The sequence below is a fragment of the Azospirillum sp. TSH20 genome (assembly GCF_003115935.1).
Classification (GTDB): Bacteria; Pseudomonadota; Alphaproteobacteria; order Azospirillales; family Azospirillaceae; genus Azospirillum.
The window spans coordinates 1-115343 of sequence record NZ_LGQU01000136.1 but is presented as its reverse complement, the minus strand read 5'-3'; the positions used below and the strand labels follow the sequence as shown (position 1 = coordinate 115343).

Here is a 115343-nt window from a genome sequence, read left to right as displayed (position 1 = left end):
CCGAGGTTGAGCGCGGCCGACAGGAAATCCGGCACCAGCGCCAGAGCGTTGCGGAAGGCGATCACCGAATCCGCGCGCAGCCCGGCGGCGAACAGGGCGTTGCCCAGCAGGAAGGCGATGTCGACATCCCGCGGGTCGAGTGCGGCGGCCCGGATCAGGTCGGCCAGGGCCGGCGTCACCTGCCCCGATTCCAGCCGCAGCCGCCCGCGCGCGTGCAGCAGGTCGACCAGTTTTTCCCGCGCCGGCCCAAGTGCCGGTTCGATCCGCAAGGCACGCTCCAGCAACCCGGCGGCGGTATCGACGGCTGCCGCATCGCCGCGGCCATGGCGGGCGAAGGCGCGGTCGGTCCAGGCCTCGGCGAAATCGGGGCGCAGGGCCAATGCGCGGCGATAGCCCAACTCCGCCTCGTCCAGGCGATCCAGGCCGCGCAGCAGGTTGGCGCGGTTGGCGTGGATGTCCGCCGCCTCCGGCCGCAGGGCCAGCGCCTTGTCGATCAGCGTCAGGCCGAACTCGCCGCGGCCGATCTGGCCGGCCAGGACGCCGAGGTAATGCAGGGCGTCCGGCTGTTCCGGCTCGGCATCGAGGATGCGGGTGTAGAGCTCCTGCGCCTCGCCGAAGCGGCCGGCAAGATGAAGGTCGAGCGCCAGCGTCAAGGCTTCGAGGATCGTGGCCATGACTCAACGCTTTAGGACGGCCGGTGCCGTCGCTGCAAGCCCGCCCGCGCGGAAATCCGGATTTTCGCCATGAGTATGCCCGTATCGCGAAACCACATTTCGCCGAATGGGTTAGATGTGCCAACCCAAATAAGAGTAAAGAAAGCCTTTACGCGTTGCCGGGGTTACGGTAATTTAATGTTCAACTCTCACCAATTCGGATAAGCCGGTCATGAACGTGGCGGCAGCCACATCGACGGTCTCGCGGCCGTTCGCCTTCATGACGCCCCGCGGCAGCGATGCCGTAGAAACAGGGGCAGGCACCCGGACTCCGACCGCATCCGCGCTTGCCGATCCCCAGCCGGATGCCGGCGGCGCCGATCCGCTGGTCAATCGATTCCCGACCATCGCCTTCAGCTTCGACACCGACGCCTCGCGGCTGGTGATGCTGTACCGCGACCCGGCCAACGGGAAAACGGTGTCGCAGATCCCGACCGAAGCGGCACTGAAGCAGTACAAGGAAGCCCAGCAGAAGGAGAAGATCGCGGAACGCGCGTCGCTTCTGAAGCTGACTGTGGGCGGGGATGGGAACGGGAGTGGGCAAGCGGGCCGCCAGTCTGCGGCCTATGGTCGCGGCGGTTCCGGCGCTTCGCCGGCCGCCGGCACCGGATTCTCTGCCGGAACGGGGATTTCGACCTCCGCCCTTTCCGCCCCAACCGCCGCCCCGGTTGCGCTTGTGCCTTCCGCCACGTCGTCCTCCGTGGCACAATCATCCTCGACCACCACCGGTTCCGCCGGCGGATTTGCCGCGCGGGTGAATGTGGTCATCTGAGGACGCTCTCTTCGCGGGGCGCTATTTCCGGGGGCTGGGATGGGCATGGACGTCACGTCGTCGACCGCAGGCGCGGCGATCGCTCTGAAGCAGGCGCAGAACCAGATGAATTTCGGCGTGAAGGCGCTGAGCCAGAACGCCGATCAGCAGCAGGCGACCGTCGCCGCGCTGGTCCAGCCGGAGGGTGGCTCCGGCGGCGGCAACGTCACGCCGACACGCGGCCAGAATCTGAACATCACAGTCTGATCTGAACATCACAGTCTGAACCCGTCCGCAAGCACCCCCGGCCGCTCAGACTTTCGAGTCGAGCAGAGACGTCAGCATTTCATCCTGTGTGCGGGCGACCGCAACGTTGGCGCCATAGGCGCGGCTGGCGGCCATCTGGTTGACGCGCTCGGCCGCCAGATCGACGTTGGGCGCCGCCACCATTCCGTCGCCGTTGGCCGCACTGTCGTCCGGCGCATATTCCTGCAGATAGGCCGGCGTGATCGGCGTGAAGGTCGCGCGCGTCCCGGGATTGGCATCGGTCTGGGCGACCGCCAGCGGCTGGTAGGGCGCGCGCTTGCCCTCTGCCGCCCCATCGGTCGTGCCGCCGGTCACGGGAACCGCCCCGGTGGAGCGGACATTGGCGACGTTGGAGGCCGAGGCGTCCAGCCGCCGCGTCTGGGCGGTCAGGCCGCTGAGCGCGATTCCGATGCTGGCGGCCATGACGGTCCATCCTTCGTCCGCTGGGAATGGGCAAAGTCTACCACATCAATTTTCCAAGGCCAGCCGGGTGATGCCCGCGCGGTTGCGCCGTGCGATCATCGGCAGAGGTAATCGGCGGGCCGGTACAATCGCCGGGTATAATCGCCGCTGTATCTTTCGGGGTGCTTGCGCCATTATCGGACAAACCGCCGCCGCTCCCTTCCCGTATTGCCGGGCCTCCCGGTGCTTCCGGTCCCGATGGAGCCGGCCCGAAAATCCGGTCCCAGTATTTATGGGGCCAGACAGTCGCGAGACGGGAGCCGCCGCCTGAATGCCGAACTCAGCCTATGTCCTGACCGTCGCCGGCCTGACCGACGTCGGGCGCACCCGGTCCCGCAACGAGGACAGTTTCCGGGCCAGCAGCGACGGTGAATTCGCGGTCGTCTGCGACGGAATGGGCGGCCATGCCGGCGGCGACATCGCCAGCAGCAAGGCGGTCGAGGTGATCTGCGGTCTTCTGCAGGGTCATGCGCAAGTCGAGCCGATCACGCTGGTGGACGGGATTTCCGTGGCGGACCACGACGATGCCGACCGCACCCTGACCGACCCGGCGGGAGCCGAACCGGCGGTGCGCCTGGCCCTGTCGGTCGCACGGTCGGCGGTGCAGCAGGCAAACCGGTCGATCTTCGATTTGAACACATCCCGCGGATTCGCGCAGGGGCGCGGCATGGGCACCACCGTGGCCGGCGTCTGGCGTGTTCCCGGCACGGCGCAGATGGTCGTGTTCCATGCCGGGGACAGCCGGGTCTATCGCCTGCGCGACGGCGAGTTGCGCACCCTGACCCGCGACCACAGCCTTTACCAGATCTGGCTCGACAACGGCGGGCGGGGGACCGCGCCGCAGCGGAACATCATCGTCCGGGCGCTCGGCACCGCGGAGGATGTGGAGCCGGAGGTCGGCGTGCATTCGCTGATGCCCGAGGACACCATCATGCTCTGTTCCGACGGGCTGAACGGCATGCTGCCGGATGGGCTCATCGCCCGCATCCTGCGGGAGGAGCCGGACCCGGCCCGCGCCGCCGCCGCCCTGGTCGAGGCGGCCAATGCGGCCGGCGGGCAGGACAACGTCACCGTCGTGGTCGGACGCTTCGCCGCGACGGCGTGAGGCCCGTCGTCAGGGGCCGGTGGCGATGAATTGCGCATCCGCCAGCGGGGCAGGGGCGTCGTCCGGTATCGTCGCCAGCGCGTCGGACAGGGCGGCCAGATAGTCGGCCGCCGGCTCCTGTTCCGGCCGTGGGGTTGGGAACAGGGGCGCCGCCGTGGCGATGGTCAGCAGCATCTCGGTGCCGAAGGGCGGGCCGATGGTCCAGTACCGGCCGGACTGCGGCTTGCCGTCCCCGGCCTTTTCATCCCCGGCCTTCTCGCCAAGCCGGCGCGACGCACCCGCGGCCAGCGCCGTTCCGCTGTCCGACGGGTTGGGCAGCAGGTGGACGACGTTGCCGTCGATGGTGAAGTAATCGACCTGCAACTGCACCGGACGGGCGGGCGCCCGGATCTCCAGAACCAGCGGGGCGCCGGCACTGAGATCCGGCCCCTCCAGCACGCTCGCCGCCAACGGTTCCGCCAGCCCGCGATTGGCGTCCAGCGCCGTGGCGACGCTGCCCAGCGGCGCGCAGAACTGCGCATCCGCATTGGCGAGGTCGAAGCCATGGTCCCAGCCGGCGGCAAGCGCCTCGACCGTCTCGCGCACCTCCGTCTCCGCCCGCTCCCCCGCCACCGTCCCGGAAACCAGCAGCCGGCCGCCGGTCTTCTCCACCGTGACCAGTGCGCAGGGGAGGGTGCGCAGCGTCTGTGCGATCTCGGCGACCGGCGGCTGCCTGCTCGCCGCGGGCGGTGAGGGCGGCGCAGAGGGAGTGGCAGCAGGGGGCGGCATGGGCAAGGCAACCGCCGCCGATTCTGCGGCCGGACTCTCGGCCACGGTATGGGGAGGCGATGGCCAATTCAGGAACGTCACGGCAGCCACGACGCCACCCGCCAGAACCGCTCCGCCGGCCCAAAGCGGCCAGCGGGTGGAGCGTACAGGCGCGGCGGCCCGAGGGCGGGGCGCTCCAGTCAGGCCGCTCACCGCAATATGCAGGGACGCAACGTCCGGGAAGGTGCCGCCGTCCCGCAGATCCGCCAGCAAGGCCGCGACCGCCGGCCGGTCCTCATGCCCCACCAGGATCCGTTCCGTCAGCCGGGCGGCGGCCTCCAGATCGTCCTTGTGGTCCGCCCGAGCCGCGGTCAGCGCCGCCCGGCCGAAACCGCCGATCACCGCCGCCGATCCGCTGTGACGGATGGTGTCGGCGGTCAGCGCACCATGCACGACACCAGCCCGGTGTGCGGCACTCAGCGCGTCCAGAATGCGGTCGAGCGTCGCGACCGCCTCGTCCCACGCCAACGGACCGTCGTCCAGCCGCGCGGCGAGCGTCCGGCCTTCCGCTGGCAGGGTGGCGACGAAGGCGGTTCCCGCATGTTCACCGGACGCCAGGATGGCGGGGATCGCCGGGTGGGACAGCCGGGCCGCGGCGGTCGCCATCTGCCGGAACCGCTCCACCCCCGCGGCATCGGCGCACAGGCGGGCCAGCGGCACCGTCCACAGATCCACCGTCTGACCGTTGCCGTCCAGCGCGCGGTGCAGCCGGGCATCGCCGTCCCGACCGATCAGGTCGAGCAGCCGGTAACGGCCAAGCCGCCGCTCCTTCTCCGTCGCCGCCGATTCGGTCGCCGTCCCGCCGCGTCGCATCCCCACTCCCCGAACTGAGCCGCTGGTATAGCCGCAGCGCAGCGCGGCGGCCAAGCCCCAGGACACCCGTCCGGAAGTTTCTGTCCCGATGGCCGATCCCTGCGAAAGGCAGGGTCTTGTGACCACGAACGGCCGGTAACCTTTCGTTAGCCACGACAGGCGACTCTGGCACCGCGAACCGCTTATGCGACCTCCGGCGCGGAGCCTCCTGCCTTGCCCCACACATCCTCCCAGTCCAAACCGTCGGCCCCCAATGCGTCCTGGCTGAACGGGGCGGCGCTCTACCAGATCTATCCGCTGAGCTTCCGCGACCACGGCGGCGACGGGTGGGGCGACCTCGACGGCGTGATCGAGGGGCTGGATCATGTCGCCTCGCTGGGCGTCGATGGGGTGTGGATCAGCCCCTTCTACCCGTCGCCGCGCACCGACTTCGGCTATGACGTCGCCGACCATCGCGCAGTGGACCCGCGCATGGGCAATCTCGCCGTCTTCGACCGGCTGATCGAGCGCGCCCATGGGCTGGGGCTGAAGGTGCTGGTCGATCTGGTCTGCGGCCACACCTCCAACGCCCATCCCTGGTTCGTCGACAGCCGGCGGTCGCGGGACGGCGACAAGTCCGACTGGTATGTCTGGGCCGACGCCAAGCCCGACGGCACCGCGCCCAACAACTGGCTGTCGGTGTTCGGTGGAGCCGCCTGGACCTGGGAGCCGCGACGGCGCCAGTATTACCTGCACCATTTCCTGGCCAGCCAGCCGGCGCTGAACCTGCACCATCCGGCCGTGATGGATGCGCTGTGCGAGACGGCGGAGTTCTGGATGGAGCGCGGCGTCGACGGCTTCCGCATCGATGCCGTCGATTTCTTTGCCCACGACCCGCAGCTGCGCTCCAATCCCGCCGCCATCTGGCGCGAGGCCGAGCCGCCGCTGAAGCCCTTCGCCCTGCAACAGCATGTCTACGACATGATGCACCCGGCCATCGGCAGCATCCTGTCCCGCCTGCGCGGGACGGTGGAGCGCTATCCCGGCCGCGTCCTGCTGGGCGAGCTGTCGAGCCAGCCCGGCGCCGGCCAGCGCATCGCCGCCTACTGCACGCCGCAGGGGCTGCACGCCGCCTACACCCTGTCGCTGGCGAAACAGCCCTTCAGCGCCAGGGGGTTCGCCCAGGCGCTGAGCGCCGCGGGGCGGCCGGAGTCGATCTGCTGGAGCCTGTCCAACCACGATGTGGAGCGCGCCGCCAGCCGCTGGCTGCCCACGGGTGGCGATCCGCAGTCGTTCAACGCCCTTCTGGCGATGCTGGCGGCGGCGCTGCCCGGCACCGTCTGCCTCTATCAAGGGGAGGAACTGGCCCTGCCCAACGCGGTGCTGGAACAGCACCAGCTGCGCGACCCTTTCGGCATCACCTATTGGCCCGACTTCCAGGGCCGCGACGGCAGCCGCACGCCCATGCCCTGGCGCGCCGCCGAGCCCCACGCCGGCTTCTCCGCCGCCGAGCCCTGGCTGCCGGTGCCCGACGCCCATCTCGATCTCGCCGTTGACCGGCAGGAGCGGACCGCCGGCAGCCCGCTGGCGGTGTGGCGTGCGGCACTCTCCCTGCGCCGCGACCTGAAGGCGCTGCGCGCCGGCGCCGTCACCGCCGTGGAGGAGCATGGCGACCTGCTGTCCTTCGAACGGGTGTCAGGGGAGGACCGCCTGCTTGCCGTCTTCAACATGGCCGACCGGCCGGCCGAGTTCGCTCTGCGCGGTCGCGGCGAACTGGAGGATCTGCCTGTCCCGCGCGTTCCGGGCACCCTGCCGCCGGAACTGACCGCCGATGGCCGGACGTTGGTGATGCCGCCGCTGTCGGTCTTCCTGGGACGGCTGCGCACCGCCTCCTGACCCCCTCGAAAGGCAGGCATGCACATTTATGCGATGCAGGGCTTGGCATCGGATGCTTTGTTACACTCTCGCCTAAGTCGCTGTAATTCCCTGATTCATCGCGGGTCAGGGAAATCGTCAGCAATAGCAATAATCTTGCGGAGTAGCGGGAGTGGAAAGAAGAGCGTTTCTCACCAAGGCCGGCGTCGGTGCCGTTTCGACCGTTGCCGCCTCGACCCTCGCGGCCCCGGCCATCGCGCAGACCCAGCCGACCATCCAGTGGCGCCTGGCTTCGAGCTTCCCGAAGAGCACCGACATCCTCGTCGGCACGTCCGAGATGATCGCCAAGCGCGTGTCGGAGGCGACCGACGGCAAGTTCCAGATCCGCGTCCATGCCGCCGGTGAGATCGTCCCCGGCCTGCAGGTGCTGGACGCCGTGCAGAACGGCACCGTCCAGTGCGGCCACACCTGCGGCTACTATTATGTCGGCAAGGATCCGACCTTCGCCTTCGACACCGCCATTCCCTTCGGGCCCAACGCCCGCCAGCAGAATGCCTGGTACCAGTATGGCGGCGGCCAGGAGGTGATGCGCACCTTCTTCGCCAAGCACGGCATCGTCCAGTTCCCGGCGGGCAACACCGGCGCCCAGATGGGCGGCTGGTACCGCAAGGAGATCAAGTCGCTCGCCGACTTCAACGGCCTGAAGATCCGCATCGCCGGCATCACCGGCCAGATCATGGCCAAGCTGGGCGCCGCCCCGACCCAGATCGCCGGCAGCGACATCTACCCGGCGCTGGAAAAGGGCACCATCGACGCCGTCGAGTTCGTCGGCCCCTATGACGACGAGAAGCTGGGCTTCGTCCAGGTCGCCAAATACTACTACTACCCGGGCTGGTGGGAAGGCGGGCCGCAGGTCTCGCTCTACATCAACCAGAAGGAATGGGATGCGCTGCCCAAATCCTATCAGGCGATCCTGACGGCGGCCTGCGCCGAGGCGAACAGCGCGATGACCGCCCGCTACGACGCGGAGAACGCCAAGGCGCTGAAGCGTCTGGTCGCCAAGGGCGCCCTGCTGCGCCCCTATCCGCGCGACCTGATGGAGGCCGCCCACAAGATCGCCTACGAGCTGTACGACGACATCGCGAAGACCAACCCGGACTTCAAGGCCGTCTACGACAGCTGGAAGCCCTTTCTGGACGAGGTGCAGCTGTGGTTCCGCGTGGCGGAGCTGCCCTACGACAACTTCATGCAGTCGGCCGGCCGCGCCAAGTGACGGCGTTCCGGTTCTGACGGGAAACAGGGGGGTGGCCGGTCCGGCCGCCCCCTTTTCTTCTCAGGCCAGCCCCCGTCAGGCCAAATAGTTCAGCAGCGACAGCTTCTGCGTCTGGCCGGCGACGGTATAGGTCGCCTGCTGGACGTTCATCGCGCTGCTCAGCCTGGCCGCGACCTCGGTCTGGTCGATGCCTTCGATCTTGGCGATGCGGTCGGTCACCGTGGCGATCGAGTCCGTGTGGGCGTTCTTGGTGGTTTCCAGCGTGGCGGCGTCGGACGCGACCTTGGCGTGGATCGAGCGGATCTGGTCGGTCGCCTGAGTCAGCATCTCGCGCGCCTGGGTGCTGTACTCCGTCCATTTGCCGGGATTGGCCGCCGCCGTCCGCACCAACTGCATCGCCTTCACCAGGGTCTGGAACGCCTTGTCGTCGGCGCTGACCCCGTATGTCAGGTTCAGGTTGTCGTCGATGGTCACCTGCGACTTGCGGTACGCCTCGGCATTCTTGCCCTTGGTCAGATATTCGGCATCGTAGAAGGGCAGGTCGGGCGGCTCGGCATAGGGCACGTCGATCAGGCTGTCCTGCTCCGGCGGCAGGGTGCCGACCGAGATGGTGTTCTCCAGCGACCCGTTCGTCACCTTGGCGCTGGTCGAGAACAGCGAACTGCGGCCGGGATGGTTTGGGTCGGCGTTGGCCGTGCTGGTCAGGGCGATGCCCGGGCCGTTGCCGACCGCATCGATGGTGACCGGCGGGGCCGGATTCAGGTTGGCGAAATTCTGGCGCAGCTTGTCGGCCACCTGGCTGACATTGTTGACGCCGGCGGCATAGTCGGTGTCGCTGACCGTGTAGCGCACCGTGTAGGTCTGGTAGGGCGGCAGGTCGCGCGGCTCGGTGGGATTCTTCGTGTAGTAGTTCTGGTTGTACGGATCGTCGGGATCGCCGACCGCCACCGTGAACTCGAAGGTATCGCCGATGTCCACCGCCGCACCGTTCAGGGTGAAGCTGTCGATCTGCGGCAGCGCGGTCGTCGGCGCCTGGGTGGTGGTCGGCGCGGTGACGGTGTTCTCCACCGTTGCGGAATTGATGACGCGGGCCGACAGGTCGAACTTCTGCCCCGGATCCTGGCCGACCAGCGTGATGATGCCATTGGAGGTCGAAACCGTCATCGGCAGCGGCGGGCTGGCGGCGTTGATCTGGTTGGTCAGGGTCTGGGCGACGAAGGTCAGCGTCTTCGGATCGGTCCCCTGGATCTGATAGCCGAAGGTCTTGCCGGAAACCGTCACCTCGAAATAATCGTCGGTGTTCACCACGGCGCCGTTCAGCGTGATCTTGCTGGTCTGCTTCGTCGCCATCAGGTCGGTGACCGGTTCCGTCCCGAACCGCGAGCCGGAGAACAGGTAGCGGTCGCCGAAGCGCTGGTTCATCAGCGCCTGGATGTCGCGCATGGCGCCCTCGGCGCGGTCCTTCACCTGATCGGCCTGCGGGAAGGTGACGGAGAAGCTGCTGCTCGCAGACGCCTTCAGCGTGTCGAAGCTGAGATTCAGGATCGCGCCCTCGCCGGGGCCGCCGGAGATGTTGAAGTTGTAGCCCTTGCCGTCGTTGGGCGGGGTGGTGCCCAGGTTGATGGCGCGGGTGGTCTTGCCGCCCAGCCCGTCGGTCACGGTCACGTCGAAGGTGCCATTGGGGCCCTGCTGCGACGGAACCGCGGTGACGGTGTATTTGGCGCCGACCGTCAGCTTCGACTTGGAGGCGTCGACCGACAGCTTCATCCCGTCGGGATTGGTGTTGATCGGCGTGGCGACGCTGGACGGACCCGGCTCGAACGGCATCGTGGTGCTGGAGGTCCAGCTCGACACGATCGATTCCAGCGAGGTCAGCACCTTGTCCGTCGCCTGCACGCGCGGCGCCGCCATGTTGATGTTCTGGACGTAGTTGTCCTTCTTCGCCATCTCCGACCGCAGGTCCAGAAGCTTCTGCACCTCCGGGCCGTAGGCGTTGAGATCGACCGACTTCTTGCCCGTGGTCAGCTGTTCGGACAGTCGGTTGATGTCGTTCTGGCCCCCGGACAGGTTCCGGACAAGGCTCAGATATTTCGAGTAGCTGCTGACTCCCGTTATCGAGCTCATCGGACCACCGCCTCCAGCGCATCGAACATTGCATTGGCCACTTGCATGACCCGTGCCGAAGCCTGGTAGGAGGTCTGGAGCTGCTGCAGCTGGGCGATTTCCTCGTCGATGTTCACGCCCGTCTGCGACTGGTAGCGCTCGCTGAGGAGCTGCATGGAGGCCTTGTTGGACTCGGCGGAGGTGTTGGCCGTCTTGGCCGCGGCCATCCAGGTTCCGGTGATGGCGCTGCCGATGGCGCTGTAGGTGGTGTCCTTCATCTGCAGCCCGTCGGCGTTGAAGCTGCGGCCGGCGGCATTGACCGCCTGGACCATGCCGTCGATGGCGGACTGCTTGATTTTGCTGGTGTTGTCCAGGAGCTTGGGGTTGATCGCGATGGTGAAGCGGTCGGTGCCGGTGAAGAACTGGTTGGCCTGTTCGCCGTCGGCGGCCGGGCTGGCATCGTTGTAGGCGTCGGCGAAGCTGGTGGGCTCGCCCGCCTTGGTCGGGCCGGTGAAGGCCTTGGCGAACTCGTCCAGCTGCGAGCGCAGCTTGCGGATGACCTCGGTCGCCGGGTCGCCGCTGGCCGGCGTCGGCGGCTCGCTGGTCGAGCCGTCCTTGCGCATCTGGATCAGCGAACCCAGCTTGCCGGTGGTCAGGTGATTGTTGATCGAGGTGATCTGATTGCCGACCTGTAGGTTGATGTTGCCGCCGTCATAGGAAAGATTTGCCGGCTGGGCATCGACCAGCGCCAGCCCCGACGGGGTGAAGATTGCCAGCCGGCCGTCCGGCCGCTCCACGGTGCGGATGCCCATGTAGGTGCTCAGCTCGCGCACCAGCCCGTCGCGCTTGTCGGCGACGGCGTTGGCGGCGGACCCCTGGCCCTGCAGCGACACCATGTCGTTGTTGATCGAGTTGATCTGCTTCAGCAGGTCGTTGACGGTGTCGACCGACTTGGTGATGTCGGTCGACATGTCGCGGTCGAGCTGCTCCACGCCCTCCGATACGCGGCGGATCTCGCGCGAGAAGCTTTCGGCCGCCTGGACCAGCTGGTACTGCGCCGTTTCATCTTCCGGCGAGGTCGACAGCGTCTTGATCGCGGCCTGGAACTTGTCCGAATACTCGTTCAGCAGCGGCGTCCCGTTGGTGGTCCGCATCAGGTCGCCCAGCTGCTGCATGTAGGTCGAGGTCACCTGCGATCCGCCGTCGCGCGAGGTCAGATCCATCACCTGCGCCATCAGCGCCTTGTCGACTTCCCGGCGATAGGTCGTGCTGATGACCTGACCGCTGGCGTCCACCGACTGCTGGGCGGTGTGGCGGGTGCGGGTCGGGTCGTTGGCCTGCGCGATGTTGTCCGAAACCAGCTTGACGTTGGTCTGGACCGTGCGCAGCCCGGCCGTGGCACTGTTCAAGGCTGCGAAGAGGGACATGGCAGGAGACCTTTCACGGATCGGGATGGTCGGGGCGGTGCCGGGATGGCCGCCGCCCCCCATTCAGACGATCAGGGAACTGGCGATCAGGTAATCAGAAGGTCAGGGCCGCGCTTAGCGCTTCAGCCCCAGCACTTCCTGAAGCATTTCATCGGACGTGGTGACGATCTTCGCGTTGGCGGAATAGCTCCGCTGGGTGACGATCATCTTGGTGAACTCGTCGGCGATATCGACGTTGGAGCTTTCAACGCTGTTCGCCACCACCGCACCGGCGCCGTTCGTCTCCGGATCGTTGAAGTTCGGCTTGCCGGCCTCTTCGCTCTCGACGAACACGCCGCCGGACTCGCGCTGCAGGGCGTTCGGGTTGTTGAAGGTGATGATCGGCACCTTGGCGATCATCTTCGACCGTCCGTTGTCGTAATTGACCATGACGGTGCCGTTGTCGCCGAACACCACGTCCTTGAACTGCCCGCGTGGCGCGCCGTTCTGGACCAGCTGGGTGACGTTGATCTCCTCGCCGGCATACTGGGTCAGGCCGCCCGGCTTCTGGTACTTGCCGAGGTTCAGCGAGATCTGCTGCGGGCCGAAGCCGTAATCGACCGTGAAGGTGACGTTGGCGTCGGAGCCGGCCGACTGGTTGGCGGCGCTGACCGCCGTGCCGGTGCCGACCAGGGCGGTGGAGATGTTGGTCAGCGTGCCGACCGTTTCCGGCGTCTTGCCGAAGGTCAGGCCGATATGGGCCGGCGTCTGACCGGCGACGGCACTCTGGTCCAGGGTGAACTGATAAGCGGTCGCGTCGCTCACAGACGCCGCAGCATTGCCGGAAACGTCGCCGGTGGACAATACATTGCCAGTCACGCTGGCCGTGCCGCCAATCTGCGTAGCAAAGTACTGAAGAACTTTTTGGGGCGTGTTGTAAGTACTAATGTTCGCGTTATCGAGCGTCAGGGTATGAGTGACACCGTTGGCAGTCACCGAATAGACATCCCCGACGTCAACACTAGAGCCAGTTATGGTTACATCGCCGGTCGCCGTATTCGCAGTCAGAGTATTGGCGTTGGCCGGCGTGGCCGCGGTCTTGGCGGTCACTGTGATGACGCCGCCCTGCGCGGTGGCGGTCACCGGCAGCGAGGTGTTGGAGTTGATCTTGTTCGCCAGCGCCGCGGTGATGTCCTCCATCGTCATCTCTTCGCCGGTGGTGCTGTAGGTCACCGCCGTGCCGTTGATGCTGAGGGTGTACTGCGTGCCGATGTCGCCCGGCGTGCCGGTCAGCGTCACCGTGCGGCTCTGGCGCACGCCGGCCACGCTGGAGACCGACGGCAGCGAGCTCATCGTGTTCACGGACGCGCTGGAGTTGGTCACCGTCGCGCTGGAGGTGACGTTGGTGTTCACCGCATTGGCCTGGATCGACAGGATGTTGCCGGCCGACGACGCGGTGACGCTGGAGCCCAGCGCCTGGTTGATCTTGCCGGCCAGCTGGGACACGACATCGCTCACCGTCGAATAGCTCTGATAGGTGGCGGCGGTCACCGTGTAGCTGATCGGCGTGCCGTTCACGTTGATGGTGAAGGAGTCGCCGACCTCGACCTGCGTCTGCGGGAACTGGAACTTGTCGATTTCACCGGCGCTCGCCGTCGCCGCCGTCGAGGTCTGGGAGACGATGGTGTTGGTGGTGTTGGTGCCGGACACCACGTCGGTGTTCAGCTTGAACGGCGTGCCGGGCTCGCGGGCGGTGACGCGGATCGTCTGGCCCGACGAGGTGGCGAGCACCGACGCCGCCGGCGAGGCGGAGTTGATCTGGTTGGCCAGCGCGCCGGCCAGACCCGAATAGGTCCGGATCGACCCGATGTTGTCCGCCGTGATCTTCAGGCTGTAGTTGGTGCCGTTGACCTTGACCGTATAGGTGTCGCCGATGCGCAGGTTGTCCTGGCCGTTGGTGTTGTTGCCGGCAAGGGTGATGACGTTGACCTGCGCGACCGCGGTCTGGCCGGCGATGTTCTGGCCGAAGGTCACGGTGGCCGGATTGCCGGAGAAGGTGCCGTCGACCGGCTTGGTGTTGGAACCCGGCGCGTCCAGGACCATCCGCCAACTGCTGTCCGCCTGCTGCCGCCACTTGAAATTGACGGTGCGCGGGTTGCCCTGGCTGTCGAAGATCTGGATGCTGCTGTCGGGAATCTTCTCGCCCGGCTTCGGCGTCGCCGGCAGGTTGGCGGCCAGGTCGATGGTGTTGGTCGCCACCGGCTTGTCGATCAGCGAGTTGACCTGGATCGGCGCCACCTGGTCCTTGTGCAGGACGCCCGTCACCGGATCGACCAGCCAGCCGTTCAGGGCATAGCCCGAGCTGTTGACCAGATAGCGGCTCTTGTCCAGTTCGAAGTCGCCGGCGCGGGTGTAGAAGGCGGCCGAGGAGTTGACCGTGCCCGTCTGCGTCTGCACCAGCGTGCTCGACCCCTGGGTCGCCACCTTGGTGACGCTGAAGAAGCCCTGGCCCTGGATGGCGATGTTGGTCGGGCTCTGCACCTGGGTCAGGCTGCCCTGGATGTTGTTCATGAAGACCGGTTGCGCCGTGACCCCGCCCGGCTCGTGCAGGCGCTGGCTGGACTGCAGGACCATCGTCTCGAACGCCGAATCGACACGCTTGTAGCCGATGGTCGAGCTGTTCGCGATGTTGTCCGAGATATGTCCGAGCGCCTTCGACTGGGCATTCAGGCCGAGAACGGCGGTTGTCATCGAACCGAAGATGCTCATGGCCGGGGTCTCCGAAAGAAAGGGCAAAGGTCTTCTGCGCCCTATCTAGCAAGCGGAGTGCCAACTGCCATGCGGTTGGCAACCCATTGTAATCGGCCGATTTTTTACGAGAGCGTCACGGCGGGGCTGGAATTTCCCGGCAGGTAGGAAAGTTTCGCCTAGTGCCGGCAGGCCGGGCGGGCAGAAAGCTCCCGCCGAAGTTGCCGGCCTTAACCCAAGCGCCGGGCGGCGCGGGCGGCTTGCGCCTTCAGCACGGCGGCGGCGGTGCCGAGCGTGGTGGTCCAGTCACCGGGGCGCGGCTGGCGGAACAGCCGAAGCGACGGGTACCAGGGGCTGTCGGCGCGGTCGAGCATCCAGCGCCAGTCCGGCACATGGGGAAGCATCAGCCAGCACGGCACGCCCATCGCCCCGGCCAGATGGGCGATGGCGGTGTCGACCGTCACCAGCAGGTCGAGGTTGGCGAGGATCGCGGCGGTATCGGCGAAATCGCGCACCCGCTCCATCGCGTTCGGGATCGCCACGCCGGGCAGGCGGTTCAGGTCGGCCGCCGCGTCACCGGTCTGCAGGCTGACGAACCGCACCCCCGGCACCGGCAGCAGCGGCGCCAAGGCCGCCACCGGGATCGAGCGGTTGCGGTCGTTGCGGTGCTGCGGGTTGCCGGCCCAGACCAGCCCGACCCGCAGGCCGGCCCCATCCCCGTCCTCCCCGGCCAGCCGGCCGCGCCAGCGGTCGACGTCGCCGGGATCGGGGGCGAGATAGGGCGCGCCGGCGGGGATGGTCTCCAGTTCGGTGCCGAAGGCCCGCGGCAGGCTCATCAGCGGACAATGGAGGTCGTGCGGCGGCGGGTCCTCTCCGCGCACCAGAACCTGGATCGACGATCCCAGGCAGCGGTTGAACAGGCGGTAGAGCAGCAGATGCGTTTCCAGGACCACCCGGCCGCCGCCCTGCGCCGCGATCCGCGCCACCAGCGGGGCATAGCGCACGAACTGGATGGCGTCGCCGTATCCCTGGTCCATGTGCAGCAGGATGGTGGCGCCGCCCGGCGGCTGGCCGGCCCAGGGCGGGCTGGCGAAGCGGTGCCAGCGATGCTCGAACCCCTCCCAACCCGCGCGCAGGTCGCCGCGGACCAGCCGCCCGACCGCGCGCGCCAGATGGGCGTCGCCATTGGCGGGATTGCGTACCAGCACGGCGTCAAAGCAGGCCTCCGCCTCGTCGAAGCGGCGCTGGTCGCGCAGCACGGTCCCGAGATTCAGCAGGGTCGCCGTATGGCCGGGCCGCAGCCGGGCCGCGCGCTCCAGCCAGCGCCGCGCCTCGGGGTAGCGCGCCAGCGCGTGCAGCGAGGCACCCAACGCCTCCAGCGCGTCGCCATCGCCCGGGTCGAGCGCCAGGGCGCGCTGCAGCACCGGTTCCGCCCGCTCCGGCATCTCCGCCGCCCGCAGCGCCGCGCCCAGATGGCCCCAGGGGGCTGCCGCCGTCGGGCGGATCCGAACGGCACGGTCGATCCACCGCACCGCCGCCGCCGCGTCGCCCGTCTGCGCCCGCAGCACGCCCGACAGGTGCAGCGCGTCCGGCTGCGCCGGTTCCGCCGTCAGGATGTGGCGATAGGCGTCGGCCGCCGCTTTGGCATGGCCGGCCATGTGGTGGTTGACGGCGGCGTTCAGAGCGTCCAGGAGTGTTGCCATACCTTCTTCTCTACACCGGCCGGCCGGGCAGGGCGAGAATCGAAAATCACCAAGAGCCCACGATCAGGAGCCTGTCACGGCAATGGACGACCGTCTTCCGACGCATCTCTGGGTTTCCGCCCATATCCGCGCAGCCGACGCCCAGGGCGTGGCGATGACTGTGGTCCGCAAGGGCGATCCCAGCCGCGGCACGGTGATCCTGAAGATCAACCGGCTCGACCGCACCTTCTCCGTATTGGTCCAGACCCGCGAAGCGGATGGCGAGCGGCTGTTCTGGGCGCGCGGCACCGGCACCGATCCGGTGCCGGAGGCCGATGCCGACGCCTACATCGCCCGCCAACTCCGCTACGACCCCGACGTCTGGGTGGTGGAGGTGGAGGACCGCCAAGGCCGCCACTGGTTCGACGGGCCGGTGCGCTGAACAGGCGGTTAGGGCGGTGATTGGGGCGGTGGGCCGATGATGGACAGCCGAATCTCCTTGACCTCATCCGCCGTCGGCGGACGGGACCGGCCGTCATGGGTGGTGATGCGCAGGCGGAGCGCGAGGCGTCCGTCCCGCCAAACCCCGGCCGGCACCGGAATGGTCAGGGTCCCGGCGCCCTGACCACGCTGGGGACCGAAGGGAGCGGCGGCGCCGATGGGCACGCCGTCCGACGTGGCGACCTCCACCGTCTGCCCGCGGGTGAGCGGGCCGAGGGTGACCGCAAGGATGGCGGCCTCGCCCTGCCGCGGCGGATGCGGCAGGGCGAGGACCATCTCCCCATTGACGTCCGGCGTCCCGGACGGGGTCGCCGGCTCCGCGCCCGCGGGCTGGCCCGCCAGGACCAGCAGCGCGAGCAAGGCGGCAGCCGGAAAGCCGCCTCGCCAGCCCTTAAAGGGCCTGGAGCGAGACCGCCTTGACGGCGGCGGTGGTGGTGGGGGAGCCATTGGTCGGGACAAGGCGAACCTCCAGCGTTGCGGATGCCGCCGGCGCCGCCGCGTTGGCTGTCGGGCTCTGCGCCAGCGCGGCGGTGTGGGCGGCCTGGGGCAGCGGCAGCGTGAAGGTGGCGTCGTCCGCCATGCCGTGCATGGCCGGACCGAAGAAGCCGATGGTGCCGCCGTAATAGGGGCTGTCCGCCGCGACCTTCGTCACGCCGGCCGGGGCGTTGATCAGCAGGTCGAAATTCCGCGAGGCGCCGGTGCCGGCGGGGCGGCTCACCTTGACCGCCATCACCACCGGGCTGGACGGCGCCGCCGACAGCTGGACCGATCCCACGCCCTTCGCCACCGTGCCCTTGACCGGAGCCTTCACCTGAGCCGACGGATTGGCCGCCGCCACCTGCGCCGATTCCGTGTCGCCGAAGCCGTGCCGGTACTCGTACTGGAACCGTTCGGTGCTGAGATAGTCACCGGCGCGGCCGTCGAGGACATAGCTGCCGTCGGCGCGGACGAAGAACAGGAAGGGTTCGCGGGACAACTGCGACAGCTCCTCCTTGTCGGTCGGCAGGATCGGCAGGCCCAGGCGCTGCTGCTTGCGCGTCCAGACGTCCCACAGCCGGTCCATGTTCGCATGGTGCAGGAAGAAGACGGGGTCGACCGGCGACAGGAAGTTGGTCATGTTGCCGTAGGGACCCGGATCCCACGGGCCGACGCCGCCGATGCAGTTGTGGACGAGGTTGTGCGGCTGGCCTTCCAGAACGGAGAACTGGGTGTTCCCGCCCGGCATGACGTTGTGCGACGCCGTCTTGGAACTGGTGAAGCTGCGCGTCACGTCGGCGTTGTAGTAATCCACCGGCAGCAGGCCGGTCAGCACCGTTTGGGGCGAGCAGGCCTTGGCCGTCTTGTCGTCCAGCTTCGGGTTCTCACGGCTCAGGTAGCGCGCACGGTCGGTCGCGGCGAAAGCCTCGTTGCCCCGATCGCACTTGCCGTGGCTGCAGCCGGTGACGTCGTCCCACAGCTTGTCGAAGCTGCTGTAGCCGCGGATGTCCAGCTGCTTGCGCTGGGCCGCATTCAGCGTGTCCCAATACTTCTTCATCGCCGGCTTGATATAGGCGGTGAAGGTCTTCAGGTCCTTGGTATAGGGCTGGAAGGCCTCGCCGACCGGGGTCAGGGCGCCGTCGAACATCTCGTTCGGGATCTGCGGCAGAACCGTCCAGTCCCAATAGGGGAAGGCGAAATTGGGATTGTCGCTGTATTTGCGCACCGTCTCCTCGAAATAGCCGAGATAGCCGCGGTGCCAGACATAGAACCACCAATTGCCGTGCGGGCAGTCAATGAAATGGACGAAGGCGTTGCGGAACCAGTTGTGCGGATGGTCGGGCGGCAGGTTCACCATACGCTGGATGGCCGTGGCGTAGCTGCGCAGCATCGCCTTGCCTTCGTCGCTGGTCGCGCTGTAGCGGATATATTTCGCCGTCGCCGCCCGCGCCGGGGCGAAGGGCAGCATCGATGCACCCGCCACGGCGGCGGTAGATGCCAGAAAATCGCGTCTGCTGAAATTCATTTCGCTCAAGCTCCCTCATAGCGATAAAAACACTGGAAGCCTGTATAGGAAACCGACTGTTTGCACGTGGAATCAACCGCCGCTGCCACGTCGAAGGGCAACGGACGAACGCCAGCATATCCAGATATGTCCGGTCCATGCACAGGCATGCCGCCGGCCGGGGAAACGGGCGGGCGAACGCGGCAGCGATCTATGCCGCCGCCGTGACTCGGGGAAAGCGCAGGGTGAAGCGGGTGCCTTCGCCGGGGCGGCTCTCCACCCCGATGGTGCCGTGCAGGCGGCCGGTCACCAGATTGTAGACGATATGCAGCCCCAGCCCGCTGCCGCCCGACCCGCGCCGCGTGGTGAAGAAGGGGTCGAAGACCTTGGGCAGGACCTCCGGCGCGATGCCGGCGCCATCGTCGCCGATCGACAATTCCACCATGTCGCCGTCCATCACGCGGGCGGCGATGGCGATGCGGCCGGGCTGCTCCGGATCCAGCGCATGAACCAGCGCGTTCATGATCAGGTTGGTCAGGATCTGCGACAGCGCCCCCGGATAGCCGTCCAGTTCCAGATCCGCCGGGCAATCGATGTCGATGGTCAGCGCCGCCCGCGCCTTGTAGGTCGGATGCAGGCTGCGCAGCAGCTCGTCGATGTAATCCCGCAGCAGGAAGGCGCGGCGCTCGTCGCTGGACTGGTCGACGGCGACCATCTTGAAGCTCTGCACCAGATTGGCCGCACGGGTGCTGTTGGACAGGATCAGGTTGGCCATCTCCATCCCGTCGCCGAGAAAGCGCTGGAAGTCCGACTTCTTCAGCGCGTTCGCCGTATGACGGTCAGACAGTTCGCCGATCAGCGCCTGCAACTGCGAGGCGCCGGTGATGGTGATGCCGATGGGGGTGTTCACCTCATGCGCCACGCCGGCGACCAGCTGACCAAGCGAGGCCATCTTTTCCGCCTGGATCAGGCTGGCCTGCGTCGCCTTCAGTTCGCCGAGCGCCCGTTCGGCGGCGTCGCGCGACTGGCGCAGGGCGTTTTCGGCCTCGACCTCCCGCGTCACGTCGACCACCACCGCCTGGATCGCCGGGCCGTCCCTCCAGTCGACCCGGCGGCCGGTCAGCTCCACCCACAGTTCGGCGCCGTCGGGCCGGCAGGCGCGGATCCGGCGGCGCGGCGTGGACTGCCCGCCCTCCAGCAGCTGGTCGTAATTGTCGATCATCGACTGCCGCGCCTCCACCGCCACGACGGACAGCAGCGACGGCAGAGCCATCACCTCCGCCACCGTCAGCCCGAGCATGGCGGCGAAGCTGTCGTTGGCGTAGAGCGCGTGGAAATCGCGATGGATGATGATGCCCTGGATCGAGCCCTCGACCAGATCGCGGAATCGCCGCTCGTTGTCGGCCAGCGCCTGCTGGCGCCGGTCGATCTCGTCGATGAAATAGCGGATGGAGGCGCCGATGTCGGTGATCTCGTCGTCGCCGTCCACCGGGACCGGAGCCGGAACCGAAACCGTCCCGGCCGCTCCGCCGCCGGCCTGCCGGTTTCCCGACAGCCGGGCCAGCACCGCCCGGTTCATCGCCACCAGCCGCGAGGACAGGAAGCGGCGGAAGATGAAATAGACGCCGACCGCCAGCAGGATCGACGCGCCGGCCAGCATCATGACCGTGCGGGTGCGTTCCGCGATCAGCTCGGCCAGCGCACCGGTGCGCTCGGCCGACTGGTCGCGGATGGAGTCGTAGAGCGCGCGGGTGGACCGTTCGACCGTCTCCACCAGCACCTGGGCCTGCCCGGTCAGCGCCTGGGCGCGGTTGCGCGCCTGCAGCCGGTCGATGGCGCTCTCGAACAGCCCGCCCGGCGCCACCAGCAGCGAGAACAGCTCCTCCTGCACGGTGGACATCATCTGGCCGGTGGGGTCCGGGGCACCGCCGGTCAGGCGGGCCAGCTCGGCCAGCGTCCGTTCGGCCGACCGCGCCTCCCCCTTCAGCCGGCTGAGATGGTCGAGCTGCGTCGCCCCCGCCGCCCGCGCCATCAGCGCACCGATGCGCGCGGCCCAGGCGCCGGTGTCGGGCATGCTTTCGATCGCCGCCGCCAGCCGGCTCAGCGCACGGGCCGCTTCGGCCTGACGGTCGCCATACTCGATCTGGCGGGTGACCTCGGCGTTCAGGTCGGCGACGGTGGCGGCCAGGATCAGCAGGGTGGAGCGGGTCTGCTCCAGCAGGCGGACATTGCCGTCGCGCTCCTTCCCATCCCCGCCGTCCTCCTTCATCAGGCCGCGCATGCGGGCGACCAGAAGCTGCATCGAATCCAGCTCCGTCACCAGCCCGTCGTAGATGGATCGGCGCTGCGGCGTCGAATTCGCGGCGGCGAGCTGCGGCAGCTGCGCCACCAGCTTCTGCAGCGATCCGTGCAGTTCGGCGCTGGTTATGACCTCCGGCAGCGTGTTGGTCGACAGGGCCGTGACTTCCGCCCGGAACAGGCGGAAGGACGACATCGACACGCCGCCGATCAGCATCACCAGCAGCGCCATCACCGACAGCCCCAGCGTGATGCGCACCGCGATGCCGAAACGCCGCGTCCGGTTCGGCGGCGGCGTCTGCGGGCTTGGCGTCGTGTCCGTCGCCGGCGCAGGCAGCGTGGCGACCCGCGGCGTGCTCCGCGCGATGGTGGAAGACAGGCTGGAGGAAAACTGGCCGTCCATCACCGCCTCACCGTCATGCGGCCGTCCAGCCGGGGCACGAACTCGCCGCTGCGGGCGATGTGGTCGATCATCTGGGTGGAGATGAACTCGGTGTTGCGGTCTTCGACCAGCCTCGGCACGCCCGCCAGCACGCCGTACCCGTCGCCGCCCGCCGCCAGGAAGCTGCTGGTCGCGAGCCGGTAGCGGGTGGACCGGCCGACCGGCTTGCCGCCGACTGACAGGCTGCGCAGCCGCTGGCCGGGCGGGCGGGTCAGGTCGATCTCCGCGCGGGCGTTGGACAGGTGGGGAAAGCGGCCCTGCAGCTGCTCCACCGCCGAAACGCCGCTTTCCACCGCCTCCCAAAGCTGCTGCCCGGTGACGTCCAGCACGACGCCGACATCGTGAAAGGGAAGGATCGTGTAAATGTCGCGCCGGGTCAGCAGGGCATCGGCCGGATATTGGCGATCGCCGCGGATGCCGCCGCCGTTCATCAGCGCCACATCGGCGTCCAGCGTCTCGCGCAGGGTGTCGACCACCGCATTGGCGAAGGCGTTCTCGCCCGTCCGCAGCGCCTCCTTGCGGGTGTCGAGCGGAGCGGTGAGACGTCCCACCTCCATCCGCAGCATTGTGTCGAGCCGCGCCGCATAAGCCTTGGCCTGGATCAGCGTGGCGGGATCGGGCGGCACCGTCGCGCTGTCGATCAGGCGGGGCGCCGGGGTCCAGCTCACTTGCGGCTTACCGTCCGGCCCGGTCCTGCGTTCCACCGTCAAATCCAAAGCCAGTACCCAAGCCGCCTGCGGCCCGACGGTGGCGGACAGGAAACGCCCGTCGTAATCGACGGCGAAGGGGTGGTTGCGGTCCTGGTACAGCACGATGTCGGCGGGGCGGGCGGCCAGCACGCTGCGGTGGGTGTCACCGGCATAGCCGGTCATCGCCACCACCAGATCGACGCCGTCGGCCCTCAATGCCGCAGACTTGGCCGTCAGCGCCGGAACCGGGTCGCGGAACTCCGTCCGCTGGGCGCGGGTGGTCTCCCGCGTCAGCACCGGCGTCGCCGCCATCACGCCGATGCGCAAGGGGCCGGCGCTCAGCACCACCGCGTCCTCCAGCCCGTCCGGCGTGCGGCCGGTGGCGCGATCCACCGTGTTGGTGGTGACGATGGGAAAGCCGGCCTCGAAGGCGCGGGCGCTCAGCCGGTCGTCGCCATGGTGGAATTCGCGGTTCAGCGCGGCCATCGCGTCGACGGTCATGCCGTTCAGCAGGTCGATGATGTGCGCGCCCTGGTCGTAGAAGGCGAGCACCGATGGCGCCAGAGTCTGGCCGCCATGCAGGACCAGCAGATTGGGATGGGCGGCCCGTTCCTGGCGGATCGTCCCGGCCAGCCGGGCCATGCCGCCGCGCCCGGCCGTCTCGTCCAGATCGGTGGTGCCCTGGGTGTAGAGGATCGTCAGTTGGACCGGTCCGGTATCCGTCGCGGCCTTTCCATCCCGGGCCACGACCGCGGCGTCAGGCTGCTGCGCCTGCGCCGGCAGGATCGCCGCAGGCAGGCCAAGACCAAGGCCGAGCGCCAGCGATGCGGCCAGGGACGACAATGTCCTGCCGAACCGGGTCCGCATCCCGCCGGCAGCGCCGTTGAATATACCGATAGTGTCCATAGCCCGGCGTCACCTCTGCCCCCGCGCCGGATTATGCTCATTTCCACGTCACTGTTGAAGCAAAGCCACGTTACGGGATTGTCATATTGGTGACACACGGCGAGGAAGAGCCCGTTTTACCCGTTCGTAGACACCGAGAATCCTCAGTATTTCGATCAACTTCATCCTCACCGGCGCCGGAACTGCGGCAAAACGCGGCGCCAGACCGGCCCGCCGGGTTTTTGCCAGCGCCGCCCGGCGGGCATAGGCGACGCGGTGCAGGGTGACCCGCCGGCTGGCGGTGTCGAAGCAGGCGAAGCAGGCACGGCTATCGACGCCGCGCGGCTCCCCCACCGTGCCGGGGTTCAGCAGATACAGCCCGTCGGCCCGCAACTGCGCCCCGCCGTCGAGCGGCACCGCCTGCACCGCCCCGTCCCGCCATTCCCACAGCCCCGCCCGGTGGGTGTGGCCGAAGGCGCAGACCCGCGCACCGGAGGGATGCCCGAGAAGCGCCTGCAGGCTCAAGCGGCGTTTGCCGTCATCGTCCAGCCGCACCAGTTCCTTGCCCACCTCCGGATGCAGGGCGCCATGAACGGCGACCAGGGCTCTGTCAACCACGGCCGTCAGCGGCAGGGCGGACAGGAAGGCACGGCTCTCCTCGTCCAGCCGCGCCTTCGTCCAGGCGACGGCGCGCGCCGCCGGTCCGCTGAACCCCTCGGTCCCGATGGCGCCGGTCACCGCCCGGTCGTGATTGCCGGCGATGCAGACGGCGCCGGCCTGCCGCAGCAGGGCGATACAGGCGGCGGCATCGGTGTTGTAGCCGACGATGTCGCCCATGCAGACGACGCGCTCCGCCCCCTCCGCCCGGATGACGTCGAGCGTCGCCTGCAACGCCTCCAGATTGGCGTGAATGTCGGAGATCAGGGCGATCTTCATGGCTTCGCCAACCGCGCCGGACCGGCGACGCCGGGAATGCGCGCCAGCAGCCGGTCCAGCTTCGGCCGCAGGAAGGGCATCGGGTCGTCCGGCGTGATCGCCTTCGCCTCGCAACGCGCGACCCAGGCCAGCCAGCGCGCTGTCGGCACGCCGCCGTCCCGCGCCGCCAGCCGGTCCTTGCTGATGTGGCACCAGCAGGCGCCCGGCCGGGCCTTGGCCGGGGCAGGACGGGGGCCTGGACGGGGTCGGCCGGTCAGGTCGGCCTGCACCATCGCCGGCAGGTTCACCCCGGCGACCGCACCCAGGTGGTGCCAGAGGTTGAAGCGCGGATTGATCTCCAGCAGGTGCAGGCGGCCGTCGGGATCGCGCTTGAAATCAAATTTGGCGACGCCCTTCAGGCCGATGCGCGCCGCGATGTCCTGCCCCAGCGCCGCCACGTCGGCTCCCTCGCCGTCGATGTCGGTGATGGTCAGCGCCGTGCTGTGGCCGTAATCGACCGGATATGTGCGGATCTTGCGGCCGGTGAACTCGCCGGCCACGGCGCCGCCGGCGTCGATATAGACATGATGGCTTTCGATCCGGGTCTCCGGCCCGGGGATCAGCTCCTGCGCCAGCAGATCGATGCCGACCGGGATCAGCCGCGGCCACAGGGCGCGAAGTTCCTCCGGCCCGTCCAGGCGGATCGCCTTGCCCAACCCCTCGATCTCGTCCCAGGGCGGACGGCGGGTCAGCGGCTTGACGATCACGGGATAGCGCAGGTCCAGATCCGGCGCCTCGCTGCCGGGCAGGGGGCTCAGGCGCCGGGTGCGGGGAACCGGCAGGTCCAATCGCTCCGCCAGCGCCTGGAACCGGCCCTTGTCGACCAGCGCCTCCACCAGATCGGCCTCGGCCAGGGCAAAGCGGAAGACGGCAGCCAGCCGGTCGCGGTGGCGCGACACCATCAGAAGCTGCGCGTCCTCCTCCATATAGAGCACCGGCTTTTCGGTCTGCGCGGCACCGAAACGCAGCAGCCGGTCGACCAGCACGTCGTCGTTGCCGCCCTCCCACGGGATCAGCCGCTCGGTGAAGCGGGAGTGGGCGGTCGCCCCGCCCGGCCGTCCGACCACGGCACAGCGGATGCCGGCCAGCCCCAGCGGGCGCACCAGATCCATGTCGCCCAACACGCAGGCCAGCGGCCCGGCTTTCGGTTCCGTTGCCATGGCGAATGCTCTCCCTTCTCAGATGCCTTTTGCCGGCGCGATCCAGCCGCGCAACGAGCGTTTGACGGCGTCGATCGTCACCCCGCGCGCCCGGCGGCAATGCGCCTCCATCCGCCGGCTCAACCGGTCGGGGCCGAGCGTCAACCAGTTCATCGGCTGTTCGGCATTGGAGAGCAGCGGCTTGTGCCCGGCCGGTGTCGACATGAAGTCGTAGCAATCCTCGCCGCGGGCGAGCGCATCCTCGATGGCCAGCACATGGCTCAGCAGTCCCGGCTTCAGCCGGTTGTCCGCCTCGAAGGCGAAACCGCCCTGATAATTCAGGACGCGGTTGCGATGGACGAAGTTGTAGAGATAACCGATAGGCCGCCCGCCGGCGCTGATCCGGCTCAGCCGCACCGCACCGCGCGGCATCCCCTCGGCGATCAGCCTTTCGTGAAAGGGGCGGAAGGCCGGATTGGCGAAGGCGCCCGCCTGTCCACGCGCCTGCCAGCCGGCCTGATGCAGGACCTCCATCCCGGCGAAATACTCCATCGCCTCGTCCACCGACGCAGCGACGCGGTGTTCCAGCGCGCCACGGGCGCGGTAAAGCCGCTCCGTCCGGTTCACCGCCGCCCGCGTGTTGCGGCCGAGGCCGCCGCGGAAATCGCCGCCGCCGGCCCGAACCGTGCCGAAATCGACCCACTGCGCCGAATCCGCGATGCGCAATTGCAGCGTATGACCGGTTCGCGCCGCCACCCGCCGGGCAGCCCGCTCCGCCGCCAGGGTCAGCCCTCCCAGCACCAGCTCGTCGTTGGCGGCCAGCCGCTCGTCCAGCCAGTGCAGCATGGCGTCCGTCACCTCGTCGGCGACCCGGCGGTCGGCAAGGATGCCGTTATACTCCATGAACAGGCGATCATAGCTGCGGTCGCCGGTCTCGTGCAGCATCCAGCAGCGGCTGGGCAGCAGCCCGAACCGTCGCCGCACCCGCGGGCAGAGCACGGCCAGACCGACCGCTTCATCGCCCCGCAAGGCCACCAGCAAATGCGGCTCGATGCCATCCGGCATCTGCGCCAGCCAGGAGCCGATCCAGGTCCAGGAGAGAAAGAAGGAGGAGTCGGCGCGGCTTTCCAGCTCCGTCCATGCCTGCGCCAGTTGCGGCATGGAGGGCAGGGGGTACAGGGCGATCCGTATCTCGGTAGATGTGACGGGACCGGTCGCCGTTTCGATGGCGGGACCGTCGGAGGTCGGGCGGGCGGAGTCGGGGCTGGGCCAGATGCTCATCGGCGCGGCGTCTCCGGAAGATATTCTCTACCGAAAACAACACGCTGGATCCGGGAACGGTCCCGTCTACGCCGGGGAGCCCCAAAAGTCTGTGCGACGCAAAAGGATGAGGCGAAAGAAGCGGTTTCTATACCGATACGCCGGCCCGGCGATCGATGCCGGGCCGGCTGTCAGGGACCTCAGCGCTTGACCGTGTCGGCGGACTGGCCGAAGAGGATCTTCTTGCTTTCCTCGTTCACCGTGGGCGTGCGGTTGGGGTTGACGGCCTGCCCCTTCTCATAGGCGCGCACCACCGCCGGCCGCTCCTTGATCGCGTTGAACCAGCGCTTCAGGTTGGGGAAGTTGTCCAGATCCTGCTGCTGGCGTTCATGCGGGACGATCCAGGGATAGCTCGCCATATCGGCGATGGACAGCTCGGCCCCGCCCAGGAACTCGTTGTCGGCAAGGCGCTTGTCCATAACGCCGTAGAGGCGACCCGTTTCCTTGACGTAGCGTTCCATGGCGTAGGGGATGCGTTCCGGCGCGTACTGCACGAAATGGTGGTTCTGGCCCGCCATCGGGCCGAGGCCGCCGACCTGCCAGAACAGCCATTCGAGAACCGTCTTGCGGCCACGCACGTCGCTGGGCAGGAATTTGCCGGTCTTCTCGGCCAGATAGACCAGGATGGCGCCGGATTCGAAGACGCTGATCGGCTCGCCGCCATCGGCCGGGGCGTTGTCGATGATCGCCGGCATGCGGTTGTTCGGCGAGAAGGCGAGGAATTCCGGCTTGAACTGGTCGCCGGTGGAGATGTTCACCGGCTTGAACTGGTAGTCCAGCCCGGCCTCCTCGAGAAAGATCGTGATCTTGTGGCCGTTCGGCGTCGGCCAGAAATACAGGTCGATCATCCCAAACCCTCCGGTCATTTGTCGGCCCGTGATGCCGGGCCGCTGATTTCCGAAAAGGTTAACCGCTTCGCTCCTGCTGGCAAGCCCGCACGCACGCGCGGCAGACCCTCGATCCGCCGCGTTAATTCCGTACATCGGAATACAATTTCATTTTGTTGACAGCCTCCACCTCATCTGTCAGCGTGGCCAACGAACAGATGAGGCGGCGCCCCTCAATCCATGATTTTTCCCTGAAATCATTCTCCCCGGACGGAGAGCACGCATGGCCTTGGACAAGGACGTTTTGGATCAACTGCTGGACACGCTGGGGCGCTTCGTCCGCGAAAAGCTGGTCCCGCTTGAGCATAAGGTGGCGGAGGACGATGCCATCCCGCCCGAGGTGATCGCCGCGATGCGCGAGATGGGCCTGTTCGGCCTGTCGATCCCGGAGGAATATGGCGGGCTCGGCCTGTCGATGTCGGACGAGGTGCAGGTCGCCTTCCAGCTGGGCCAGACCTCGCCGGCCTTCCGCTCGCTGATCGGCACCAACAACGGCATCGGCTCGCAGGGCATCGTCATCGACGGGACGGAGGAGCAGAAGCAGAACTATCTGCCGCGTCTGGCCGCCGGCGAGATCGTCGGCGCCTTCGCCCTGACCGAACCGGAATCGGGGTCCGACGCCGGCTCGCTCCGCACCACCGCGCGGCGTGATGGCGACCATTTCATCCTGAACGGCACCAAGCGCTACATCACCAACGCGCCGCAGGCCGGCCTCTTCACCGTCTTCGCCCGCACCGATCTGGACAGCCGGGACGCCCGCGGCGTGTCGGCCTTCCTGGTGGAGGCCGGGACGCCCGGCCTGTCGCTCGGCCCCATCGACAAGAAGATGGGCCAGAAGGGCGCCCACACCTGCGACGTGATCTTCGAGGACTGCCGCGTTCCGGCCAGCGCCATCCTGGGCGGCAAGGAAGGGCAGGGCTTCAAGACGGCGATGAAGGTGCTGGACCGTGGCCGCCTGCACATCGGCGCCGTCTGCGTCGGTCTTGCCGAGCGGCTGATCCGCGACAGCCTGTCCTACGCCATGGAACGCAAGCAGTTCGGCCAGCCGCTCGCCGAATTCCAGCTGATCCAGGCGATGCTGGCCGACAGCCGGGCGGAAGCCTACGCCGCCCGCTGCATGGTGGTGGAGACCGCGCGACGCCGCGACGCCGGGCAGAACGTCAACACCGACGCCGCCTGCTGCAAGATGTTCTCGACCGAGATGGTCGGCCGCGTCGCCGACCGCGCGGTGCAGATTCATGGCGGCGCCGGCTACATCGCCGATTACGGGATCGAGCGCTTCTATCGCGACGTCCGCCTGTTCCGCATCTATGAGGGCACCACCCAGATCCAGCAGCTCGTCATCGCCCGCAACATGATCCGGGAGGCGGCATGACTGTGGGGCGGCCGGTTCCCGATTTCGCCGCGATGGTGGCGGCGCTGCCGCCGCGCATCAGCCACGCCGCGCTCGCCTGGGCGGAACGGACGCCGGACGCCCCCGCCCTATTCGACGGGACGCAGGAATGGAGCTACCGCCGCCTTGCCCAGGCGGTCGGCAGCGCCGCCGCGCATCTTCGGCGGCTGGGGGTGGTCGGCGGCGACCGGGTGATGATCGTCTGCGAGAACGGCCTCGCGGCGGTCACCCTGATCCTGGCGGCGAGCGAGTGCGACGCCTGGCCGGTCATCGTCAACGCCCGCCTGTCGGACCGCGAGATCGACACCATCCGCGACCACTGCCGGCCGCGCCGCATCTTCTATACCGATACGGTATCCCCCGACGCCGCCGCCCACGCCGCCCGCCACGGTGCCGAACCTCTCGGCGACCCCGATCTGCCGCCGATGGCGGTCGGCCCGCTGCTGGACGCCGATCCGGAGCCGGTCCATGCCGGCAACCAGCGGCAGGTCGGCGCCTTGATCTACACCTCCGGCACCACCGGCAAGCCCAAGGGCGTGATGCTGTCCCACCGCGGCCTGCTGTTCGTCGCCTCGGTGTCGGGCTGGATGCGCGGGCTCGGTCCCAGCGACCGCACCTATGGCGTGCTGCCGGTCAGCCATGTCTTCGGCCTCGCCTCCACCTGCCTCGGCACGCTCTATGCCGGCGGCTGCCTGCACACGGTCCCCCGCTTCGCCCCCGCAGCCGTGTGGCAGGCGTTGGAACAGGATGGCGTGACCGTGTTCCAGGGTGTTCCAGCCATGTATGCCAAGCTGGTGGAGCACGCGACCGTCACCGGCCGTACTCTGTCGGCGCCCGCTTTGCGCTACCTGTCCTCGGGCGGCTCGGTGCTGGACCTCGATCTCAAGCAGGCGGTGGAGCGGGTCTTCGGCCTGCCGCTGCACAACGGCTACGGCCTGACCGAATGCTCGCCGACGGTGACGCAGACCCGGCTGGACGCGCCGCGCAGCGACACCTCCATCGGCCCGGCCCTGCCGCTGGTTGAGATGCGCTTCGTCGACCATGTCACCGGCCAGGACGTGGCCGACGGCGAACCGGGAGAACTGTGGGTCCGTGCCCCCAACGTGATGCTCGGCTATTACCGCGAGCCGGCGCTGACGTCCCAGGCCATCACCGACGACGGCTGGCTGAAGACCGGCGACGTCGCGCGGCTGGAGCCGGACGGCTGCGTCGCCGTGGTCGGCCGCATCCGCGAGATCGTCATCCGTTCCGGCTTCAACGTCTATCCGGAGGAGGTGGAGGGCGTGCTGACCAGCCACCCGGCGGTGACTCTGGCCGCCGTCGTCGGCCATGCCGTCGCCGGCAACGAGGAGGTGGTCGCCTTCGTCCAGTTCGTCCCCGGCCGCAGTGCCTCGGAAGACGAGTTGAAGGCCTGGGCAGCCGAACGGCTCGCCCCCTACAAGCGCCCGTCGCGCATCGTCGCCATGGACGCCCTGCCGGCCAGCCCGACCGGCAAGCTGCTGAAAAGCGGCCTCCGCGCCCTGGCCGCCGAGGTGATGGCCGCCTGACCCAATTAACAAAGCCTCGAACAACAAAGCCCATGGGAGGGAACGAAAGCATGACCCGGACGATCGCCAATCTCGTAACCGTATCCGCACTGGCCCTGTCGGTGGCGCTGGGCGCCGGGGCGGCGCAGGCCAAGGAGTTCCTGCTGGGCTCCGAACTGCCGCTGACCGGCAGCCTCGCCCGCGTCGGCCAGGGCATGCATGAAGGCATTGCCGTCGCCATCGACATGGCCAACAAGAGCTATGCCGGCAAGCACAGCTTCAAGGTCGAGACCATCGACGACGAGACCTCCCCCGCCAAGGCGGTCGCGGCGGTGGAGAAGCTGGCGGGCGAAGGGGTGGTGGCGATCACCGGCGGCTACGGCTCCAACATCATCGGCCCGGCGTCGGAAGCGGCGCAGAAGGCCGGGCTGGTCTACATCACCTCCGGCGGCGTCTCGCCGGAACTGACCCAGCGCGGCTATCCCACCTTCTTCCGCATCAACAACACCGACGGCTATGCGCTGGCCATGATCGGCCTGCTGCAGGACATGGGCGCCAAGAAGGTCTCCATCGTCTATCTGAACAAGGACGCGACCAGCAGCCTCGCCAAGCAGGTGAACACCGCGCTGACCGCCAAGGGCGTGACGGTGGGCATGCACGAGTTCGACGGCTCCACCAGCGATTTCAAGCCGCTGATGAACAAGGTGAAGCTGCAGGACCGCCCCGACGTCATCGCCATGGTCGGCTACGAGAACGACTATGTCGGAATCCTGCGGGCATCCAAGGTGCTGAAGCCGCAGGTCAAGGCGGTGGTCGGTGTCTGGTCGCTCGCCACCGCGCAGATGGCCAAGGAATTCCCCGACCTGATGGAGAATGTCTACGGCACCTCCATGCTGCCTTATCCGGTGGAATTCACCCAGCCGGAGGCGGTGGAGTTCGCCGCGACCTACAAGAAGCTGTTCAACAAGGACCCCGACTATCTGGGCCAGTTCGGCTACGTCCAGACCCGCCTGCTGATCGACGCCGTCGTCCGCGCCGACGAGGCCGGAACGCTGGGCAAGGGCGGCCTCCCGGAAGAACTGCGCAAGACGGACGCCAACACCCTGATCGGCCGCGTCACCTTCGACAAGAACGGCGACAACCTGAACTTCACCCACCGCATGGGACAGCACCAGGGCGGCAAGGTGGTCCTGGTCTGGCCGAAGGACGCCGCCAACGGAAAGATGAACTTCCCGGCGGTGCCGTGGTGAGCAATTAGTCCCTCTCCCGCCCCGGGAGAGGGAAGGGGCCTGCCGCGAAGCGGCGGGAAGGGTGAGGGGTGATCCAAGGAACCATGCGGTTCGGGATTCTTGGCCGCCCCCTCACCCTCCCCACTTCGTGGGTCCCCTCCCTCTCCCGGGACGGGAGAGGGCGCTTTAAAGCATCGCCACCCCCAACAGGGCGCAATCCATGCTTGAACTGACGCTCCAGGCACTGTTCTCGGGCCTGCTCGCCGGCGGCTACTACGCGACCGTGGCGGTCGGTCTGGCTCTGGTGTTCGGCACCATGCGGGTCATCAACCTCGCCCATGGCGAGCTGGTGCTGCTGGCCGCCTATGTCGCCTACGCGGCGGAAACCAACTATGGCGTCAACCCGGTGATGGCGATCCCGGTGGCGCTGGTGATCGTCGGGACGGCGTCTGCCATCGTCTATGCGCTGCTCAGCCGCATCCACCAGGACCGCGAGATCAACTCGCTGATCCTCACCTTCGGGCTGGGGATCATCCTGACCAACGCCATCCTGTCGATCTGGGCGGCCGACATCCATTCGACCTCCGACCCCTGGTTCCAGGATTCGATGGTGATCGCCGACACGCTGTTCGCGATGAACGCGGAGGTCGCGGCCTTCGTCGGCGGGCTGGTGCTGATGGCCGGCGTCTGGTGGTGGCTGAACCATTCCTGGCAGGGCCGGGCGGTGCGGGCGCTGTCGTCGAACCGGGCGGCGGCGACCTTGATGGGCGTCAACCCGCGCAAGATCGAGATCCTGTCCTTCCTGATCGCCGCTCTGCTCGCCACCTTCGCCGGCTTCGCCATCTACACCGGCAAGACCGTCTTCCCGGCCTTGGGCCATGTGCTGACGGTCAAGGCCTTCATCATCACCGTGCTGGCCGGGATGGGGTCGATCCCCGGCGTGCTGATCGGCGCCATCATGATCGGCGTCATCGAATCGCTGACGGTCACCTATCTGTCGGCCTCGCTGCAGGAGTTGGCGGGAATGATCCTGTTCCTGGTCGTGCTGTTCGTCTCGCCCTCGGGCCTGTTCGGCGGCGGGAGGGCACTGGCGCGATGAGGAATTCCCTGATGAACCGACTGTTCCTGATTGCGGCCCTTGCCGTCGCCTATGTCGGCGTGCCGCTGCTGTTCGGCGGCAACGCCTATGTGCTGGGGCTGATCGTCGCGGCGCTGACCATCGCCGGGGTGGCGGTGGCCTGGGCGCTGCTGGGCAATCTCGGCGGCATGGTCAGCTTCGGGCACGCCGCCTTCTTCGGCGTCGGCTCCTACACCTCCGCCGTGCTGGCGATGAAGCTGGGGGTGCCGGTCGTAGCATCCATGCTGCTGGGCGGGGTGGGGGCGGCGGTGTCCTCCATCGCCATGCTGCCGGCGCTGCGGCTGCGCGGACCCTATTTCGCCCTCGCCATCCTCGCCTACGCCCACATCTTCCAGATCCTGGCGACCGAGATGACCGCGGTCACCGGCGGGGCCGGCGGACTGCTGTCGATCCCGCGCTTTCCCAGCATTCTGGGCTTCGATTTCGGCGAGAAGCTGGGCGGTTACCTCATCATTCTGACCATCGTGGTGCTGGCGGTGCTCGCCTATGACGCCGTCCGGCGCAGCACCTGGGGCCTTGCGCTGAAGGCGATGCACGACACCGAGGTGGCGACCCGCGTCGTCGGCGTGCCCAGCACGCATCTTAAGGCGGCGATGCTGGTGCTATCGGCCTTCATCACCGGGGTGGTCGGCGCCTTCAACGCCCATTTCATCAGCTTCCTCGACCCCGATTACGCCTTTTCCAGCGGCTGGACCGTCCTGCCCATCGCAGCAGCCATCTTCGGCGGCTACCGCACGGTGTGGGGCCCGGTGGTCGGGGCGCTGGCGATTTATCTGTTGGACCAGCTGCTGTTCAAGCCGATCCTGCCGCACGGACACCAGATGATCCTGGGCGTGCTGCTCTGCGCCATGATCCTGTTCAGCCCCGGCGGTTTGATGCCGGCCTTGCGCCGCCGCACCGTGAAGGAGAGCCGCCATGCTCACGCTTGAAGGCGTCCAGGTCAATTTCGGCGGCGTCCAGGCGCTAAAGAGCGCCAGCTTCTCCGTCGCGGAGGGCGAAAGCATCGGTCTGGTCGGCCCGAACGGCGCCGGCAAGACGACGCTGTTCAACGTCATCTCCGGCGTGGTGCGGCCGACCGCCGGCCGGCTCGACTTCCGCGGCACCTCGCTGCTGAAGCTGCCGGAATGGAAGCGGGCGCGGCTCGGCATCGGCCGCAGCTTCCAGATACCGCGCCCCTTCGGTCATTGCACGGTGCGGGAGAACCTGCAGGTCGCCCAGCGCTTCGGTGCCGGGAAGAAGGACCCCAAGCGGATCGACGAGATCCTCGACATCCTGAACCTGCGCGACAAGGCCGACCGCGACTCCACCACCGAACTGGCGCTGACCGAGCACAAGGCGCTGGAGGTCGGCAAGGCTCTGGCGACCGAGCCCAGCCTGCTCCTGCTGGACGAGGTGCTGGCCGGGCTGGAGACCAGCAGCAAGCGCGCCTTCATGGAACGGCTGGCGGCGGTGCGCGACCGCTACCGCCTCGCGATGGTCATCATCGAGCATGACATCGCCACCATCGCCGCGCTTTGTCCGCGGGTGCTGGTGCTGAATTTCGGCCAGATCATCGCCGACGGCTCCCCCGACGCGGTGTTCCGCGACCCGGAGGTGATCCGCAGCTACACCGGCGAAACCACACTTGCGGAGGCGTCATGACCAACGCGCTCGACATCCTGACGCTCCGGGCCGGCTATGGCGCGATCAATGTGCTGTGGGACGTCTCGCTGTCGGTGGAGACCGGCAAGACCACGGTGATCGTCGGCCCGAACGGCGCCGGCAAGACCACGCTGCTGCGCGCCATCATGGGGCTGGTTCCCGCGACATCGGGTGACATCCGCGTCGATGGGCAGAGCCGCAAGGCGGTGAAGACCTGGGACCGGGTCGCCGATGGGGTGGTGATGATTCCGGAAGGCCGGATGATCTTCCCCGACATGACGGTGGAGGACAACCTGATGATGGGCGCCTTCCCGCGCGGCTGCCGCAAGGACTGGAGGCGCAACAAGGCGATGGTCATGGACATGTTCCCCCGGCTGGCGGAACGGCGCGGCCAGATCGCCGGCACCCTGTCGGGCGGGGAGGCGCAAATGCTCGCCATCGGCCGCGGCCTGATGGAGCAGCCGCGCGTCTGCCTGATCGACGAACCGTCGCTCGGCCTCGCTCCCGTGGTGGTGGACGAGATCTTCCGCATCCTGGCCCGCCTGCGGGCGGAGGGGCTGACCATCCTGCTGGTGGAGCAGAACACCAGCCGTGCGCTGAAGATCGCCGACCACGTCTATCTGATGCAATCCGGCAAGGTGGTGCTGTCGGAGCGCGGCGACCGGGTGGACCTGGAGCGCCTGCACGCGCTTTACTTCGCACACGAAACAGCCGCGTGATGGGACAGGGTATGGACGATCTGCTGAACGGGGAGCCGGAATCCGGTTTCCAGCGCCTGCTGGGCTATGCCCTGAGTCGCTGGGAGGAGGGGGCGGCGGAACTCACCATGGCCATAGACGAGCGCCACCTGAACCGGGCCGGCGTCGTGCATGGCGGGGTCATGACGACGCTTCTGGACACGGTTTCCGGATTTTCGGCAACTTACTGTCCCTTCCCCAACCGGGTGCGGCGGGTGGTGACGCTGTCCTTGTCAACCAGCTTCCTGGGGCAGGCACGCACCGGTACGCTGGTCGCCACCGGCCGGCTGCGTGGCGGCGGGCGCAAGATCGTCGGGGTGGCGGCGGAACTCCGCCATGGCGACACCGGCGCCCTGATCGCCACGTCGGAAGGCATGTTCAAATACCGGCCGGGCAGCGAGAACCGGGAGGGAACCGAGCTATGAGCGGACAATTGACCGTCGCGCGCCAGGGCCGCGTGATGGTGCTGACGATGGACGACGCGGCCACCAGGAACGCGCTGGGGCCGGAGATGATGGCCGCCGCCCGCGACGCGCTGACCCAGGCCGCCGAGGATCCGGGGGTGGGCGCCATTGTCCTGACCGGGGCCAATGGCAGCTTCTGCTCCGGCGGCAATCTTGGCCGGCTGCTCGGCAACGCCAAGGCCGATCCGGAGGTGACCCGCGCCAGCCTTGAACGCTTCCATGGCTGGACCCGCGCCATGCGCGCCTGCCCAAAGCCGGTGATTGCCGCCGTTGAAGGGGCCGCCGCCGGAGCCGGCTTCTCGGTGGCGCTCGGCTGCGACCTGATCGTCGCGGCCGAGGATGCGGTGTTCACGCTTGCCTATGTGAAGGTCGGGCTGAATCCGGACGGCGGCGCGTCGGCCTTCCTCGCCCGTGCGGCAACGCCGCAGCTCGCCGCCGAGATCATGTTCGAGGGCGGCAAGATCGGCGCGGCACGGCTGGCCCAGCTTGCTATCGTCAACCGGGTGGTGGCTCCGGGTACCGCACTGGCCGAAGCGCTGGCCTGGGCGGAGCGGCTGGCCGAGGGGCCGACGCTCGCCATCGGCCGGGCCAAGCGGCTGATCGAAAGCGGATTCGGGACGCCCGACGATCAACTCGACCGCGAGGCCGCCTTCTTCGTTGAGGCCCTGCATGGGGCGGAGGCGGCGGAGGGCATCACCGCCTTCTTCGAGAAGCGTGCGCCACGCTACCCCCGAGGCTAAGCCTATCGTCAGGCCAGCAACGACAGGGTAGGGTCAGGCGGGGTGGGGGCGGCGTTTTCCAGGGTGCGGGCGACGTCGGACGGCGCGTCAGGCAGCCGCAGCGGCTCCCCCCGGCCGGCAAAATGGAGTTCGGTGCCGCCATCCGCGCTCGCCCGCAGATATGCGACCGCGAATGGATTCACCAGAACGGAGTCCCCAGTCGTATCGGTCAATTCAACGAAAGTCATTGCATTTTTCCTCTCTCGCGTCCGGGTAAAACGCGCTGCAATGGTGTATGTTTCCAACCCGGACGTTCAGTGAGGCGGCATACCCGCAAGGGAGTACCCCTTAGACCTCTTGAACGGAGCGGAACCGCGACAAACATGGGCGGTTCAGTTGATCGAAGCCAAACCCGCTTCGAAAACCGGACGGGACGGGCTATAAGCCCGCACCGTCAATCAAGGGAGCATGCCGTCTTGAAGTTGCTTGTCGTCGAGGACGATCCGCTGATCGGTCCGGCCGTGAAGGCCGTTCTGGAGAATGCGGGCTACACCGTGGTTGGACCGCTGCGCGATGCCGTGAAGGCCGCGCGGGTCGGTGCCCGCGAATGTCCCGACCTGGCGCTGGTCGACGTCAATCTCGCCGGTGGGGAGAACGGTCTGGTGCTCGCCCGCCGGCTGTGGGAGGAAAACGGCGTTCCGTCGTTGCTGATGACCGGTTTCGACCACCATGCGGCCGAAGCCCGCGAATTCGCCATGGGCCTGCTGCGCAAGCCGGTGATGCCGGACGCGCTGGTGCAGGCCGTCGGCGCGGCGGGTGAAATCCTGGGTGGCATGCGGCCGTCTTCCACGCCGGCAGCGCTGGAAATCTTCCACGGCTCCGTCGCCACCACCGCCAGCCTGAGCGCCACCAACTTGCCCAAGGCACGCACGGCCTGACCGCCCCCCCTGGCGCATCGTCCCTTGAGAACGCCCGCCCTTCGGCGGGCGTTCTCTTTTTTGCGCAGCGCGCGATGCCTGCGGTCCGGTGTGGCATCGTCGGGGCATCGCAGGCCGCGGAAGATAACGGAGCAACCATTGCGGACCGCCGCTGTTGGTGGGCTGGAAAGCGGGGACGGACCCGGCCCCGCGCAAGATTTCGATGCTCCCCGGACCACGGCAGCCCGGCCGCCGACAGACCGGTGTCGACGGGCATGCACAGCGAAAGGAATCGTCATGAAGAGCCTGATGATCGGCACCGCCGCCGCTCTCGCCCTGATGGCCGCCCCGGCCTTCGCCGACAGCAGCGGTTCCATCTCCGGCAGCCCCGCCGCGACCAGCGCCGGTCCGAGCACCAACGCCAACCAGACCAACCCGCCCTGCACCTCCAACAACCAGCTGGGTTGCGGCAGCATGGGCGGCGTCGACAGCAACAGCGGCGCGACCAGCGGGTCATCCACCAGCGGGTCATCCACGGGCAGCGGGTCGATGACCGGTTCGGGCTCATCCAACTCGACCAGCGGCACGGGCGGTAACAGCCTGGGCAACAGCGGCTCCATGGGCACCGGCTCGGACGGCCCGGTCGGCACTCAGCAGCCGCAAGGCTCGATGGGCGGCTCGACGGGCGGTTCCACCTCGGGCGCCGGCGGCACAACCCGCTGACCTTCGCTATCCCGGTAAGGGAAAAAGGCGCGCAATCACTCGCGCGCCCTTTCCTCTCAGGACCAGCGTCAGCTTTCCTGTGACAGCAGGGCCACCGGCAGATCGGCGAACAGCGTCGCCGCCATCATGGCGTCGCCGCCTTCCACCTCCGCTCCGGTCAGCCGGCTGCGCCAGCGGGCGCCGCGCGGCAGCGGGATGGCGGTGTTTCCCCAGTCCGGGTTTTCGCCCAACTGTCCGACCAGCCGCGGCACCGCCACCAGAACCGTGTCGTCACCATTGCGCCGGGCATAGGCCACCACATGGTCGGCGCGGTCGCCGGTCGCCTCCAGCGGCAGATACTCGCCGGCACTGAAGACCTCCGGCATCTCCGCCCGGACCTGCAGGGCCTGCCGGGTCACCGCCAGCTTCACCGCACCGTCGGTCCAGCGCTCCAGCAACCCGGGCACGGCGCCGCGCTCCACCGCCTCCTCGACCTCGTCCAACAGCTTGCGGCGGGCGTCATAGTCCACCGGCAACCGGTTGTCCGGATCGACGAGGCTGAGGTTCCACAGCTCGCAACCCTGGTAGATGTCGGGCACGCCGGGGCTGGTCAGCTTCAGCAGGGCCTGGGACAGCCCATTGACCATACCGATGCGCGCCAGCGCCGCCTGGAAGGGCAGGAAGGCCTCCAGGAAGGCGTTGCGGCGGGTCACGTCCAGCGCGTCGTGGATGAAGCTGACGACCGCCCCCTCATAAGCCTCGTTCGGCGCCGCCCAGGTCGAATGCAGCTTGGCCTCGCGCATCGACTTGGTCATGGCGCCGACGATGCGCTCTGCGAAGGCGGTCATCGCAGGCTGGTCGATCTGCTCGACCGAGGCGCCGGTCAGTTCCGCCGGCCAGGCACCGAGAAGCAGTTGGTAGAACAGGTACTCGTCGTTGCGGTCGGGCGGGGCGGTGCCCTCCACATCGCCGCGCCGGGCGCGCAACAGACGGCTCCAAGTCTGGACCTGCCGTTCCCACTCCTCCGGCATCTCAGACAGGGCGTAGAGGCGGGCGCGGGTGTCTTCGCCGCGCTTGGTGTCATGGGTGGTGCTGGCCAGCATGTTGTTCGGCCAGTTGCGGGCGCGGTCCTGGTTGGCGCGGTGGAAGGCGGAAATGCTGACCCCGAAATGGTCGGGATGGCCGCCCACCTCGTTCAGCGCCACCAGCCGGTTGTAGCGGTAGAAGGCGGTGTCCTCCAGCCCCTTGGCCATCACCGGTCCGCTGTACTGCTGGAACCGCATGGCGAAGCGCGTGACCTGCTGATGGCTGTAGCCGCTCTTGGGAGCCGCCACCAGATCGGTGGTCAGCAGCCGCTGCAGGAAATCATAGACCGAGCCGTCCGGCCCCTGTTCCACCCGCCGCGCCTGGGAGATCGCCCAGTCGATGTCGCGGCGGTCGAGGTCGCTCGGCACACTGCCGTCGACATAGGTGCGATAGACGGGGAAGCGGGCGATGGTCTCCTTCAGCGCCTGATGCAGGATGTTGGCGGTGAAGTCGGCGGTGGCGGGGTTGGAGCGGGCGATGCGCGACGCCTTGCGCGACAGCACGTTCAACTCGCTCGCCATCTCGCTTTCCATGATGCGGATCTTGCACTGCCGCACCACGTCCTCGAAATCGTCGCGCCGGCCGATGAAGTCGGCGTAGAGGCGGGTGAAGGCCTCCTCCGCCTTCGGATCGACGAACAGCCCGCCCATCAGGTTGGCGTATTCATAGCCGGTGGTGCCGTCGATCGGCCAATCCTCGCGCAGCCGCTCATGCCGGGCGAGGATCTTCTCCACCACCAGATAGAAGGGCTTGGAGGAGGCCGCGACCAGCCGCTCGCAATAGCCCTTGGGGTCGATCAGCCCGTCGATGTGGTCGATGCGGATGCCGTCGAGCGTGCCGTCCGCCACCATGCCCAGCACCATGCGGTGGGCAACGTCGAACAGCTCCGGCTCGTCCATGCGCAGGCCGGCCAGCTCGTTGATGTTGAAGAAGCGGCGATAGTTGATATCGTCGGCCGCCACCTTGAAATAGGCGACGCGCCAGTTCTGGCCGGCGATCAGCTCATGCAGATGGCCCCAGGTGTCGATCTCCCCCTGGTATCCACGGAAGACCGCAAGCCGCTGGTTGATCGCATCGGCCATGTCGGGCCGGGTGGCCACCAATCCCGCCAGTTCCGCCTTCAGGTCGGAGGCGCGGCGAAGCTGGTGCGGGCGGGCATCCATCAGATGGGTGAAGGCGTCGGCGATCCGCTCCAGATCCGGGTGGTCGCTGCTCAGGATGGTGCCGTAATCCTGCGGCCGCACCGGCAGCTTGTGGCTGCCATAGGCCCAGACGGCGAAGCTGCCGGTCTCCGGATCGAAGCGAAGCTCCAGCCCGCCCGACACCAGCACCGCGCCATACTGGTCGCCCAGGAACGGCACCAGGACCTTGCCCTGCAGATAGCGGTAGTCGGATTCCCATTCGATGTCGAAATACCCGGCATACGGGCTGTCCGGACCCCACTCCAGCACGTTCAACCACCATTCGTTGTCGCTGCCGCCGACACCCATGTGGTTGGGGACGAAATCCAGAATCTGGCCCAGGTTGTTGCGCTTCAGCGCCTCCACCAGATCGCGGAAGTCGTTCTGGTCGCCGACCTCCGGATTCAATTCGTTGTGATTGACGATGTCGTAGCCGTGGGTGCTGCCCGGCCGCGCCTTCATGTAGGGGGAGGCATAGAGATGACTGACGCCCAGACGGGCGATGTAATCGGCGATGGCGGCGGTGCGGTCGAAGCCGAACTCGCCATTCAGTTGGACCCGGTACGTCGCACGAGGGATGGGCTTGCCGGCGGCGGGGGCCATGGGTGTGTGCTCCTCGGAGTAGGGAAGGGCGTTTTTTAGTTAGCGGCGGACGGGGGAAGAGGACGGGCGGGCCGCGGCCAGGATGTCGGCGATCGCCGCCGGCTCCGACGCATCGGCCAGTTCCTCCAGCGTCATCGACAGCTTGCGGCGCCAGTTGGGGTATTGGTCGGTGGTGCCGGGCAGATTGACCTGATCGCGTTCGCGGGTCATGTCGTCCAGCTGCGCCACCGCCAGCGCCGCGTTGGTGCGGGCGAGGAAGGCATGCACCGCATGGTCCAGCACTTCGTCATAAGGACTGTCGGGTCCAAAGCCGGCGGGCAGGGCGATGTCGGCGGCGCGCAGGGCATCGACCAGGGCGTTGCGGTCGGCGGAGCGGCGGGCCTGCTGCTTCTCCGCCTCGTCCGCCGCCGGATAGAGACCCTTATCGGCCTTCAGCACGATGTCGTCGCCCTCCCACCAGCCGCGCAGCGTGGCGAGGTCGTGGCTGCCAACGGTGGCGAGCGCCAGTTCCGGATACTCGTCCGGCCCCTTGAAGGCGCCGTCCTCCGTCCATTCGAAGAAGACGACGCGGTAACTCAGCACCCCGGCCTCGGTCATCCGCTCGCGGAAACCGTCGGGCACGGTGCCCAGATCCTCGCCCACGACGAGGCAGCGGTGCCTCTGGCTCTCCAGCGCCAGGATGCCCAGCAGATCCTCCATCGGATAGGCGACATAGGCGCCCTCACCCGGCGGGCGGCCGTCCGGGATCCAATAGACATGCTGCAACGCCATGGCGTGGTCGATGCGCAGCGCACCGGCATGGCGCATGTTGGCGCGCACCAGATCGATGAAGGGCTGATAGCCGGCCGCGCGCAACGCCTGTGGATGGAAGGGCGGCAGCCCCCAATCCTGGCCGGCCGGGTTGAACAGATCGGGCGGGGCGCCGACATGGGCGGCGCCCACCACCGCCTGCGGCGTCATCCAGGTCTCCGCCCCGCTGGCGTCGGCACCGACCGCAAGGTCGCGGTAGAAGCCGATGGTCATGCCAAGCTCGGTCGCCCGCTCCGCCGCCGCGCGCAGCTGATCGTCGGCCAGCCATTGCAGCCAGGCGAAATAGGCGACGCGATCGGAATGCTCCTTGGCGAACCGCTCCACCGCCGACGCGGTGGCGTCGTGGTACTCCGCCGGCCATCGGTGCCAATCGGCCTTGCCTTCTGCCGCGAAGCGTTCCCGCAATGCCTGGAAGGTGGCGAACCGCTCCAGCCCGATGCCGCTGCCGGTCCAGAAGGCATCGAAGGCGGCGCGGCGTTCCGGCTTGGCCGATGTCTGGAAATCGGCGAAGAGCTTTTCCAGAATCGGCAACTTCAGCTTGGCGACCGCGGTGTAATCGACGTGGGAGGTGGACCGCGCCGCCTCCAACGCCTGCCGGAACTCCGGCGAAGCCGCTTTGCGGCGCATGTCGGCGTCGTCCAGGAATTCCGGTACAGCGGTAACGTCGATGTAGAGCGGGTTCAGGAACAGCCGGCTGGCCGGGGAATAGGGGCTGGCATGGTCCGGATTGTCGAGGAACATGGCGTGCAGCGGGTTCAACCCGATCACCGCCGCACCGCGCGCCGCGGCGATGTCGGCCAGCGTCCGCAAATCGCCGAAATCGCCGATGCCCCAGTCATGGTCGCTGCGCAGGGTGTAAAGCTGCGCCGACAGCCCCCACAGCTTCTCCCCCACCAGCATCGGCGTCGGCAGATGGCAGCGGGCCGGTGCCAGGATCAGGCGGGTTTCCGCCACGCCATGTTCCGTCTCCACCCGCAGCGTGTGGTAGCCGGCCTTGTCCAGTTTGCCCAGCGGCAGGCGCCGCTCGGCATAGGTCACGTCGCCGGCGGTGATGCAGCGGCAACGCGGCAGGCTGCCGAAGCCGACCACGCCGCTCTGCGTCGCCCCACTTTCCAGCGTCAGGGTATAACGCAGAGTCCGGGTGCCGTGGGGCAGGGTGACCGGCACGGTGACCGCCGCCCCGGCGCGGCGGACCACCGCCGGGGGCAGGGCGCGGCCATACTCCTCCTCGTCCAGCCGGTCGAGATGGGCCAGCGCGGCGGCCTCGTCCCCCGCCTCCACCCCCATCGCCGATAACAGGGCGCGGATGGTCTCCTCGCTGGCCGTCACCGTCTCTCCGGCGGCATTGTCGAAGGAGCGTTCCACCCCCATGCGGTCGGCCAGCCGGTCGAGCGCCGAGGCCTCCTCCAGCCACAGCACCACCGACCATGGGCCGAGCCTGTCGCCCGTCAGCCCGTCGCCTTCGGTCCACAGCACACGGCCCGACGCCTCCGGGAAGCCGGCGGCCGGCTTGTCGCCGAGATTGGCAAAAGCATGCAGGCGGCTGCCGTCGCCCAGCTTCCAGCAGACCGTCAAGCCGGTCTTGCCGACCGCCTTATGGCTCGACGCACCACCGGGAACCCCATCCAGCCGCGGCACGATCTCCGCCCGGCGCGTGGCGAGAGCCCGCCGATACCAGTCGAGCCAATCGGCATGCTCCGCCTGTCCGCGCGCCTCCCAATCCAGCTTGGCCGATTCCGCCGTCTCCGGTGCGGTGGGGTCGGGGATGCGGGCGCGGGCGTCAGGATTCTGGAATTCGGGGAACTTGGCGAACTCCTCTGCCCGGCCCTTGCGCACCGCTTCCGCAAGTTCCTCGCCGAAGTCGCAGAAGAAGGGAAAGGGCTTGGCCGATGCCCATTCCTCGCCCATGAACAGCATGGGGATGCCGGGACCCAGCAGATAGAGGATGGTGGCGGCGCGCACCGCCTCGGCCTTGGCGATGTGGGTGATGCGCTCGCCGAAGGCCCGGTTGCCGATCTGGTCGTGGTTCTGGATGAAGGTGACGAAGGCGGTCGGCGGCAGATGGGCCGACGGCTCCCCGCGCATCTCGCCGTCGCGATAGACCGACGGATCGCCCTGGAAGGCGAAACCCTCCGCCAGCGCGCGGCCCCATTTGGCCGGGTCGTGGGCGTAGTCGGCGTAATAGCCGCCATCCTCGCCGGTCGCCGCGCTGTGGAGGCAGTGGTGCAGATCGTCGTTCCACTGGGCGGTGTGCCAGCGCGGGTCGCCCTCGCGGTGGCGGGCCAGGAAGCGCGCCTGATTGGCGTCGTTCTCCAGCACCAGATGGACATGGCGCTGGTTCTGGAAATGGCCGTGAACCCGCTCCGCCAATTCCTCCAGCACATGACGGTCGCCGTCGTCGATGATGGCGTGGACCGCGTCCAGCCGCAGGCCATCGAGGTGGTATTCCTCCAGCCAATAGAGCGCATTGTGGACGAAGAAGTCGCGCACCGGCCCGCTGCGCTCGCCATCGACGTTGATCGCTGCGCCCCAGGGGGTCTTGTGGCGGTCGGTGAAGAAGCTGTCGGCGAAGGCGTGGAGGTAATTCCCCTCCGGTCCGAAATGGTTGTAGACGACGTCGAGGAAGACCATCAGCCCGCGGGCATGCGCCTCCTGCACCAGCGTCTTCAGATCCTCCGGCCGGCCATAAGCGCTGTCGGGCGCGAAGGGCAGCACGCCGTCATAGCCCCAGTTGCGCGAGCCGGGGAAGTCGGCCACCGGCATCAGCTCGATCGCGGTGACGCCCAGCTCGACCAGATCGTCCAGCCGGTCGATGGCGGACAGGAAGGTGCCTTCCGGCGTGAAGGTGCCGACATGCAGCTCGTACAGCACCGTCTCGTGCCAGGGGCGGCCGGTCCAGGCGGCATCGGTCCAGACATGCACGCCGGGGTCGATCACCTCCGACGAGCCATGCACGTCGTCCGGCTGGAAGCGGGAGGCCGGATCCGGAATTGCCAGCCCGTCCGGCAGGACGAAGCGGTAACGGCTGCCGGCCTGCGCCCGCGCGGTGGTCAGGCCGAACCAGCCGTCCCCCTGGTCTTCCATCCCGACCGGCTGGCCGCCGTCCTCCAACGACAGCAGGACGGACGCCGCCGTCGGCGCCCACAGGGAGAAACGGACGGACCCGTCGGCCTGCACCTCCGCGCCGAAGGGCATGGAATGGCTGCGACGGCGCTCGTCCACCGGGGGGATGCGGTCACGGTCGCGGCTGGCGATCTCCGGCCCTGCATCGGCGCGGATGATGGCGGTGACGCCGGCCAGCGGGATCCCCACCCAGCCCGGCCGGTTGGCAAGCTCGTATCCGACCTCGTACAGCGCCTTTTCCAGCAGAAACAGCTTCAGCAGGGCAGGGGCCGCCTGCGGGTCGCGCGGGAAGCCGGGGCAGTCGCCGATGGAGCCGCGATAACCGTCGAGGAAGGCAGCCGACGCCGCCCCCTCCCACCAGGACAGCCAAGCGATGCGGGCATCGCGCGACGGAGCATCAAGGCCGGCCGGCATCGCGTCGCGCGCCATGGCGGCGGCATAGGCGATAGAGCGCAACATGCCGGCGACGTCGCGCAGGATGCAATGCTTGGCCCGCCGTTCAGCCAGCGGGCGCATCGGCTCGCCTTCGAAATCGACGATCTGCACGTCACCGCGCGAAACCAGCACCTGCCCCAGATGATAGTCGCCGTGCAGCCGCATGGCGCTGAGGTCGGCGTCTGCAGGGATCAGCGCGTCGATTTGCGCCATCATCGCCGCCTCGCTGGCGGCGAGGGCGTTGGCCTGTGCGGCAATCGCCGGGTCCAGCGTCTGCTTATCCCCTTGCCCGGCAGCGCGCAGACGCTCCAGCACGCGCTTCGCCAGGGTGCGCACGCCGCCGGCCCACTCCCTTAGCCGCTCCGCCGTCGCCGGCTCGGGCGTGAAGGCGTCGCCGCCGCCGGGAGTGGCGAGCGCCCGGTGAAGCTCCGCCGTCCGCTGACCCAGCAGGCGCAGAAAGGCTACGCTGTCGGCATCGGCGGCCTGCGCCGCCTCACTGTCCTCGAAGCGGGCGACGCGGTCGTTCAGATAGCCGGTGACATGGCCCCAGGCGTCCTTCGCCTCCGGCACCAACTCCTGCATCACGCACAGCGTGGTGGAACCGGAGCTGTTGGACCGCTCGACCCAGCCCAGGAGGGCCGGCGTGTTGGGGAACTGCGCCACCTCGGTCAGGAAGCGGCTGACCTCCAGTTCGGGGTGCATACCGGGTTCCAGCTTGCGCAGCCCCTTCAGGATGGCGGCGTCGCCGATGCGGATGGAGGTGTTGGACTGTTCGGCGGTCATCCGATGCAGCGGGGCATCGCTGTGCAACCGTTCCGCCAGCGCCTCGCAGGCACGGGTGTGGCCGGCGGTCAGGCCGGCGGACAGCGCCGTTTCGCTTGGTTCGGGATTACGTTTCAGAATGGCGCCCAGCAGCGCACGGACCACGCCGTCATCGGCATAGCCGTCGCGCAGGCGCCCCGGAACCGGCAGGTCCTTGGAACCTGCGATCACCGACGCATCCTCTCCAGTGCCGCGGTCGAGGATCAGGGGAAGCTGGTAGAGCTGCGGCTCCCGTCCCGGCGGCTCCACCCGCAACAGGCAGAGCTGGGCCTGCGATCCGCCGGCGAGCGGCAGCGGCAGGGCGTCTATGATGCGCACGACCGGCCGGCCGGCGTCCTTCGCCGCATACCAGCGGCGGGTCAGGAGATGGTCCGGCAGCAGGTCGTCCTGAAGGCGGGAGAGAATCCCGCTTTCCAGCGGGTTGGCCAATACATTCGGCTGGGCATGTGGCTGCGGCGCGGTGGGCACGAGGGCTCCTCCCCTGTTGAGCGCTGGGTGGCACGTCGCTCAAACAGCACGGCGGGGAGAAATTCCCGCACCCGCGAAGCCGCTTCCACGAACGACCGCGCCCTTCTCCCGAAAGAGTGGTCAGACGGTCCGCGGGTGGTGCGGCAGATGGGCGAGACGGCCGATCCGCTCGGCCACCTGCAGGGCCTCGACCACGTCGTCCAGCCGACCATCGCGCATCAGATTGTGCGCGTGGGTGTTCAGCGCGGCGACGACGGCCCGTTCATCGGACACCCCGCGGGCCGGCTTCCCGTCGGGATCGAGCACGGTGGCGCCAAGCGCCGCCATGGCCTCCGCGGTCAGGTTCACGGCCTCGGACAGGGCCTCTTCGTCGTCTTCCGCTGCGGTCAGGATCGGTTCCAGAAGCTCCGCAAGGAGACGGGGGGTCATGGTGCTAATCCTCGGTGACATTCTAAGGCCGTCCCCTTCGACGTCGGTGCTGTGTGGTCTCCAGTACAACAGCCGAAACGAAGGAAAGGTCCGCCCGGCCGAGCTGTCCGAAGGCCGGTTTCCCGAATCTTGGAAAGGGCGGCCGGACACCAGAAGCCACATGGGAACCGCGCGTGCGGCCGGCAAGCGGAACCGGATGTCAACTGCACGAATGGGGGAAGTGAGGGGCGGCGATCCACCGCATTGCCCGGAAAGTTGTGGAGCCTGGTCAGAAAATTCGTAAAAATACCATCGCATTCCAAACATGCGGCGGATTGCGCGAGCAGCGTCCGCTGACGGTCCAGGACAAAGAAGCCGATGGCCCTTCCGAACAGAGCATCCGGCGTGGATGATCGCCAGTCGATCACACGGGACAGCGGACCCGCGCCCATTGACGGAAACGGCGGCGGGGGCCATCCTCCTGGTATGGACGACCTGACCCGACGCGTTGACCGGATGGAGGGGCTTCTCGACGAGATGAAGCCGCTGCTGGCGCGTCTCGATGAGCGGCTGAACCATCTCGCGACCAAGGCCGACCTGTCCGCGACAAAGGGTGAGTTGCTGGAGAAGCTGGCTGAAAAGCCGGGCAAAGGTTACCTGTGGACAGTCCTTGCAGTGCTCGTCGGCGCCATCCTCGCGTTCGTGGCGGCTGGGGTCAGTCTGAAATAGTCACTCGATAAAATCCTCCCGGCTCAGCCCATAGCGTTTCAGCTTGTCGTAAAAGGTCTTGCGCGGGATGTTCAGCGCCTCGATGGCGGCCTTCACGCTGCCCCGTTGGCGGGCGAGTTCGGACTGGATCAGGCCCTTTTCGAACAGATCCACCTGCTCGGCCAGCGACAGCGTCGACGGTGCCGACACCGGCGCCGGGGCCACATCCTCCAGCCCCAGCACGAAGCGATCGGCGGCGTTGCGCAGTTCGCGGACGTTGCCGGGCCAGTCCTGGCTCATCAGCCGCTGCATCTGCTCGCGGGTGGGCGTCCGCGGCTCGCGGTTGTAACGGGAAGCGGCCTGGGCGACGAAATGCTGGAACAGCAGCGGGATGTCGTCGCGGCGTTCGCGCAGCGGCGGAATGGTCAGCACCACCACATTCAGCCGGTAATAGAGATCGGCACGGAATTTCCCCTCATCCGCCGCCTGCCGCAGATCCGCCTTGGTGGCGGCGACCACCCGCAGATCGACCGGCACCTGCTCGTTCGATCCCAGCGGTTCGACCACCCGTTCCTGGATCACCCGCAGCAGCTTGACCTGCAAGGCCAGCGGCATGCTTTCGATCTCGTCCAGGAACAGGGTGCCGCCGCCTGCATGTTCGATCCGGCCGACCCGGCGCTTGGCGGCCCCGGTGAAGGCGCCGGCTTCATGCCCGAACAGTTCGCTCTCGAAGATCGTCTCCGGCATGGCGCCGCAGTTCAGCGCGACGAAGGGGTTCTTGCGCCGGCCGCTGGCGGCGTGCAGCGCGCGGGCGACCATCTCCTTGCCGGTGCCGGTCTCGCCGAACACCAGAACGTCGGCGTCGGTGTCCGCGACCGCTGAGATGGTGGCGCGCAGCCGCTCGATGCCCGGCGTGCGGCCGACGATGGTCCCCGCCGGATCGGTTCCGCCGGCGATCTGCGCCCGCAGCCGGCGGTTCTCCAGCACCAGCCGCCGCTTCTCCACCGCGCGCCGGGCGATCTCGGTCAGCCGGTCGGACGGGAAAGGCTTTTCCAGGAAGTCGTAGGCGCCGTTGCGCATCGCCTCCACCGCCATCGGCACGTCGCCATGGCCGGTGATCAGGATGACCGGCAGGTCGGGATCGATCTCCCGCACCCGCGCCAGCAGGGCCAGCCCGTCCATCTGCGGCATGCGCACGTCGGTGACGAGGCAGCCCGGCCAGTCGCGGCCGAGATGGCGCAAGGCCCGCTCCGCCCCGTCGCAGGCCGTCACCTCGAACCCCGCCAGTTCCAGCGCCTGCTGCCCGGCCAGCCTCACCGCCCGCTCATCGTCCACGAACAGCACGGCGCCGGCGGCCTCGGGAATGGACTGGCTCATGTGGTCTGCTCCGTGGTGGTGAGCCGCAGGGTGAAGACGGCGCCTTGGCCCGGTTTCCCATTGCGGTTGGCGGCGGTCAGGCTGCCGCCGAAATCCTCGACGATGCCGTGGCTGATCGACAGCCCCAGCCCCAGCCCCTCGCCGGCTTCCTTGGTGGTGAAGAAGGGGACGAACAGCCGGGGCAGATCGGCCTCGGCGATGCCGCCGCCGGTGTCGGCGACACTCAGCAGCGCCTCGCCCTCCGCCGCGACCAGCCCGATGCGCAGGCGGCGCACCGGACAGCCGCGCATGGCATCCGCCGCATTGCCGATCAGGTTGACCAGAACCTGCTGCAGCCGCACATCCTCCGCCACCACCCGGACCTGCTGGTCGGGCAGATCGACCTCCACCGTGATGTCCTCCCGCCGCAGCTTGGATTCCAGCAGGGCCAGCGCTTGGCTCACCGCCCCCTGCACCGACACCGGCCCCAGCGTGCCGGAGGCGCGGCGGGCGAAGCCCTTCAACTGGCGGGTGATGGCGGCCATGCGGTCTGTCAGTTCGGCGATCTCCGCCAGATTGCCGCGCACCGCGTCCATCCGCCCACGCTCCAGCAGGACCACGGCATTGTCGGCGAAGCTGCGCATGGCGGCGAGCGGCTGGTTGATCTCGTGCGCGATGCCGGCCGACATCTGCCCCAGCGCCGCCAGCTTGGCCGCCTGGGTCAGCTCGTTCTCCGCCGCGCGCAGATCGGCGGTGGCGGCGGCGACCCGGCGTTCCAGCTCCGCCCGCGATTCCTCCTGCAGCGCGATCCGCTCGGCCAGAGCCACCCGCCGCAGCGCCACCGCATAGGCGGTGAGCGCGGCCATCGCCACCGCGGCGGCGGCCAGCAGCCCGGCGACCCAGGCGCGGGCGGTCACCGGATCGAGGCTGGTCAGGCTGTGCAGGGTCCAATCGCCGCCGGGCATGGCGACGGAGGTCAGCAGATAGCGCCGCTCCCCGTCCTTCTCCTCCAGCGCGATGCGGTCGGACACCCCGCCGAAGGCCCAGGGCAGCACGTCCAGCCCCTCGCTGGTGCCCTCCGGCACGATGGGCAGGCTGATCGGCAGGCGACGGGGCAGGGCATGGTAGCGCCAGGACGGCATGTTGGTGATGAACACCACCCCATCGCGGTCGGTCACCAGCAGCTTTTCCTGCCCCGGCGTCCAGCCCCGCTCCAGCCGGTCGAACCCCAGCTTCAGCACCACCGCCCCCACTGTGCGGTTTTCCGCCACCACCCGGTTCGCCGTGTAATAGCCCGGCACCAGCGAGGTGGTGCCCAGCGCGAAATGGTGCCCCTCCCCCTGGTCCATCGCCATGCGGAAATAGGGGCGGTAGGAGAAATTCTCGCCCACGAAGCTGGCGGCGCTGTTCCAGTTGCTGGCCGCCAGCGTCGTTCCCTTGGCGTCCATTACATAAAGCGCCAGCGCATCCAACGCCTGGGCGATGCCCTGCAGCTTGCGGTTCAGCCGGTCGACCGCCGCCGGAGTCGGGTTGACCAGCAGGGCGCGCACCTCCTCATCCTGCGCCAGCGCCAGCGGAACGGCGGCATGACGCTCCAGCTCCGCCCGCAGGTTGGCGTTGTAGAGCGCCAGCTGCGCCCGCGCGCTGTCCTTCAGATCGTCCAGCGCCAGGGACGAGGCCCAGCCCGCCGCCAATGCCGCCGCCGCCGGGACGCCGAGCAGCAGCGCCACCATCAGCAGCCGGCGCGGCCGTTCCAGCGCCCGGGCGACCAGCTGCGTCGCCGGCGAGAGCGTCGCGGAGAGGAGGGGAGGGGCGGTCGAATCTGTCGCCGGATCGGTCGGATTGCTCAGCAACGTCTTCCCTGATCGTGCTGCGCCGCAACATTGATGCCGCAGCGCTGTGAAGTGTGTGGATTTTCGCACATAGCTGGACCCCCTGTCGTGCGGATTCTCGCCCTCGGCCATTCGGCAAATGCTTGATGTTGCTGGATTCAGCAATTGGCCCACCGCTTGCTTTCAGGAGCAATCAGTTGGGGTCCGCCCGCCCAGCCGGTGCAAATGCCGGACGAAAGAACGGGCACCCCGCCAGGAACGCCGTTCTGAGGAACGCCACGAGGAGAGTAGCATGAGCGCAGACGCGACCGCCGGCCGGCCGGGCACGGTGAAGAAGCCCTTCTACACCAACCTGACCTTCCAGGTTCTGACCGCCATCGGCATCGGCATCCTGCTGGGGCACTTCTACCCGGCCATCGCGGTGCAGATGAAGCCGCTGGGCGACCTGTTCATCAAGATGGTCAAGATGGTGATCGGCCCGATCGTCTTCCTGACGGTGGTGACCGGCATCTCCTCGATCGGCAACCTGAAGAAGGTCGGCAAGGTCGGCGGCAAGGCCCTGCTGTATTTCGAGGTGGTGACGACCTTCGCACTCGGCATCGGGCTGCTGATCGTCAACCTCGTCCGCCCCGGCGCCGGCATGAATATCCAGCCGGGCCAGCTGAAGGCCGACGCGGTTCAGAAATACGCCACCTCCGCCCACGAGCACGGCTTCATCGACTTCGTCGTCGGCATCGTGCCCGACAATGTGGTCGGCGCCTTCGTCCAGGGCGACATGCTGCAGATCCTGTTCTTCGCCGTGGTGTTCGGCGTCGCCCTGTCCGCCATGGGCCAGAAGGGCAAGCTGGTCGAGGACATCTTCGACAAGATCGGCCATGCCCTGTTCGGCGTGATCGGCATCCTGATGCGCGTCGCCCCGGTCGGTGCCTTCGGCGCCATGTCCTTCACCATCGGCAAGTACGGCATCTCGTCACTGACGGCGCTGGGCCAGCTGATGGCGTCGGTCTACCTCACCATGGCGATCTTCATCTTCGTCGTGCTGGGCGGCATCGCCAAGGCCTACGGCTTCAGCATCTGGAACTTCATCCGCTACATCCGCCAGGAACTGCTGATCGTGCTCGGCACCTCCTCCTCGGAGTCGGTTCTGCCGCGCATGATGGAGAAGATGCAGAAGTTCGGCTGCTCCAAGCATGTCGTCGGTCTGGTGATCCCCACCGGCTATTCCTTCAACCTCGACGGCACCTCGATCTACCTGTCGATGGCGGCGATCTTCATCGCCCAGGCCTTCAACGTCGACCTGACGATCTGGCAGCAGCTCTACATCCTCATCATCCTGATGCTGACCTCAAAGGGTGCGGCGGCGGTCACCGGCGGCGGCTTCGTGACGCTGGCCGCCACCCTGTCGGCCACCGGCGTCCTGCCGATCGAAGGGCTGGCCCTGCTGCTGGGCGTCGACCGCTTCATGTCGGAAGCCCGCGCGCTGACCAACCTGATCGGCAACGGCGTCGCCACCGTCGTCGTCGCCAAGATGGAAGGCGAGTTCGACGAGAGCAAGGCGGTCGCCGAATACCAGCAGCACTTCAAGGAGCCGGCGCTCGCCCGGATCTGACGATCCGCAAAGAACGCGCGGCACACATGCAGGACCGGATTCGGAAATTCCAAAGATGATCCATCCGGCCTCCATGAGGATCCTGTAAGGTAAGGGGGACGCTTCGATTTGGTTCGAATCGTCCCCTTTCCGTTTCGCGGGGCGGTTGGCGCAGCAGCCCGAATGGGCTATAACCGCCAATCAGGTAAAGCGAACGCAAAGAATTAACTGAAATCACGTTAACCGGAGGAAGAGACCCGATGTCCGGCGATTTTGAGGCGATGGCGCTTGAGTATCACCGCAACCCGCGGCCCGGTAAGCTGGCAGTAGTCGCGACCAAGCCCATGGCCAACCAGCGCGATCTGGCGCTGGCATATTCGCCGGGCGTTGCCCATGCCTGCACCGCCATCGCCGAGGATCCGTCGAAGGCGGCGGAGCTGACGGCGCGGGCCAATCTGGTGGCGGTCGTCACCAACGGCACCGCCGTGCTGGGCTTGGGCAACATCGGTCCCTACGCCGCCAAGCCGGTGATGGAAGGCAAGGCCGTCCTCTTCAAGAAGTTCGCCGGTATCGACTGCTTCGACATCGAGCTGAACGAGCATGACGTCGATGCGCTGGTCGACACCATCGTCCGGCTGGAACCGACCTTCGGCGCCATCAACCTGGAAGACATCGCCGCCCCCGCCTGCTTCGAGATCGAGCGCCGCTGCCGCGAGCGCATGAAGATCCCGGTGTTCCACGACGACCAGCACGGCACCGCCATCGTCGTGGGCGCCGCCGTGCTGAACGGTCTGGCGCTGGTCGGCAAGGACATCTCCAAGGTCAAGGTGGTCTCCACCGGCGGCGGCGCGGCCGGCATCGCCTGTCTCGACCTGATGCTGTCGCTGGGTGTCCGCCGCGAGAATGTCTGGCTGGTCGACCGCATCGGTGTGGTCCACAAGGGCCGCAACGAGGAGATGAACGAATACAAGGAGGCCTACGCGCACGACACCGAGGCGCGCACGCTGTCCGACGTCATCGACGGCGCCGACATCTTCCTCGGCCTGTCCGGCGCCAAGGTGCTGAAGCCGGAGCTGCTGGCCCGCATGGCCGACAAGCCGCTGATCCTGGCGCTCGCCAACCCGGAGCCGGAGATCATGCCGGATCTGGCCCGCGAAGCCCGTCCGGACGCCATCATCGCCACCGGCCGTTCCGACTTCCCCAATCAGGTCAACAACGTCCTGTGCTTCCCCTTCATCTTCCGCGGCGCGCTGGACGTCGGCGCCACCACGGTGAACGAGGAGATGAAGATCGCGGCGACCCACGCCATGGCCAACCTCGCCCGCGCCGAACCGTCGGACGTGGTGGCGGCGGCCTATGTCGGTGAATCGCTGCGCTTCGGCCCGGACTACATCCTGCCCAAGCCCTTCGATCCCCGCCTGATCGTCGAGGTGTCGTCGGCGGTCGCCAAGGCGGCCATGGACAGCGGCGTCGCCACCCGGCCGATCGCCGATTTCCGCGCCTATCAGGACCAGCTGAACCAGTATGTCATCCGCTCCGGCCTGTTCATGAAGCCGGTCATCACCAAGGCCAAGACCGCGCCCAAGCGCGTCGTCTATGCCGAGGGCGAGGACCCGCGCGTGATCCGCTGCGCCCAGGTGGTGGTCGATGACGGCATCGCCCATCCGGTCCTGATCGGCCGCCGCGAGGTGATCGAGCGGGTGATCGGCGAGATGGGCCTGCGCCTGAAGATCGGCCAGGACGTCGAGGTCATCGAGATCATCCGCGATCCGCGCTATCACAACTTCACCGAACATTACCGCAAGCTGATGGGCCGCCGCGGCGTGTCGCCCAGCCATGCCGCCAACGTGGTTCGGACCCAGCCCACCGTCTTCGGCGCCCTGATGGTCCGCCGCGGCGAGGCCGACGCGCTGGTCTGTGGCACCACCGGCCGCTTCAACGAGCATTGGGCGCACATCTGCGGCCTGATCGGCCTGCGCGACGGCGTGAAGGTCGCCGCGACGATGAACGCGCTGATCTCGCAGAAGGGCGTCCACTTCATCACCGACACCTACGTCAACCCCGACCCGACCGCCGAACAGGTGGCCGAGATCGCCCGGCTGGCGGCGGACGAGGTGAAGCGCTTCGGCATCGAGCCGAAGGTGGCCCTGCTGTCGCACTCCAACTTCGGCAGCGCCGAGACCCCGTCCGCCCGCAAGATGCGTGCGGCGGTGGAACTGGCGTCCGAGCAGATGCCTGATGTCGAGATCGACGGCGAGATGCATGCCGACGCCGCTCTCGCCCCTGCCATTCGCAAGGAAGTGCTGCCCGACAGCCGCCTGAAGGGCGAGGCGAACCTGCTGGTGATGCCGACGCTGGACGCCGCCAACATCGCCTTCAACATGATGAAGATCCTGGGCGAGGCGCAGAATGTCGGTCCGATCCTGCTGGGCGTCCAGCGGCCGGTCCACATCGTCACCCCGTCGGTCACCACCCGCGGTCTGGTCAACATGACCGCCGTCGCCGTGGTCGATGCCCAGCTGGCCGACCCGGTCAACGCCGCCCCGACCCCGCCGGTGGGCGTGGCGTAAGGCAATCTCGCTCCCGTGCAACCACTTGCTCCCTCCCCCGCCCAGCGGGGGAGGGCCGGGGTGGGGGCACGGGTCTCCACCCCTTCCACCACACCCAATTCGTGCTATCCCTTACCCGTAGCCAACAGGAACGGCACGGGGCATGACCAACCAGCGCAAAACCGGCAACGCCGCTGCCGCCACCGCCGCGGCGCTGGTCGGGCAGGCCGTCCCGTTGCACCAAGCCGGCCGCCTGCCTGAAGCCGAGGCGCTCTATCGCCAGGCAATCGCCGTTCAGCCGCGCCAGCCGGACGCCCTGCATCTGCTGGGCATGATCGCTTGTCAGACCGGCCGCTTTGCCGAGGCCGCCGACCTGATCGGACAGGCGGTGGCGGCCAAGCGCGACGTTCCCGATTACCACGCCAACCTCGCCTACGCCCTCCAGGCGCTCGGCCGCTCCGCCGAGGCGGAACGCGCGGCCCGCAACGCCCTGCGCCTGCGCCGCCCGTTCCCCGAGGCCGCCAACACTCTGGGCAATGCCCTGAACGCCCAAGGCAAGGCCGCCGAGGCCGCCGACGCCTACCGTGCCGCCCTGCGCGCCCGCCCCGACTACGCGGAGGCGGAGGGCAACCTGGGCGCGGTGCTTCGCAGCCTCGGCCGCTCGGCGGAGGCGGAACCGCTCCTGCGCCACGCGCTTGCCTCCAATCCCTCCCTGACGGAAGCGCGCGCCGCCCTGGGCCTCGCCCTGCTCGACCTTGGGCAAGACGACGAAGGGGAGACGACGCTGCGTGCCGTGCTGGCACGCCGGCCCGACCATGCGGCGGCGGCCCTTGCTCTGGCGGGCTCGCTGCAACGCCGCGGCAAGGATGCGGACCCGGCCTACCGCCTTTACCTGACGCTGGAGCCGGCGGATGCCGAGGGCTGGAACGCCTACGGCCTCGCCCTGCAAGCTGCCGACCGCATCGAGCCCGCCGCCGATGCTTTCGCCCGCGCCGTACGGCTCGGCCCGAAGATGGCGGAGGCGATGACCAATCTGGGCACCGTCCGCCGCCTGCAGGGACTGGCCGCGGACTCTGCGGAGTTGCAACGCCGCGCGTTGGACCTGCGCCCCGGCTATGCCGCCGCCCATACCAATCTGGCGCTCGCCCTTCAGGATCTGGGCGACGATGCCGGCGCGGAGCGCGAATTCACCAACGCCCTGGACGCCGATCCGGCGCAGGCGCTCGCCCGCTTCAACCGCGCCATCCTGCGCCTGCGCCAGGGTCGGTTGGCCGAGGGTTGGGAGGATTACGCCGTCCGCTTCGACTCCGGACGCCTGCGGCCGAGACGTCCCTTCAACATCCCGGAATGGGAGGGGGACGAACTTGCCGGGCGCCGCCTGCTGCTGTGGGCCGAACAGGGGTTGGGCGACGAGTTCATGTTTGGCGCCCTTCTGCCGGAAGCCCTGTCGCGTTTCCCTGCCGCCATCGTCGAATGCGAACCGCGGCTGGTCCCGCTGTTCCAGCGCTCCTTTCCCCGCACTACGGTGCGCGCGCCGACGCGGCGGCCGGCTGATGCCGACTGCCATCTCCCCTTCGGCTCGCTGCCGCGCCTGCTGTGGAAGACCGCACCGGTCCCACCTCCGCCCGCCGGCTGGCTGAAGCCGGATCCGGAGCGGGTGGCGGCATGGCGGTCGCGGTTGGATGCGCTCGGCCCCGGCCTGACGGTCGGGATTGCCTGGACCAGCCGGCGCATCACCACCGAACGGCGCCAGTCCTATACCGACCTGGAGGAGTGGAACTCCCTGTTGTGCCTGCCCGGCATTCATGCCGTCAGCCTTCAATATGACGGACGCGAGGAAGAGATCGCTGCGGTCGAAGAGCGATTGAGGCTGCGCATCCACCGCTGGCCCGACCTCGACCAGATCGCCGATCTGGAGGGCACCGCCGCCCTGATGGCGAACCTCGATCTGGCGATCACCGTCGCGTCCTCCGCCGGGGAAATGGCGGCAGCGCTGGGCGTGCCGGTCTGGCGATTGGGACGGCGCGACTGGACGCAACTCGGCACAGCGGTGCGTCCCTGGTTCCCCACCATGCGCTGCATCCATCCCGATGGGTCGGCCGGCATCGGTGGCGCCATTCCCAAGGCAGCGCAGATGCTTAACAGACTTTCCGCAGGTGATCTGTGAGCATTTCAGATTGGTTCGCCGAGGCGCTTCGCCATCATCAGGCCGGCGCTCTGGACGCCGCCGAACCCCTGTACCGACGTGTCTTGGATGCCGAACCGCGTCACGCCGATGCCCTGCATCTGCTGGGCGTCCTGAACCACCAGCGCAACGACAACGTTCAAGCCATTGACTTAATTAGTAAAGCGGTCGAACTTGCGCCGGAGGTGGCGGATTACCACGCCAACAGGGGCATCGTTCTGCAACGGCTTGGCCGCCTGGAGGAAGCCGAAGCAGCGCAACGTCGTGCACTCCAGCGCATCCCCACCCATGTCGGCGCCCATTTCAATCTGGGGCTGGTGCTGGCCGCGCTCGATCGGTTGGCGGAGGCCGCCGTCCATTATGCCGAAGCCGCCCGGCTGTCTCCCAATTTGGCCGACGCCCACCTGAACCTCGGCGCCGCCCTACAGGGGATCGGTCGGGCGGAAGAAGCATTGGCTGCCCATGCCCGCGCGGCGGAACTGCTTCCCGGCGACCCGCGCCCCTGGACGAACCGGGCGGTCAGCCTTCAGCAACTCGGCCGCAAGAGGGAGGCCGCCGACGCCTTGCAGATGGCGGCGACGCTAGGCGGTGGAACCTCCGACCCCACGGCCCTGTCCGCTCTCGCCGCCGCGCTCCATGCCGCCGGGCGGATGGAGGATGCGGCGGAGCGCTACGCCGACGCCTTGCGCCTTGCGCCACGCGATGCGCTTTCTCTCAACGGTCTAGGGCTCTGTCTTAAGGCTCTTGGTCAACTGGATGATGCGGCCACCTGCTTCGATGCGGCCACCGCCATCCAGCCAGACCATGCCGACGCGCTGGACAATCTCGGCAGCATCCGCAACGCCCAGGGCCGCCATGCCGAGGCGGAGGCCCTGCACCGGGAAGCGATCCGCCAGCGGCCCGACTTCGCCGGCGCCTGGAACAATCTCGGCAATGCCCGCCATGCCGCCGGCCGCACGTCCAACGCCTGGACGGCATGGCATGTTGCATTGACGCTCGATCCCACCCTGCCGGAAACCCACACCAACCTGGGCAACGCCCTGCGCAGCGCCGAGCGTTTCGCCGAGGCCGAGCGGTCGCAACGTCGCGCCATCCGGCTTGCGCCGCTGGAGGCGCCTGCCCGCAACAATCTGGGCCACCTGCGCCAAGGCCGGCACGACCATGCCGGCGCCGCCGACTGCTACCGCAGCGCCCTGGCGCTGGACCCCGCCTATGGCGAGGCCTGGAGCAACCTGGGGCTGGCCCGGCAACGGTTGAGCGACGGCACGGGGGCGGAGCGCTGCTATGACCGGGCGCTGACGCTGCGACCCGACATGTCGTTGTCGCACTTCAACAAGGGCCTGCTGCGGCTGGAGGCCGGCGATCTCGACCATGGCTGGCCCGGTTATGCCTGGCGTTTCGGCTCGGGGCAGGTCGGGCAGGGGCGTCAACCACGCGCCCAGCCTTGGCGTGGGGAGGACCTGACCGGCCGCCGCCTGATGATCTGGGGCGAGCAGGGCGTGGGCGACACCATCCTGTTCTCCGCCCTTTGCCCGGAACTGGCCGGCCGCGCCGTTTCCACCATCTTGGAGGTCGACCGTCGGCTGGTGCCGTTGTTCTCCCGCTCCTTCCCCACCTTGCGGGTGCGGGCGGAGGCGTTGGACGGGCAAGGGCGGGAGGCGATGGCGATCCCGGACTATGACCGTCACGTGCCGATGGGCTCCTTGCCCCGCGTCCTGCGCCGCCGGCTGGCCGATTTTCCGCCGCGCCCCTCCTGGCTGGTGCCCGACGCAGGGTTGGTCGAGCGTTGGCGCGAACGGCTGGCGGCTCTCGGCTCCGGATTGTGCATCGGCATCGGCTGGCGCAGCCAGATGATGACCGTGGAGCGTAGCATCGCCTATCTGGCACTCGACGCCTGGGCGCCGCTGTTCGCACTGCCCGGCATCCACTGGGTGGTGCTGCAATATGGCGAGGTGGAGGAGGAGGTCCGGCAGGCCGAGCAGCGTTTCGGCATCCGCCTGCACCGCTGGGACGATCTCGACCGCAAGGACGATTTCGATGGCGTCGCCGCCCTGATCGCCGGGCTGGACCTCGTCATTTCGCCGGCGATGTCGGTTGGTGAGCTGGCAGGCGCGCTCGGCACCCCGGTCTGGCGCTTCGGCACCCGCGACTGGACGCAGTTGGGGGCCGGAATCCGCCCCTGGTATCCGTCGATGCGCCTCTTCCAGCCCCGGCCGGGCGAGCCGCTGTCGGCGACGATGGCCGATATGGCTGGCGCATTGCGGTCGCTCTCCCGATTATCGGCCACGTCACGCCATGCGCCCCCCTCACCCAGCCCTCTCCCCGGGGGGGAGAGGGTATCCGCAGGGGGAGAGGCGTTGGCGGCGCAGGCGGTCGCTCTGCACAGCCAGGGTCGTCTGCTCGACGCCGAAGCCCTCCACCGCAAGGCCGTCGCCTCCGTACCGACCCACCCGGCCGCCTGGACCAATGGCGGTCTCACCCTGCTCCGGCTTGGCCGTGTCGAGGCCGCTATCCGGTGGCACCGGAGGGCGGTGGCGCTGAACCCGGCCTTTCCCGAAGCGCTAAGCAACCTCGGCGTGGCGCTCCAGACCGGTGCGTCCGCGGCAGAGGCGGCGACGCTGCACCGCCGTGCCGTGCGGCTGCGCCCATTGCAGGCGGAAAGCTGGGGCAACCTCGCCGCAGCCCTGCTCGCCGCCCGGCGCTTCACCCAGGCGGAGACCGCCTGCATCCGGGCCGCAGTCCTGGCGCCGAGCCTTGCCGGGGTGCTGATCACGGCCGCCGCGGCATCGAAGGGGCAGGGGCGCTACGCCGAGGCCGCTCGCCAGTCCAGCCGGTCCCTGCACATCACGCCCACTTCGGCCAAGGGCTGGTCAAACCTGGGCATGGCCCTGGCCGGGCTGGGCCGCTGGAGCGACGCTCTAATCGCCCACCGACGCGCATCGGCACTCGCTCCCGACCTGCCGGACATATTGGTCAACCATGGCCACGGGCTGCTGTTGCGGGGAGAGCGTCGGCTCGCCCGCAACTGGACCGAACGGTGCCTGCGGCTGACGCCGGGCAGGGCGGATGCCCGGATGAACCGCGCCCTGCTGCGCTTGGCCGAGGGCGACCTGACCGGCGGCTGGGACGACTACGCCCATCGCTTCGCCACCGGCGATGCCGTACCCCGCCGTTTCCCCATCCCGGAATGGAGGGGCGAACCACTGGCCGGCAGCCGCATGCTGGTATGGGGCGAACAGGGGCTGGGCGACGAGATCATGTTCGGCACGGCGTTGCCCGACCTGCTCCGTCAAGCCGGCCGGCTGATCGTCGAATGCGACCCGCGCCTGACCGGCCTGTTCGCCCGCGCCCTGCCGGGTGCGGAGGTGCGGGCGCCCACCACGAATCCGCGCGATGCCGATTGCCATGCACCAATGGGGAACATCGCCGCGCGGCTGCGGCCTGCCCTGCGGCATTTCCCTTCAACCGCTCCACTCTTCATCGCCGATCCACGGCTGGCGGCGGACTGGCGCGGCCGGCTGGCGGACCTCGGTCCCGGCTTGCGGGTCGGCATCTGCTGGCGAAGCAGCCGCATGACGGCCGACCGGGCCGGCGCATACAGCCGGATCGACCAGTGGGGACCGATCCTCGCCGTGCCGGGCGTGACCTTCGTCAGCCTGCAATATGACGGGCACGAGGCGGAGCGGGAGGACGCCCTGCACCGCTTCGGCACGGTGCTGCACCACTGGCCCGATCTGGACCAGCGCCGGGATCTGGAGGGGGTGGCGGCGCTCATCTCCGGCCTTGACCTCGTGATCTCCGCCCCGACCGCCGTGGGGGAACTGGCCGCTGCCCTCGGGGTCCCGGTCTGGCGGATCGGGGGGGCCGGCGACTGGTCGGCCCTGGGGACGGCGGTGCGGCCCTGGTTCCCATCCATGGCGCTGGCCGGCCATGCCGGTGACCACGACGTGACCCTGGCGGCGGTCGCGCAACGCCTGCGGTGTCTCGCCAAAGGGGTCCCATGACCATCGGAGGAGGGAGGCCCACGCAATTCCGCATTGCGATTCCGGAGCGCCCCCTTTATCGACTATGGCCGCCGGGCGCCGCGCAGGGTGGATGACCCGGCGCCCGCGCCGTCGTAAGCTGCTTCCTGCCGGACGGCGACAGATGGGTTCAGGACAGGGTTTCGGGGCGCGGTTTTAGGGAAAGGACGGTCGGTGCGGTCTGAGGACGCTCTTGCCAACATAGACGTCGCGGTGCTTGCCGGCGGGCTGGGCACACGCATCCGGGGCGTTCTGGGTGACACGCCGAAGGTCCTGGCCCCCATCGCGGGCCGTGCCTTCCTCGGCCATCTCCTGGATTACCTGTCGACCTACGGATCGCGCCGGGTGGTGCTGTGCCTGGGCCATCTGGCCGATCGGGTGACCGCATGGCTCGCCCGCGGCGATTCCGCCGGCACCATCGACGTGGTCTGCCAGATCGAACCGCGCCCGCTCGGCACCGCAGGGGCGCTCGGCTATGTCCGCAAGGAACTGCGCAGCAGCACCATCCTGGTGGTGAACGGCGACACCTTCCTCGACGCCGACCTGCGCGCCTTCATCGCCTCGCACCGGCTGTCGGGGGCGGAGGCGTCGGTCCTGTGTGTGACGGTGGAGGATGCCTCCCGCTTCGTGCGGGTGGAGATCGGGCCGGACAGCCGCGTCCGCCGTTTCCTGGACAAGGTGCCGGGGGCGGGCACCATCAATGCCGGCGTCTATCTGTTCTCCGCCGCCTTCCTCGACCGCTTCATCGCGGCGGGCGCGGTGTCGCTGGAACGCGACGTGCTGGAAAAGCTGCCGTCGGGCACGCTGAACGCCCATGTCGCCAAGGCCCGCTTCCTCGACATCGGCACGCCGGAGAGCCTCGCCACCGCCGCCAGCGTCATCGCCGGCCGCGAGTCCTGACGGGGAGGTCCGTCGGGAGCCCCGGCGGCCGCAATTTACCTCCGCGCACGCGACCGTCTGCCACTGGACTCGCGCAATGTGCCGGGCCAAGATGCGCACCGACTCGACACCGTGCGCAGTGGGTGCTTGCGCCGGGGCCGGGCCGCCACGCCGATTTCTCCGGACCAGTGCCATGGCCGTCATCCTCATCCGCGCCGACGCGTCGCCGACCATCGGCACCGGCCATGTCATGCGCTGCCTCGCCGTGGCGGAAGCCTTGCGCGACCAGGGGCACGAGGCGCTGTTCGCCGCCGTCGAATCCACCCCCGCCATCGACCGCCGGCTGTCGGCGGACGGCTTCCGCCATGTCTCCATCGCCGGTCCGGTGGGGCAGGCGGCGGATCTGGCCGCCACCCGCTCGCTCCTGCGGCGGGAGCATGGCACGGCGGTGATGCTCGACGGCTACCGCTTTGGCGAAGCCTACCGCGTCGGGCTGCAGGCCGCCGGGGCGCGGGTGCTGGCCTGGGACGATCTGGGCGACGGCACGCCGCTGCACGCCGACCTCGTCGTCAACGCCGCACCGCAGGCGGCGGGCCTTCCCTATGAGGCAATGGCGCCCGGCGCCGTCCTGCTGCTCGGCCCCGGCTACGCCCCGTTGCGGCGGGAGGTGCGGCTGGCGGCTCAGGCGCCGCGGCGGACCATCGCCGACCGGCCGGTGCTGCTGGTGACCTTCGGCGGCTCCGACCCGCTCGGCCTGACGGGGCCGGTTCTGCAGGCGCTGGCGACGGAGCGGCCCGACGGCTGCCGGATCGTCGCCGTCGTCGGCGGCAGCAATCCACGAGCGAACGAGCTGGCGGCCGAGGTGGCGGCGCTCGCCGCCGATGGCGTTTCCGTGGAGATCGATTGCCCGCGCATGGGCGCGCTGATGGCCGACAGCGGTCTGGCGGTGTCGGCCGGCGGCGGCACCATGGGGGAACTTGCCGCGCTGGCGGTGCCGACCCTTCTGGTGGTCACCGCCGACAATCAGGCGATGGCGAGCGGCGACGCCGCCGATCTCGGCTGGTGCACGGCCCTGGACGCCCGTGGCCGCGATCCCGCCAAGGCGGCGGCGGTCATCGCCCGGCGGGCGCTCGCCCTGTGGGCCGACGCCGGGCAACGGCAGCGGATGCAGGATGCCGCCACGGCACTGCCGCTGGACGGCGACGGGGCGGTGCGCATCGCCAGCGCCCTCACCGGCCCGCCGCCGAAATCCGGCAGCGCCGCCCGGCGGCGGACGGCGCTTGCCTGATGGCAGTTCCGGTCAGCTGACCACGCGCCACGTGCCGTCCGGCTGCTGGCAGGCGGTGCCGAAGCCCTGCTGGGTGCGGCCCTGGACCACGATGGTGGTCTGATATTCACGGCAGAGCTGGCCCTGCGGCCCGGTGCCCTCGCGTACAGGCGTGTAGCTGCCGTAATTGCCGGTGTCCGGATTGTTCCAGCGCACGGTGCTGCCGGTCGGCGCACTGTAGGCGTTGACCGCCGCCTGCTGGGCATAGTTCTGGTCGGCACGGTCGAGCGAGGCGCCGGCGGCATTGCCCAGCGCCGCACCCAGCAGCGTGCCGACGCCCACCGCCACCAGCTTGCCGCTGCCGCCGCCGAAGCGCGAGCCGGCCAAGCCACCGACCACGCCGCCGAGAACGGTGCCGGCCGTTTGCTTGTTGGCGCTGACGCCGCCATAGGAGTCGCCGTAGCCGGGCTGTGCGCAGCCGGCAAGCGGGGCCGCGAGCAGGCTGGCGGACAGCGCGGCGGCGAGGAAGGGGCTGGCTTTCATGGTGGCTCTCGTCCTGTTGGGTCCTGTTTGGATCGGCACGAAACCGTTCGTTCCTGACGCCATCAACATGGCTGACCCGCATCTTATTCCCGATGCGTGACGCGGTGCCTCGCTTGCCCCTATGATCGTGCCAACGGTTCCACGAAGGAATCGACGACAAGCCCTTGGGAGGGAACGAACATGCTGCCCAACGCGGACAGCTATGAAGGGGTGTCCCGCGCCTTCGCCTGGCGCGTGCCCGACCGCTACAACATCGGCGTCGACGTCTGCGACCGCTGGGCGGAAACAGACCCCGGCCGCATTGCCCTGATCCACAAGCGGCGCGACGGCGGGTCCGAGGAATACCGCTTCTCCGACATCCGCGCCCTGTCCAACCGCTTCGCCAATGCGCTGGCGGCACAAGGTGTCACGCGCGGCGACCGGGTCGGCATTCTGCTGCCCCAGGCGCCGGAGACCGCGATCAGCCATGTCGCGGTCTACAAGCTGGGCGGCATCGCCGTACCGCTGTTCTCGCTGTTCGGGGTGGAGGCGCTGGAATACCGGCTGGCCAATTGCGGCGCCCGCGCCGTGGTCACCGACGCCGCCGGGGCCGCCAAGATCGCCCAGATCCGCGACCGGCTGCCGGAACTGCGCGCCGTCTTCCGCGTCGACGGGTCCGGCCCCGGCTGCCTGGACTGGCATGGGCTGTGCGACGCGGCGTCCGACAGCTTCACCCCGGCCGACACCGGGCCGGACGATCCGGCGCTGATCATCTACACCTCCGGCACCACCGGTCAGCCGAAGGGCGCGCTGCATGCGCACCGGGTGCTGCTGGGTCATCTGCCGGGCGTGGAGATGTCGCACGACCTGTTCCCGCAGCCAGCCGACCGCATCTGGACGCCGGCCGACTGGGCTTGGATCGGCGGGCTGCTCGACGTGCTGCTGCCGGCCTGGCACCATGGTGTGACGGTGGTCTCCCACCGCTTCGAGAAGTTTGACGCGGAGGCCGCCTTCGCTCTGCTGGCCGAATTCCAGGTCCGCAACGCCTTCCTGCCGCCGACGGCGCTGAAGATGATGCGGGCGGTGAAGAACCCGCGGGCGCGCCATCGCATCGACATGCGCTCCGTCGCCAGCGGCGGCGAGACGCTGGGCGCCGGGCTGCTCGATTGGGGGCGCGAGACCTTCGGCGTGACGATCAACGAGTTCTACGGCCAGACCGAATGCAACATGATCGTCTCCTCGGCCGCGACGCTGATGACGCCGAAGCCCGGCATCATGGGCCGTCCGGTCCCCGGCCATGACGTGGCGGTGATCGACGGGCAGGGCAACCGGCTGCCGCCGGGCAAGCTCGGCCTGATCGCCGTGCATCGGCCGGATCCGGTGATGTTCCTCGGTTATTGGAACAACCCCGACGCCACCGCGGCAAAATTCGTTGGGCCTGGGGGCGACTGGCTGGTCACCGGCGACCAGGGGGAGTTGGACGAGGACGGTTACATCCGCTTCGTCGGGCGTGATGACGACGTCATCACGTCTGCCGGCTACCGCATCGGCCCCGGCGAGATCGAGGATTGCCTGATCGGCCATCCCGCCGTCCGCATGGCGGCGGTGGTCGGCGTGCCCGACCCGCTGCGCACGGAGATCGTCAAGGCCTTCGTCGTGTTGCAGGAGGGGGTGACGCCGGACGACGCGCTGGTGGCCTCGATCCAGGAGCATGTGAAGACCCGGCTGGCCGCCCACGAATATCCGCGTTCGATCGAATTCATGGAAAGCCTTCCCATGACCACCACCGGCAAGATCATTCGCCGGGAGTTGAGGAACCGCTCGTAATATCATGATCGAATTGATTTTATTGGCCGCGGCCTTTCTGGCTGGAGCAATGAATGCCGTTGCCGGCGGGGGAAGCTTCCTCACCCTGCCGGCGTTGATCTACGCCGGGGTGCCGCCGGTCGCCGCCAACGCCACCGGCACGGTCGCCCTGCTCCCCGGCTATGCCAGCGGCGTCTACGGCTACCGTCAGGACCTGACGCCGGTCGGCACGCTCAGCCTGCCGCTGCTGTCGGCGGTCAGTCTGGTCGGCGGGCTGGTCGGGGCAGGGCTGCTGCTGGTGACGCCGGATTCGGTGTTCCGCGGCATCGTGCCCTGGCTCTTGCTGCTGGCGACCGGGCTGTTCGCCTTCGGCAACATGCTGGCGCAGCGGCTGCGCAGCCTGGGTCTGCACGGCAACGGGACGATGCTGGGCACGCTGTTCGCCGTCTCCGTCTATGGCGGCTATTTCAACGGCGGGCTCGGCATCCTCCTGCTGGCGCAGTTGAGCCTGTTCGGCATGACCGACCTGAATGCCATGAACGGGCTGAAGAACCTGTTCTCCGCCGTGCTGACCGCCATCGCCGTGGTGGCCTATGCCGCTGGCGGGGCGGTGGAATGGCCGAAGGCGCTGCTGATGGTGGTGGCCGCGGTCGTCGGCGGTTATGTCGGCGCCCGGCTGGGGCGGAAGTTCCCCAAGCCGATCCTGCGCACCGGCATCATCGCCGTCGGTCTGGTGATGAGTGCGGTGTTCTTCCTGAAATGATCGCGCTATAGAGGGCGCTCCCCGCCTTTTGGACCTGCCGCCATGCTGACCGTATCCGATCTCGACCTGTACTATGGCGACGCCCAGGCGCTCGACGGTGTCACGCTGCAGGTGGCGGCGGGGCAGACCACCGCCATCGTCGGCGCCAACGGGGCCGGCAAGACCTCGCTGATCCGCGCCATCTCCGGCATCCTGAAACCGGCGCGTGGCAGCATCCGCTTCAAGGACCGCGAGATCGCCGGACTGCCCAGCCATGTCGTCTGCGACCTCGGCATCGGGCAGGTGGCGGAAGGGCGGCAGATCTTCCCGACGCTGAGCGTGCGGGAGAATCTGGAGATGGGCGCCGTCATCCCGCGCGCCCGGTCCAGCGCGCGCCAGACCTACGACCGGGTGCTGGACCTGTTCCCGCGCCTGCGCGAACGGCTGGACCAGGCGGCCGGCACCCTGTCCGGCGGCGAGCAGCAGATGCTGGCCATCGGCCGCTGCCTGATGGGCAAGCCGGACCTCATCATGTTCGACGAGCCATCGCTCGGCCTGTCGCCCGCCCTGGTGCAGGAGCTGTTCCGCATCATCCGGACACTGGCGGCCGAGGGCATGACGATCATCCTGGTCGAACAGAATGTCGCCGCCTCCCTGCGCATCGCCCAGACCGCTTACGTGCTGGAGAACGGCCGGGTGGTGCTGTCGGGCACGGGGGAGGCGCTGCTGGCCGACCCGGCGGTGAAGCAGGCCTATCTGGGGCTGTGATCCCGCCCCCTCCAAACCGGCCGCCGTCCAGCCGGCGCTACCCCCCTTATCCTCCTATCGTTGAATATACGAACCATCTACAGTCCCCCTAAGCTGGCAGTCCATTCAACACCGGGCGGGGACCATGGCGGCAGGCTGCACCAGACGGACGACATTGCTGGCGGCCGGCGCGCTGCTGGCGTCTGCGACGCTCCGGCACGCGGCTGCCGCCGACCGGACGGTCGTCCGCGCCGGGGTGCTGAAGTTCGGCACGGTCAGCTGGGAACTCGACACCGTCCGCGACAACGGCTTCGACCGCCAAGCCGGCATCGACCTGCAACTGGTGGAGCTGGCGGGCAACCCCGCCACCCAGGTGGCGCTCCAGGCGGGTGGGGTCGAGGTCATCGTTTCCGACTGGCTGTGGGTGTCGCGGATGCGCAGCAAGGGGGAGGCGCTGTCCTTCATCCCCTACTCGACCGCCGTCGGCGCGCTGGTGGTTCCGGCCAAGTCCGCCATCGCCGGGATCGGCGACCTGCGCGGCAAGCGCATCGGGGTCGCCGGCAGCCCGCTCGACAAGAGCTGGCTCCTGCTGAAGGCTCTGGCCACCGACCGCTATGGGCTGTCGCTCGACCGCGATGCGCAGCCCTTCTTCGCCGCACCGCCCCTGCTGAACAGCAAGATCGCCGACGGCGACCTGGACGCCGTGCTGACCTTCTGGCCCTTCGCCGCCCGGCTGGAGGCGAAGGGCATGCGCGTGACCATGACGGTGTCCGACATGCTGGAGGCGCTGGGCCAGCCGGCGACGGTCCCTTCCATCGGCTATGTCTTCCGCGAGGAGTGGGCGCGCGCCAACCCGGCCGCCATCGCCGGATTCCAGGCCGCGACGAACAGGGCGAAAGCCCTGCTGGCACAGTCCGACGCCGCGTGGGAGCGCCTCGCCCCGCTGATGCAGGCGGAGGATGACGCCACCTTCCGCATCCTGCGCGACCGCTACCGCGACGGCATCCCGCGCCGCTGGACCGAGGAGGAGCGGGCAGGGGCCGCGAAGCTCTACGCGCTGCTGGCGCGTCTGGGCGGGCGGGAGTTGGTCGGTGATGCGCCCGCCATCGCCCCCGGCACCTTCTGGACCGGCGGGGCCTGACCGGTGCGCCGCGCCCTGATGCCCGCCGTGATGCCTGTTGCGTCGATCCTGCTGTTGCTGGCCGTTTGGCAGGCAGCGGCGCTAATGGTCGGCGGGCGCCTACTGCCGGGACCGGCCGTGGTGGCCGAGGCCCTGCTGCGGGAAGCGGAGAGCGGGGCGCTGTTCCATCACATGGGCGTCACGCTGCTGCGCGTGCTGGCGGCCTTCGCGCTCGCCATGTCCATCGGGGTCGGGCTGGGTCTGCCGATGGGGCGGTCGCCCTTCATCGACCGGCTGTTCGGCCCCTGGCTGGTCTTCTTCCTGAACCTGCCGGCGCTGGTGGTCATCGTGCTGGCCTATGTCTGGTTCGGTTTGACCGAGGCGGCGGCCATCGGCGCCGTCGCCGTCAACAAAATTCCCAACACGGTGGTCCTGGTGCGGGCCGGTGCCCGCGCCATCGACGAGGGGCTGATCGACATGGCCCGCGTCTACCGCCTGTCGCCCGCGGACCGGCTTCGCCATGTGCTGCTGCCGCAACTCACCCCCACCATCGCCGCGGCTGCGCGGTCCGGCCTGGCGCTGATCTGGAAGATCGTGCTGGTGGTCGAACTGCTGGGCCGCAGCGATGGTGTCGGATTCCAGATCAACCTCCTATTTCAGACCTTCGATGTCGCAGGAATCCTGGCTTACACCATCGCGTTCGTGGCCGTGGTCCAGCTTCTGGAATACGGCATCCTGCAACCGGTCGAGCGCCACTGCCAGCGCTGGCGGCGGATGCCCGCTGAAGCTTGAGATCCGCTCCAAGCGCTTCGGCGCGGTGGAGGCGGTGCGCGGCCTGACCCTGTCCGCCGCGGCGGGGGAGGTCGTGGCGCTGGTCGGCCCCAGCGGCTGCGGCAAGACGACCGCGCTCGGCATCGTCGCCGGGCTGGACCGCGCCTTCGACGGCGTGGTGGAGGTCGGGGCGCGGCCGGACGGCGGGCCGGCCCGTCTCGGCTATGTCTTCCAGGAACCGCGCCTGCTGCCCTGGCGAACCGTGCGGCAGAATCTGGCTCTGGTCCTGCCGCGTGCGCAGCGCCGCGGTCCGGCGGTCGACGCCATGCTCGACGCGCTGGAGTTGTCGCCCTTCGCCGACCGTTTCCCGACCCAGCTGTCGCTGGGCATGGCGCGGCGGGTGGCACTGGCTCGCGCCTTTCTGGTGGAGCCGGACCTGCTGCTGATGGACGAACCCTTCGTCTCGCTGGACGAGCCGACGGCGCTTCGGCTGCGCACGCTGCTGTCGGAACTGCTGGACCGGCGGCCGGCCACCGTCCTGCTGGTCACCCATAATCTGCGCGAAGCCCTGGCGTTGGCCGACCGGCTGCTTCTGCTGGCGCCGTCGCCCGGCCGGGTGGTGGCGGAGGTGCCGGTGACCGTTCCCCGCGCCGCCCGCGACGACGCCACCATCGAGGCCTTGCGCCACGACCTGCTGTCCAGGCCGGAACCGGCCTTCCGCCTGCTGGCCTGACCCTTCTCGATTTGTGCGTTCATTTGCCGCTCGTCCGTTTACGAATGCTGCGGTATCCTGCTCCGCTGCCGGGTACGTCCGGCGATTGCAAAGGCGGCGGAACCGAATGCCCTTCGGTCGATCGACAGTGCGGCGGGTGCGGAGGCTCGGCCTGGTGGCCGGGATGGCCGCGCTGTTGCTGCAGGTCATCGCCTGGGGCTGGATGCCGATGGTTCCGGGGACCGCCCGGGCCGGAGAGACCGCCTCGCTGCCGATCTGTTCCTCCGGCGGCCTGACCATCCTCCAGGTCGATGCCGCCGTTTATGGAATTGGCGAGTTCGGGCTCGCTTCCGACGACGGCGACCCTGAAAAATCGCCGGATCACGCGCCGTCAGGCACCGGCCATTGCCCGCTCTGCCCGCTGGTGGCCGGGCTGGCCTTGCCGCCGCCGCCATTGACCGTAGGCCCGGCCCTTGCCATGGCCAGCGACTCCCGCCTGCTGCCGTGCGAACGGATCGCCGCCGGCTGGTTCCTGTCGACCCTCCAGGCCCGCGCTCCGCCGTCGCTCGCCTGATTTTCGCGGCCGCTCAGCCACGGCCGCCACGCGCATCGCCACGCCCGCTCTCCGTCCGGATCGGTGCGCTTGGCGGTCTATCCACGCATTCCAACGTGCAACCTTCCAATTCACGCCCCGTGGCATAACCCGCCGCGGCGGCTCCCCCCTGCTGTTCACATCCGCATTCCAGGAGAAGAGTCAATGAAGCGCATTCTCGGCATCGCCGCCGCCCTGGCCCTGTTCGGTGCCGTCCCCGCTTTGGCCCACAGCTACAAGGCCGGCCCGATCGAGATCGGCCATCCCTGGGCGCGCGCCACCGCGCCGGCGGCCCCGAACGGCGGCGCCTATCTGTCGCTGACCAACACCGGCAGCACGGAGGACCGTCTGGTTTCCGCCTCCACCCCGGCCGCCGACAAGGCGGAGTTGCACACCCATCTGAACGAGAATGGCGTGATGAAGATGCGGGAGGTTCCGGCCATTCCGGTGGCGCCGGGCGAGGAGGTGAAGCTGGCGCCCGGCGGCCTGCACATCATGCTGCTGGGCCTCAAGAAGCCGCTGGAGAAGGGGGCCCACATCCCCATGACCCTGCACTTCGAAAAGGCAGGCACCGTCGAAGTCGAGATCTCCGTCGAGGCGGCCGGACAGAGCGCGCCCCAGGCCGAAGGGCATATGGGCGCCATGGGCGGCGCCGGCCACGGCCACAACGCCGAACCGGCCAAGAAGCAGTAATGCGGAAGGCCGCCGGCAGGGGAACCGCCGGCGGCCTCTTTTCACGGAAATACGCTCGTCCCGGTCACTCCGCCGGAGCGACTCCCACCGGTTGGGGGGAGAGCTTGGCGGCTTCGGCGGCCTGATAGCGGGGCGACAGCACGCCGAAACGACGCGCCCACCATGCCGTCAGCGGCGGCGTCAGCAGCGCGGTAACCACAACGCTGGTGGCGATCAGTGCCGTGGCCGATGGGGCGACCGGCGCGAAGGTCGGCTCGATCGAAGCGATGATCGGCGGGACCGTCACAGCCGCACCGGCGGTGGAGGCGGCACCGATGCCGGCCGTACCGTTGCCCTTCGCCAGAACGACGTCGGCCAAAACCAGCATGAAACCGGTGACGGCGATCACGCCCAGCCCCAGCACGATGCCCAGCAACCCGGTGTTGAGGATCGTCGAGAAGTTCAGGTTGTTGCCCAGCGCGAAGGCGAAGAACGGCACCATCACCGAGACGCCCTGGGTGAAGAAGGCCCGCAGATCCTTGTCCAGATTGCCCAGCGCGAAGCCGATCAGGAAGGGCAGCAGGGCGCCGACCATCGTCTGCCAGGGGAAGGCCGCCAGCCCGGCGATGCCCAGCGTCACCATGGTCATGAAGGGGCCCGATTCCAGGCACATCAGGCAGAAGGCGCCGGCCTCCTCCTTGGTGCCGTACTGCTGCATCAGCGCCATGTACATGCCGCCGTTGGTGTCGTTCATCACCGCGATGATCGCCAGCACCGACAGGCCGGAGAAGAAGCCGGACGTGATGCCTTCCGCCGGGATGAACCACGAGGCGATGACGCCCGCCATGGCGGCGGTGAGGATCTTGACCGACACCAGCACGCCGCTCTTGCGCAGGACCAGCGGCGTTGCCTTCAGGCTGATGCTGGCGCCGATGCAGAAGAACCACACCGACAGGATCGGCAGCGTGCCGGTGATCAGCCCGTTGGTGAAGGACCCGAAGAATTTGCCCGTGTTGGGAGCCAACGTGTTCAGGCAGGCGCCGAGGAACAGGGGGACGATCATCATCCCGCCGGGGATGCGGTCGATCCGGGACTTGATGTTCATGGAAGACACTCCTTCGAATTTCATCCCGTCGCCGCCGCGCCCCTTCGCCATCGGGCATAATTCAGCGGCCATCAATTTTGTCAGGACGGCAGCCATGTGCCGCTTTGTGTATACTAGTATACAAGTTGTCCGGCCATTGTCAAAGCGGCGGATTGTCCGACGCGACACGTTGTCGCGCCGAAGGGGAATGAAGACGGAGACAGCAGGATAGGGACGGAGCCGCAGAGGATTAGGGCTCGATTTATTACATTTTCAGCATAAAATGCTTCTATATCGAGGCTTTCGGCCATCGAGGGCAGGAGAGTGCACCTAGGGCGAGCCCATGCCAGCGTCACTTGATCCGATCAGCCGCAGCATCATGCGGAATCAGCCTCTCCGGGATCAGCTTTCGCGAATGGGGGTGTCCGGAGAGGCGCTGCTGGTACTGTGCGGTCCCGACGGCAGCAATCTGGCGCTCAGCGAAACGACGCGGCGGTATTTCGGACCGTTGGCAAGCAAGATGCTGGGATGCGGCTGGGTGTCGGCAGTCCATCCGGACCACCAGATGGCCGCGGCCGATGCTTGGCTGAAGGCGGTCTATGACGAGGCCGCATATGACCTGCAATTGAGCTACCGGCGGCATGACGGCAGCTACCACCGCTTCGCGGTAACGGGCGTCCGCTATGTCGATGCGGATACGTGCCAGACCCACTGGCTCGTCGTATTGGAACCGCTCAGGCCAACCCTTCCGGTGGCCAGCCCGCGCGGTTTGACGCTCAGCGCGGGCGGTGGCGGGCCAGTGCGTCGGTGATGTCGAGGTCGCGGAACGGCTTTCCAATCACCGGCCGCTCACGGTGGGCATCGGGCAGCCCCTCCGCCCCATGACCGGTGGTGAAGATGAAGGGGATGCCGGCGGCGGCCAGACGGTCGGCCACCGCGTCGACCCGCTCGCCACGCAGGTTGACGTCCAGCAGCGCGATGTCGAAGCCGCCCGCCTCGATTATTTCCAAGGCCGCCGAAACCGAACCGGCCGGACCGATACAGGTGACGCCCTGGTCGAGCAGGGCATCCTCCAGGCTCATGGCGATCAACGGTTCGTCCTCGACGATCAGGACGGTCAGGTTCGACAGGTTCGCGTCGGTCACTGCGGGCTCACTCGCGACGACAATGGGATTACCAGCCGGCATCGCACGCCGGCGGGGTCGAAGGCAAGGGCAACATCGCCTTCCAACTCATGCGCCAGGCCGCGCTCGATCAGGCGGGAGCCGAAACCGCGACGGGTCGGCGGCACCACCGGCGGCCCGCCGCTCTCGCGCCAGCGCAGCACCAGCGCGCCCGCGGCAGCGCGGGAGGAGTGTCCGGAGCCGGCATGGCTCGCCGCCCCATCCCGTGCAGCCGGCCCGGCCGGCGGCGTGATCTCCCAATCCAGATCGATACGGCCGCTCTCCGCCGACAGGGCGCCGTATTTCGCGGCGTTGGTGGCGAGTTCGTGGAAGGCGAGGTGCAGCGACACCGCCACGCCGGTGGTCAGGTTGACCGGCGGGCCGCCGACCCGGACACGGCCGGCATCGACATGGGGCTCCAGCGTCAGGGCGGCGATCTCGGTCAGCGAGGCGCCCTGCCAATGGCGGCGGGTCAGCAGGTCGTGGGCCTGGGCCAGGGCACGCAGCCGCGACTGGAAGGCATCGGGGAAGGCTTCCACCGACGGCGCGGCGCGCAGGGTCTGCTTGGCGATCGACTGCACCATCGCCAGCGTGTTCTTGACCCGGTGGTTCAGTTCCTCCAGCAGCAAGAGTTGCCGCTCCTCGGCCTTCTTGCGGTCGGTGATGTTGAGCGAGACGCCGGCCAGACCGGTCGGCGCCCCGTTCTTGTCGTAGATCGCGCGGCCACGCACCTGGACCCATTGGACGCTGCCGTCGGGCCAGATCGTGCGGTATTCCATATCCAGCGGCAAACCGCTGGTCACCGCCTGCCGGACCATCGCCTGCTGAGAGTCGCGGTCGTCGGGATGGACGCGCTCCAGCAGCCGGTCATAGGTCGCAATATCGGCCGGATCGGAAAGCCCCAGATTGGCGGCGCAGATCGCCGAGACGCGCAGCCGGTTGGTCGCGAGATTGAGTTCCCAGGACCCCAGCCGCCCGGCCTCCAGCGCGAAGCGCAGACGTGCCTCGCTCTCGGCCAGGGCCGCCCGCTTGTCGGCCAGCTCGTTGCGGTCGCGCGCCTCCACCAGGGCGCGGCGGACCACGACCTGCAGGCGCTCCATGCGAAGCTTCACCACATAGTCGGTGGCGCCCTTCTTCAGCGCCTCGATGGCGTTCTCCTCGCCCAGCATGCCGGACACGAAGATGAAGGGGACGCGGGGCAGCCGGTCGCGCGCGATCGCCAGCGCCGACATGCCGTCGAAATCCGGCAGGTCGAAGTCCGACAGGATCAGGTCGTAGGGACCGCCGTCGGCGATGGCGTCGATGAAGGCCTGCCGCGTCTCGACCCGGTGAATGTCGAACGCGTGGTCGTCGATCATCATCAGATGTTCGCGCACCAGATCGGCGTCCATGCCGCTGTCCTCCAGCAGCAGGACACGGCACGGGATCGGCCGGCCCGGATCGGCCGGTCCACTGTCCGTGAAGGGGGAGCCGGCCAAGGGAGAACCGGCGGACTGGCCGGCGAAAGGTTCCATCACCTGCGCCATCAGCTGCCGCGCGGCCTGCGGGGATGACATCCGGGCGGTGGTTCGTTCAGGATCGCCCAGAAACTTCCGATGTCGCGGATCGCGTCGAAAAACTCCTTGAAGCCGACCGGCTTGACCACGAAGGCATTCACCCCCAGCCGGTAGCTGCGGACGAGGTCCTGCTCCTCCTTGGACGAGGTCAGCATGACGACGGGAATGGCGCGGGTGCTGTCGTTCGCTTTGATCCGCTGCAGCACTTCGATCCCGTCCACCTTCGGCAGCTTGATGTCCAGGATGATGACGGCCGGATATTTCGGGTCGGTCGGCTTCGACACCGCCTGCCCATCCTCGTGGAACAGGTAGGACAGAGCCTCCGCCCCGTCGCGGGCGACGACGATGTCGTTGGCGAGCTGGGCCTCGGCGAAGGCCTCCAGCGTCAGCTCCAGGTCCTTCGGGTTGTCCTCGACCAGCAGGATCGGTTTCAGCGTGGCCATGGGGCTACCTCGATTCGGCGGCTGATGACCGCGGCAGGGAGAAATGGAAGGTTGCACCGTGGTCCAGCCTGCCTTCCGCCCAGACCCGCCCGCCGTGACGCTCCACGATGCGGCGGACATTGGCGAGGCCGATGCCGATGCCCTCGAACTCCTCCTCGCGGTGCAGGCGCTGGAAGACGCCGAAGAGCTTACCGGCATAGGCCATGTCAAATCCACGGCCATTATCGCGCACGTAGAACTCATGCGCGTCGGCGGTGGTGCGGCAGCCCACCTCGATCTCCGGCGCGGCGCGGTCGCGGGTGTATTTGATGGCGTTCGACAGCAGGTTCTGCACCACCAGCCGCAGCATGGTCGGGTCGCCGTTGACGCCCGGCAGCGGATGCACGGTCCAGCGCACGTCGCGGCCCTGCAGGTCGGGTTCCAGCAGGTGGCGGACCTCATCCACCAGCCGGCCGACATCGACCTCCACCCGTGCCAGCGTCGTTCGCCCCAGCTGCGAGAAATGCAGAAGCCCGTCGACAAGCCGGCCGGCCGAACTCGCCGCCTCGATGATGCTGTCCAGATAGTGGCGCTCCCGCTCGTTCAGCTTGTCGGCGGCGCGGGAGCGCAGAAGCTCGGCATAGCTGGTGACGTGGCGGAAGGGCGCCCGCAGGTCGTGCGAGACCGAGTAGGAGAAAGCGGCCAGTTCGCCGTTGCTGCGGCGAAGCTCCTCGTTCAGGGCGGCCATCTCCTCGGCCTTGCGCAGCACGATGCTGACGATGGCGTTGCGGAAATCGCCGGCCGCCTCGATCTCGCCATGACGCCAGGGCAGGGACTGGCCGCGCACCGTCTCCTTCCAGGCTTCGAAGGAGTTGCGGGGGGAAAGCCGGCCGCTGGCGTCCAGCGGCTTGTTGGGATCGCCGGCCCAGTCGATGGACTGCACGATCTCCGGCCGGAACCACAGCAGATAGCTGGGATGGAGCTGCGAGATGGAGATCGCCAGCAGGCCGCTGGCGGTCCGCTCCATCCCGGCGGCGGCCGGGACCTCGAGGGGAAGCTGGTGACTGGCGAACAGATCCTTGATGCCCTGGCCGGCCAGCTCCGCGGCGATGGCCTCGACCACCTCCTGCGGCGGGGTGCGGCCGATCAGCCGGCAATCGCCGTCGAACAGAATCGCGGCGCCGTCGGCATTGACCAGGGCCAGCAGATCCTCGCGATCCTCGCTGAGGCCGTCGATGAAATGCTCCGCCGCCGCCATATGGGCGAGCAGCCGCGCCTGGGTGCTCTTGGAGCGGATTCGGTGGTCGGCATCCAGCGCCCGTTCCAGCGCGATCATCTGGCTGGACAGCACCTGCCCCAGCAGATCGCAGGCGGTGCGCACCGCAAAGGAGACCTGCCGCGGCTCGGCATTGTGGCAGGAGATCAAGCCCCACAGCCGGTCCCCGTCCATGACCGAGATCGACATGGAGGCCGGCGTGCCCATGTTGCGCATATATTCCAGATGAACCGGCGACACGCTGCGCAGCACGGAAAAGGTGAGATCCAGCGGCGGCGCATCCCGCCTGTCGGACAGAATCGGAACCGGTTGATAACGGGTGTCTGCGATCAGCCGCAGGCGGTTCAGCGCGTAGAGCCGCCGGGCCTGCTGCGGGATGTCGGAGGCCGGAAAGCGCAGGCCGCGGTAGGAGGGCAGGCGGCCGTTGCCGTTCTCCGCGATGACGGTGCCGTTCCATTGTTCGTCGAAACGATAGATCAGCACACGGTCGAAGCCGGTCAGCGCCCGCACCTCCTCCGCCGTGCTGGCCAGCAGGGCATCGAAGTCATGGGCCGCCTGCATGCGGCGGATGCCTTCGCGCATCTGCGGATAAAGCGCCTCCAGCGTGCCGGCGCCGGTGGCGGGCAGTTCCTCCAGTTCCAGGATCACCAGATCGCCGGAGCGGTGGGCGATCGCCTGGAAATCCCCGCCGCCGCGCAGGTGCAGGATGTCCAGTTGTACCGGTTCGGCAGGGGCGGCACGCAGCCCGCGGAGCAGCGAAGCCAGGGAGCCGGCGTCGATCAGCTGGTCGACCGGCATGCCGAACGCATCGGTGGGCGGACGGTTCAACACCGCGCCCGCTTCCGCGCTGGCGCAGACGAGACGAAGGCTGTCCACGTCGATGGCCAGGAGATGGCCGTGCGGCTGGATGCTGCCGGGGATGTGAATCGGTTCGCGCGCGCAGGCGTCGAGATCAAGCGTGCCCGCCATGGACGGGGGCCACGGTTCAGGTCCGGTTGCAGGCGTCACGGTCGTCCTTTGCTCATCTCGGTCACGAGTCCGACGGGATCTTCCCGAAACGGACCCGTTTCAATCGGGTTCCACTGACATATGCCGATGGCTTCCAACGGTATTCAGCATAATCAGCGGTATAGAAACCCTGCGTCCGCCGCGCGCACCGCCTTGAGGTGAGCGAGGCGACAGCATGTCCCTTTAGACCCTATACTTTCATTATCATAGGTTAAGTTTTTTGCTTGTCCTCAGATTTTCCAATACCTTGCTCTTTTATCATACGCCGAAGATCATATTCCGCAATCAAGCTTGGTTCCGCTTATAAGAAAACATGCCGTAAGGAATCCGCAACTGTCAGCGGCCAACAGAATGGGTAGGGAAGGGGACGCCATGAAAACCGAGGTGACGCGCCTGCTCGGCATCGATTACCCGATCGTACAGGGTGGGATGCAGTGGGTCGGGCTGGCCGAACTGGCAGCATCCGTGTCGAATGCCGGCGGGCTGGGAATCCTCACCGCGCTGACCCAGCCGACGCCCGAGGATCTGGCGCGCGAGATCGCGCGCTGCCGCGCGATGACCGACCGTCCCTTCGGCGTCAACCTGACCATGCTGCCGGCGGTGACACCGCCGCCCTACGAGCGCTATCTCGACGTCATCATCGACAGCGGCATCACCATCGTGGAGACCGCCGGCAACAGCCCGCGCGCCTTCGTCGAGCGGATGAAGGCGCACGACATCCGCATCCTGCACAAATGCACCAGCGTCCGCCACGCGCTGAGCGCGGAGCGGGCCGGCGTGGACATCATCAGCATCGACGGGTTCGAGTGCGCCGGGCATCCGGGCGAGGACGACATCCCCGGTCTGATCCTGATCCCGGCCGCGGTGCGGGCCTTGCGCATCCCGGTGATCGCCTCGGGCGGGATCGCCGACGGGCGCGGCATGGCCGCCGCTCTGGCCCTCGGCGCCCAGGGCGTCAACATGGGCACGCGCTTTCTCTGCACGCGGGAGGCGCCGGTGCATGACAGCATCAAGCAGGCACTGGTCGCCGCCGGCGAGCGCGACACCAACCTGATCCTTCGCAGCATGCGCAACACCGCCCGCGTGTTCAAAAACGCCGTGTCGGACGAGGTCGTCGCGCTGGAAAAACGTCCCGGCGGCGCGCAGTTCGAAGAGGTTCGGCCGCTCGTCGCCGGGCAGCGCGGCCGAACCGCGCTCCAGTCCGGCAATGTCCAGGATGGGGTGGTTTCGGCCGGCATGGTGATCGGCCTGATCGACGACATCCCGACCTGCGACGACCTGATCCGCCGCATGGTCGCCGACTGCCGTACCCACCTGCGCCGCGCCCTGGCGATGGCGGAGGAATGAACAGGCAGGGCGGGGCAGGGTCGGAAGTTCGGTCAGAAGATCAGCTTCACGATTCCGGTGACGACCAGCAGGCCGATGATGAAGATGATTAGAATGGCCCAGCCGAAAATCTTGAGCATGGTGTCGGTCCCTTCAGTCGCTTCGTTCATGACGCCGCCAATCATCCGGCGTTGCCACGGTCATGCTTGGATCAACCGATCCACGGCGAAGCGGTTCCCGCAGGACGGGCAAAGATGTTCATCGCGCACCGTCCCGATGGAACGCCCCCCCTCAGCGGACCCAAAAAACACATAAGCATTCTTATGGAAATAAAATGGCGGGGAGGGCCGGGCATTGGGGAAATCCCTGATCGGAAAATCGCCGCTCGCTGCGCAGGACTTCCGCCTCCTGCCGCGTATAAACCGCTGACAGAAACCGGGAGCGGGCGGAATACGGCGTGGAGCCTACCGAGGAAACGGTGACCGACGAGGCGTTGATGGCGGACGCTGCGGCCGGTGACCGGAAAGCGTTTGGAACACTCACGCGCCGGCATCTGCGCCGCAGCATCGCCTTGGCCCAACGGGTTGTCGGGAACGCCGCCGACGCCGAAGAGGTTGCGCAGGACGCCTTCCTGCAGATTTGGGCCAATGCCGACCGTTGGCGCGGCGATGGAACCCGCTTCACCACCTGGCTGTACAGGATCGTGGTGAATCGCGCCATCGACTACAAGCGGCGGCGCAGCTTCGCCCCCCTGGACGATGCCGGCGAGATCGCCGATCCGGCCTGGAGCGCCGAGACGGTGATCGACGGCATGCGGATCGGTGCCGCGGTGGATGCCGCGATCGCCGCCTTGCCCGAACGGCAACGGGCGGCGCTCAGTCTCTGCTACCATGAGGAGATGACGTGCGCTGAGGCTTCGGAAATATTGCAGGTGTCTGTTTCGGCTATGGAAAGTCTGCTGGTCCGGGCGCGCCGCGTCGTGCGGGCCCGGCTTCAACCCCTGATCCGTCAGAAGGACGGTGCACGGTCATGACGCTCAAAGAGTTCAAACGCTATGCCGCCGCCTACGGCGCCGACCTGGACCGTTGGCCGCGCTCCGCCAGGGTGGATGCGCTGGCCCTGCTGGACGGCAGCGCCGAAGCCCGCGACCTGCTGGCCGACGCCGCCATCACCGACGTGCTGCTGGACGCCGCCTCGACCCCGCTGGTCTCTGTCCGGCGCGAGGCGCAGGTCTATGACCGCATCGCCGACTGTCTGGCACAGCGGATCGTGCCGGATTTCGTTCCCTGGTTCCTGTCGCGGCCGCCCTTCCGCCCTGCCCCGCTCGCCGGCTTCCTGGCCAGCATGGCGCTGGTCGGCTTCCTCAGCTACAGCCAGGGCCTGATTTCCTTCGAAAAGATGAGCACGCCCGCCCTATCCGGCGTGATGATCGTCAGCTATCTGGGAGACGTGCGATGACGCCGGCCATTCGGCGCCGCTGGCCCTGGTTCCTTCTGGTCGGGTCCCTTGCGCTCAACATGCTGGCCGGCGGCTTCGTCGTCGCCCACGCTTTCCGCCCGCCACCTCCGCCGCCCGGCGGGCCCGAGCATCTGCTGGAGCGCTTCGTCGACGACGTGTCGGGGCACCTGTCGCCGGCCGATGCCGCGATCCTGCGCAAGGCGATTGACGATGCCCGCCCGCTGTTCGTCCGCATGCATGTCAGCCGCGAGGAATTCGCGCCGCGCCTGCGCATGGCCCTGATGGCCCAACCCTTCGATTCAGCCGGCCTCAAGGCCCTGTTCGACAGCGTCCACGCCAACGACGCAGCGTTGCGCACCGAGATTGAGACTCGCGTCGTCGACACCCTGTCACGCCTTTCCCCCGAAGGCCGCCTGCGTCTGGCCGAAAGCCGCCTTCCCTGATCCTTTCGGTTGGACCGGTGGCAGACACTTTTTGGGGTCCGGCCGGGATGGCAAGTCCGTCCCGGCCCTTTTTCTTCGCCGAAAAAAGAAAGGGCGGCCTAACGGTATCACCGCCGGGCCGCCCCTAAGTCGGTTCGGGAGGAAACGCAACCAAGTTGCACGCAGAGGTATAGGGCCAATATGGTTAACGGCCGATGAATGGTGGGAAGAAAACATCCCCTACCACTTTTTTGTGAAAAACTGCCGCGAATGGTTGCGCTTCGGCTTGGGCTATCCGTCCCTCTGCCGAAAGGCCGGGGTGGCGTCCCCCCGCCCCGACGCGCTATGACAGACACCCTTTTGTTCGTCACAAGTCCGCAGGATCCCTGCCTCATGCTGTCCATCAGCCAGCGCATCGCCGACGAACTGTCGGTCCGCGAGTCCCAGGTCGCTTCCGCCATCGCCATGCTCGACGAGGGATCGACCGTTCCCTTCATCGCGCGTTACCGCAAGGAGGCGACCGGCGGCCTGGACGACACCCAGCTCCGCACCCTGGAGGAGCGTCTGGGTTACCTGCGGGAGCTGGAGGACCGTCGCGCCAGCATCCTGTCGACCATCCAGGAGCAGGGCAAGCTGACGCCCGAACTGGAGCGCCAGATCAAACAGGCCGACACCAAGACCCGGCTTGAGGATCTTTACCTGCCCTACAAGCAGAAGCGCCGCACCAAGGCCCAGATCGCCCGCGAGGCCGGACTGGAGCCGCTGGCCGACGCGCTGCTGGCCGACCCGAAGAAGAATCCCGACGCCGAGGCCGCCGCCTTCGTCGACGCCGACAAGGGTGTTGCTGACGTCAAGGCGGCGCTGGACGGCGCCCGCCATATCCTGGTCGAACGCTTCGGCGAGGATGCCGAACTGGTCGGCCGCCTGCGCACCGCCATGGCGGACAAGGGCGTCGTCACCTCCAAGGTGATCGAGGAGAAGAAGGCGGAGGGCGCCAAATTCTCCGACTATTTCGACTTCTCGGAGAACTGGTCGAAGCTGCCGTCGCACCGCGCGCTGGCGCTGTTCCGCGGCCGGGCGCAGGGCGTGCTCGACATCCGCCTGGATCTGCCGGTCGAAGAGGGCCAGCCCCACCCGGCGGAGGGCACCATCGCCGTCCACACCGGCATCCGCGACCAGGGCCGCCCGGCCGACAAGTGGCTGTCCGACGTGGTGCGCTGGACCTGGAAGCTGAAGATCGGCCCGCATATCGAGACCGATCTGATGGGGAGCCTGCGCGAGCGCGCCGAGGACGAGGCGATCCGCGTCTTCGCCCGCAACCTGCACGATTTGCTGCTGGCCGCCCCCGCCGGCCAGCGCGCCACAATCGGGCTCGATCCCGGCATCCGCACCGGCGTGAAGGTCGCCGTCGTCGATTCCACCGGCAAGCTGGTGGAGACGACGACCATCTATCCGCACCCGCCGCGCAACGACTGGGACGGCTCCCTCGCCGTGCTGGCGGCGCTGGCGGCGCGGCACAAGGTGGAACTGATCTCCATCGGCAACGGCACCGCGTCGCGCGAGACCGACAAGCTCGCCGCCGACCTGATGAAGCGCCACCCCGAACTGTCCCTGACCAAGCTGGTGGTCAGCGAGGCCGGCGCCTCGGTCTATTCGGCGTCCGAAACAGCGGCGCACGAGTTCCCCGGCCTGGACGTCAGCCTGCGCGGCGCGGTGTCCATCGCCCGCCGCCTGCAGGACCCGCTGGCCGAGCTGGTGAAGATCGAGCCGAAGTCGATCGGCGTCGGCCAGTACCAGCATGACGTCGCCGGCGGCAAGCTGGCGCGCTCGCTGGATGCGGTGGTTGAGGATTGCGTGAACGCCGTCGGCGTCGACCTCAACACCGCGTCGATCCCGCTGCTGACCCGCGTGTCGGGACTGAACGAGACCATCGCCCGCAACATCGTCGAGCATCGCGACCGCAACGGCGCCTTCCGCTCGCGCAAGCAGTTGCTCGACGTGGCGCGGCTGGGGCCGAAGACGTTCGAGCAGGCCGCCGGCTTCCTGCGCATCCGCGACGGCGAAAATCCGCTCGATGGCTCCGCCGTCCATCCGGAAGCCTATCCGGTGGTCCAGCGCATCGTGAAGACCACCGGTCGCGACCTCGGCAGCGTCATCGGCGACGCCCGCTTCCTGCGCGGCCTGAATGCGGAGGAGTTCACCGACGAGCGCTTCGGCCTGCCCACCATCGAGGACATCATCAAGGAGTTGGAGAAGCCCGGCCGCGACCCGCGTCCGGAGTTCAAGACCGCCACCTTCAAGGAGGGAGTGGAGGAGCTGAAGCACCTTCAGCCCGGCATGATGCTGGAGGGCGTGGTGACCAACGTCACCGCCTTCGGCGCCTTCGTCGACATCGGCGTCCATCAGGACGGGCTGGTGCATATTTCCCAGCTTGCCAACAGCTTCGTGAAGGACCCTCACACGGTGGTGAAGGCCGGCGACGTGGTGAAGGTGAAGGTGCTGGAGGTGGACATTCCCCGCAAGCGCATCGCCCTGACCATGCGCATGGGCGAGGAAGCGCCCCGCCCGGCCCGTCGGGAAGAGCGCCGCGAGGACCGGGGGCCTGCCCGTCCGCCGCAGCAGCAGGATCGACGCCCGGCGGCGCCTGCGCCCAAGGCAGCACCAAAGCCGGCCAAGGCGCCGGAGCCGATCAACAGCGCCTTCGCCGAGGCGTTCGCCAGGGCGCAGTCGGGCAAGAAGAAGTGAGGTTTGGGTAGGGTGATGCCCCCTCCCTCCCACGGCTTCGCCGCGGGTCCCTCCCTCCCCCGCTTTCAGCGGGAGAGGGAGGATTTGCAAAGAGGCGGCAGTCCCCTCTCCCACCAAAGGTGGGGGAGGGTCAGGGAGGGGGCAGAGCGTCCGCCATCAGACGGACGCCGAGCCCGCCAATGGCAGCGGCCGCAACCCGGTCGACCCAGCGCTTGGACCTGAGATAAGCGGCGCGTGGCCGGCCGGCGGAAAAAGCCGCGGCGACGATCGCGTACCAGCCCGCTTCGATGAAAAAGATCGCCGGCGGCAGGAAAACGAACAGCCAGAGCGGCGGTTCGGTCGGCATCAGCGCGGCAAAGATGCTGCCATAGACGAGCGCCGTCTTCGGGTTGCTCAATTGCGTCAGCAGCCCGAACAGCAGCGGCCGCATCAGCCCGGCGGGTGCCGTCTGCCCCTCCTCCGCCACCACCAGAGCCTCCGCGGCTCCGCGCCAGATTCTGACCGCGAGATAGAGCAGATAGGCGCCACCGACCAGCTTCAGCACCGCATAGAGCCAGCCGACCTGCGACAGCAGGGCATGCAGACCCAGCAGCGCCAGGGACGCGAAAAACACACCGCCGATCCCCATGCCAATCGCGGTGGCCAAGCCGGCCCGGCGGGATACGGCGATGGAGGTGCGGGCGACCAGCACGAAGCTCGGTCCCGGACTGGCGGCGCCGACAGCGATGGCACCGGCGATGCTGACGAAGGCAAGTACGGGATCCATGATCGCTCCCCTTCCGCTTGAAGGCGGAGACGATATCACAACCGAGACGCTGCGCGAATGCTGCACAAAAAAGTCCCCTCGTCCGCGGGGGGAACGAGGGGACGAAGGCCGATGGTTTGGCCGTTACGGGGATGTCATTCGGCCGCCATCAGCACCGGAGCCTCGTCACGCACCCGGTTCACCGCGACATAGCGGTCGAGCGCGTCCAGGCATTCGCTGAGGGTTCCGGAACCGACCGCGCGGCAATCCTCGAAGGCGTGCGGCTCGGGGCGGAACCAATGGGTGATGTAGCATTCCTCGCGCCCATCCAGGCTGAGGGTGAGGGCGAAGCGGCCCTCACGCCCGAGACGGGCTTGAGCGGCGCGCAGACGCGCCTGGACCTCTTCTATCGTCATGAGATGATATCCTTCCCTTGATGCCGTCTGCGGTCAGGCGGCGTGGGCGAACGTCCTGTCTTCCGATTCCGAGTCTTCCAACCGGCGAGCCCAGTCGATGTCACGCGACAGGGACTCGACGAGGACGCGGGCCGCCCCTGCCGTTTCCGCCGGGGTGTCGGACCGCAGCAGTCCCGAAAGCCGCATCGCCAGCGTTTCGGCCTCCGCCTCCACCCAGCGGGCGTAGTGGCGGCGGCGTTGATCGCGATTCCAGTACCAGCGCGGAAGCTGGGCGTTGGCACGCTCGAACTCGCCTTCCCAGGCGCTCATGCGGAACAGTCCGCTGGGCGACCGGTCGCCGGTGCTGTGAGTCGCCCTAGGAGTCGACCTTGTCATGGCGTTCCGTCAGGCGGCTTCCCGCCCGTCCTCTTCCTCGCGCTTCAGAATCTCGGCCTTCTTCTGGGCGAACAGGCCGGTGATGCGGTGCTGGGCGGCGCGGTCGATGGCACCGATCTCGCGCAGGCGGGTGCCGACGCCGGACCGCCAGACCTCCTCCAGGTCGTCCAGATCCAGGCAGGCCCCCAGCCGGCGCTTCACCTCCGCCTCGAAAGACTCGACGGCGGCGGGCTGCAGGTCCGGGTTGGCCTTGGCGGCATAGAAGGCCTCCGACTCCTCCCGGTACTTGCTGTCGTCGAACTGGCCCATATAGACGTCGGCGGCCAGCCCGAGCTGCAGCAGGCATTTGCCGACCGCATCGGTCATCGACATCTTGAAGCACTCGTCGTCCGGCATCTCCATGCCGTTGCGACGGCGGACCATCTCGGTCCCGCCCCACTGCGGGCCGGTGAAGCACTTCTCCTTCGTCTCCGGATCGATGTACCAGACACGGGCGCAGATGAAGATCATCCGTTCCGCGATGGTCCAGTCCACCTGCTCATAGCCCCAGCCCTTGCCGATCGGGCCGAACACCTCCGTCATCATCTGGAAGCGCCAGGTCGGGTCGATCTGCGTGCCGCGGAAGCCGCCGGAGCGGGTGAAGGGCTTGGTCGCCTTCGGGTCGGTGCGCTTCAGCCGGTTCCACAGGAACATGGTGTCGATTCGCTGCGGCTCCTCAGCCCGGCTGCCGCCGGCGGCCCCCTTGGACCCGTGGGAGCCGCGGCTGCCGCCGGTCTTCGGCTCGGCCTGGGTGGTCTCCGTCACGTTGGACTCGGTTACGCTCGATTCGGGGGTTTCGGTATCGGCAACGACGTGGTCGGTCTTGCTCATGCGTCCCATGATTTGGGTCCTTCTTGTCCAAACGTTTCGGCTCTCCCCTCACCCCAGCCGGCGGTCAGCACTGTTTCCAGGCTGAACTCCACCGCGTTCGGGTCAGCGGAGGGTCCCCAGGATTGCGCCTCTGCCAAGGAACGGCGCGGCGGTGCGCCATAGCGCAGGCTGAGCCGGCCCTCGCGGTCGCGCGCGAGATAGAGGCCACCTGACCGGCCGTCAGCCTGATCGATGGCAACAAAAGCGATGCGGGCATCGTCCGGCATCAGCGCCTTCAGAGCGGCCTCGTCCTCCTTCACCGCCAGCGCAGCCGCCCGGTTGGCGACCAGACGGTCGGCGAGCGCGCGGAAGCGGTTGTGCCGCCCCATGTCGAAGACGCGGCCGTTCTCATAGGACGGCGCGTCCATCGGCAGCGGATCCGACGGCTCGACGTCGTTGACGACGTGCCACCAGAAGGCCTCCAGCGTCTCCACCAGCCGCTCGACATCGTCCGGGCGCCGATCCACCGTCATCAGGCTGTGGCCGGTCGGGCGCAGGATCGACAGCAAAGCGCGGTCCAGCCCGACCACAGCCAACTGATGCTGGACCTGCCAGTGGTAGCGGCGGGCAAGGTCGGCATCGGTCTGGAAGCCGCTGTTGAACTTCGCCTCCACGATGGTGTCGAGCGCCCCATCGGCCACGCTGCTGGTCAGGAAGTCGGGGTGGGCGACCATCCAGTCATGCTCGGCATGGCGATAGGTGTCGGGAGCCTCCACGCAAGCGCGGCCGGTGGCATGGGCGACGAAGCGCGGGTGCAGATGCTCGGTCGCGATGCCGATCTGCACCGCGGCGACGAGATCCAGAGTCTCGGGTTCGACCCGGCCGGTCTTCTCGCGCCACAGCGACAGCCAGTCGCCGGCCATCACGCGCGTTGCGTCCGAAGACCCGATCCGCCCCGCCCGCAAGTCCCGCTGTGCCTGAGTGATCGCCATGCTTTTCCCGACTTTCCGAACCCCGAAGCGTGACCGTCGCTGCGACTTCGCAGCATGTTTTTCTGACGGCCTCACCGGACCCTGAATATGGGATGCGAACACGCAGCTTTCAAGAACAAAACGTGAACCTATGGCTTGGCCGTAGACCAGCTCAAAGTCCTGAAAACACGCTATATTTGGTGTCTTCTGACGAGAGTCATCACAAGACAAAACGGACGGAGTAGAGACGTCCGTTTTTGCGAGTCGCGGGGGATTGGAACGCGCGCCGCGACTCGTGCCGCAGCAGCCTTTTACATGCGAAGCGCTCGCACCACGTGGACGGCGACTCCGGCCACATGGGCGCGGTCGAAGGCAGTGGGGCGGCAGTCGGGATCGGTCGAAACCGGCATCAGGTGGGGCGGGAAGAAGCGGTAGCCGCAGATCGTGCCCTCGCCCACCGTCACCACCACGTCCCCGGTCTGCGGGGTCAGCACGTCCAGCGGTTCCAGCACCACGCAGTCGCGCGGCAGCACCCCGGCGGCGTCCAGGCTCTTGGACAGGATGCGCAGCGCGAAGGCCCGGCGGGAGGTGCGGCCGTCCATGGCGACGGAGGCGGCGCCGTCCTTCAGCGCCCCGGCCAGGAACGCCTCCCCTGCCCGGCGGCCGAGGTCGAGGAAGATGTGCGCCTGCTCCAGCGTCAGCACCGGCACGCGGGAAACCGGCGCATAGGCGTGGTCGTCAAGGAAACGCGGCTCCGACCCGGCGACGCGGGCCAGCCGGGCCAGCGTGTCGGCGCTGGGCACGCTGCCCATCACCGGATCGCGCAGGAAACGGGTCAGGTTGGTCGCGGTAACGTCGGCCAGGCGCGCCCAGCCGCCGGCGCTCCAGCCCTTCGCCTCCATGACGCCGGTCATCCAGCGCAGGATGGCTCGCCGCGTGTCGTCCATCGCTTTCCCCCTCGCCGTCCCCCACCCCTGTCCTACACGGTCCGGACGGGGTGGGGGAAGGCGCGAAGGACTAAAGGCCGCCGCGATTTCGCAGTGCCGCCTTGGACTCGGCAATGCAGGCCCCATCTGTGCGGCAGCGAAATCACCTGGGAGAAGCCTCCATGATCGTCACCAGCACCGATTCCGTCGAGGGCCGCCAGATCACCCAGTATCTCGGCATCGTCGCCGGCGAGGCGATCATGGGCGTCAACGTGTTCCGCGACCTGTTCTCCTCCGTGCGCGACATCGTCGGCGGCCGGGCCGGCGGCTATCAGGCGGCGTTGCGCGATGCCCGCGAGGCGGCCTTCGCCGACCTGGAGGAGTCGGCCCGCGCGCTGGGCGCCGACGCCGTGGTCGGCATCGACGTCGATTACGAGGTGCTGGGCAAAGAGAACGGCATGCTGATGGTGTCGGTGAACGGCACCGCCGTCCGGCTGCGCTGACGCCCCGCCCCTCCCACCCGCCTGCCCGGGTTGCCTGACCGTAAGCGTCACCGATGGCGGCTGGACAGCCGCAACCTTATGGGTAGACTGCGCCACCGGAATAGAGTGTCAGGCGAACAATTCTGGAGGGGGATGCTTATGCGTGGGGTTGTCCGCGGTTCCATCTGGTCCGGCTGCCTCGGCGGCCTCGCCATGGCGGCCTGTCTGTTCGGCACCCTGCCGGCGCTGGCGTTGGACGGCATCGTCGAGAAGAAGGTCTTCGAGATGCCGTCCTACACCACCACCGGCGGCGGGACGATCAAGAACGTCCGCATCGGCTGGGAAAGCTACGGCAAGCTGAACGACGCCAAGGACAACGTCATCCTCGTCACCCACTTCTTCAGCGGCAGCAGCCACGCCGCGGGTAAATACAAGGCCGACGACGCCGCGCCCGGCTATTGGGACAGCATCATCGGCCCCGGCAAGCCGCTGGACACCGACAAATACTTCATCATCAGCTCCGACACGCTGGTGAACCTGTCGCCGAAGGACCCCAACGTCGTCACCACCGGCCCGGCCAGCATCAATCCGGACACCGGCAAGCCCTATGGCATGAGCTTCCCCGTCGTCACCATCCAGGATTTCGTCAATGTCCAGAAGGCGCTGATCGACAGCCTGGGGATCAAGACTCTGCAGGCGGTGATGGGCGGCTCGATGGGCTCGCTCCAGGCTTTCGAATGGGGGGCCGACCACCCGGAGATGGTCAAGCGCGTCATCGCCGCCATCGGCGGGCCGGAAACCGATCCGTTCCTGATCGGCTGGCTCAACCTGTGGGCTGCGCCGATCAAGCTCGATCCCAACTGGAACAACGGCGATTATTACGGCAAGGCGGAGCCGAAGGCCGGCCTGACCGAGGCGCTGAAGCTGGTCACCCTGCAGGCGCGGCACTGGAAATGGGCCGACGCCGCCTTCGGCCGCAAATGGGCGGAGGATGGCAAGGATCCGAAGGCGGCGATGGGCAACCAGTACGCCATCGAAGCTTGGCTGGACAAGGCCGCCGCCGGCCGCGCCGCGGTCAGTGACGCCAACCATTTCCTCTATCTGGTGAAGGCCAACCAGACCTTCGTCACCGGCAACGGCGCCTCGCTGGAGGATGGGCTGGCGAAGATCAAGGCGCCGGTGCTGCTGATCCCGTCGGCCGACGACCTCGTCTTCCCGCCCGACCGCAACATGCGCCCGCTGAAGGACCGGCTGGAAAAGCAGGGCAACACGGTGGAGTACACCGAGTCGATCACCTCGACCCTCGGCCATCTCGACGGGGTGGTGAACATCGGCAAGGCGGGCGACACGATCGCGCAGTTCCTGGCGAAGTGAGTGGTGTGGGGGCGTCTTTGCGGATGCCCCCTATTCCCCGCCCCCCTACTCTCCGATCGGCGCCCCGCGGAAGTTCAGCAGGCTCGGCGCCTTGTCAATGATCTCTTCCAGGATCAGTGAGGCGGTCTCCAGATCGCGGTCCAGGTCCGGCCCGAGCTTGCCGGCATAGTTGGGCCGCTTCAGCTTTTCCGCCGCGTCGTGCAGGCTTCGCAGCTCGGCCACGAAGATCTCGCGGGCGCCCATCGGCAGAATCGGATTCGCCGACAGCACGAAGAAGAAGCGCATGCTCGCCCGCACCAGAAGCGCCAGCATCACCATGTCCAGCTTCTCGAACTGGTCGCGCAGGTCGTCCGAACGGGCGTCGACCAGATTGCGCATGCGCTGCTCGATCAGGATGACCAGCGCCTGGAACTCGCCGACCTTGTCGCGGAAGTCGCGATAGGCGCCGAAGCTGTGCTTGCTCGCCTCATGCTCGGCCAGTTGGGCCAGCTTCGACGCTTCACGGCACTGGCGCTCCAGCGCGCCCAGCAGTTCCTTGACCTCGGCTCGGGTATATTGGCGCTTGCTCATGGGGCTCGACTGGGGGGCTCGGCAGGATTCGGACGTGCGTTCGGACGATCGGTCAAGCTATAGCACAACCCCAGGGCAGCAACCTATCACGCTTAGTGATCCGCCTTCACCGGCGCTCCCGGCCGGCGCACCAGCGGCATGAACAGCAGCGCACCGAAGAACACCGCCGACATCAGCAGCATGGCGTCGTTGAAGGTCAGGATCAGCGCCTCGCGCTGGACCAGCCCGACCAGCCGGGCCATCGCCGCGGCGGTGGGATCGGCCACCAGCCCGTCGAAGCGCTGGCTGAGGTTGTCGACCATCTGCTGCACCTCCGGCCGGGCGAGGTTGACGTTGTCGCCGAGTCGGTTCAGGTGCAGCGCGTTGCGGTCGGTCAGCACCGTGTTGATTGCGGCAAGGCCGATGGCGCCGCCCAGGTTGCGCATCAGGTTATACAGGCCCGACGCGTTCTTCAGCTTGTCCGGCGGCAGAGTGCCAAGCGCCACGCTGTTGATCGGGATGAAGCACAGCATCAGCGACATGCCGCGCACCGCCTGCGGCAGGAACAGCTCCCAGAAGCCGGTCTCGGCGGTGAAGTGGCTGTTCAGCCAGACGCCGGTGCCGAACAGGATCAGTCCAAGCGCCAGCATGGCGCGCAAATCCATCCGCTTCGACAGGGCGCCGGCAATGGGGGCCGACATGAACTGGAAGGCGCCGGTCACGAACATGATCTCGCCGATCTGCAGGCTGTTGAAGCCGCGCACGCGGGCCAGGAACAGCGGCTGCAGATAGACCGAGCCGTAGAGGCCGATGCCCAGGATGAAGCTGTAGAGCGACCCGATGGCGAAGTTGCGGTCGGCGAAGGCGCGCAGTTCCACGATGGGGTTGCGGTAGGACAGCACCCGCCAGAAGAATCCGACGGCGGAGACGGCCGCCACCACCGCCAGCCCGAAGATCACCTCGTCGTCGAACCAGTCGTTCCGCGGCCCCTCCTCCACCACATATTCCAGGCTGCCCAGGAAGGCGGCCATCAGCGCCAGCCCGACGAAATCGAAGCCTTTGCGCAGTTCCGGGTTCGGCCGGTCGACATCGACCAGGAACCAGACCAGCGAGGTCACCAGGATGCCGGGAATGACGTTGGCCAGGAACAGCCAGTGCCAGGACATGTGCTGGGTCAGATAGCCGCCCAGCGTCGGGCCGATGGTCGGCGCCATCGTGGCGACCAGCCCCATCATCACCGAAACGCCCGCCCGCTTCTCCGGCGGGAAGATCATGAAGCTGGTGGCGAACACCGTCGGGATCATGGCGCCGCCGATGAAGCCCTGCAGCGCGCGCCAGACGATCATCGATTCGATGCCGCCGGCAAAGGCGCAGGCGACGCTGGTCAGGGTGAAGCCGGCGGCGGCCACGGTGAACAGCACGCGGGTCGACAGGATGCGCGACAGGATGCCCGACAGCGGGATCATCACGACCTCCGCGATCAGGTAGGAGGTCTGCACCCAGGAAATCTCGTCGGCGCTGGCCGCCAGCCCCGCCTGGATTTCCGACAGCGAGCTGGAGACGATCTGGATGTCGAGGATCGCCATGAACATGCCGACGACCATCGCGAAGAAGCCGGCGATGTCGCGGGATGTGAGCGGGCGCATGCCCTGGGCCGGTGTCGCCATGGAACCGCTGCCTTCCGTCGCGGCCGAACGACTGCCGCCCCCAAAGGAGGGGGCGCGGCTCCGGCCTGAATGTCTCTCTGATTGATGGCGGGAACGCCGCCCCCGAAGGGGGAGAAGGGGCGGCGCCCCCGCCGGAGCGTGACCGCCGCTTACCTGGCGGCCACCGCCTGCTTGTCGGACAGCGCGCCGAACACGCCGCCGCTCGCCACATGCGGCTGGGCATCGGCGCCGCGGGTGTCGACCTCCGCCACCACCGACAGGCCGGGACGCAGCAGGCCGGCCAGCGCGTTGTCGCGCGGCAGGGCGATCCGCACCGGCACCCGCTGCACGATCTTGGTGAAGTTGCCGGTCGCGTTCTCCGGCGGCAGCAGCGAGAATTTGGACCCAGACGCCGGGGCGAAGCTTTCCACCGTACCGATCAGATGGCGGTCGGGGAAGGCATCGACGGAAATGCTGACCTGCTGGCCGGGGCGCATGTGCGCCAGCTGGGTCTCCTTGAAGTTGGCGACCACATAGACGTCGGGCAGCGGCACCAGCGACAGCAGCTGCACGCCCGGCCGGGCATATTGGCCGACCTGGACGCCGCGGTTGCCGATCACGCCGTCGACCGGCGCGCGGATCACGGTGTTGTCCAGATCGTTGCGCGCGGTCTGCAGCGTCGCCTGGGCCTGGGCCAGATGGGCCTCCGTCTCGGTCCGGGTGGCGTGCAGGACGTTGACCTGCTCGTTTTCCGACGCCAGCGCCGCCCGCGCCTTCGCCACCTGGGCCACCGCCTTGCGCAGGTCGGCGTCGGCGGTCTCCAGCTTCTGCCGGCTGGTCCAGCTGTCGCTGGCCAGCGACCGGCTGCGCTCGAACTCCTGCTGGGCACGGCGCTGTTCGGCCTCGGCGCTCGCCAGCGTGGCGGCAGCCTGATCGATCACCGTGCGCTGTAGCTCCAGCTTGCTGTCCAGCGTGCCGAGCGCCGCCTTCTGCGCGGTGACGGCGGCCTCGGCCTCCGCCACCTTGGCACGGAAATCCTGGTCGTCCAGCACCGCCAGAACGTCGCCCGTCCGCACCAGCTGGTTTTCCGCGACCTTCACGTCACGGACATAGGCGGAAATCTTCGGGCTGACGACGGTGATGTCGCTCTGCACATAGGCATTGTCGGTCGACTCCAGGAACCGGCCCGTGGTCCACCAATGTTCGCCGGCGACGGCGCCACCTGCCAGCACAGCCAGCGCAACGCCCGACAGCACGATCTTCCGTACGCCATTCGCCATTGTCTCTATCCCCAATCCACTGCGGTCCGATCCGCATTTCCGCCGATGCGCTCTTTCCGGCGCCGTAACGGAAAAGAAACTGAACCGTTCAGTTTAGTCTTGTCGGAAGATGGCGGACGACCTATCTGTTGTCAAGACCGAACTGAACGGTTTAGTTTTTGGCAATTGGTGTCAGGAGGCTTGTCGGGCGATGCAGAACGCGGTAGGGGCCAGGAACATGGACCGAGGCAGCATGGACTCCGGCGAGACGCGCATGACCACATTGGTTGCCCCCACTCCCGAAGCAGGATCGAAGCAGGCCCAGATCATGGAGGCCGCAGGCACCCTGTTCCTGGAACATGGTTACAGCGCCGTCAGCATGGATGCCGTCGCCAAGAAGGCGAACGTGTCCAAGGCGACCCTGTACGCGCATTTCGGCAGCAAGGAGGAGCTGTTCCGGGCGATGGTCGCCTGCGAATGCGCGAACTCCGTAATGAGCAGCGTCTGGAGCGAGGCGATGGACCTGCCGGCGGCGGACGGCCTGCGCCTGATCGGCCGCACCTTCGTCCGCTTCATCGCTTCGCCGAAGGCGCTGGGCGTCTATCGGATGGTGCTGGGCGAGGTGCTGCGCCAGCCCCAGCTCGCCCAGGCCTTCTATGAAAGCGGCCCGGCCGAGACCTTCCAGCGCGCCCGCCAGTTCATGACCCATATGGCGGACAAGGGCGAACTGGCGATCACCGACTGCGATCTCGCCACCCACCAGTTCTTCGGGCTGCTGAAGGCGAACATGCACATGAAGCTGCTGCTGTGCCTGAGCGAGCGGCCGAGCGACGACGAGTTGGAGCGCTACGTCGACGCCGCCGTCGACCTGTTCGCCAAGGGCTATGCCCCGAACAAGGGCTGACCCAAGCGTTCACAACCCAAAATTGGCGCCCGAAGCAATCTTGCTGCAATAATCAGGAAACCCGGCGCAGAGTTGACCCCCGCGGCTTGTCACCGGCAAAGGCTTCGTATAGCGTGCCCAGACATACCGGCGTAACGGTGCGTAACGGGCTTGCCGATGGATTTCGAGACCACCTTCATCGCGCAGGTCATCACTGTCATAGGCTTTGCGATCGGGCTGTCCATCGTTGTGGCCTCCGGCCGCTACCCCCGTCACATCCGCGGATCCCTGCGGGCCTATTCTTACGGAAAATTCCTGCTGGGCTCCGCCTTCCTCATCGCCGGGTTTCGCGGGGGCCAGGCACCGGAAATTCTGATTCCGCTCGCCAACGGAATTGGACTCGCCGGATTGTCGATGAACTACACCAGCGTACGCCATCTTCAGAACCGACCGGTCTGGCCCTTCGTGCCGGCGGCGGTGGGGGCGGCAGTGGGCCTGTCCTGCCTCCTGTTGCTGTTCGCCGGCGGCGGCATCGCCTGGGTGCGCGCCCTGGTCAGCTTCGCGACGTCGGCAGTGCTGCTGGTGATCGCCTTCGAGGTGCTGGTCCGTTACCAGGGGCGCGGCATACCCCACTATGTCACCGGACTGCTGTGCGCCTCCCTCGCCGTCGTCTATCTTGTCCGCATGTCCGCCGGTATGGCGCAGGAAGACGCCCCGACCACCTATATGCTGGATGACCGCGTCGAACGGGCGACCTTCCTGCTGTCGCTGCTGGGGACCGTCATCGGGGCGATCAATTACGTCCTGATGGCCAGCGACGAGTTCAACCGCGAGCTGGCCAAGCTCGCCCACACCGACGGGCTGACCGGCGCCCTGAACCGCCGCCGCCTGTTCGAAATGGGCGAGGTCGAATTCCGTCGGGCCCGCCGATATGGGCGCGAGCTGACCGTGCTGGTGCTCGACATCGACCGTTTCAAATCGATCAACGACCACGCCGGCCATCCCTTCGGCGACCGGGTGATCCGGGCGGTGGCCGACTGCTGCACCGGGCAGATCCGGCACGAGGATGCCCTGGGCAGGATCGGCGGGGAGGAATTCGCCATCCTGCTGCCCGAAACCGGGGCGGAGGCCGGCCGGATGCTGGCCGAACGGCTGCGCGGCGCCATCGAACGGCAGCTGGCCCAGCTCGGCGCGGAAGCCGGGGTGACGGTGACCTGCAGCATCGGCGGCGTCAGCCTGACCAGGGAGCACAGCGAGTTTTCCGATCTGATGGCCCAATCGGACACCGCCCTCTACGACGCCAAGCACGCCGGGCGCAATCAGGTCCGCTTCTTCCCCGAAGCGGCCCATCCGGTGCCCCTGCCCGCCTGATATCCGCCTGCGATCCGGCAAGCGGAGCCGGTTAGAAAAAGCGGCCGGCGCACGGCCGCCTTTACCCGCGGGACCGCTTGCCGCATTATCCGCGCCGGTCCCCCTCCGGACGGTTTGCCCCGTCCGATCTTTCGGGGTCCGAGCCGCCGGGCCCGATCCGGCTCCGTCCCTTCCGGCAACATCGGCGTAAGGTCGTGGTTCTTTCCAATCTCGGCTCCGGCGGCCTGGAGCCGCAGCGGTCGCAGCTGACGCTCGGCACGAAATTCAGGCTCATCAACTGGGGACTGGTCCTGCTGGTCTGCACGATCACCGGGGTCGGCGTCGGGCTGCTCTATTCCGCCGCCGGCGGCCATTGGAAGCCCTGGGCCCAGCCGCAGTTGGTCCGCGCCATTCCCGGCCTGGTCCTGATGCTGGGCATCGCGCTGATCGACATCCGCCACCTGATGAAATCGGCCTACGTCATCTTCTTCGTCGTGCTCTGCCTGCTGATCGCGGTGGAGTTGATGGGCCGCATCGGCATGGGCGCCCAGCGCTGGATCGACCTCGGCTTCTTCCAGCTGCAGCCGTCGGAGCTGATGAAGCCGGCGCTGACGCTGGCGCTCGCCCGCTATTTCCATGGGGTGACGCTGGATCAGATCGGCCGGCCGCTTCTGCTGATCCCGCCCCTGCTGCTCGTCTTCACGCCGGTTGCCTTCGTGCTGATGCAGCCGAACCTCGGCACCTCGCTTCTGCTGATCATGGGCAGCGGCGCCATCTTCTTCGCCGCCGGTGTCCGGGTGTGGAAGTTCCTGCTGGTGATCGGCGGCGGCCTCAGCGCCATCCCAATCGCCTGGGAGTTCCTGCACGATTACCAGAAGCAGCGCGTCTACACCTTCCTCGATCCGGAGACCGATCCGCTCGGCGCCGGTTACAACATCCTGCAGTCGAAGATCGCGCTGGGATCCGGCGGGCTGTTCGGCAAGGGCTTCATGTCCGGCTCGCAAAGCCAGCTGATGTTCCTGCCGGAAAAGCACACCGACTTCATCTTCGTCGTCCTGGCGGAGGAGTTCGGCATGGTCGGGGCCGCCACGCTGCTGGCGCTCTACGTCCTGCTGTTCATCTATGGCTGGGTCATCGCGCTGAACAGCCGCAGCCAGTTCGGCCGGCTGGTCGCGGTCGGCATGACCGCGCAGTTCTTCCTCTACGTCTTCGTCAACGTGGCGATGGTGATGGGGCTGATTCCGGTCGTCGGCATCCCGCTGCCGCTGGTGTCCTACGGCGGCTCGGCGATGATGACGCTGATGATCGGCGTCGGCCTGCTGCTGAGCATGTCGGTCCACCGCGACGTGCGCATCCCCAAAAGCGGCGTCACCGACGTCTGACGGTCCGATGCTCATCCCCTGAGGTACGCCAGCTGGCGGGAGGGCGCACCCCGCCCGCGCGGTTGCCGCCCTGCCCTGCACCTGCGATATCGGGGTGCAGGCCGACCGAAATTTCGGGTTGGCCCGGCAGCAGCGGGAGGAACGGCCATGCGGAGAATCGCCACGGCACACGGCGGGCGGAGGAGTGGGCGGGTGACGGCCCTGATCGGCGCCGGCTTCACGGCCTTGCTGGCCAGCTCTCTTTTCGCCGGCGGTGGGCCGGCGCTGGCGGACTCGCTGTTCAGCCACATCGGCGGCAGTTTCAGCGAAACATCAGGGTCCTTCGATCCCTCGCGCTGGCAGCGGTCGGACGGCTGGAAGGCAGGCGGGCATATGAACTGCACCTGGAGCCGCGCCAACGTCACCGCCAGCAAGGGTCACCTCGCCCTGACGGTGGACGACCGCATCACCGGCTACGACCGCTATTCCTGCGGCGAATATTCGACGCATCGCTTCTACGGCTATGGCGCCTACACGGTGGCGTTGAAGGCGGTGAAGGCCGACGGGGTGATGACCTCGGTCTCCCACTACACCGGCCCGCCCTTCGGCGATCCCTGGGACGAGATCACGCTCGGCATCGCCGGCAAGGACACCACCAAGCTGGAGATCAGCTACGTCGTCAACGGCGTCGGGCACCGCAATGCGGTGGTCGATCTGGGGTTCGACGCAGCCAAGGGTTTCCACAGCTACGGCTTCGACTGGAAGCCCGACGGCATCGTCTGGACCGTCGACGGCAAGCCGGTTCATCAGGTCTCCGGCCGGCCGGAGCAACTGCCGCGCATGCCGGGCCGGCTGATGCTGCGCTTCTGGAGCGCGTCCGGCGACACCCAGTGGCTGCGCCGCTTCACCTATCCCGGCCATCCCCTGACCGCCGAGGTCGCCTCCGTCACCTACCGCGAGGATCCGGCGAACCTCAGCAACTGAGCGGGGGCCGGATCAGTCCAGGGCTTCGGCGCCCAGGTAGGATTCGACGACGCGGGGGTCGGCGACGACCTCCGCCGGGACGCCGTCGGCGATCTTCTCGCCATGGTCCAGCACCACCACGCGGTCGGACAGCGCCATCACCGCGCGCATGACATGCTCGATCATCAGGATGGTCAGCCCCTCGCGCCGGTTCAGGTCGCGCAGGACCTCGACCATCCGGTCGACCTCGGTGGGACGCAGTCCCGCCAGCACCTCGTCCAGCAGAAGCAGGGTCGGACGGGTGGCCAGCGCGCGGGCGACCTCCAGCCGCTTGCGGTCGGGCAGCGTCAGGCTGCGGGCCGGGCGGTTGGCCTGATCGGCCAGTTCCAGCCGCTCCAGCACCGCGCGGGCCTGGATGCGCGCCGTCTCCACCGACTTCTCGCGGGCCAGCGCGCCCACCACGACATTCTCCTCCACCGTCAGCTGGCCGAACGGCTTGACGATCTGGAAGGTGCGGCCGATCCCGGCGGCGCAGACCTGATTGGGCTTCAGCCCGGTCAGATTGCGGCCCTTCAGCGTCACCCGCCCCTCGTCGGGCGGGAAGACGCCGGCGATCAGATTGAAGGTGGTGGTCTTGCCGGCGCCGTTCGGGCCGATGAGGGCGAGGATGCGCTCCTCCGGCACGGTGAAGCTGACCTCCGACACCGCCTTCAACCCGCGAAAACGCTTCGACAGTCCCTCGACCTCGAGCAAAGCGGTCATCTCAGGCGCCCTCCCCCGGCTGGCGGACAAGGCGCAGGCGGCGGGCCAGCCAGGGCCAGACGCCCTCCGGCCGGAACACCACGATCACCACCAGCGCCGCGCCATAGAACAATTGCTTCAGGCCGGGCAAATCCAGCCCGCCGGCCTCGATCAGGAAGGTCAGCGCCTCGCCCAGCGGGGTCAGGATGAAGGCGCCCAGGATCGGGCCGACCAGCGTGCCGATGCCGCCGACGATGGCCGGCAGGATGATCTCGATGGAGCGGCCCATGGAGAAGACCTGCTCCGGGAACAGGTTGTTGAAATAGAAGGCCTGGAACACCCCGCCCAGCGCCGTCAGGGCGGACGACACGGCCACCGCGGTCATGCGGGCGCGGAACAGGTCGACGCCCGACGCCTCCGCCGCGTCCGGCTCCTCGCGCACCGCCAGCCACTGGTAGCCCAGGCGGCTGTGCAACAGCACCCGCGACAGCAGCAGCGCTCCCACCACCAGCGCCAGCGCGACGTAATAGAACAGCACAGGCGAGCCGCGCAGGTTCAGCGGGTCGCTCGCCCCCGCCTCCACCGGCAGGAAGAACCCGCCGGAGCCGCCGACCCAGGTGATGTGGTCGAAGCCGATGCGCGCCACCTCGGCGAAGGCGATGGTCAGCAGGGCGAAATGCACGCCTTTCACCCCGAACCGGAAGCCCAGGAAGCCGATGATGCAGCCGGCCACCACCGCCACCAGCATCGCCAGCACCATGCCGGCCCAGGGGCCGATGCCGAAATGAACGAACAGCGCGGCGCTGACATAGGCGCCCAGGCCGACATACAGCGCGTGGCCGAGCGACAGCAGGCCGGAAAAGCCCATCATCACGTTCCAGGCCTGCCCGACATAGGCGAACCACAGCACGGTGGTCAGCACCGACACCAGATAGCGGTCGGCGACGAAGGGCGCCACTGCCAGACCCAGCGCCGCCAGCACCAGCAGCACCATCCCTCGTCCGGTCACTCCTGAAAGCCCATTCATGACCGTTTCCCCAACAACCCTTGCGGGCGCAGCAGCAGCACCACGATCAGCACCCCGTAGCTGAACAGGGATTTCAGGGACGGCGTCAGCAGGAAGCCGGCGAGCGCCTCCGACATGCCGATCAGCACGCCGCCCAGCAGCGCGCCGGGCAGGCTGCCCAGCCCGCCGACGATGACGATGATGAAGCTGAGCAGCGTGTATTCCGGTGCCAGCTGCGGCCGGGCATCGACGAGCAGGGTCATCAGCGCGCCGGCCACGCCGACCACCGCGGCACCGATGCCGAAGGTCAGCGCATAGAGGCCGTCGATGTTCAGCCCGACCACGCGGGCGCCCAGCGGATTGTCGGCGCAGGCACGGATCGCCTTGCCGGTCCGGCTGAAGCGGAAGAAGGCGAACAGCGCCGCCGCCACCACGATGGCCGCCGCCCCGGCGCGCAGCCGCACGGCGTCCAGCAGCATCGGCCCGATCTCCACCGTGTCGAAGCTGTAGGGCACCTGGACATTGCGGGCGTCGGGGCCGAACAGCATCAGCATGGCGTTGACCAGGATGGTGGCGACACCCAGCAGCAGGATGAACTGCATGTGCTCCGGCCGCTCGACGAACTTGTTCACCAGCCCGCGCTGCAGAAGCCAGCCGCAGACGAACAGCAGCGCCGCCATGATCGGCGCCGACAGCAGCGGGTCCAGCCCGAGCCAGCCGCCCAGCAGCACGGCGCCGTACATGCCCGCCACCATCATCTCGCCATGGGCGAAGTTGACGACGCGCACCACGCCGAAGATGACCGACAGGCCGAGCGCCGCCAGCCCATAAACCAGGCCGGTCAGCAGGCCGGAGGCCGCGATGTTCAAATAATAGTCGATCGGCATGGGCGGCGGATTGTCCGAACGGTTAGGTCCTGCGGGTTAGCAGTCCGCAGGCATGCAGGCAAGCCAGAATGACCGCGGACGGTGCTATTCGGCCTTTCCGGCTATGGCTCTCCGGCCAGCCGCATCCCGCGCCGCAGGCCGGCGATCCGTTCCGCCACATCGGTCAGCCGGCGCCCGAGAGCCGTCGTCAGGCAGGATTGCGCCGCCGCGGCCACCGCCGGGTCGCCCTCGGTCCCGGCGCGGACCCAGCACAGTGCGGCAATCCGCTCGTGGAAGCGGCGCTCGTCCTGGATCAGGTCGTAGGACGCCGCGGCGCGGGCCGCAGGATCGGCGATGCCGGCCAGGAACCGCTCCTGCGCCCCACGGACGCGGCCGTCGAGCAGGGCGAGTGCGGGGACGTCGCAGATCATCCGCCGCAACGGCGCCGTCACCGTGGCACAGCGCGGATCGGCAACCGGCACGGGTGGAGGCTCCGCCACCGGCGCAGCGGGCATGGAGGAAGCGGGCATGGAGGAAGCGGGCATGCTGGAAGCGGCCACGGCGGCCACCGGCTGCGGGCGCACTGCGGCCGGCGGGGCCGTCCTGACCGCGGCCGGCAGCGTCCTCGCCGGCAAGGGCGTAGGCGGGGGCGCCGGCCGTTCCGGCACGCTCCCGCCCAGCGGGTCCCGCACCACCCGCACCGGCGTGCCGACCTCGGTCGCCGCGAAGACCGTTTCGATGTCCGCGGGCAGCATGCGGAAACAGCCGCCGCTGGCCCGTCTGCCCACCGAGTCCGGCTCGTTGGTGCCGTGGATGGCGATGGCCGGCCAGCCGAGGTCGAGCGCGAACTTGCCCAGCGGGTTGTTCGGCCCCGGCGGCACCGCCCGCGGCAGGGACGGCTTGTCGCGCCGCTGGTGCGCGGTCGGCCGCCATGTCGGGTTGCGGCGCTTGCGCTGGATGGTGCTGTCGCCGACGGGGATCGGCACGCCGGGACGGCCGATGGCGACCGGGAAGCTGCGGACATTGCCGTCGGAACCGGTCAGGTACAGCCGGCGGTCGGCAAGGCTGATCGCGATCGACGGGCCGCCGGAGGCCTCCCCGACCGTACCCTCCATCGGAGGGGACGCAGCGGCTCCCATGGCGGCCCCCATGGCGCCCAATATGGCGCCCGCAATGGCGAGCAGGCCCCAGAAAAGACACCGTGCCAGGATGCCCGTAATGGCTGTTGTCGGTCGGGGGATGACGCCGCGGCTGCAGCCTCCCCGAATGGTCGTAGGTCTACGCATGCGGAAAGTTGATCGCGTGTCCCCTAAAACAGAGTAAACAGCATGGGACGACGGTCTCCGGGGGATGGGGGCCGCCCCGACAGCAAGGACGTGCATCATGGACCAGATCGAGCAGACGTTGGCCGTCGCGACGGAACACCACCGCGCCGGCCGCACCGCGGAGGCCGAGCGGCTGTACCGCGATGTGCTGGACGCTTCGCCCGGCCATCCGGACGCCCTCCATCTGCTTGGGGTCATCGCCCTGCAATCCGGCCGGGCGGAGGAGGCGGTCGACCGAATCGCCCAGGCGGTGGCCGGCGACGACAGCTCTCCCCTGTTTCACGCCAATCTGGGCCACGCCCTGCACGCCTCCGGCCGACAGCGCGAGGCGGCGCTCAGCTTCGCCCGCGCTCTGAGCCTGCTGACCAACGAAGGCGAGGGCTGGGGCAATGTCGGCGCGCTTGCGAATCTGATCCGCCGCTATGACGACGACATCCGCGCCGCCGCCGCGGCGGAGGTCGATGCCCGCTATACGATGGGCGACGTGATGCGGCGCCAGTCCCTGCTGTTCCTGCTGAGCGGTGACATCGCCTATTACCGCAATCTGGTGAACACGGCGCTGGAAGACCCCCTGCGTTTCTCCGTGCCCTCCATGCATTACGCCTATTGGGGAATCGCCCTGCGTCTGTTCCAGGGCGATGCCCGCAAGGGCGACGTCGGCGCCTTCACCAATGGCGAGTTCCGCCGTTTCTACCGGCTGCTGGTGGAGGAGACCGCGCGCCGCTACGACCTGGACGCCCGCCTGCGCCGGACGTCTCCGCGCATGGCGGTCAAGCGGGTGGCGCTGATCACCAACCAGATGCTGGGCGAGGGCCACCAACCCACGGCCGATGCCTTCGATTACGCCCGCCGGCTGCAGGACGACCATGGCTGCGAGGTGCTGATCGTCAACCCCAACGCCATGGCGGTGGAGGGGGAGAACGGCTTCGTCCCCGAATACAGCTACAACGTCACCGAGGATTATGACGGCGAGCAGACCATCTCCGCCCAGGGCGCGAACGTCCGCATGCTGTCCTTCCCGCAGCCGCGCTTCGACGAGGAGAAACTGACCGCCATCGTCGACGCGGTGGATCGGTTCGACCCCGACGTGATCGTCGCCTTCGGCGGGTCCAACACCGTGGCCGACCTGTTCGCCGGCAGCCGCCCGGTGGTCTTCCTGCCGACCTCCAGCGGCCTGTCGCCCTCGCTCGCCACCATTCTGCTGGGCTATGCGCCGGAGGACGATGCCGCCGGCTGGCCGGAGGAGGCACGGGCACGCTTCCGTCCCTTCTCCTTCGGCTGGACGCTGCCCGCCGCCGGCCCCGAACGCAGCCGCGCAGAGTTCGGCCTGCCCGCTGACGGGCCGCTTTACGTCGTGGTCGGCAACCGCCTGGACCAGGAGGTCGGGCCGGAGTTCCTGGAGACGCTCGACCGCCTTCTCGACCGCATGCCGGATGGGCAGGTCGCCTTCGCCGGCGCGGTGTCGGAGTTGCCCGGCCGGATCGCCGCCGCCCGCAACGCGGCGCGGATGCATGCGCTGGGTCATGTCGAAGGCATTCGCGGGCTGTACGGCGTGGCGACCGCCTACCTCAACCCGCCGCGCCAGGGCGGCGGCGGCAGTGCCGCATTCGCGTTGGCGGACGGCCTGCCGGTGGTGACCTACGCCCGGGGCGACGTCGCCGGCGTGGCCGGGCCGGCCATGACCGTCGCCGACGAGACGGCCTTCCTGGAGCGCGCCGTGGCGCTTGGGCAGGACTCCGCCGCACGGTCGCAGGCGGCGGAGGCTGCGCGGACGCGCTTTGCCGAAACGGCTGACCGCGCGCGGTCGGTGGAAAAGCTGCTGGACTACGCGCGCGAGGCGCAGGGGCTTTTCTAAGGCGACGCCCCGCCGGCGTCCCGAAACAGTTCCGCCCGGCTCTCCCACGAAGCACTGTTTCGTGGGAGAGCCGGGCGGCCAAGTTTCAGAAGAACAGGTCTCAGGGCATCGACCGGGGACGGCGCGTCAGGCGGCTACTGACGCGCGCTCACTGGTCATAGGTCCCCGCCCCGACGATGTAACCGCCGTCGCGGGTGATGTAGGAATGCTTGTGCTCGACCTTGTTGGTCTGGCGGTTCAGCCAGACATAGTCGATGACGGCGTTCGGCTTTTCCTTGGTTTCCGAGATCATCGCCTGGACGATGGGCTTGCCTTCGGCGTCCTTCAGATTGGCGGCGTCGGTCCCGGCCAGCTTCGGGTTGGCGCCGGAGGCCACGTAACGGCCGTCGGTGTCGAAGACGAAGACATACAGCTCACCGCGGCGGAAGCTGCCCTTGGGGTCCTGGAAGGCCTTGGTCGCCTCATCCGGCCCTTTGGCCTTCAGGTAGGCGACGGCGTCGGCGACCAGCGACTTCGCCTGTTCCGGCGTGGCGTGATCGGCCGCGAAGACGGGAGCGGCCAGCAGGGCGGCCGCGACGGCGACCAGGGATGCGGTTCTGCGAATCATGGATGACCACCTTGGATGTGAAGCGTGGAAGAGAAGAGCCAATGATCCGGCAGGGGTCATTCCTCGTGCACGGTTTCCAGCCAGGAACGGATCGACCACAGAGCCTCCTGGCCCAGCGCCTCGCCGAACTTCGGCATATAGGTCACGCCGTTGCGGATCGAGCCGTTGGTGACGCGCTCCTTGAACCACTCGTCGCCGGCGTCGCCCTTTTCCAGATAGCGCAGGTCGGGAGCGATGCCGCCGGACACAGCACCCAGGCCGTGGCAGCGTGCGCAGTTCTGGTTGAAGGCCGACGAGCCGATCTCGATGGCGCGCTCGTTGCCGCGGTAGGGATTGCTGTCCCGCCAGGTCTCGCCCAGCTTCTCCAGACCCGTGGTGTCGACCGGCTGGGGAACGACATCGCCATGGGCATAGACCAGACCGGGGAGAGCGACGGCGCCGATCAGACCAACGGCGGCGGCAAGTCGAATAATCCGTGCATTCATGAGAAAGACGTTCCCTCTGTTTCTAGCCGTCCTGCGGCTTTTGCTTCGCATGAGCAGACGTTATCAGCAGTGGGACGCGCGAATAATTGGACTATGGTAGGACATCGGGGAAAAGATAACGAAATCATCTAAATAGGGGCAGGCACGGGAATGGGCGGACCGGATCGCTCCGGCCCGCCCCATCCCGCTTGGCCGCTCTTGCGGTCAGGCCTTCGGCAGCTTGAAGACCCAGAGCGAACCGCCCTGGTTGATGTCCTTCACCAGCTTGGCGACGTCGCCGCCCCACAGCGGCACCGCACCGCCCCAGCCGGAGACCACGGCGACATACTGCTCGCCGTCCATCTTCCAGGTGACCGGGCTGCCGACCACGCCGGAGCCGGTCTGGAACTTCCAGACTTCCTTGCCGGACTTGGCGTCGAAGGCCTTCAGATAGCCTTCCGGCGTGCCGGTGAAGACCAGATTGCCGGCAGTGGTCAGGACGCCGCCCCACAGCGGGGCCGGGTTCTTGTATTCCCAGACGATCTTGCCGGTCTTCGGATCGACGGCGCGCAGCGCGCCGATGTAATCGTCATACAGCGGCTTGATGGTGAAGCCGGCGCCGAGATAGGCGGCACCCTTCTTGTAGGTGATCGGCTCGTTCCAGATGTCCATGCCCCACTCGTTGGCCGGGACATAGAACAGCTCGGTCTGCGGATTGTAGGCCATCGGCATCCAGTTTTTGGCACCCAGGAAGGCGGGAGCCGCGAAGACCGATTTGCCCTTGGCGTCGTGCGCATCGCCGGTGGCCGGCGCGCCGGGCCGGTTGTCGTCGTTGTAGATCGGACGGCCGGTCTCGATGTCGATGCCCTTGGCCCAGGTGATCTTGGTGACGAAGGGCGAGGCGTTGATCAGCTTACCGTTGGTGCGGTCGATGACGTAGAAGAAGCCGTTGCGGTCGGCCTTGCCGCCGGCCTTGATGACCTTGCCGTCCTTCTTCAGGTCGAAGGACACGAACTCGTTCACGCCGTCGAAGTCCCAGCCGTCATGCGGCGTGGTCTGGTAGTGCCACTTGATCTCGCCATTGTCCGGATTGATGGCCAGAGTGGACGAGGTATAGAGGTTGTCGCCGGGGCGCAGGTGCGAGTTCCAGGGCGCCGGGTTGCCGGTGCCGAAGAACAGCGTCTTGGTCTCCGGGTCATAGGTGCCGCCCAGCCAGGTGGCGCCGCCGCCGGTCTTGTACATGTCGCCCGGCCAGCTGGCATTGGTCTTGCCGGTGACGGTCGACTCCTTGCCGTTCAGCGTGCCCATGTTGCCTTCGATGGTCGGGCGCTGCCAGACCAGTTCGCCCGTTTCGGCATCGCGGGCCTCGACCATGCCGATGACGCCGAACTCGCCACCGGAATTGCCGGTGATGATCTTGCCGTCGATGATCAGCGGGGCGGCGGTGTTGGAATAGCCGTCCTTGTATTCCTGCAGCTTCTTGTTCCACACCACCTTGCCGGTCTCGCGGTTCAGCGCGACGAGGCGGGCGTCCAGCGTGGCGAAGTAGATCTTGTCCTTGTAGATCGCCGCGCCGCGGTTCACGACGTCGCAGCAGGGCATGATGCCGTCGGGCAGGCGGTGGTTGTATTCCCACTTCTTGTGGCCGGTGCGGGCATCGACCGCATAGAGGCGGGAATAGGAACCGGTGACGTAGATGGTGCCGTCATAGATGATGGGCTGGGCTTCCTGCCCGCGCTGCTTCTCGCCGCCGAAGGAGAAGGACCAGACCGGGACCAGCTTCTTCACAGTGTCGGCGTTGAGGTCGGTCAGCGGGCTGAAGCGCTGGGCCTGCGGCCCCATGCCATAGGTCAGGACCGCTTCGGTGTTGGTGGCGCTCTTCAGCAGATCGTCGCTGGACGGGCCGGCCGGGGCGTCGGCGGCCAGGACGCCGGTGGCGCTGAACGCGGTCAGCGAGGCTGCCAGGGCGAGACTTGTAACCAGGCGCTTCATATGCGGTTGCCTCCCAAAACTGATGATGACGGCACCGCCCGGGGCATGACCCGTCCGTTGCCGCCGGACGGGCGGGTCCGGCGGGCGATAGCGGGATCGGGGCGGCTTTTTAAGCTTTTGGCGGCCGAAGGGACCGCGTCGCTTTACGATATCGGCAGTGTAGACGGATGATCTGTTGGGTAAATTGTCGGATAGTAGCAGGCGTAAACGTCAGCCGGCCGCGCTTCACCCCCGCACTTCAATTGACCTGCGGCAGAGCAGCCTGTTCGATCTTCGGCCAGAGATGGGCGACGGAGCGGCGATACTCTTCGCGCAGCACGTCCAGCACTTCGAATCGCTCAGGGATCGGCAGTTCCAACGCTTCCGCCATGTCGAGTCCGGAATCCACCGCATGGCGCAGCGTGCCGTCCAGCCAGGTCAGCCAGTCGCGCGTCTGGGCGACGCAGGCCTTGTCGGGACGGATGTGCCCGTGGTTGGGCACCAGCAGCCGGATGTCCAGGCCGTCGACCGTATCCAGCTCCTTCAGCCAGTCGGCGACGGTGGCATGCGGGGTCGTCGGCGTGCGGTCGCAGAAGACCACGCCGCCGGTGAACAGCACGCCCGTCGTCTCGTCCAGGATCATCAGGTCGGCGGCGGTGTGACCACTCAGCGGGATCAGCCGCAGCCGGTGGTCGCCGAACTTCACGGTCGAGCCATAGACCGGCTCCGTCGGCACCGTCACCTCGGTCCCGCGCATCCAATCGCCGACCAGCCGGTACATGTTGTCGGCGATACCGCTCCCCTCCTCCTGGATGCCGGCGATGGTGCCGGGCAGGGCCGCGATGGGAACGTCGGCGAAGGCCTGGGAGCCCAGCCAGTAATCGGGATGCAGGTTGCTGATGAAGACCTTGCGGATCGGCTTTTCGGTGACCTTGCGGATGGCCGCGCGCATCTCCTCGCCATAGCGGCGCGACGGGCCGGTCTGGATGACGATCACCCCGTCGGCGGTGACGATGAAGCCGGCATTCAGGATGTTGCCGCCGTTGGCGCGGGTGAAATGCTTGGTCGAGCCTTCGAACACATAGGTGTCGGGGGCGATGCGCGTCGGCTTCAGATCATAGGTCAGCGGCCCGGCGGCCCGCGCCGTTCCTGTCGCCGCACCGACCATCAGGGCGGCGGCAACGGCGGTGGTCAGCGCCAGCCGGCGCAGAAGCGGCATGGTCATTGCCCGACACTCCAGGGCTGATCGGCGGGCTTCAAGGACATCGCCGGCCTCATCGCCGGCTGGGCGCCGGGCGGCGGCATCGGAATCGTCGCGCGGATTTCGCCGCCCTGGTTGTCCCGGCCGCGCAGCACCAGCGCCGTGGCGTCCGGCGGAGGACGCACGTCCAGCGAGTAGACCGGATTCTCCGATACCGGCTCCAGACTGTCGATCCGCGCCAGTTCCGGCGCGCCGCCGGGGGTCTGCGCCTCGACCTGCAGGGTTTCGATGAAATAGGCGGGGATGCCGTCGACGAGGCCGGTGTCGTTGGGATGGCGGATGCGCAGCCGCAGCCGCGCCACCCCATCGGTGTTCGCCGGCCACAGCCGGGCCTGCACCTCGCCGACGTGGTCGGCCCAATCCTTCTGGGCATAGGAGGCCGGCGGTGCGCTGCAGCCGCCACCCGCCGCATCCACCATCACGCCGGAGACATGCCACACCCCGTCGGCGGTCCGTGCCGCGCCGCGCACGGCGGTGGCCTGCTGGATCTTGATGCGGGTGGCGATGTAGGGCGCGGCGGTGCCGGGGTGATAGCGCAGCACCAGCGGGAACGGGTTGAGGTCGGCGATCGCCACCATCTCCACCACATGGCCCAGCGCCGTGGCATCGACCGAAACCGGCACCGCGCGCGTGTCCTCCGCCGCCGCCGGGGCGTTGACCCTGACGGCATCGTCGAACACCACCGGGGCGCCGGCGAAATACTGGTCGCGCAACGCCTCCCACATCACCGAGTTCAGCGGGTCGCGAGTCAGGGGATCGGATGGAGAGCTTGCGGCGAACGCCGTGCCTGCGACGACGATAATCGCGCCGGCAAGTCCCATTTGGCGCAGGGCGTACTTCATGCATCTCCTCGCGAGCGAAAGAAACGACCTATGGGCTCCCACGGGGCTATGGTCGTTGTTCGGCCGTCATCCCCGCGAAGGCGGGGATCCAGACGCTTCAGGCAGTCAATCAACAGGTCCGCTGGATTCCCGCCTTCGCGGGAATGACGGCCGAGAAGAGCTGTGGCTACGCTCCAGTGGCATCGCTCGCGAACCATGAACCACCTTCGAAGTGCGCGCACCGGGTCGGGTTTTCTCACTCCACCAGCGGCGGCGGCGTGTGGGTCGCGCCATAAGCGGCGAAGATCCTGCCCATGGTCCCGTCCTCGGTCAGCGCCGTCACCGCGTCGCCGATGCTGTAGGCGAGGTCGCGGGCGTTTTCCTTGGTCGCCATGCCGATGTTCCAGTTGGAGGTCATCATGCCCGGCAGGGCCACGGTGGTGACCGGGAACTGCTCGGCCCGCGCACCCAGCGCCGCCTGCACCTGGCTCAGCGGCGCCAGCACCGCCGCAGCCTCGCCGGAGGTCAGCTTCTCGATGGCGGCCTCGGGCGTCGGGCAATGGATGACGCGGCTGCGCAGCCGGCCGCCCTGCAGGCCCAGCAGGAAGAAGTCGGGAACGCTGTCGATCTCCACCGCGATCGGCTCGTCCGGCAGGGTCGCCAGCACGGCGGAGCGCACCCGCTGCGGGTCGCGGGCGAGCGCGAACACCTCGTGATGATAGGGGCCGAACAGCACCGCTTCCGGATTCATCAGCCCGAATTGCTTGTCATAGGGGATGTGCATCATGATGTCGGCCAGCTCCCCGCCGAACAGGCTGCCGCGCCAGACCGCCACCCGCAGATCGTCCGACACCGTCTCGCCGGGGATCTGCTCGTAGATGTCGGCCTTGACGCCCAGCTTCTCCGCGATCGCCTTGGCCAGATCGACATCGATGCCCACCAGCTTGCCATCGCGCTGGAAGGAGAAGGGCGGGAAGTCGCGATAGACCGCCACGCGCAGTCGGCCGCGCTCCATCACCTCGTCCAGCGGCCGGGCGTCTGCACTCCGCGGAACGCCGAGTGCGGACGCGATTCCGACAGACGCGCAGCTTGCGGCCAGTCCGGACAGGAATCGGCGGCGGGTCACATACGCCATGGCAAGTCCCGGCAGTGGTGGTTTCATCAAGGAACGGGCAGCCAGGATAGCCATCGCTCCGTCACACCAATAATTGGACTTTCGTACAAGACGGAGCGCCGCCCCCGCCGTCGCCTGTCCATCCTTCCATAGTCGCATTCCGCCATCCGGATTCGCCCGATAGGCTGCACACCAAACAGTTGGCGTTCCGACGGATATGATGACCAAGCCCTGCCTTTCCGGCCTTCTCCGCAGCGCATCGCTGGCCGCCCTCGCCGTCGTCCTGCTCGCCGGGACGCCCGGTGCCGGTGCCGCAGCCCAGACTGTCGGCGAGATCCGCATCGGCCTGCTGTCGCAGACGCCGGAACCACCGCCCTCCGTCGCCAACCCCGACGAGCCGGCGGCCGACGACGGGCTGGCCGGCGCGAATCTCGCCATCGCCGACAACAACACGACCGGCAAGTTCCTCAAGCAGACCTTCCTGCTCGACAGCGTGGAGGTGCCGCCGGACGGCGATACCGCCGCGGCCTTGCGCGAGCTGGCCGGCCGCGGCGACCGCTTCGTCATCGTCGACGCCCCGGGCACCACGGTGGAAGCCCTGTCGAAGCTGCCGGAGGCCCGCAACCTGCTGCTGCTGAACGCCAACGCGCCCGACGACGCCCTGCGTGGCAGCGCCTGCGCCGCGAACCTCATCCATGTGGCCCCCAGCCGGGCGATGCTGGCCGACGCGCTCGGCCAATATCTGGTGAAGAAGCGCTGGCCGCGCTGGTTCCTGGTCACCGGCCGCCGGCCGGAGGACAAGCTGTACGCCGATGCGATCCGCCGCACCGCCAAGCGCTTCGGCGCTCAGATCGTGGCGGAAAAGGAATGGACCGCCGAAAGCGACGTCAACCGCACCGCCGAATCCGAAATCCCGGTCTTCACCCAGACCAAGGCCTACGATGTGCTGGTCGTCGCCGACGAGGTCGGGGAGTTCGGCGACTACCTGTCCTACCGCACCGCCGATCCACGCCCGGTCGCCGGCACCCAGGGGCTGGTCCCCACCGTCTGGCATCGCACCCATGAACAATGGGGCGCGGCACAGCTGCAATCCCGCTTCAAGGCGGCGGCCAAGCGCCCGATGACCGCGCGCGACCACAATGACTGGACCGCCGTCCGCGTGGTGGGCGAGGCCGCCGCCCGCACCCGCACCGCCGACCCCGACCGCCTGATCGCCTTCATCCAGTCGCCCGACTTCACCATGTCGGCCTTCCGCGGCGCCCCACTCAGCCTGCGGCCCTGGGACGGTCAGCTGCGCCAGCCGGTGCTGCTGGCCGCCGACCGGTCTGTGGTGTCGGTATCGCCGCAGGAGGGATTCCTGCACCCGCGCACCGAACTGGACAGCCTGGGCTACGACCAACCGGAAACGCTCTGCAAGACGCGAGGAAAGACCAAGCCATGACCGCCGCCCGCTTCACCGGCATCTCCTTAGCCGCCCTGATCGCAGCCACCGTGGCGACGGCCGCCCCGGCCCAGACCATCTATGTATCGAACGAGAAGGACAACACCCTCTCGGTGATCGACGGCAAGACCATGGCGGTCACCGACACGATCAAGGTCGGCAAGCGCCCGCGCGGCATCACCCTGTCGAAGGACGGCAGCCAGCTGTTCATCTGCGCCAGCGACGACCATGCGGTGCAGGTTCTCGACCTCGCCAGCAAGAAGATCGTCCACAACCTGCCCTCCGGCGAGGATCCCGAACAGTTCGCCCTCAGCCCCGACGGCAAGAACCTGATCATCGCCAACGAGGACAGCAACATCGTCACCGTGGTCGACGTGCCGACGCGCAAGGTCGCCTTCCAGGTCGATGTCGGGGTAGAGCCGGAGGGGATGGACGTCAGCCCCGACGGCCGCTGGGGCGTCAACACCTCCGAGACGACCAGCATGGTCCACTGGATCGACATGGAAAAGCGCGAGGTGGTCGACAACACGCTGGTCGGCCCGCGCCCGCGCTACGCCCAGTTCACCAAGGACGGGTCGCAGCTGTGGGTTTCGTCGGAGATCGGCGGCACCGTCAGCGTCATCGACACCGGCACCCGCAAGGTCACGAAGGTCGTCGATTTCCACATCAAGGGCGTCGCCAAGGACCGTATCCAGCCGGTGGGCGTCAAGCTGACCGACGACGGCCGCTATGCCTTCGTCGCACTCGGGCCGGCCAACCACGTAGCGGTGGTGGACGCCAAGACCTTCGAGGTGAAGGATTACCTGCTGGTCGGCCGCCGCGTCTGGCAGCTGGCGCTGACGCCGGACCAGAAGATGCTCTACACCACCAACGGGGTCAGCGGCGACGTGTCGGTGATCGACGTCGACAGCCTGAAGGTGACGAAGACGGTCAAGGTCGGCCGTTATCCCTGGGGCGTGGCGGTCAAGGGTTGAGACAAACAGGGGCTGAGGCAGAGAGGAACGGTGGAATGACGGTGCCGGCACTGGAGGTCGAAGGACTGCGCCACAGCTATGGCGGAAACCGCCTCGCGCTGGAGGATGTCGGCTTCCGCGTGATGCCCGGCGCCTTCACCTGCCTGCTCGGCCCCAACGGCGCAGGCAAGAGCACGCTGTTCGCACTCGCCACCGGCCTGCTGCGGCCGACCGCCGGACGGGTGCGCATCCACGGCCACGACATCGCGCAGGCATCGGGCGACGCACTTGCCCATCTGGGTGTGGTGTTCCAGCAGCCGACCCTCGACCTCGACCTGACGGTGGTGCAGAACCTGCGCTATTTCGCGGCCCTGCACGGCATCGGCCGGCGCGAGGCCGACCGCCGGATCGAAGCGGAACTCACGCGCCTGTCCCTGTTCGAACGGCGGACGGAAAAGGTCCGCGCGCTGAACGGCGGCCATCGGCGGCGGGTGGAGATCGCCCGTGCCCTGCTGCACCGCCCCACCCTGCTGCTGCTGGACGAGCCGACCGTCGGACTGGACATCCCCGCCCGCCGCACCCTGATCCGTCACGTCCACGCCCTGTGCGCGGAGGATGGCATCGCCGTGCTGTGGGCCACCCACCTGATCGACGAGATCGACCCCGCCACCGACCATGTGGTGGTCCTGCATCGCGGCCGGGTTCGCGCCAACGGGCCGGTCGCCGCGGTGAATGAAGAGACCGGCTGCGCCACCGTGGCGGAGAGTTTCGACCGGCTGACCGCCGCCCGGCCCACCGCCGAGGTGGAGGCCGCAGCATGACCGGCCGGGGGTTCGGAGGATGGTGGATCGCCTTCCGGGGCATCGTCGCGCGCGAGGTGCTGCGCTTCGTGCATCAGCGCGAGCGCTTCCTCGGCGCGCTGGTCCGGCCGCTGGTGTGGCTGTTCGTCTTCGCGGCGGGGTTCCGCGCCGCGCTCGGCATCGCCATCATCCCGCCTTACGAGACCTACATCCCCTACGAGGTCTACATCGTGCCGGGGCTGATCGGCATGATCCAGCTGTTCAACGGCATGCAGGGCTCGCTGTCGATGGTCTATGACCGCGAGATGGGCAGCATGCGCATCCTGCTGACCAGCCCGCTGCCCCGCGCCTTCCTGCTGCTGGCCCGCCTGCTGGGCGGGGTGGTGGTGTCGGTTCTCCAGGTGGCAGCCTTCCTGCTGATCGTCCGGCTCTACGGCATCGACCTGCCGGTCTGGGCACCGCTGACCGTGCTGCCGGCCCTGCTGCTGAACGGGCTGATGCTGGGGGCGCTCGGCATGGTGCTGGCCTCCACCATCCGCCAGCTGGAGAATTTCGCCGGGGTGATGAACTTCGTGGTCTTCCCCCTCTTCTTCCTGTCCTCCGCCCTCTATCCGCTCTACCGCATGGAGGAGGCCGGCCCGCTGCTGTGGTGGCTGTGCAGCCTCAATCCCTTCACCCATGGGGTGGAGCTGATCCGCTTCGCGCTCTACGGCCGCATCGACGGGCTGGCGCTGGCGGTCGTCACCGGCGCCACCCTGCTGTTCGCGGCGCTGGCGGTGCGCGGCTACTCGCCTGCGCGCGGCATGGGATCGCGAGCGCCGTCGGCAGCGGGGTGATGCGTCACGCCGCGTCGTGGAAGATGATGCCCAGCGTATAGCGCGCGCCCGACCGCACCGGGCTGACGCCATGGCGGTGCCGAACGCGGTAAGTGCCGCGCGTGCCCTGCACCGGGCGCTGGTCCACCGCAAAGATCACCGCCTCCCCCAGGCCCAGCGGCACGACGGTGGCGCGCGACTGCATGCGCGGACGCTGCTCGGTCAGGACGAATTCGCCGCCGGTGAACTCCGATCCCGGGGCCGACAGCAGGATGGCGACCTGCAACGGGAATACCGTCTCGCCATACAGATCCTGATGCAGACAGTTGTAGTCGCCGGGACCATATTTCAGCAGCAGCGGCGTGGGCCGGGTCTGTCCGGCCGCGTGGCAGCGCTCCAGGAACTCCGCATGGTCAGCCGGATAGCGGGTGTCGAGCCCCATCGCGACCGCCCAGCTGTTGGCGATAGGCGCCAGCCGGTGGTAGAGCGGCCCGCGCAGGGCGGTGATCGGCTCCGGCAATGGGTGGGTGAAGTATTTGTACTCCCCCTTGCCGAAGCCGTGCCGCTCCATCACCACCCGGCTGCGGAACGGGGTGTCCTGCTCATAGAGCCCCGCCAACGTCCTGCAGGTCTCGCCATCCAGCAGCGGCCCCACGACCGCATGGCCGACCGACTCCAGCTCAGCTTCGATGCGCATCCAGTCCAGCGTCTCCAGAATCCTCAATGCGCCGCCTCCTTGCGCTCGCGGTCCAGCAGGTCCCGCTTGCGCTCCACGCCCCAGCGATAGCCGGACAAGCCGCCATCGGACCGCACCACCCGATGGCAGGGAATCGCCACGGCGATCGGGTTGGCACCGCAAGCCCGCGCCACCGCCCGCACCGCCGCCGGCTCGCCAATGGCGTCGGCGACCTCGGCATAGCTGGCGGTCCGACCGGCCGGGATGGCGCGCAACGCCTGCCATACCCGTTGCTGAAAGGCGGTGCCGCCGATATCCAACGGCAGGTCGAGCCCCGTCCCCGGCGCCTCGACGAACCCCACCACCTGCGCCACCGTCGCTTCGAAGGCCGCATCCCCGCCAATCAACTCTGCTTTGGGGAAGCGGTCCTGCAGATCACGAAGCAGCAAGTCGGGATCGTCGCCCAGCAGGATCGCGCACACCCCGCGCTCCGTCGCCGCCACCAGGATCGAACCGAGCGAGCAGACCCCGACCGCGAAACGGATCGTCTCCCCCACTCCACCCTTGCGGTAACTGGTCGGTGTCATCCCCAGCCGCGCCCCCGCGGTCTCGTAGAACCGTCCGGAGGAGCCATAGCCGGCCTCATAGATCGCTTCGGTCACGCTGCCGGCCTGCTGCAACGCACCGGCGACGCGGGCGGCGCGGTTGGCCTGGACATAGGCGCGCGGCGTGACGCCGGTCACCTGCTTGAAGATGCGATGGAAGTGATGCGGGCTCATCCCCGCCGCCGTTGCAAGCTCCTCCAAGGGAGGCGCCTCCTCCGCCTCCTCGATCAGGCGGCAGGCGCGGGCCACGGCCTCGGCCCGGCGGTCGTTCTGGCTCGGTCCATCCGGCCGGCAGCGTTTGCAGGGCCGGAACCCCGCCTGCTCCGCCTCGGCATTCCCGGCATAGAACACGACATTCTCAGGCCGCGCCGGCCGCGCGGCGCAGCTCGGCCGACAATAGACGCCCGTGCTGCGGACTGCGTAGACGAAGCGTCCATCGGCGGCAGGATCGCGGCTGCGCAACGCCTCCCAGCGCTCAGCCTCCAAGCCGATCGCGTCAGAGGTGACGGTGTCGAGTGCGACTGTCATCTGTCCTTCTCCCCGCTCGAACCTTACAGGTTCCGTGGTGCGATGAGGGAGCAATCTGAACCACCAGCCCGGCCGGCACACTCCGCCGCTTGCTTTCGAATTGCGGCTCTGTGCGTCAAACGCCGAAACGCCCCGGCTCGTGTGAACCGGGGCGTTTCGATGTGGTGTGAAGATGCAAGCTTATGCTTCGTGATTGAGCGTCTCTTGAGCCTGAGTGACCTGGCGGCGACCTACTCTCCCACGTCTTAAGACGCAGTACCATTGGCGCGGAGG

Annotated in this window: 97 protein-coding genes (1 of these 97 running past the window's edge); 49 read left to right on the top strand and 48 right to left on the bottom strand. The window is 68.0% G+C overall.

The features are described from left to right. Positions 1 to 674: the 5' portion of a tetratricopeptide repeat protein gene (locus tag TSH20_RS30495; RefSeq protein WP_109156080.1), read on the bottom strand. It extends 229 nt beyond the left edge of the window; 674 of the gene's 903 nt are visible here — the first part of the coding sequence; the start codon lies at positions 672 to 674; the stop codon falls past the left edge of the window. 211 nt (positions 675 to 885) lie between these two features. Between TSH20_RS30495 and TSH20_RS35145 the strand changes: the two genes are divergently transcribed. Both TSH20_RS35145 and TSH20_RS30485 read left to right on the top strand, forming a co-directional pair. Then, positions 886 to 1485: a hypothetical protein gene (locus tag TSH20_RS35145; RefSeq protein WP_158282094.1), complete on the top strand. Its 600-nt coding sequence runs from the start codon at positions 886 to 888 to the stop codon at positions 1483 to 1485. Between the two features lie 45 nt (positions 1486 to 1530). Then, on the top strand, positions 1531 to 1731 hold the full coding sequence (locus tag TSH20_RS30485) for a putative motility protein (protein WP_146205356.1): 201 nt from the start codon (positions 1531 to 1533) through the stop codon (positions 1729 to 1731). Positions 1732 to 1776: 45 nt separating this feature from the next. On the opposite strand, the gene TSH20_RS30480 is transcribed toward TSH20_RS30485, so the two are convergent. After that, the gene (locus TSH20_RS30480) at positions 1777 to 2193 is read right to left on the bottom strand and encodes a flagellar basal body rod C-terminal domain-containing protein (RefSeq protein ID WP_109156082.1); all 417 of its coding nucleotides are present in this window, start codon (positions 2191 to 2193) and stop codon (positions 1777 to 1779) included. A 310-nt stretch (positions 2194 to 2503) separates the two neighbouring features. Between TSH20_RS30480 and TSH20_RS30475 the strand changes: the two genes are divergently transcribed. Beyond that, positions 2504 to 3337 carry a protein phosphatase 2C domain-containing protein gene (locus TSH20_RS30475; RefSeq protein WP_109156083.1) on the top strand — a complete coding sequence of 278 codons (834 nt, stop codon included), beginning with the start codon at positions 2504 to 2506 and terminating at the stop codon, positions 3335 to 3337. Positions 3338 to 3346: 9 nt separating this feature from the next. On the opposite strand, the gene TSH20_RS34775 is transcribed toward TSH20_RS30475, so the two are convergent. Continuing rightward, positions 3347 to 4957 (bottom strand): serine/threonine protein kinase, encoded by a 1611-nt coding sequence (locus TSH20_RS34775; protein WP_146205357.1) that lies wholly within the window; start codon positions 4955 to 4957, stop codon positions 3347 to 3349. Positions 4958 to 5170: 213 nt separating this feature from the next. Here TSH20_RS34775 and TSH20_RS30455 point away from each other — a divergent pair, with 213 nt between their 5' ends. Further along, a complete protein-coding gene (locus tag TSH20_RS30455) occupies positions 5171 to 6832 on the top strand; it encodes an alpha-amylase family glycosyl hydrolase (protein ID WP_247871236.1) in 1662 nt (553 codons plus the stop codon). 151 nt (positions 6833 to 6983) lie between these two features. Continuing rightward, positions 6984 to 8084, top strand: coding sequence for a TRAP transporter substrate-binding protein (locus TSH20_RS30450; protein ID WP_109156088.1), 1101 nt, complete (start codon positions 6984 to 6986; stop codon positions 8082 to 8084). Between the two features lie 75 nt (positions 8085 to 8159). On the opposite strand, the gene TSH20_RS30445 is transcribed toward TSH20_RS30450, so the two are convergent. The 4 genes from TSH20_RS30445 to TSH20_RS30430 all read right to left on the bottom strand — a co-directional run bounded on the left by TSH20_RS30445 (position 8160) and on the right by TSH20_RS30430 (position 16044). Then, positions 8160 to 10208 carry a hypothetical protein gene (locus TSH20_RS30445; RefSeq protein WP_109156089.1) on the bottom strand — a complete coding sequence of 683 codons (2049 nt, stop codon included), beginning with the start codon at positions 10206 to 10208 and terminating at the stop codon, positions 8160 to 8162. Next, positions 10205 to 11614 carry a flagellar hook-associated protein FlgK gene (gene flgK, locus TSH20_RS30440; protein ID WP_109156090.1) on the bottom strand — a complete coding sequence of 470 codons (1410 nt, stop codon included), beginning with the start codon at positions 11612 to 11614 and terminating at the stop codon, positions 10205 to 10207. Before flgK ends, TSH20_RS30445 begins: the two co-directional genes overlap by 4 nt. A gap of 114 nt (positions 11615 to 11728) precedes the next feature. Next, positions 11729 to 14362 (bottom strand): flagellar hook-basal body complex protein, encoded by a 2634-nt coding sequence (locus TSH20_RS30435; protein ID WP_109156091.1) that lies wholly within the window; start codon positions 14360 to 14362, stop codon positions 11729 to 11731. 209 nt (positions 14363 to 14571) lie between these two features. Beyond that, complete coding sequence (locus tag TSH20_RS30430) at positions 14572 to 16044, bottom strand: tetratricopeptide repeat protein (RefSeq protein WP_109156092.1); 1473 nt, start codon at positions 16042 to 16044, stop codon at positions 14572 to 14574. Between the two features lie 82 nt (positions 16045 to 16126). Here TSH20_RS30430 and TSH20_RS30425 point away from each other — a divergent pair, with 82 nt between their 5' ends. Next, the gene (locus tag TSH20_RS30425; protein WP_109156093.1) at positions 16127 to 16465 is read left to right on the top strand and encodes a DUF1491 family protein; all 339 of its coding nucleotides are present in this window, start codon (positions 16127 to 16129) and stop codon (positions 16463 to 16465) included. 8 nt (positions 16466 to 16473) lie between these two features. Here TSH20_RS30425 and TSH20_RS30420 read toward each other — a convergent pair whose 3' ends face one another. From TSH20_RS30420 to TSH20_RS30385, 8 genes are all read right to left on the bottom strand, one after another. Further along, entirely contained in the window at positions 16474 to 16884 is a 411-nt protein-coding gene (locus tag TSH20_RS30420) for a hypothetical protein (RefSeq protein ID WP_109156094.1), read from the bottom strand. Between the two features lie 31 nt (positions 16885 to 16915). Beyond that, positions 16916 to 18526, bottom strand: coding sequence for a tyrosinase family protein (locus tag TSH20_RS30415; RefSeq protein WP_109156095.1), 1611 nt, complete (start codon positions 18524 to 18526; stop codon positions 16916 to 16918). Between the two features lie 190 nt (positions 18527 to 18716). Then, entirely contained in the window at positions 18717 to 21206 is a 2490-nt protein-coding gene (locus tag TSH20_RS30410) for an ATP-binding protein (protein ID WP_109156096.1), read from the bottom strand. Next, positions 21206 to 22840: a 5'-nucleotidase C-terminal domain-containing protein gene (locus tag TSH20_RS30405; RefSeq protein WP_109156097.1), complete on the bottom strand. Its 1635-nt coding sequence runs from the start codon at positions 22838 to 22840 to the stop codon at positions 21206 to 21208. The genes TSH20_RS30410 and TSH20_RS30405 overlap by 1 nt, the downstream gene beginning before the upstream one ends. An 81-nt stretch (positions 22841 to 22921) precedes the next feature. Further along, entirely contained in the window at positions 22922 to 23755 is an 834-nt protein-coding gene (locus TSH20_RS30400) for a metallophosphoesterase family protein (protein ID WP_109156098.1), read from the bottom strand. Further along, positions 23752 to 24954 (bottom strand): ATP-grasp domain-containing protein, encoded by a 1203-nt coding sequence (locus TSH20_RS30395; protein ID WP_109156099.1) that lies wholly within the window; start codon positions 24952 to 24954, stop codon positions 23752 to 23754. The genes TSH20_RS30400 and TSH20_RS30395 overlap by 4 nt, the downstream gene beginning before the upstream one ends. An 18-nt stretch (positions 24955 to 24972) precedes the next feature. Further along, positions 24973 to 26214, bottom strand: a complete 1242-nt coding sequence (locus TSH20_RS30390) for a GNAT family N-acetyltransferase (RefSeq protein WP_109156100.1) — start codon at positions 26212 to 26214, stop codon at positions 24973 to 24975. 179 nt (positions 26215 to 26393) lie between these two features. Then, positions 26394 to 27101, bottom strand: a complete 708-nt coding sequence (locus tag TSH20_RS30385; RefSeq protein WP_109156101.1) for a glutathione binding-like protein — start codon at positions 27099 to 27101, stop codon at positions 26394 to 26396. Between the two features lie 262 nt (positions 27102 to 27363). Between TSH20_RS30385 and TSH20_RS30380 the strand changes: the two genes are divergently transcribed. The 9 genes from TSH20_RS30380 to TSH20_RS30335 all read left to right on the top strand — a co-directional run bounded on the left by TSH20_RS30380 (position 27364) and on the right by TSH20_RS30335 (position 36008). Then, a complete protein-coding gene (locus tag TSH20_RS30380; protein ID WP_109156102.1) occupies positions 27364 to 28515 on the top strand; it encodes an acyl-CoA dehydrogenase family protein in 1152 nt (383 codons plus the stop codon). After that, positions 28512 to 30080, top strand: a complete 1569-nt coding sequence (locus TSH20_RS30375; RefSeq protein ID WP_109156103.1) for an AMP-binding protein — start codon at positions 28512 to 28514, stop codon at positions 30078 to 30080. The genes TSH20_RS30380 and TSH20_RS30375 overlap by 4 nt, the downstream gene beginning before the upstream one ends. Before the next feature lie 50 nt (positions 30081 to 30130). Further along, positions 30131 to 31309, top strand: a complete 1179-nt coding sequence (locus TSH20_RS30370) for an ABC transporter substrate-binding protein (protein WP_109156164.1) — start codon at positions 30131 to 30133, stop codon at positions 31307 to 31309. 199 nt (positions 31310 to 31508) lie between these two features. Next, positions 31509 to 32387 (top strand): branched-chain amino acid ABC transporter permease, encoded by an 879-nt coding sequence (locus tag TSH20_RS30360; RefSeq protein WP_109156104.1) that lies wholly within the window; start codon positions 31509 to 31511, stop codon positions 32385 to 32387. Positions 32388 to 32398: 11 nt separating this feature from the next. Further along, complete coding sequence (locus tag TSH20_RS30355) at positions 32399 to 33355, top strand: branched-chain amino acid ABC transporter permease (protein ID WP_247871238.1); 957 nt, start codon at positions 32399 to 32401, stop codon at positions 33353 to 33355. After that, positions 33342 to 34067: an ATP-binding cassette domain-containing protein gene (locus TSH20_RS30350; protein WP_109156106.1), complete on the top strand. Its 726-nt coding sequence runs from the start codon at positions 33342 to 33344 to the stop codon at positions 34065 to 34067. The genes TSH20_RS30355 and TSH20_RS30350 overlap by 14 nt, the downstream gene beginning before the upstream one ends. Next, the gene (locus TSH20_RS30345; RefSeq protein ID WP_109156107.1) at positions 34064 to 34786 is read left to right on the top strand and encodes an ABC transporter ATP-binding protein; all 723 of its coding nucleotides are present in this window, start codon (positions 34064 to 34066) and stop codon (positions 34784 to 34786) included. Before TSH20_RS30350 ends, TSH20_RS30345 begins: the two co-directional genes overlap by 4 nt. After that, positions 34786 to 35229, top strand: a complete 444-nt coding sequence (locus tag TSH20_RS30340; RefSeq protein WP_109156108.1) for a PaaI family thioesterase — start codon at positions 34786 to 34788, stop codon at positions 35227 to 35229. The genes TSH20_RS30345 and TSH20_RS30340 overlap by 1 nt, the downstream gene beginning before the upstream one ends. After that, entirely contained in the window at positions 35226 to 36008 is a 783-nt protein-coding gene (locus tag TSH20_RS30335; RefSeq protein WP_109156109.1) for an enoyl-CoA hydratase family protein, read from the top strand. Before TSH20_RS30340 ends, TSH20_RS30335 begins: the two co-directional genes overlap by 4 nt. Positions 36009 to 36016: 8 nt before the next feature. Here the strand turns inward: TSH20_RS30335 and TSH20_RS30330 are convergent, their stop codons facing one another. After that, positions 36017 to 36235: a hypothetical protein gene (locus tag TSH20_RS30330; RefSeq protein ID WP_109156110.1), complete on the bottom strand. Its 219-nt coding sequence runs from the start codon at positions 36233 to 36235 to the stop codon at positions 36017 to 36019. Between the two features lie 228 nt (positions 36236 to 36463). Here TSH20_RS30330 and TSH20_RS30325 point away from each other — a divergent pair, with 228 nt between their 5' ends. Both TSH20_RS30325 and TSH20_RS36230 read left to right on the top strand, forming a co-directional pair. After that, positions 36464 to 36925: a response regulator gene (locus tag TSH20_RS30325; RefSeq protein WP_247871239.1), complete on the top strand. Its 462-nt coding sequence runs from the start codon at positions 36464 to 36466 to the stop codon at positions 36923 to 36925. Positions 36926 to 37201: 276 nt separating this feature from the next. Beyond that, entirely contained in the window at positions 37202 to 37627 is a 426-nt protein-coding gene (locus tag TSH20_RS36230; RefSeq protein ID WP_109156112.1) for a hypothetical protein, read from the top strand. Positions 37628 to 37695: 68 nt separating this feature from the next. Here the strand turns inward: TSH20_RS36230 and treY are convergent, their stop codons facing one another. From treY to TSH20_RS30305, 3 genes are all read right to left on the bottom strand, one after another. Then, positions 37696 to 40476 carry a malto-oligosyltrehalose synthase gene (gene treY, locus TSH20_RS30315; protein ID WP_109156113.1) on the bottom strand — a complete coding sequence of 927 codons (2781 nt, stop codon included), beginning with the start codon at positions 40474 to 40476 and terminating at the stop codon, positions 37696 to 37698. A gap of 39 nt (positions 40477 to 40515) precedes the next feature. Then, entirely contained in the window at positions 40516 to 46134 is a 5619-nt protein-coding gene (gene treZ / locus TSH20_RS30310) for a malto-oligosyltrehalose trehalohydrolase (RefSeq protein ID WP_109156114.1), read from the bottom strand. A 120-nt stretch (positions 46135 to 46254) separates the two neighbouring features. Further along, entirely contained in the window at positions 46255 to 46563 is a 309-nt protein-coding gene (locus tag TSH20_RS30305) for a hypothetical protein (protein ID WP_085083633.1), read from the bottom strand. 465 nt (positions 46564 to 47028) lie between these two features. Here TSH20_RS30305 and TSH20_RS30300 point away from each other — a divergent pair, with 465 nt between their 5' ends. After that, a complete protein-coding gene (locus TSH20_RS30300) occupies positions 47029 to 47271 on the top strand; it encodes a hypothetical protein (protein ID WP_109156115.1) in 243 nt (80 codons plus the stop codon). Here the strand turns inward: TSH20_RS30300 and TSH20_RS30295 are convergent, their stop codons facing one another. Beyond that, positions 47272 to 48627, bottom strand: a complete 1356-nt coding sequence (locus tag TSH20_RS30295) for a sigma-54 dependent transcriptional regulator (protein WP_109156116.1) — start codon at positions 48625 to 48627, stop codon at positions 47272 to 47274. Further along, positions 48624 to 50459 carry an ATP-binding protein gene (locus TSH20_RS30290; protein WP_247871240.1) on the bottom strand — a complete coding sequence of 612 codons (1836 nt, stop codon included), beginning with the start codon at positions 50457 to 50459 and terminating at the stop codon, positions 48624 to 48626. The genes TSH20_RS30295 and TSH20_RS30290 overlap by 4 nt, the downstream gene beginning before the upstream one ends. Positions 50460 to 50730: 271 nt before the next feature. Between TSH20_RS30290 and TSH20_RS30285 the strand changes: the two genes are divergently transcribed. From TSH20_RS30285 to pseG, 6 genes are all read left to right on the top strand, one after another. Further along, positions 50731 to 52047, top strand: a complete 1317-nt coding sequence (locus tag TSH20_RS30285) for a dicarboxylate/amino acid:cation symporter (RefSeq protein WP_109156117.1) — start codon at positions 50731 to 50733, stop codon at positions 52045 to 52047. A gap of 239 nt (positions 52048 to 52286) precedes the next feature. Then, positions 52287 to 54596, top strand: coding sequence for an NADP-dependent malic enzyme (locus TSH20_RS30280; RefSeq protein ID WP_109156118.1), 2310 nt, complete (start codon positions 52287 to 52289; stop codon positions 54594 to 54596). Between the two features lie 142 nt (positions 54597 to 54738). After that, positions 54739 to 56742: a tetratricopeptide repeat protein gene (locus tag TSH20_RS30275; RefSeq protein ID WP_109156119.1), complete on the top strand. Its 2004-nt coding sequence runs from the start codon at positions 54739 to 54741 to the stop codon at positions 56740 to 56742. Beyond that, positions 56739 to 60764, top strand: a complete 4026-nt coding sequence (locus tag TSH20_RS30270) for a tetratricopeptide repeat protein (protein ID WP_109156120.1) — start codon at positions 56739 to 56741, stop codon at positions 60762 to 60764. The genes TSH20_RS30275 and TSH20_RS30270 overlap by 4 nt, the downstream gene beginning before the upstream one ends. A gap of 192 nt (positions 60765 to 60956) precedes the next feature. Next, entirely contained in the window at positions 60957 to 61682 is a 726-nt protein-coding gene (locus TSH20_RS30265; protein ID WP_109156121.1) for a nucleotidyltransferase family protein, read from the top strand. Positions 61683 to 61854: 172 nt separating this feature from the next. Continuing rightward, a complete protein-coding gene (gene pseG / locus TSH20_RS30260) occupies positions 61855 to 62949 on the top strand; it encodes a UDP-2,4-diacetamido-2,4,6-trideoxy-beta-L-altropyranose hydrolase (RefSeq protein WP_109156122.1) in 1095 nt (364 codons plus the stop codon). 12 nt (positions 62950 to 62961) lie between these two features. Here pseG and TSH20_RS30255 read toward each other — a convergent pair whose 3' ends face one another. Continuing rightward, positions 62962 to 63471 (bottom strand): RT0821/Lpp0805 family surface protein, encoded by a 510-nt coding sequence (locus TSH20_RS30255; RefSeq protein ID WP_109154987.1) that lies wholly within the window; start codon positions 63469 to 63471, stop codon positions 62962 to 62964. 180 nt (positions 63472 to 63651) lie between these two features. Between TSH20_RS30255 and TSH20_RS30250 the strand changes: the two genes are divergently transcribed. The 8 genes from TSH20_RS30250 to TSH20_RS30215 all read left to right on the top strand — a co-directional run bounded on the left by TSH20_RS30250 (position 63652) and on the right by TSH20_RS30215 (position 70633). Next, positions 63652 to 65277 carry an acyl-CoA synthetase gene (locus tag TSH20_RS30250; RefSeq protein WP_109156123.1) on the top strand — a complete coding sequence of 542 codons (1626 nt, stop codon included), beginning with the start codon at positions 63652 to 63654 and terminating at the stop codon, positions 65275 to 65277. A 4-nt stretch (positions 65278 to 65281) separates the two neighbouring features. Beyond that, the gene (locus TSH20_RS30245; protein ID WP_109156124.1) at positions 65282 to 66019 is read left to right on the top strand and encodes a sulfite exporter TauE/SafE family protein; all 738 of its coding nucleotides are present in this window, start codon (positions 65282 to 65284) and stop codon (positions 66017 to 66019) included. A gap of 42 nt (positions 66020 to 66061) precedes the next feature. Continuing rightward, positions 66062 to 66766 (top strand): ABC transporter ATP-binding protein, encoded by a 705-nt coding sequence (locus TSH20_RS30240; RefSeq protein WP_109156125.1) that lies wholly within the window; start codon positions 66062 to 66064, stop codon positions 66764 to 66766. Positions 66767 to 66890: 124 nt separating this feature from the next. Further along, positions 66891 to 67886 (top strand): ABC transporter substrate-binding protein, encoded by a 996-nt coding sequence (locus TSH20_RS30235; protein WP_109156126.1) that lies wholly within the window; start codon positions 66891 to 66893, stop codon positions 67884 to 67886. A gap of 18 nt (positions 67887 to 67904) precedes the next feature. Continuing rightward, positions 67905 to 68657, top strand: coding sequence for an ABC transporter permease (locus tag TSH20_RS30230; protein WP_247871241.1), 753 nt, complete (start codon positions 67905 to 67907; stop codon positions 68655 to 68657). Positions 68658 to 68691: 34 nt separating this feature from the next. Then, on the top strand, positions 68692 to 69369 hold the full coding sequence (locus TSH20_RS30225) for an ABC transporter ATP-binding protein (RefSeq protein WP_247871242.1): 678 nt from the start codon (positions 68692 to 68694) through the stop codon (positions 69367 to 69369). Between the two features lie 163 nt (positions 69370 to 69532). Then, positions 69533 to 69922 (top strand): DUF2946 family protein, encoded by a 390-nt coding sequence (locus tag TSH20_RS30220; RefSeq protein ID WP_247871243.1) that lies wholly within the window; start codon positions 69533 to 69535, stop codon positions 69920 to 69922. Between the two features lie 183 nt (positions 69923 to 70105). Further along, on the top strand, positions 70106 to 70633 hold the full coding sequence (locus TSH20_RS30215) for a copper chaperone PCu(A)C (protein WP_109156129.1): 528 nt from the start codon (positions 70106 to 70108) through the stop codon (positions 70631 to 70633). A gap of 64 nt (positions 70634 to 70697) precedes the next feature. Here TSH20_RS30215 and kdgT read toward each other — a convergent pair whose 3' ends face one another. Further along, positions 70698 to 71717: a 2-keto-3-deoxygluconate transporter gene (kdgT, locus tag TSH20_RS30210; RefSeq protein ID WP_109156167.1), complete on the bottom strand. Its 1020-nt coding sequence runs from the start codon at positions 71715 to 71717 to the stop codon at positions 70698 to 70700. 322 nt (positions 71718 to 72039) lie between these two features. Here kdgT and TSH20_RS30205 point away from each other — a divergent pair, with 322 nt between their 5' ends. Beyond that, a complete protein-coding gene (locus TSH20_RS30205) occupies positions 72040 to 72507 on the top strand; it encodes a PAS domain-containing protein (RefSeq protein ID WP_247871244.1) in 468 nt (155 codons plus the stop codon). Here TSH20_RS30205 and TSH20_RS30200 read toward each other — a convergent pair. The 4 genes from TSH20_RS30200 to TSH20_RS30185 are packed head-to-tail and all read right to left on the bottom strand — an operon-like array spanning position 72473 to position 77082. Then, on the bottom strand, positions 72473 to 72841 hold the full coding sequence (locus tag TSH20_RS30200; RefSeq protein ID WP_109154978.1) for a response regulator: 369 nt from the start codon (positions 72839 to 72841) through the stop codon (positions 72473 to 72475). The two genes, TSH20_RS30205 and TSH20_RS30200, sit on opposite strands and share 35 nt — an antisense overlap. Beyond that, positions 72838 to 74415 carry an HWE histidine kinase domain-containing protein gene (locus tag TSH20_RS30195; protein WP_247871245.1) on the bottom strand — a complete coding sequence of 526 codons (1578 nt, stop codon included), beginning with the start codon at positions 74413 to 74415 and terminating at the stop codon, positions 72838 to 72840. Before TSH20_RS30195 ends, TSH20_RS30200 begins: the two co-directional genes overlap by 4 nt. After that, positions 74385 to 74858 (bottom strand): response regulator, encoded by a 474-nt coding sequence (locus TSH20_RS30190; RefSeq protein ID WP_109156130.1) that lies wholly within the window; start codon positions 74856 to 74858, stop codon positions 74385 to 74387. Before TSH20_RS30190 ends, TSH20_RS30195 begins: the two co-directional genes overlap by 31 nt. Positions 74859 to 74862: 4 nt before the next feature. After that, a complete protein-coding gene (locus TSH20_RS30185) occupies positions 74863 to 77082 on the bottom strand; it encodes an ATP-binding protein (protein WP_109156131.1) in 2220 nt (739 codons plus the stop codon). Positions 77083 to 77493: 411 nt separating this feature from the next. On the opposite strand from TSH20_RS30185, the gene TSH20_RS30180 reads away from it, so the two are divergent. The 5 genes from TSH20_RS30180 (at position 77494) to TSH20_RS30160 (ending at position 83072) form a co-directional block, all read left to right on the top strand. Further along, on the top strand, positions 77494 to 78468 hold the full coding sequence (locus TSH20_RS30180) for a nitronate monooxygenase family protein (protein WP_109156132.1): 975 nt from the start codon (positions 77494 to 77496) through the stop codon (positions 78466 to 78468). Positions 78469 to 78925: 457 nt separating this feature from the next. Continuing rightward, positions 78926 to 79480 (top strand): sigma-70 family RNA polymerase sigma factor, encoded by a 555-nt coding sequence (locus TSH20_RS30175; RefSeq protein ID WP_246458084.1) that lies wholly within the window; start codon positions 78926 to 78928, stop codon positions 79478 to 79480. Continuing rightward, the gene (locus tag TSH20_RS30170; RefSeq protein ID WP_109156134.1) at positions 79477 to 79905 is read left to right on the top strand and encodes a hypothetical protein; all 429 of its coding nucleotides are present in this window, start codon (positions 79477 to 79479) and stop codon (positions 79903 to 79905) included. Before TSH20_RS30175 ends, TSH20_RS30170 begins: the two co-directional genes overlap by 4 nt. Next, positions 79902 to 80348 (top strand): periplasmic heavy metal sensor, encoded by a 447-nt coding sequence (locus TSH20_RS30165; protein WP_109156135.1) that lies wholly within the window; start codon positions 79902 to 79904, stop codon positions 80346 to 80348. The genes TSH20_RS30170 and TSH20_RS30165 overlap by 4 nt, the downstream gene beginning before the upstream one ends. Before the next feature lie 372 nt (positions 80349 to 80720). Then, positions 80721 to 83072 (top strand): Tex family protein, encoded by a 2352-nt coding sequence (locus TSH20_RS30160; protein ID WP_109156136.1) that lies wholly within the window; start codon positions 80721 to 80723, stop codon positions 83070 to 83072. Between the two features lie 130 nt (positions 83073 to 83202). Here the strand turns inward: TSH20_RS30160 and TSH20_RS30155 are convergent, their stop codons facing one another. From TSH20_RS30155 to TSH20_RS30130, 6 genes are all read right to left on the bottom strand, one after another. Next, positions 83203 to 83838: a LysE family transporter gene (locus TSH20_RS30155; protein WP_109156137.1), complete on the bottom strand. Its 636-nt coding sequence runs from the start codon at positions 83836 to 83838 to the stop codon at positions 83203 to 83205. A gap of 134 nt (positions 83839 to 83972) precedes the next feature. Beyond that, positions 83973 to 84233, bottom strand: a complete 261-nt coding sequence (locus tag TSH20_RS30150; protein ID WP_109156138.1) for a hypothetical protein — start codon at positions 84231 to 84233, stop codon at positions 83973 to 83975. Between the two features lie 33 nt (positions 84234 to 84266). Next, positions 84267 to 84542 (bottom strand): hypothetical protein, encoded by a 276-nt coding sequence (locus TSH20_RS30145; protein ID WP_109156139.1) that lies wholly within the window; start codon positions 84540 to 84542, stop codon positions 84267 to 84269. A 75-nt stretch (positions 84543 to 84617) separates the two neighbouring features. Next, entirely contained in the window at positions 84618 to 85487 is an 870-nt protein-coding gene (locus tag TSH20_RS30140; RefSeq protein ID WP_247871246.1) for a hypothetical protein, read from the bottom strand. Next, positions 85475 to 86449 carry a YqaJ viral recombinase family protein gene (locus TSH20_RS30135; protein ID WP_109156140.1) on the bottom strand — a complete coding sequence of 325 codons (975 nt, stop codon included), beginning with the start codon at positions 86447 to 86449 and terminating at the stop codon, positions 85475 to 85477. Before TSH20_RS30135 ends, TSH20_RS30140 begins: the two co-directional genes overlap by 13 nt. A gap of 290 nt (positions 86450 to 86739) precedes the next feature. Continuing rightward, the gene (locus TSH20_RS30130; RefSeq protein WP_109156141.1) at positions 86740 to 87375 is read right to left on the bottom strand and encodes a hypothetical protein; all 636 of its coding nucleotides are present in this window, start codon (positions 87373 to 87375) and stop codon (positions 86740 to 86742) included. Between the two features lie 161 nt (positions 87376 to 87536). On the opposite strand from TSH20_RS30130, the gene TSH20_RS30125 reads away from it, so the two are divergent. Next, complete coding sequence (locus TSH20_RS30125) at positions 87537 to 87857, top strand: heavy metal-binding domain-containing protein (protein ID WP_109156142.1); 321 nt, start codon at positions 87537 to 87539, stop codon at positions 87855 to 87857. A gap of 138 nt (positions 87858 to 87995) precedes the next feature. After that, positions 87996 to 89210 carry a homoserine O-acetyltransferase gene (locus TSH20_RS30120; protein ID WP_247870907.1) on the top strand — a complete coding sequence of 405 codons (1215 nt, stop codon included), beginning with the start codon at positions 87996 to 87998 and terminating at the stop codon, positions 89208 to 89210. Between the two features lie 45 nt (positions 89211 to 89255). Here the strand turns inward: TSH20_RS30120 and TSH20_RS30115 are convergent, their stop codons facing one another. The 3 genes from TSH20_RS30115 to TSH20_RS30105 form a co-directional block, all read right to left on the bottom strand. Beyond that, on the bottom strand, positions 89256 to 89780 hold the full coding sequence (locus tag TSH20_RS30115; RefSeq protein ID WP_085083701.1) for a hypothetical protein: 525 nt from the start codon (positions 89778 to 89780) through the stop codon (positions 89256 to 89258). Positions 89781 to 89872: 92 nt separating this feature from the next. Next, positions 89873 to 91426, bottom strand: coding sequence for a DHA2 family efflux MFS transporter permease subunit (locus tag TSH20_RS30110; RefSeq protein ID WP_109156143.1), 1554 nt, complete (start codon positions 91424 to 91426; stop codon positions 89873 to 89875). 149 nt (positions 91427 to 91575) lie between these two features. Further along, positions 91576 to 92685, bottom strand: coding sequence for an HlyD family secretion protein (locus tag TSH20_RS30105; protein ID WP_109156144.1), 1110 nt, complete (start codon positions 92683 to 92685; stop codon positions 91576 to 91578). 253 nt (positions 92686 to 92938) lie between these two features. On the opposite strand from TSH20_RS30105, the gene TSH20_RS30100 reads away from it, so the two are divergent. The 4 genes from TSH20_RS30100 to TSH20_RS30085 all read left to right on the top strand — a co-directional run bounded on the left by TSH20_RS30100 (position 92939) and on the right by TSH20_RS30085 (position 97242). Next, complete coding sequence (locus tag TSH20_RS30100) at positions 92939 to 93568, top strand: TetR/AcrR family transcriptional regulator (RefSeq protein WP_247871247.1); 630 nt, start codon at positions 92939 to 92941, stop codon at positions 93566 to 93568. Between the two features lie 156 nt (positions 93569 to 93724). After that, a complete protein-coding gene (locus TSH20_RS30095) occupies positions 93725 to 94918 on the top strand; it encodes a GGDEF domain-containing protein (protein ID WP_109156146.1) in 1194 nt (397 codons plus the stop codon). Between the two features lie 194 nt (positions 94919 to 95112). Then, a complete protein-coding gene (gene rodA, locus TSH20_RS30090) occupies positions 95113 to 96279 on the top strand; it encodes a rod shape-determining protein RodA (RefSeq protein ID WP_109156147.1) in 1167 nt (388 codons plus the stop codon). Positions 96280 to 96471: 192 nt separating this feature from the next. After that, on the top strand, positions 96472 to 97242 hold the full coding sequence (locus TSH20_RS30085; RefSeq protein ID WP_247871248.1) for a family 16 glycosylhydrolase: 771 nt from the start codon (positions 96472 to 96474) through the stop codon (positions 97240 to 97242). 12 nt (positions 97243 to 97254) lie between these two features. Here the strand turns inward: TSH20_RS30085 and TSH20_RS30080 are convergent, their stop codons facing one another. The 4 genes from TSH20_RS30080 to TSH20_RS30065 all read right to left on the bottom strand — a co-directional run bounded on the left by TSH20_RS30080 (position 97255) and on the right by TSH20_RS30065 (position 100973). Beyond that, positions 97255 to 97983: an ABC transporter ATP-binding protein gene (locus tag TSH20_RS30080; RefSeq protein WP_109156149.1), complete on the bottom strand. Its 729-nt coding sequence runs from the start codon at positions 97981 to 97983 to the stop codon at positions 97255 to 97257. Position 97984: 1 nt separating this feature from the next. Continuing rightward, entirely contained in the window at positions 97985 to 98989 is a 1005-nt protein-coding gene (locus tag TSH20_RS30075) for a branched-chain amino acid ABC transporter permease (RefSeq protein WP_109156150.1), read from the bottom strand. After that, positions 98986 to 99855, bottom strand: coding sequence for a branched-chain amino acid ABC transporter permease (locus TSH20_RS30070; RefSeq protein WP_109156151.1), 870 nt, complete (start codon positions 99853 to 99855; stop codon positions 98986 to 98988). Before TSH20_RS30070 ends, TSH20_RS30075 begins: the two co-directional genes overlap by 4 nt. A 101-nt stretch (positions 99856 to 99956) precedes the next feature. Beyond that, positions 99957 to 100973 (bottom strand): L,D-transpeptidase, encoded by a 1017-nt coding sequence (locus TSH20_RS30065; RefSeq protein ID WP_247871249.1) that lies wholly within the window; start codon positions 100971 to 100973, stop codon positions 99957 to 99959. A gap of 244 nt (positions 100974 to 101217) precedes the next feature. On the opposite strand from TSH20_RS30065, the gene TSH20_RS30060 reads away from it, so the two are divergent. Then, complete coding sequence (locus TSH20_RS30060; RefSeq protein ID WP_109156153.1) at positions 101218 to 103014, top strand: tetratricopeptide repeat protein; 1797 nt, start codon at positions 101218 to 101220, stop codon at positions 103012 to 103014. A 148-nt stretch (positions 103015 to 103162) separates the two neighbouring features. On the opposite strand, the gene TSH20_RS30055 is transcribed toward TSH20_RS30060, so the two are convergent. From TSH20_RS30055 to TSH20_RS30030, 6 genes are all read right to left on the bottom strand, one after another. Further along, positions 103163 to 103621, bottom strand: a complete 459-nt coding sequence (locus TSH20_RS30055; RefSeq protein WP_109156154.1) for a cache domain-containing protein — start codon at positions 103619 to 103621, stop codon at positions 103163 to 103165. 56 nt (positions 103622 to 103677) lie between these two features. Next, positions 103678 to 104106, bottom strand: coding sequence for a cytochrome c-550 PedF (gene pedF / locus TSH20_RS30050; protein WP_109156155.1), 429 nt, complete (start codon positions 104104 to 104106; stop codon positions 103678 to 103680). Positions 104107 to 104310: 204 nt separating this feature from the next. Further along, entirely contained in the window at positions 104311 to 106077 is a 1767-nt protein-coding gene (locus TSH20_RS30045) for a methanol/ethanol family PQQ-dependent dehydrogenase (protein WP_109156156.1), read from the bottom strand. Between the two features lie 238 nt (positions 106078 to 106315). Further along, positions 106316 to 107281, bottom strand: coding sequence for a quinoprotein relay system zinc metallohydrolase 1 (locus tag TSH20_RS30040; protein WP_109156157.1), 966 nt, complete (start codon positions 107279 to 107281; stop codon positions 106316 to 106318). Beyond that, positions 107278 to 108159 carry a quinoprotein dehydrogenase-associated SoxYZ-like carrier gene (locus TSH20_RS30035; protein WP_109156158.1) on the bottom strand — a complete coding sequence of 294 codons (882 nt, stop codon included), beginning with the start codon at positions 108157 to 108159 and terminating at the stop codon, positions 107278 to 107280. The genes TSH20_RS30040 and TSH20_RS30035 overlap by 4 nt, the downstream gene beginning before the upstream one ends. A gap of 235 nt (positions 108160 to 108394) precedes the next feature. Next, on the bottom strand, positions 108395 to 109273 hold the full coding sequence (locus TSH20_RS30030; RefSeq protein WP_109156159.1) for a transporter substrate-binding domain-containing protein: 879 nt from the start codon (positions 109271 to 109273) through the stop codon (positions 108395 to 108397). Between the two features lie 196 nt (positions 109274 to 109469). Here TSH20_RS30030 and TSH20_RS30025 point away from each other — a divergent pair, with 196 nt between their 5' ends. The 4 genes from TSH20_RS30025 to TSH20_RS30010 are packed head-to-tail and all read left to right on the top strand — an operon-like array spanning position 109470 to position 113282. Continuing rightward, on the top strand, positions 109470 to 110693 hold the full coding sequence (locus tag TSH20_RS30025; RefSeq protein WP_247874547.1) for an ABC transporter substrate-binding protein: 1224 nt from the start codon (positions 109470 to 109472) through the stop codon (positions 110691 to 110693). Further along, positions 110690 to 111667, top strand: a complete 978-nt coding sequence (locus TSH20_RS30020; RefSeq protein WP_109156160.1) for a YVTN family beta-propeller repeat protein — start codon at positions 110690 to 110692, stop codon at positions 111665 to 111667. Before TSH20_RS30025 ends, TSH20_RS30020 begins: the two co-directional genes overlap by 4 nt. A 35-nt stretch (positions 111668 to 111702) precedes the next feature. Then, the gene (locus TSH20_RS30015; RefSeq protein ID WP_109156161.1) at positions 111703 to 112467 is read left to right on the top strand and encodes an ABC transporter ATP-binding protein; all 765 of its coding nucleotides are present in this window, start codon (positions 111703 to 111705) and stop codon (positions 112465 to 112467) included. Then, positions 112464 to 113282 (top strand): ABC transporter permease, encoded by an 819-nt coding sequence (locus TSH20_RS30010; protein WP_109156162.1) that lies wholly within the window; start codon positions 112464 to 112466, stop codon positions 113280 to 113282. Before TSH20_RS30015 ends, TSH20_RS30010 begins: the two co-directional genes overlap by 4 nt. Before the next feature lie 4 nt (positions 113283 to 113286). On the opposite strand, the gene TSH20_RS30005 is transcribed toward TSH20_RS30010, so the two are convergent. Both TSH20_RS30005 and ada read right to left on the bottom strand, forming a co-directional pair. Beyond that, positions 113287 to 113985, bottom strand: coding sequence for a 2OG-Fe(II) oxygenase (locus tag TSH20_RS30005; protein WP_247871250.1), 699 nt, complete (start codon positions 113983 to 113985; stop codon positions 113287 to 113289). Next, the gene (gene ada, locus TSH20_RS30000; protein WP_109156163.1) at positions 113982 to 115070 is read right to left on the bottom strand and encodes a bifunctional DNA-binding transcriptional regulator/O6-methylguanine-DNA methyltransferase Ada; all 1089 of its coding nucleotides are present in this window, start codon (positions 115068 to 115070) and stop codon (positions 113982 to 113984) included. The genes TSH20_RS30005 and ada overlap by 4 nt, the downstream gene beginning before the upstream one ends. Positions 115071 to 115343: the final 273 nt, after the last annotated feature.

Bases quoted from the DNA above. Each gene is read 5' to 3' on its own strand.
- TSH20_RS30275 (WP_109156119.1), top strand. From the start codon at position 54,739: ATGACCAACCAGCGCAAAACCGGCAACGCCGCTGCCGCCACCGCCGCG.
- kdgT (WP_109156167.1), bottom strand. From the start codon at position 71,717: ATGAACATCAAGTCCCGGATCGACCGCATCCCCGGCGGGATGATGATC.
- TSH20_RS30250 (WP_109156123.1), top strand. From the start codon at position 63,652: ATGCTGCCCAACGCGGACAGCTATGAAGGGGTGTCCCGCGCCTTCGCC.
- TSH20_RS30435 (WP_109156091.1), bottom strand. From the start codon at position 14,362: ATGAGCATCTTCGGTTCGATGACAACCGCCGTTCTCGGCCTGAATGCC.
- TSH20_RS30165 (WP_109156135.1), top strand. From the start codon at position 79,902: ATGACGCCGGCCATTCGGCGCCGCTGGCCCTGGTTCCTTCTGGTCGGG.
- TSH20_RS30350 (WP_109156106.1), top strand. From the start codon at position 33,342: ATGCTCACGCTTGAAGGCGTCCAGGTCAATTTCGGCGGCGTCCAGGCG.
- TSH20_RS30390 (WP_109156100.1), bottom strand. From the start codon at position 26,214: ATGAGCATCTGGCCCAGCCCCGACTCCGCCCGCCCGACCTCCGACGGT.
- TSH20_RS30485 (WP_146205356.1), top strand. From the start codon at position 1,531: ATGGACGTCACGTCGTCGACCGCAGGCGCGGCGATCGCTCTGAAGCAG.
- TSH20_RS35145 (WP_158282094.1), top strand. From the start codon at position 886: ATGAACGTGGCGGCAGCCACATCGACGGTCTCGCGGCCGTTCGCCTTC.
- TSH20_RS30230 (WP_247871241.1), top strand. From the start codon at position 67,905: ATGCCCGCCGTGATGCCTGTTGCGTCGATCCTGCTGTTGCTGGCCGTT.
- TSH20_RS30105 (WP_109156144.1), bottom strand. From the start codon at position 92,685: ATGGCGAATGGCGTACGGAAGATCGTGCTGTCGGGCGTTGCGCTGGCT.
- TSH20_RS30215 (WP_109156129.1), top strand. From the start codon at position 70,106: ATGAAGCGCATTCTCGGCATCGCCGCCGCCCTGGCCCTGTTCGGTGCC.
- flgK (WP_109156090.1), bottom strand. From the start codon at position 11,614: ATGTCCCTCTTCGCAGCCTTGAACAGTGCCACGGCCGGGCTGCGCACG.
- TSH20_RS30140 (WP_247871246.1), bottom strand. From the start codon at position 85,487: ATGGGACGCATGAGCAAGACCGACCACGTCGTTGCCGATACCGAAACC.
- TSH20_RS30015 (WP_109156161.1), top strand. From the start codon at position 111,703: ATGACGGTGCCGGCACTGGAGGTCGAAGGACTGCGCCACAGCTATGGC.
- TSH20_RS30380 (WP_109156102.1), top strand. From the start codon at position 27,364: ATGGCCTTGGACAAGGACGTTTTGGATCAACTGCTGGACACGCTGGGG.
- TSH20_RS30020 (WP_109156160.1), top strand. From the start codon at position 110,690: ATGACCGCCGCCCGCTTCACCGGCATCTCCTTAGCCGCCCTGATCGCA.
- TSH20_RS30240 (WP_109156125.1), top strand. From the start codon at position 66,062: ATGCTGACCGTATCCGATCTCGACCTGTACTATGGCGACGCCCAGGCG.
- TSH20_RS30110 (WP_109156143.1), bottom strand. From the start codon at position 91,426: ATGGCGACACCGGCCCAGGGCATGCGCCCGCTCACATCCCGCGACATC.
- TSH20_RS30190 (WP_109156130.1), bottom strand. From the start codon at position 74,858: ATGGCCACGCTGAAACCGATCCTGCTGGTCGAGGACAACCCGAAGGAC.
- TSH20_RS30305 (WP_085083633.1), bottom strand. From the start codon at position 46,563: ATGACCCCCCGTCTCCTTGCGGAGCTTCTGGAACCGATCCTGACCGCA.
- pedF (WP_109156155.1), bottom strand. From the start codon at position 104,106: ATGAATGCACGGATTATTCGACTTGCCGCCGCCGTTGGTCTGATCGGC.
- TSH20_RS30335 (WP_109156109.1), top strand. From the start codon at position 35,226: ATGAGCGGACAATTGACCGTCGCGCGCCAGGGCCGCGTGATGGTGCTG.
- TSH20_RS30065 (WP_247871249.1), bottom strand. From the start codon at position 100,973: ATGGGAGCCGCTGCGTCCCCTCCGATGGAGGGTACGGTCGGGGAGGCC.
- TSH20_RS30285 (WP_109156117.1), top strand. From the start codon at position 50,731: ATGAGCGCAGACGCGACCGCCGGCCGGCCGGGCACGGTGAAGAAGCCC.
- TSH20_RS30120 (WP_247870907.1), top strand. From the start codon at position 87,996: ATGCGTGGGGTTGTCCGCGGTTCCATCTGGTCCGGCTGCCTCGGCGGC.
- TSH20_RS30295 (WP_109156116.1), bottom strand. From the start codon at position 48,627: ATGAGCCAGTCCATTCCCGAGGCCGCCGGCGCCGTGCTGTTCGTGGAC.
- TSH20_RS30415 (WP_109156095.1), bottom strand. From the start codon at position 18,526: ATGAATTTCAGCAGACGCGATTTTCTGGCATCTACCGCCGCCGTGGCG.
- TSH20_RS30185 (WP_109156131.1), bottom strand. From the start codon at position 77,082: ATGGCGGGCACGCTTGATCTCGACGCCTGCGCGCGCGAACCGATTCAC.
- TSH20_RS30410 (WP_109156096.1), bottom strand. From the start codon at position 21,206: ATGGACGGCCAGTTTTCCTCCAGCCTGTCTTCCACCATCGCGCGGAGC.
- TSH20_RS30360 (WP_109156104.1), top strand. From the start codon at position 31,509: ATGCTTGAACTGACGCTCCAGGCACTGTTCTCGGGCCTGCTCGCCGGC.
- TSH20_RS30400 (WP_109156098.1), bottom strand. From the start codon at position 23,755: ATGAAGATCGCCCTGATCTCCGACATTCACGCCAATCTGGAGGCGTTG.
- TSH20_RS30345 (WP_109156107.1), top strand. From the start codon at position 34,064: ATGACCAACGCGCTCGACATCCTGACGCTCCGGGCCGGCTATGGCGCG.
- TSH20_RS30060 (WP_109156153.1), top strand. From the start codon at position 101,218: ATGGACCAGATCGAGCAGACGTTGGCCGTCGCGACGGAACACCACCGC.
- TSH20_RS30115 (WP_085083701.1), bottom strand. From the start codon at position 89,780: ATGAGCAAGCGCCAATATACCCGAGCCGAGGTCAAGGAACTGCTGGGC.
- TSH20_RS30125 (WP_109156142.1), top strand. From the start codon at position 87,537: ATGATCGTCACCAGCACCGATTCCGTCGAGGGCCGCCAGATCACCCAG.
- TSH20_RS30040 (WP_109156157.1), bottom strand. From the start codon at position 107,281: ATGACCATGCCGCTTCTGCGCCGGCTGGCGCTGACCACCGCCGTTGCC.
- TSH20_RS30195 (WP_247871245.1), bottom strand. From the start codon at position 74,415: ATGTCATCCCCGCAGGCCGCGCGGCAGCTGATGGCGCAGGTGATGGAA.
- TSH20_RS30300 (WP_109156115.1), top strand. From the start codon at position 47,029: ATGGACGACCTGACCCGACGCGTTGACCGGATGGAGGGGCTTCTCGAC.
- TSH20_RS30245 (WP_109156124.1), top strand. From the start codon at position 65,282: ATGATCGAATTGATTTTATTGGCCGCGGCCTTTCTGGCTGGAGCAATG.
- treY (WP_109156113.1), bottom strand. From the start codon at position 40,476: ATGGCCCCCGCCGCCGGCAAGCCCATCCCTCGTGCGACGTACCGGGTC.
- TSH20_RS30100 (WP_247871247.1), top strand. From the start codon at position 92,939: ATGACCACATTGGTTGCCCCCACTCCCGAAGCAGGATCGAAGCAGGCC.
- TSH20_RS30070 (WP_109156151.1), bottom strand. From the start codon at position 99,855: ATGCCGATCGACTATTATTTGAACATCGCGGCCTCCGGCCTGCTGACC.
- TSH20_RS30370 (WP_109156164.1), top strand. From the start codon at position 30,131: ATGACCCGGACGATCGCCAATCTCGTAACCGTATCCGCACTGGCCCTG.
- TSH20_RS30385 (WP_109156101.1), bottom strand. From the start codon at position 27,101: ATGATCGACCTGTATTTCTGGCCGACGCCGAACGGCCACAAGATCACG.
- TSH20_RS30010 (WP_109156162.1), top strand. From the start codon at position 112,464: ATGACCGGCCGGGGGTTCGGAGGATGGTGGATCGCCTTCCGGGGCATC.
- TSH20_RS30155 (WP_109156137.1), bottom strand. From the start codon at position 83,838: ATGGATCCCGTACTTGCCTTCGTCAGCATCGCCGGTGCCATCGCTGTC.
- TSH20_RS30395 (WP_109156099.1), bottom strand. From the start codon at position 24,954: ATGGCAACGGAACCGAAAGCCGGGCCGCTGGCCTGCGTGTTGGGCGAC.
- TSH20_RS30205 (WP_247871244.1), top strand. From the start codon at position 72,040: ATGCCAGCGTCACTTGATCCGATCAGCCGCAGCATCATGCGGAATCAG.
- TSH20_RS30030 (WP_109156159.1), bottom strand. From the start codon at position 109,273: ATGGCGTATGTGACCCGCCGCCGATTCCTGTCCGGACTGGCCGCAAGC.
- TSH20_RS36230 (WP_109156112.1), top strand. From the start codon at position 37,202: ATGAAGAGCCTGATGATCGGCACCGCCGCCGCTCTCGCCCTGATGGCC.
- TSH20_RS30160 (WP_109156136.1), top strand. From the start codon at position 80,721: ATGCTGTCCATCAGCCAGCGCATCGCCGACGAACTGTCGGTCCGCGAG.
- TSH20_RS30075 (WP_109156150.1), bottom strand. From the start codon at position 98,989: ATGAATGGGCTTTCAGGAGTGACCGGACGAGGGATGGTGCTGCTGGTG.
- TSH20_RS30405 (WP_109156097.1), bottom strand. From the start codon at position 22,840: ATGGACACTATCGGTATATTCAACGGCGCTGCCGGCGGGATGCGGACC.
- TSH20_RS30025 (WP_247874547.1), top strand. From the start codon at position 109,470: ATGATGACCAAGCCCTGCCTTTCCGGCCTTCTCCGCAGCGCATCGCTG.
- TSH20_RS30180 (WP_109156132.1), top strand. From the start codon at position 77,494: ATGAAAACCGAGGTGACGCGCCTGCTCGGCATCGATTACCCGATCGTA.
- TSH20_RS30035 (WP_109156158.1), bottom strand. From the start codon at position 108,159: ATGAAGTACGCCCTGCGCCAAATGGGACTTGCCGGCGCGATTATCGTC.
- TSH20_RS30095 (WP_109156146.1), top strand. From the start codon at position 93,725: ATGGATTTCGAGACCACCTTCATCGCGCAGGTCATCACTGTCATAGGC.
- TSH20_RS30425 (WP_109156093.1), top strand. From the start codon at position 16,127: ATGGACGACCGTCTTCCGACGCATCTCTGGGTTTCCGCCCATATCCGC.
- TSH20_RS34775 (WP_146205357.1), bottom strand. From the start codon at position 4,957: ATGCGACGCGGCGGGACGGCGACCGAATCGGCGGCGACGGAGAAGGAG.
- TSH20_RS30340 (WP_109156108.1), top strand. From the start codon at position 34,786: ATGGGACAGGGTATGGACGATCTGCTGAACGGGGAGCCGGAATCCGGT.
- TSH20_RS30475 (WP_109156083.1), top strand. From the start codon at position 2,504: ATGCCGAACTCAGCCTATGTCCTGACCGTCGCCGGCCTGACCGACGTC.
- TSH20_RS30045 (WP_109156156.1), bottom strand. From the start codon at position 106,077: ATGAAGCGCCTGGTTACAAGTCTCGCCCTGGCAGCCTCGCTGACCGCG.
- TSH20_RS30150 (WP_109156138.1), bottom strand. From the start codon at position 84,233: ATGACGATAGAAGAGGTCCAGGCGCGTCTGCGCGCCGCTCAAGCCCGT.
- TSH20_RS30220 (WP_247871243.1), top strand. From the start codon at position 69,533: ATGGCCGCGCTGTTGCTGCAGGTCATCGCCTGGGGCTGGATGCCGATG.
- TSH20_RS30145 (WP_109156139.1), bottom strand. From the start codon at position 84,542: ATGAGCGCCTGGGAAGGCGAGTTCGAGCGTGCCAACGCCCAGCTTCCG.
- TSH20_RS30355 (WP_247871238.1), top strand. From the start codon at position 32,399: ATGAACCGACTGTTCCTGATTGCGGCCCTTGCCGTCGCCTATGTCGGC.
- pseG (WP_109156122.1), top strand. From the start codon at position 61,855: ATGGCCGTCATCCTCATCCGCGCCGACGCGTCGCCGACCATCGGCACC.
- TSH20_RS30280 (WP_109156118.1), top strand. From the start codon at position 52,287: ATGTCCGGCGATTTTGAGGCGATGGCGCTTGAGTATCACCGCAACCCG.
- TSH20_RS30235 (WP_109156126.1), top strand. From the start codon at position 66,891: ATGGCGGCAGGCTGCACCAGACGGACGACATTGCTGGCGGCCGGCGCG.
- TSH20_RS30055 (WP_109156154.1), bottom strand. From the start codon at position 103,621: ATGATTCGCAGAACCGCATCCCTGGTCGCCGTCGCGGCCGCCCTGCTG.
- TSH20_RS30330 (WP_109156110.1), bottom strand. From the start codon at position 36,235: ATGACTTTCGTTGAATTGACCGATACGACTGGGGACTCCGTTCTGGTG.
- TSH20_RS30255 (WP_109154987.1), bottom strand. From the start codon at position 63,471: ATGAAAGCCAGCCCCTTCCTCGCCGCCGCGCTGTCCGCCAGCCTGCTC.
- TSH20_RS30170 (WP_109156134.1), top strand. From the start codon at position 79,477: ATGACGCTCAAAGAGTTCAAACGCTATGCCGCCGCCTACGGCGCCGAC.
- TSH20_RS30445 (WP_109156089.1), bottom strand. From the start codon at position 10,208: ATGAGCTCGATAACGGGAGTCAGCAGCTACTCGAAATATCTGAGCCTT.
- ada (WP_109156163.1), bottom strand. From the start codon at position 115,070: ATGACAGTCGCACTCGACACCGTCACCTCTGACGCGATCGGCTTGGAG.
- TSH20_RS30480 (WP_109156082.1), bottom strand. From the start codon at position 2,193: ATGGCCGCCAGCATCGGAATCGCGCTCAGCGGCCTGACCGCCCAGACG.
- TSH20_RS30135 (WP_109156140.1), bottom strand. From the start codon at position 86,449: ATGGCGATCACTCAGGCACAGCGGGACTTGCGGGCGGGGCGGATCGGG.
- TSH20_RS30130 (WP_109156141.1), bottom strand. From the start codon at position 87,375: ATGGACGACACGCGGCGAGCCATCCTGCGCTGGATGACCGGCGTCATG.
- TSH20_RS30430 (WP_109156092.1), bottom strand. From the start codon at position 16,044: ATGGCAACACTCCTGGACGCTCTGAACGCCGCCGTCAACCACCACATG.
- TSH20_RS30080 (WP_109156149.1), bottom strand. From the start codon at position 97,983: ATGACCGCTTTGCTCGAGGTCGAGGGACTGTCGAAGCGTTTTCGCGGG.
- TSH20_RS30375 (WP_109156103.1), top strand. From the start codon at position 28,512: ATGACTGTGGGGCGGCCGGTTCCCGATTTCGCCGCGATGGTGGCGGCG.